The following is a 112,816-nucleotide window of genomic DNA, read 5'->3' on the forward strand; positions in this document are numbered from 1 at the left end:
CTGGCTCTGAACGCCCGCTCGAATTACCGGTCGACCTTGGACGACTCGACCTTCGACAACCGCTTCGATTCCAGGAACGACTTAATCCAGGGCATCGAAGGCTATTCGGGCCGACTGACGGGCGCGGCCGAATGGAAGCGCAACTTCATCACCGAGGGCGGCCTGGTCGTCACGCCGCTGCTAGCCCTCCAGGGGGACACCACCTACGTCAACCAGTCGCAGGCATCGATCGACGCAATCAATGCCTTCGCGAACACGCCGGTGACCGGTGTCGAGGCGGATATCCGCTCGGCCTATTACAGGTTGATGGCGACCGCAGGTATGGAATTGCGCTGGCCGGTGCTTTTTTCCCTGGCAAGCGCCTCCCACGTGCTCGAACCGATGGCGCAGGTGTTCGCGCGGCCTGACACGCCCTTCGAGAACTCCCTCGGCATTCCCAACGAGGACTCGCAGAGCTTCGTGTTCGACGCCTCCACGCTGTTCGACCGCGACAAGTTCTCCGGCTACGATCGCATCGAGGGTGGAACGCGCGCCAATATCGGGCTGCGCTACAGCGGAGTCTACGACAACGGCTGGACGACGAACGCGCTCTTCGGCCAGTCTTATCAATTGGCCGGCGAAAACCCATTCGACGCCCCGGATTTCGTCAACGTAGGAGCCAACTCGGGCCTGGAGACCGATACATCCGACTACGTCGGTCTGGTCGGCTTTGCCTCGCCTTATGGCCTCTCGGCCTCGTTGAGCGGCCGTTTCGACGAACAGAGCTTCGAACTCCGCCGGGCTGCGGCCAAGGCCGGCTACACTAATGGACCGGTGGCGGTGACCGCGAACTATGCCTACATCCAGGCGCAGCCGCTCTATGGCTTCAACGAGGACCGGCACGAGATCAGTGCCGGCGCCTCCATCCGTTTCCACGAGAATTGGCGCGCCTTCGGGTCCGGCAGCTACGACCTCCAGTCCGGCGTACTCGTCTCCGATTCGATCGGCCTTGCCTATGATGACGAATGCTTCGCCTATACCCTTTCGATGACGGAGACGCGCGACACGGACGGCGGGGATGACACCGAGCGGAGGTTCGGTATCAGCGTCTCGCTTCGCACGCTCGGCGATTTCGGCAAGGGCGCGGGAGCCTGGGGAAGCTAAACCGGTAGTCGGTCATCGTTTCGCCCTACAACTCATTCAACGAGCGCCATATCCGCGGGGCAGCTACGGGTTATTTTCATGATGGGATTGAGAAAGACACTCCTTTCACTGAGCGTTGCGGCAATGGCGGCCGTTTCCGCGCCCGGCTTCGGCGGGGTCACGACGGCTCACGCGAGCGAAATCAAATACGTCGTTAACGACATTGCCATCACCAGCTACGACATCCAGCGCAGGGCGGCTTTCCTCAAGCTGCAGCGCAAGCAGGGCAATCTGAATCAGCTTGCCGGCGATGAGATGGTGAACCAGACGCTCAAGCACGCGGAGATCCAGCGGCTGGGCATCAAGGTCAGCGACGAGAACGTGGCCGCGGCCTATGAACGCTTTGCGAAGTCGAACAAGATGACGACAAAGCAGCTCGACGGCATCATGAACCAGGCGGGCGTGACTCCCCAGCACTTCAAGGAGTACATCAGAACCCAACTCGGCTGGAACCAGGCTCTGACTCGCCGGTTCCGGGCGCAGGGCGGCGCCCTGAGCGAGCAGGAGGTCGTCCGCAAGATGCTGGAGAAGGGCGGCGCCAAACCGTCCGCGACCGAGTATATGCTGCAGCAGGTGATTTTTGTCGTCCCCGCTTCCGAGAAGGGTTCCATCGGCAAGCGCAAGCGCGAGGCAGACGCATTGCGCGCCCGCTTCTCCGGATGCGATCGGACGCGCGAATTCGCCAAGGGGCTGGTCGACGTGACCGTGCGCGACCTCGGTCGCGTGCTCGCACCGGAATTGCCCAAGGAATGGGCCGATCAGATCAAGGCTATCAACACCGGCGGAGCGACGCCGGTGCGCGAGACCGAACGCGGTGTCGAATTCATTGGTATCTGTAGCGCCAAGGAAGTATCCGACGACCGGGTTGCCAAGTCGGTGTTCAACGCCGAGGGAACGGACGACGAGAAGGCGGACGAACTCGACAAGAAGTACTCCGAGGAACTTCGGAAGCGGGCCCGCATCGTCCAGCGTTGATTGGCACCGCTCCCTCGAGGCTGCCAGCCCCTGTCGTCCGTGACCGGCAATCGGGAAAACCGAAATGGCCTCCCAATCACCCATCCTGCCGCTCGCGATGACGCTCGGAGAGCCGGCCGGGATCGGCCCGGACATCGCGCTCGCGGTCTGGATGGCGCGCACGAAGCTCCACATCCCGCCGTTCTACCTGATCGGGGACGCAGCGTTCCTGACGTCGCGGGCCCGCCGCCTGGGGTATACGGTACCCATAGTCGAGACCGCACCGGCCGAAGCCACCCGCCTGTTCCCCAACGCGCTGCCGGTGGTTCCGATCGGATTTCCTATCGACGATCGTCCCGGCGACCCTAGCCAGTCTACTGTTCAAGCCGTGGTCGGGTCCATTGACCGTGCCGTGGAGGATGTCTTCGAGGGCCGCGCGGCTGCCATCGTCACCTGCCCAATTTCGAAGAACGTCCTCTACGGAGGCGGGTTCGCCTTTCCCGGACATACGGAGTACCTTGCCGAACTGGCGCTCAGGCGCACCGGCGAGAAGCGGCATCCGGTCATGATGCTGGCCGGCCCGGATTTGCTCGTCGTGCCCGTCACGATCCACATCCCCTTGGCCGAAGTGGCGTCAGCGCTGACTCAGGACATGATCGTTGAGACGGGCAGGATCGTCGGAAACGCCCTCAAGGCACAGTTTGGGATTCCACGTCCCAGATTGGCCATAGCCGGCCTCAACCCTCATGCAGGGGAAGGCGGCACGATCGGCAGGGAGGACGAGGAGATCGTCCGGCCCGCGGTCGAGGCGCTACGGAGCGAGGGCTTCGAAGTGGCGGGTCCCCTGCCCGCCGACACGATGTTCCACAGCCGCGCGCGCAGCACCTACGATGCGGCGCTCTGCATGTATCACGACCAGGCGCTCATCCCGGCCAAGACGCTCGGCTTCGACGACGCGGTGAATGTGACCCTCGGCCTGCCTTTCATTCGCACCTCTCCCGATCACGGTACGGCGTTCGAGCTCGTCGGCAGCGGAAAGGCGTTGCCGGACAGCCTGATAGCGGCCCTCAAGCTTGCCGCGAAGATGGCTGCACGGTCGACGCAATGACGCTGTCGATGGACGGGCTCCCGCCGCTGCGGGAGGTGATCGAGGAACACGGGCTCCAGGCGCGGAAATCGCTTGGACAGAATTTTTTGCTCGATCTCAACCTGACGGGCAAGATAGCCCGCGCGGCCGGCCCGCTGGAGGACGTCACGGTGCTGGAGGTAGGCCCCGGTCCCGGTGGACTGACGCGGGCGCTGCTCATGCATGGCGCCAAGCGGGTTGTCGCTATCGAGCGCGACGAGCGGTGCCTGGCAGCCTTGGCGGAGATTTCGGCGCATTATCCGGGGCGGCTGGAGGTCGTCTCCGACGATGCGCTCAAGGTCGACATGGCAGCACTGACCGGCGGCGGCCCAGTCAAGATCGCCGCCAACCTGCCCTACAATATCGGTACCGAGTTGCTGGTCCGCTGGCTCACGATGCCGAACTGGCCGCCTTTCTACGAGTCGCTCACGCTGATGTTCCAGAAGGAAGTAGCCGAGCGGATCGTCGCCAAGCCTGGAAGCGCAGCCTATGGGCGGCTGGGAGTGCTCGCGGGCTGGCGGGCCGATGCCCGAATCCTGTTCGACATCCCTCCGCGCGCCTTCACACCGCCGCCGAAGATCACCTCGTCGGTGGTTCAGTTGATCCCGAAAGCCGATCCCCTCCCCGCCGACCTGCGCAAGCTGGAACGGGTAACGGAAGCGGCGTTCGGCCAGCGCCGCAAGATGCTGCGCCAGAGCCTGAAATCGCACGGCGGCGAGGCACTGCTCGCCACGGTCGGAATAGATGCAACCCGCCGGGCGGAGACGCTCAGCATCGAAGAATTCGTGTCGCTGGCGAACGCGCTCGGAGAATGAAAAACGGATCGTTCGCCTGGCGACACTCCTAGCAAGAGGCATGATGCTTGTGCATAGCTAGCATCGTCGCAATATGTGCTTGGAGAATGTCAGAGAACAGGCGCGATGTCACAGGCAGCGGACTACCCGGATCTTTATTTCACCCGAGAACAGCTCATGCTTTCTCCCGAGGAGACATTAGAGGTCGCCAAGGACCTGATGAATTGCTCCCCTCCGGCCTCGGCAATCACCGACACCGATCGAGCCTTTGTGCAGCGTGCCTTGCTCATTGTTGTCGACAAGAGCGAAAAGACCACGGCGATGTTCGACGTCTTTGCCTCTTTCATGACGAAGGCGCCATCCGGCTCCGTCCTGAAGATCGCAAAGAGCCTCGCCAAGCGTACGGCGAGGCGCTGGTTCAAGAAATACATCGATGATACGCCGAAATACAGCGCCGTCGGGAGAGCCGGCTTCCTGTACTACAGCGCGATGCCGATGGAATGGCGGGTGAGAGTGGCAACCGGTGATGTGGGGATGATCACCAACTATCTGCTGGCCAGATAGCGCCAAATACAATGCTTGCGCGCCCCGCACTCGAGGGCAGCAGCAAAGGCGACCAGAGCATCGTAGGAATCAGTCAGGTCGTCTTTTCGTCCAGAAGACCCGCCACGAAATCGAACAGGCCGGAGTTGCGGTCGCGGCGCAGTCGTTCGGCCGTGACGATCGCCTTCACCTCGGCGAATGCGGGCTGGAGGTCACGGTTGACGACGACATAGTCGTAGTCGCGCCAATGCTCGATCTCCAGCCGGGCGTTCTCCAGCCGGCGCTCGATCGTCTCGTCCGAATCCTCGGCGCGTCTCTTCAGGCGGTTCTTCAGTTCGCTCATCGACGGCGGCAGGATGAAGATCGAGACGATGTCGGCGCGCATCTTCTCCTTGAGCTGCAGCGCGCCCTGCCAGTCGATGTCGAACAGCATGTCGCGGCCCTCGGCCATGGCCGTCTCGACCGGCTCGCGCGGGGTCCCATAGCTGTTGCCGTGGACCTCCGCCCATTCCAGCAGGGCATCGGAATCGCGCAGGCGCTCAAACTCGCGCTGGGACACGAAGCGATAATGGACGCCGTCGATCTCGCTGCCGCGGCGCGCGCGCGTGGTCACGCTGACGGACAGGCTGAGCTCATGATCCTTCTCGAGCAGGTTGCGGGCGATCGTCGACTTGCCGGCGCCCGAAGGCGACGACAGCACCAACATCAATCCGCGCCGGCGAATCCCGGCAGGTACAGGCGCCGCTCCCATCGTCACTCCAAATTCTGGACCTGTTCGCGGAACTGATCGACGACGGCCTTCAATTCAAGCCCGATCGCCGTCACGCTCGCCGCATTCGATTTTGAGCAGAGCGTATTCGATTCCCGGTTAAATTCTTGTGCCAGGAAATCGAGCTTCCTGCCGATCGGCCCACCGGCCGCCAGCAAGGCACGACCCGAGGCCACATGGGTTTTCAGCCGGTCGATCTCTTCCCGTATGTCGGCCTTCGCCGCAAGGAAGGCCGCCTCCATGTGAAGGCGCGTCTCATCCAATCCGGCAGCGGCATCCATCAGCAAGGCGACCTGCTCCGCGATTCTGGCCCGGATGGTGGCCGGCTCGCGAGACGGATCGGCTTCGGCCCGCTCCACAAGCGCCTCGATCGCATCGAGATGGCCGAGAAGCAATACACGCAGCGCGTCTCCTTCCGACTGGCGAGCGATCTCCAATTCGGCGATCGCCGCGCCGAGCACGGTCAGGATCGCGCCGTCCACGGCGGCGCGGCTCTCCTCCGTCTCGAGCGCTTCCGGCGGCTCGAGCACGCCCCTCAGCGCCAGCAGGCCGTCGGCCCGGGCCGGCGCCAGCCCGTACTGCTCCTCAAGACGCTTCGCAAGGCCGGCGAGATCCTTGAGGAAGGTCTCGTTGATCACCGGCTGCGCAATGCTTCCAGCAGCCCGACCGAGGGTGAGGGTGGCCTGGAAGTTGCCGCGCGCAAAGCGCCGCTGAAGAGCCTGCCTCGCCGCCGCTTCGAGCCGCTCCCAGCCGGGCGGAAGACGCAGCCTGATCTCGACGGTCTTGCCGTTAACCGATTTCAATTCCCAGGCGATCGCCAGCCCGTCCCTTTCGCCGGTGGCCCGCGAAAAACCGGTCATGCTCTGGAGGTTCATTCCGCAGATTCCTTGGGATGGACGATTGATGCCCTTGCGTCAGGTCAGTGGCCTGGCTATTTCGGGGCAGCGATCGAGGCTCAGTTGCCTTCCTAACCCCCTTTTACTGGGCTTCGTTCGCGGCACCCTCGGCGGGCTGCTGACCGGATTTGACGGACTCGGCCTGCTGCTTCTGGACCTGGCGCCAGCGAGCCACGTTCTTATTGTGCTCCTCCAGCGTCTTGGCGAACACGTGCCCGCCGGTGCCATCCGCCACGAAATAGAGATCTTCCGTGTCCAGAGGATTGGCTACGGCCTGCAGTGCCGCGCGTCCGGGATTGGCGATCGGCGTCGGCGGCAAGCCGTTGATCACGTAGGTATTGTAGGGCGTCGGCTTCTCGATATCCGACTGATAGATCGCCCGGTCGGCCGGCTTGCCGGCGCCGCCGAACAATCCGTAGATGATGGTCGGATCGGACTGCAGGCGCATCTTCTTGCGCAGCCGGTTGATGAACACCGAAGCGACATGAGGCCGCTCTGAGTCGATCCCTGTCTCCTTCTCGACAATCGAGGCGAGCGTGACGAACTCATCCACGGTCTTGACCGGGAGGTCGGGAGAGCGCTTCGCCCAGATCTCTTCGATCAGCTTGGCTTGCTGCTCTCGCATCTTGGCGATGATCGCCTTGCGTTCCTCGCCCCGGGTGAAGCGTTGCGTATCGGCCGCAAGGCTTCCCTCTGGCAGCAGTTCCTTGGGCATCTCGCCGCTCAACGCCTCGTGCTCAGCGATCCTGCGGAACGCCTGCGCCACGGTCAGGCCTTCCGGAATGGTGAGCGAATGGAGGATCGACTTGCCGCTCTGCAGCAGTTCCATCACGTCGCGCATCGAGGCGCCGGCCTGCACTTCATACTCGCCGGCCTTGAACGTCTTCTCCCCGCCATAGGTACGCACGCCGATCCGGAAGATCGTCGCGTCCGTGATGAAGCCGTTCTGCTCCAACTGCGCCGCGATCTGGCCAACGCCGCTGTTCGGCTTGACCAGAAACGCCTTGGCCTGGGTAGTCGGCCCGGGCGCCTCGAACGCCTGCTTGCCGAAGTAGAGCGCGGCGCCGGCGGCTACGACTGCAAATACCACCAGTGACATCATGAAGTTCATGAAGACGATGATCTGGTTGCGCGATGCGCGCGACCGCCGGGGCGGAGGCGGCGTGCCAGGTTCCGGCCGCAACGCCTCCCTGGCCGTCTTGGGCGTGATCTGTCGTGGAGATTCAGGAGCAGTCGGAGGCTCGGAACGCCGGCCAAATTCCGTCGAACTGGTCTGGGTGTCGCTCATTGCCTCGAACTGTCCGTACAAGCCGCGCCGAGACTAAGCGCGAATATGGCAAAATTCCCGCAGCCCCGCAGGACTGCGGGGCGGCTCAGGCCTCGTAGCGGCGGAACACCAGCGAGGCGTTCGTTCCGCCGAACCCGAAGGAGTTGGACAGAACGACGTCCACCTGCCGCTTGCGGGCCGTGTTCGGCACCAGGTCGATCGCGGTCTCGCGCTCCGGATGCTCGAGGTTGATCGTCGGAGGCGCGACGTTGTCGCGGATCGCCAGAACGCTGAAGATGGCTTCGGCAGCACCCGCGGCCCCCAGAAGGTGACCGATCGCCGACTTCGTCGATGACATCGAGATCTTCGACGCCGCGTCCCCAACGAGCCGCTCGACTGCGCCGAGTTCGATCATGTCCGCCATGGTCGAAGTGCCGTGAGCGTTTATGTAGTCGACGTCGGCGGGTTTCAGGCCGGCACGCTTGAGCGCCGCCGTCATGCAGCGGAACGCACCATCGCCGTCCTCCGAAGGAGCGGTGATGTGATACGCATCCCCGCTCAGGCCGTAGCCGACGATCTCGCCGTAGATCTTGGCGCCGCGGGCTTTCGCGTGCTCCAGTTCCTCAAGAACCAGCACGCCGGCCCCCTCGCCCATCACGAAACCGTCGCGGTCACGATCCCACGGCCGAGAGGCCGTCTGAGGTGTCTCGTTGCGATCGGTCGAAAGCGCCCGACACGCCGCGAAGCCTGCAAGCGACAGGCGCGTGACCGGCGCCTCGGAGCCGCCCGCCAGCATCACGTCGGCATCGCCCAGCATGATCAGGCGGGCCGCGTCGCCAATGGCATGCGCGCCCGTCGAGCAGGCGGTGACCACCGCGTGATTCGGGCCCTTCAGCCCGTGCCTAATGGAAACCTGGCCGGAGACGAGATTGATGATGTTGCCCGGTATGAAGAACGGGCTGATCCTGCGTGGGCCGCGCTCCTTGAGCATGATCGCATTGTCGGCGATGCCGTCGATGCCACCTATGCCGGAGCCGATCATCACGCCCGTGGCGTTGCGGTCTTCCTCGCTCTTCGGCTCCCAGCCTGAATCCTTCAGCGCCTCGTCGGCGGCCGCGATCCCATACAGGATGAAATCGCCGACCTTGCGGAGTTCCTTAGGCTCAAGATAGGATTCGGGATCGAAGCTGTGCTCACCACCCTCGCCGCGCGGAATGACATGGGCGATCTTGCAGGGAAGATCCTCCACCTCGAAGCTGTCTACGCGACGGCAGGCGCTCTTGCCGGCGAGGACCTGGCTCCAGCCATGTTCCACGCCGACACCGAAGGGAGACAGCAGCCCCAATCCGGTGATGACGACACGCCTCATCGCAACATCCCGGTAGGGTACCAGCATGCCAGAAGGATCAGGCCGAAGCCTTGTCGATGTACTTCACCGCGTCGCCGACGGTGAGGATCGTCTCGGCAGCATCGTCAGGGATTTCGACGCCGAACTCTTCCTCAAAAGCCATGACGAGTTCGACCGTGTCCAGGCTGTCCGCGCCAAGGTCATCAATGAAGCTCGCGGCCTCAGTCACCTTGTCGGCGTCAACGCCCAGATGCTCGACTACGATCTTCTTGACGCGCTCTGCGGTGTCACTCATTTTAGCTTCCTCGTCTCGAGTTGTGTGCCTTCGTTAGCGGGCGACTTGCCGCTAATCAAGCCCGAAAGATTGCGTTTGCCCGATGCAACCCCTGACCCTGGGGATTGTTTCCACGAGGGCTGCTCTCCGGCTTTGGTCAGGCGGCGCCCGCCAAGCACTGAGAGCATTTAAGCGTCTTGTGCCGGATTTCCCTGCTCAGATCATCGCCATGCCGCCATTCACATGAATGGTTTGGCCGGTGATGTAGGCTGCTTCGTCCGAAGCCAGGAAGGCGACCGCAGCGGCAACCTCATCGCCCGTCCCCATGCGCTTGCTGGGGATCGCGGCCATGATCGCCTCCTTCTGCTTCTCGTTCAGCTTCTCGGTCATGGCCGATTCGATGAAGCCAGGCGCGACGCAGTTGACCGTGACGTTCCTCGTGGCGATCTCCTGGGCCAGCGACTTGGTGAAGCCGATCATGCCGGCCTTGGAGGCGCAGTAGTTGGCCTGGCCGGGGTTGCCCGTGACGCCGACGACGGAACTGATGTTGATGATGCGGCCCTTACGACGGCGCATCATCGGATGTGTCAGTTCGCGAGTCAGCCGGAACACAGCGGTGAGATTGATCTCCAGGACGCTGTCCCAATCCTCGTCCGACATGCGGACGAACAGGCCGTCCTTGGTGATTCCCGCGTTGTTGACCAGGATGTCTACGCCTTCCAACTCGGTCTCGGCCGCCTTGCCGAGCGCCTTGACCTCGTCCCGGTCCGACAAATTGGCCGGAAAGATCTTGGTGCGCTCGCCGAGATCGGAGGCCAGTGCCTCGAGCTTCTCCACGCGCGTGCCGTGCAGGCCGACGATGGCGCCCTGCGCATGCAGGACGCGCGCGATGGCTTCGCCGATGCCGCCCGTTGCGCCGGTGATCAGTGCCTTGCGTCCCGAAAGGTCGAACATGGCTCAATTCCTCTCATTCGAGCGGGTAAGTGATGGTGAAATGCTATCCGGCGCTCAGCGGAGCGCGGCGAGTGCCGCCTCGACCTCGGCCGGGCTGCCTACCGTCGAAGTGGCAAGGTCGCGGCTGATCCGCCGGGCCAGTCCCGAGAGCACCTTCCCGGCTCCGACCTCATAGAGAGTTGTGGCCCCCTTGATCGCAAGCCACTCGATGGTCTCCCGCCAGCGCACCCGCCCGGTAACCTGCTCCACCAGACGCCGGGAAATCTCTGCCGGATCGGTGGTCGGCTGAACGATGACGTTTGCAACCACAGGCACGGACGGAACGCGAAGCTCGACCTGTGACAGCGCCTCGCGCATCGCCTCGGCGGCCGGCGCCATCAGGGCGGAATGGAACGGCGCCGACACCGGCAGCATGATTGCACGCTTCGCGCCCATATCCGTGCAGATCCCGGCTGCCCGTTCGACTGCCGACTTGGAGCCAGAGATGACAAGCTGGCCGCCGCCATTGTCATTGGCGATCTGGCAGACCGAGCCCTGGGCAAACTCGGCACATGCCTTCTCGACAGAGGACTGCTCGAGGCCGAGGATGGCGGCCATCGCCCCCTCCCCGACCGGAACCGCCTTCTGCATGGCGTTGCCGCGGATGCGGAGCAGGCGTGCGGCATCCGCTATGGTGAGGGTGCCGGCCGCGGCGAGCGCCGAGTATTCCCCGAGCGAGTGGCCGGCGACATAGCTCACCGTGCCCTTCAACGAGAAGCCCTGCGCCTCCATCGCACGGATGACGGCGAGCGACACCGCCATCAGGGCGGGCTGCGCATTGGCCGTTAGCGTGAGTGCGTCTTCCGGCCCTTCCCAGATGAGGCTCGACAGTTTCTCGCCGAGCGCCTCGTCGACTTCCTCGAACACGGCACGCGCTGCCGGAAAAGCCTCCGCGAGGTCCCTGCCCATGCCCACGGCCTGACTGCCCTGGCCAGGGAAGGTGAATGCGATCGTCATGCTGGCCCCGCCTTCTCTGCGAAAGTTCAGCGCTGCGTCTGCCGTGGCGCGAGCGCGAAAGTCAAGTCCGACCGGGTGAGGCGGAGGAACCACAGGTGTAAAAATTCCAGCCACCCATAGACAAGGCATCCGCAATTTAGCCATACGCGATAGCAACTTGTGACAGTTGAATGACATTTATATGACTGCGCGCGGGACCCCGCGCGGTCCGGGATATTGGTTCTGATTTTTCGCAGGCCGCGGTTGGGAATGAGTGTAGTGAAGGCAGACCCGCACAAGGCGGGAAGAGGGGACGCGTGGCGCCACGGATTACGCCTCGCCGGGTCGGTGGTGTTCGTCCTTCTGGTTTCGGCGCTGCTCGTTTTCGCGGTCGAACTGATCGTGCGCGGCTCGATCAGCGAGACGCTGAGGTTCTTCCAGCAGCCGTTCCGCCCGGGCTGGACGACGGTCGTCCTGTTCGCGCTGCTCATCGTGTTTGTCGACGCCCTGCTCGGGCGCCCCTACCACGCGCTGCTGATCATAGCGCCGATTGCCCTCGGCCTCGCCTTCGTCGGAAAACAGAAAGCCTTCTATTTGGGCGACCCTCTCTATCCGACGGACTTCCTCTACGCCCGCCAGATTCTGGAACTGATGCCGATGCTGGTGCGGCAGCGTCCTGTGGAGGCCGTCATCTTCTCGGTGATCGGCATTGCCGCCATCGCCCTGCTGATCGCCGCCTGGCGATACTGGCGCCTTAAGGTGCCGCGCCTGACGCTCCGGGCCCGCGGCGCGCGCCTGGCGGTCGCCGTCCCGGCGCTGATCTTCTTCGCCTCGATCATGGACTACGCGACCTTCTCATGGGCGCGCGACCGGCTACAGATTTTCCCAATGATGTGGGACCAGAAGGAGAACTACAGCAGCAACGGTTTCGCCATCGCCTTCGCCCTCAACGTGCCGATGGCAAAGGTCTCAGCGCCGAAGGGATATTCCGAAGAGGCTATCAAAGCGCTCTCACAGCAGCCGCTACCGCCCGTGGCTGCCCCGGCCGACAAGCCGGACATTATCGTGGTGATGAGCGAATCCTTCTGGGATCCGGCTCGCCTTCCCGGGACGAAGATCACCCCCGACCCGATCCCGACGGTGCGCTCGCTGATGTCGGGCCACGTGCTCTCGCCGGAATTCGGCGGCATGACCGCTAATGTCGAATTCGAGGCTTTGACCGGCTTCTCAAACGCGTTCCTGCCCTATGGCAGCATCCCCTACCAGCAATATGTCCGCACGACGGTGCCGTCGCTGGCGACCTTTTTGAAGGGCGAGGGCTACGACACCCAGGCCTTCCACCCCTTCGCCGGATGGTTCTGGAACCGCGCCTCGGTCTACCAGGCTTTTGGATTCGAGCGATTCCTCTCTGAGGAATCCCTTCCCCCGCTGGAGAAGAGAGGCCCGCTCGCAGCCGACACGGCCTTCATCGACGAGATCATCCGCACAGCGGACTGGTCCAGCCACCCGATCTTCTACTTTGCCGTGACCTTGCAGGGGCACGGGCCTTATGAACCCAACCGCTATCCCGACTCGACACTTGCGGTGGACGGGAGAATATCGGCTAAATCCAAGGAGATGCTGAAGACCTACGCCACGGGCGCGAAGGACGCCGACGATAGCCTGGCCCGGCTGATCGAATGGGCGAGCAAACGCGAACGCCACACGATCATCGCCTTCTTCGGCGACCACCTGCCGCCGCTCGGGTCCGTCTATATCGAAACCGGCTATATGAAGCGGGTCGTCGCCGACCGGAACGCCCCGCTGCCGACGCTCGCAAAGGAACACGAGACCCCGCTGGTGCTCTGGTCGAATCGAACGGGACCGGCCAAGGATGTTGGGACCATCAGCCCTTCCTTCCTGCCGCTCCATCTGATGCGCGTGGCGGGCTTTAGCCACCCCTACTATACGGGCCTGCTCGGCGCGGTTCACGACCGCTATTCGGCCGTCGATCGCAACATGCTGGTCGCCAGGACTGGCGAGCCCACTCAGAACTGGGCGCGGGAGACCGAAATCGATCCGATGATCAGGGATTTCCGCTACCTTCAGTACGACCTGATGTTCGGGAAGCGGTTTGGGGAGAGGTCGTTCTTTCCTGAGCAAGGGCTTCGAGACGACTATTCCGGTTCCTGATTTCCCTATCACCGCATAATCCAAGCCTCATGGATTACACCATATCGGTGGTAATACTTCCGGGTTATTGCCGTCGCTTGCGGTTCCGCGCACCCTGGAGTGGCTTTGTACAGCCACTCAGATGGTTTGCTCCCACCCCATCATTGGACCGCCACTTGCGCTCTGTATGGTGTTCCTTCAGGAGGCTCCGGTCTCCGCGAACGGGCACCAAAAGATAGTGCCTTCGGACCAGAACTCGGAAGACTCACTGCAATTGACCTCTGAACAGATCACCTGTCTTCAGCAGTTCAAGGACTTTCCCAAGGAGTATAGCTCGGCATACCTGGACGGCACCTGTTTCGTGACCGGCCCCGCGAGGCAGCGCCTCCGGAGCCTGCGGGCGCCGCTTCTTGATTTCGCTCCTTTGGACTTTTCAGCCAGGATCCTTCGAGCAAATTGAAGTCACTGAAAAATTGCAGCGCCAGACTGAGTAAGAGGCAGGCGCGACTCATCTCCACCCGTGCTCAAGGTCGCCGACGGCGCTAGCCGATCTCTAGCGAACGGGATCGGCTAGGCTTCCATAGTCAGCCAGCAATTAGAATCCGTAATATGCATACGGGCCTGGATACCCGCAGTATCCCCAGCCGCATCCCAGCAGCGGAACCCCTACGAACACAGCCCAATTATTGCCATGGTGGTGATGCCAGCCGTGACCCCAGTTGCCACCCCATCCGGCATGCCTCCAACCCCAGCCGCCATGGCGCCAACCCCAACCGCCGTGACGCCAGCCAGCATGTCTCCAGCCCCAGCCGCCATGGCCCCAGCCAGCATGTCTCCAGCCCCAGCCGCCATGGCCCCAGCCGCCATGACCCCAGCCGCCGTGACCACCGTGCCATGCGACATCCTCGACGAGGGAAGTCTTGGTATGGACACCGGCCAGTAGATTGTCCGGCATGGTCGGCATGATCAATGGCCCGGTAATCGCTGGGACGGACATACCTGCCAGTAGCCCGAGAGTTACTGCGCCTCTTCGCGCGAATGATGCAAGATTCGGTACCATGGGTGCCTCCGCACTCCCTCCATGGTCCCCCGGACTTATCTCAATATATCACAGGACTAGATGGACCTCCTCATCCGGCGTGGTATGAACCTGCGTCAATCCGGATCACGATTGCGCGAGCGGATCACGATCACGCGACCGCTCAAGGCTCAACAACCGCCCCCTTTGCCTTGCGATCTCGCCAAAAACCTGTATAGAGCGCGCATCTGCCGGTCCCGGCTGGGGGCTGAACGGAGGGCCGGAGGTTTTCTGAAAATCTCCGCATGAAGGTGAACGGCCTTCTGCCTCCCGTGTCTCCGCTCTCGACCGTCCATGCTCCTTTCTTCCCCTCAAGAAGGTCATCTGGCCTCGAAGGGTAAAGACAGGTTGCAGAGGCTTAGCCGCCGGAACCGCGCAGGGAAACGAAGAAAGGCAAAGACCATGGCACTTTATGAACATGTGTTTCTTGCCCGCCAGGATCTGTCGCAGCAGCAGGTCGATGCGCTTGTGGACCACTACAAGACCGTCATCACCGAAAACGGCGGCAGCGTTGGCCGGGTCGAGAGCTGGGGGCTGAAGTCCCTCACCTACCGGATCAAGAAGAACCGGAAGGCCTATTTCACGCTGATGGACCTCACCTGCCCACCGGCAGCGCTCAACGAGCTTGAGCGGCAGCAGGGTCTGTCCGAAGACATACTGCGCTTCATGACCCTCAAGGTCGAGAAGCACGAGGAAGGCCCGTCCGCAATGCTGCAGAAGCGCGAAGAGCGCAGCGAGCGCGGTTTTGGCGATCGTGACCGCGGCCCACGCGGCGGCTTCGGCGATCGCGACCGCGGCCCGCGCAGCTTCGGCGACCGCGAGGATCGCGGCCCTCGCCGCCCGCGCGAGACGACGGAAGGAGCCGAGTAAATGGTAGACATCAATCAGATCCCGACCCGGCGCCCGTTCCATCGTCGCCGCAAGACCTGCCCGTTCTCCGGCGCCAATGCTCCGAAGATCGACTACAAGGACGTGCGTCTGCTGCAGCGCTATATCTCCGAGCGCGGCAAGATCGTGCCGTCGCGCATCACCGCCGTCAGCCAGAAGAAGCAGCGCGAGCTCGCCCAGGCGATCAAGCGCGCCCGTTTCCTCGGCCTGCTGCCCTACCTGGTGCGCTAATTTAGACATGGAGGCGGGCAGTCCTGGCCCGCCTCCCCTCCTCCGCGACGGGCGCGGCGGCGGTATCGAAAAATCCCGAGTTGGGGCGTTGCCCCTAACTGCCGCAGGGCAGGACAGCGACCCCGGCTATTGCCGCCCGACCCGTCCTGCTCCTTATTCCAAAGCCCGCTGCGCGAGCGCGGGGCATGAAAGGAACAGAGACATGGACGTCATCCTTCTCGAACGCATTTCCCGCCTTGGCCAGCTTGGCGAGACCGTCAAGGTCAAGGACGGCTACGCCCGCAATTACCTCCTGCCGCAGGGCAAGGCGCTGCGCGCCAACGAAGCCAACAAGAAGAAGTTCGAAGGCCAGCGCGCCGATCTCGAGGCTCGCAATGCCGAGCGCAAGTCGGAGGCGGAGAATATTGGTGGCGGCCTCGACGGCAAGAGCTTCGTGATCGTGCGTTCCGCCGGCGAAACCGGCCAACTCTACGGCTCGGTCTCGACCCGCGATATCGCCGACCTGCTGACGGCTGAAGGCTTCAACGTCAACCGCAACCAGGTCGAGCTCAATCATCCGATCAAGACCGTCGGCCTGATCAATGTCGCGATCGCGCTGCACCCCGAGGTCGAGGTGACCGTGACGCTGAATATCGCACGTTCGACGGAAGAGGCCGAGCGTCAGGAGCGCGGCGAGACCCTCACCACCGCCGAGGCGATCTACGGCGAGGACATCAACGAGAACGCCCGCCCCGACACCTTCTTCGATCCGAACGCGGAAGAATTCGAAGGCTGATCCTTCTCGGATTGATAGATCTCGAAACGGTCGCTCCCCTCCTTCGGGCGGGGAGCGATTTTTTTTTGAGGCCAGAATTGCCGCGGTCACGCCGACCGCATGAACCTCAGGACGCCAGCCACCGCCTGTCCATCCTGCCCAGGTCGATCCGAGGGATGGGACACGCCGTCCAGCACCGGTACCTCTTCGAAGTCGAAGGGGCTGACGCCCTCGAGGCAAGCGACGTTGATCCCGTATTGGTTGGGATTGGAGCGTCGCTGATGATGGGTATAGATCCCGCATCTCGCACAAAAGTAGTGTTTGGCCGTCATCGTGTTGAACTGATACAGGGTCAGCATTTCTGCGCCTTCTCTGATCACGAGGTCCCCGACTTCGGCAGAAACAGCTATTGCACCCCGCATTCGACAATAAGAACACGAACATCGGCGAGCCGTATGCAGGCCGTCGCTAAGTCGTACCCGAAAGTGCACGGCGCCGCAGTGGCATGATCCGCTGCATTCGGTAAGGTCCCTGAAGTCCTCCGGCTTGGTCTGTTGCGATGTCACGTTCGCCTCCTTTTGAGAAGTGCGGGACGACTTGAGCATACGGACCGATGCTCGCATACCGCAAAGCGGTCGGACTGGCGCCAACCCTTGCCAAGCACTGGCGAAAGCCGGATTATCTGGCCCATCGACCCACTTTCTGTTTGGGCCAAACGGTGGTTTTCAGCCGCGACTTTTTGCAGCAGAATTATAGCTTTGGGAGGCAGAGGCGCTGCCAAATCGGGACGGGCTATGAATATACTGCTTAGGCGTGTCGTCGATCGTGTCGTTAGGGTCGGCAATCTGAAGATCACCGGGCCTGACGGCTCGGTCCATAGTTTCGGCGACGGCAGCGGGCCGCTCGTCCATGTGCACATAAAGACCACTCACGCCGAGCGCGCCATCACACTGCATCCGTCGCTGGCAGTCGGCGAGGCCTTCATGGACCAGGAGTTGGATTTCCTGGAGGGCGACGTCCTCTCCTTCCTGCACCTGATTTATGAGAACACCGGGCCGATGGGCAGCGGCGACGCGCTGTCGCGCGCCATGGAGGGCGTGCGGGTGGCGATCCGCGGGCTGCACCAGATGAACACGCATCGGCGCTCGAAGCGCAACGTCGAGCGGCACTACGACCTCTCCGGCGAGATGTACAAGCTCTTCCTCGACGAGGACATGCAGTATTCCTGCGCCTATTTCGAGCGGCCGGACATGACGCTCGAGGAAGCGCAACTCGCCAAGAAGCGGCACATCGCCGCCAAGCTCCGGCTGAAGCAGGGACAGTCGGTGCTCGACATCGGCTGCGGCTGGGGCGGGCTCGGACTCTACATCGCCAGGAATTTTCAGGCCGACGTGCTGGGTGTCACCTTGTCGAAGGAACAGCACGCCATCGCGACCGAGCGGGCGCGGGCCGAGGGACTGGACAGTCACGCGCATTTCGAGATCCGTGACTACCGAGACCTCAACGAGCGCTTCGACAGGATCGTCTCGGTCGGCATGTTCGAGCATGTCGGCGTTAATCACTACCGCACCTTCTTCGAAAAGTGCGCGACGCTGTTGAAGCCGGACGGCGTGATGCTGCTGCATTCGATCGGCCGCTTCGGCCCGCCGACATCCACGAACGCCTTCATCCGCAAGCACATCTTCCCCGGCGGCTACATACCCGCGCTCTCGGAAGTGCTGCCGGCGATCGAAAAGGCCGGCTTGATGGTCGGCGACATCGAAATCCTGCGCATCCACTATGCAGAGACGCTGAAGGCCTGGCGCGAGCGCTTCATGGCCAACCGCGACAAGGCCAAGGCGATCTATGACGAGCGCTTCTGCCGCATGTGGGAATTCTATCTCTCCGGCTCCGAGGCGGCGTTCCGCTGGCAGGACATGATGGTGTTCCAGATCCAACTCACGCGGAAGAATGACGCGGTCCCGATCACCCGCGGCTACATGGAGAAGGCCGAGAAGGCGCTTGCCATGCATGAGATGGGGCACCAGCCTGGAGGGGCTGAGGCTAAGCCCAAACGGGGCCGCAAGAAGGTGTCGGAGGGGGAGTGATTGGAGCGGAACGTTCGGCTGGTAAGATAGACGCGGACCCTTTACGGGCGTCATCCCGGGCGAGCAGGAGCGCAGCGACCGCGAAGACCCGGGATCCATTCCGGAACTTGCCAGGACTGGGCTCGCCCGACCTAGACCGCCACCATCCACCACCATGGCGGGCTAGGTCTACATACTCGCTTCCAAGAAAGATGGGACACTCTATACAGGCGTCATTGGCGCAGGCGCCCACGCTAACTGATGAGGGTTTCGATCTGCAGCAGGGATCGATGCCATGTTAATACCCATGAGGCTGCAGTGAACTACGTACTCTTCGCAGCCGCGGCACTTGCCGAAATCGCAGGCTGCTTTGCCTTCTGGGCATGGTGGCGGCTGGACAAATCGCCGCTTTGGCTGGCGCCGGGCTTGGCGTCGCTTGTCGTCTTCGCATGGCTGCTGGCGCTGACCGATGCCGAGGCGGCAGGCCGCACCTACGCCGCATACGGCGGAATCTACATTGTCGCCTCGCTGGCGTGGCTCTGGGTTGCGGAAGGCATCCGGCCCGACCGGTGGGACGTTTCGGGCGCTGCCATCTGCCTTGCCGGAGCTTCCATCATCCTGTTTGCGCCACGCGCGGGGTGATCATCCGAGCCGCTCCAGCAACGCCGGCAGTTCGCCCAGATGCGGCAATTCCCTGAAGCGCGGCTCGTCGGCGGGTGCCTCCATGTGCTCCAGCACCCAGGTGAGGTCATGCGGGATGAAGACGCCCCATGACCCTGCCCTGACGGCTGGCACCACGTCGGACTTCAGCGAATTGCCGACCATCATCGAATGTTCGGCCCCGTCTCCGTGGCGCGAGAAGATGCGCCGGTAGGTGGCCTCGTTCTTGTCACTGACGATCTCCACCGCATCGAAGAAATCGCCCAGCCCCGACTGCGCCAGTTTGCGTTCCTGATCGAACAGATCGCCCTTGGTGATCAGAACGATACGATAGTCGTCGGCCAATCTCTCGAGCGTCTCGCGGGCGTGCGGAAGCGTCTCGACTGGATGCGAAAGCATCTCGCGGCCGGCGGAAAGAATCTCGCCGATGATCGAGGCGGGAACCCTACCCTGCGTGATCTCAACCGCGGTCTCGATCATCGACAGGGTAAAACCCTTGATGCCGAAGCCGTAGTGGGCGAGGTTGCGCTTTTCGGCCTCCAGAAGACGGGTCACTAGAGCCTCCGGCGCGGCATGATCGGCAAGCAACGCCTGGAAGCGCTGCTCGGTGAGCCGGAAGAACTGCTCGTTCTGCCAGAGCGTGTCGTCGGCGTCGAAGCCGATGGTGGTGAGTTTCGCCATTGAGTACTCCTTCAGGCGAATAGGCCTTGCATGCGCCCTGCCCGTCGTTCACGCTTCGTTCACAAATCCCAAGGACACGGATAATATAGTTCGATTCGGGTCAAGGCGGATTCGAAGCTTAGTCGACTGCGCTGTTAACGACTGTGAATCCAGTGCACCGAGAGTGCACCGAGGCCGCTTTGGACGGACTCCTTTGGAGCGTTTTGCTACGCCCAAAGGCTGAAGGATTTTGGGGTGACGGGGATGGCGGAAGCAGCACGGAAGCTCGCGGTGGCGGAGACGCCGATCTATCGCGAGGCGCCGAACAACATTGAGGCCGAGCAGGCCCTGCTCGGCGCGATTCTCGTGAACAACGACGCGTTCTACCGGGTCTCGGACTTCCTCAAGCCGGCCCATTTCTACGAGCCGCTGCACCGCAGGATCTACGAGATCGGCGGCGACATGATTCGCATGGGCAAGGTGGCGACGCCGATCACGCTGAAGACCTTCCTGCCCGCCGAGGAGAAGGTCGGCGACTTCACCGTGGCGCAGTATCTCGTGCGCCTCGCCGCCGAGGCTGTCACCGTCATCAACGCCGCCGACTACGGCCGGGCGATCTACGACCTCGCGACACGCCGCGCGCTGATCACGGTCGGCGAGGACATGGTCAACATCGCCTATGACGCGCCGGTCGACATGTCGCCGCAGGAGCAGATCGAGGACGCTGAGCGGCGTCTGTTCGAGCTTGCCGAGACCGGCCGCTATGACGGCGGTTTCGAGAGCTTCGGCGATGCGGTGAAGACCGCGATCGACATGGCGAGCGCCGCCTATATGCGCGACGGCCATCTCTCCGGCATCGCCTCCGGCCTGCGCGACCTCGACAACCGCATGGGCGGCCTGCAGCCTTCCGACCTGATCGTGCTCGCCGGCCGACCGGCCATGGGCAAGACCTCGCTTGCCACCAACATCGCCTTCAACGTCGCGCATGCTTACGAGCCCGCCCAACAGGCGGACGGCTCGTTCAAGGCGGCCAACGGCGGCGTGGTCGGCTTCTTCTCGCTGGAAATGTCGTCCGAACAACTCGCCACGCGTATCATCTCCGAGCAGGCGGAGGTGCCCTCGTCGAAGATCAGGCGCGGCGACCTGACCGAGCCGGATTTCGAAAAACTCGTCAGTTGCACGCAGACGCTTCAGAAGATCCCGCTGTTCATCGACCAGACGGGCGGCATCTCGATCGCGCAGCTTGCGGCGCGCGCCAGACGGCTGAAGCGCCAGCGAGGTCTGGACGTCATCGTGATCGACTATATCCAGCTCATGACCGGCTCTTCCAAGAAGGGAGACAACCGCGTTCAGGAAATTACCGAGATCACCACAGGCCTGAAGGCGCTCGCCAAGGAACTCAACACGCCGATCATCGCGCTGTCGCAGTTGTCGCGTCAGGTCGAAAACCGCGAGGACAAGCGGCCGCAACTCTCCGACCTGCGCGAATCGGGCTCGATCGAGCAGGACGCCGACGTGGTGCTCTTCGTCTACCGCGAGGAATACTACCTCAAGAACAAGGAACCGAAGCCGGGCACCGAAGAACATATCAAATGGGAAACTGAAATGAACGAGGTGCGCGGCAAGGCCGAGGTCATCGTCGCCAAGCAGCGCCACGGACCAACCGGCACGGTGAGCCTCGCCTTCCAGGGCGAATTCACGCGGTTCACAGACCTTGCCGAGGACCAGCATCTGCCGGAGCGGTTTGAGTAGGGTGGGGTCGACCGTGTCTGAAATGTCAGCTCTCTACGTTGCTCCCCTCTGTCCCGCCGTCATGTCCGCCTCGATGCGAGTGCTAAGCCGTGGCTAAATCCCGCATCCAGTTCATTTGCCAAAATTGCGGCTCCGTGCACACGCGCTGGGCCGGCAAGTGCGATGCCTGCGGCGAGTGGAACACGCTGGTCGAGGAAGGCACGTCCGGCGGGATCGGCAGCGGGCCGTCTTCGCTGCGCACCAGCCGCAAGGGGCGACCGGTTGCGCTGACCTCGCTCGCCGGCGAGATCGAGGACGCGCCGCGCATCGCCTCGGGGATAAGCGAGTTGGATCGCGCAACCGGCGGCGGTTTCGTACGCGGCTCCGCCCTCTTGGTGGGCGGAGATCCCGGGATCGGCAAGTCGACGCTCCTCACCCAGGCAGCGGCGGCGCTTGCGCGCAGAGGCAATCGGATCGTCTACGTTTCGGGCGAGGAAGCGGTGGCGCAGATCAGGCTTCGCGCCCAGCGTCTCGGCGCGGCCGATTCCACGGTGGAACTGGCAGCTGAAACCAATGTCGAGGACATCCTCGCCACGATCGCCGACGGTCGCCGGCCGGACCTCGTCATCATCGATTCGATCCAGACCCTGTGGACCGATGCGGCCGACTCCGCGCCCGGCACCGTCACCCAGGTCCGCGCGGCGGCGCAGGCGCTGATCCGCTACGCCAAGTCAACCGGAGCGGCGATCGTACTAGTCGGTCACGTTACGAAGGAAGGCCAGATCGCGGGTCCCCGGGTCGTGGAGCACATGGTCGACGCCGTGCTCTATTTCGAAGGCGAAGGCGGCCACCACCATCGCATCCTACGCACGGTGAAGAACCGATTCGGGCCGACCGACGAGATCGGCGTGTTCGAGATGTCGGACAAGGGACTCCGGGAGGTCTCGAACCCATCCGAGCTCTTCCTTGGGGAGCGACATGCCGCCGCGCCTGGAGCGGCCGTGTTCGCCGGGATGGAAGGCACGCGGCCTGTCCTGGTCGAGATCCAGTCCCTAGTGGCACCGACGTCGCTTGGCACGCCGCGGCGCGCGGTCGTCGGCTGGGATTCGCCACGATTGGCAATGGTGCTAGCAGTGCTCGAGGCGCATTGCGGCGTCCGCTTCGGCCAGCATGACGTCTACCTGAATGTCGCGGGCGGCTATCGTATCGCCGAGCCGGCGGCCGATCTTGCCGTGGCGGCTGCGCTGGTCTCCTCCCTAACCGGCCTTGCTCTGCCTGCAGATTGCGTCTATTTCGGCGAAATAAGCCTATCGGGTGCGATCAGACCGGTTGCCCATGCGCAGCAGCGTCTGAAGGAAGCGGAGAAGCTGGGCTTCGGGCAGGCGGTCTTGCCGCGCGGCAGCGAGGAACTCGGCAGCGGGAACGACTCCCGCGCCTTTCAGCCTGCCACGCTGGCGGATCTCGTGGTCCGCATTGCCGGCTCGCTCCGCCGCGATACCGATGACTGATAATATGGGGCCGGCGGGCTACCGGGGCCGTGAGGGACTTGAATGCCGATAACGCTGCTTGACGGAATCCTTGTCGGCTTCGCGCTCGTTTCCGCCATGCTGGCGATGGTTCGCGGATTCTCCCGCGAAATCCTGTCGATCGCCTCGTGGGTCGCAGCCGCGGCCGCCGCCTTCTTCTTCTACAAGCCGGTCCTGCCCTATGTGCAGCCGCACATCGACAACGAACAGTTGGCGATGGCGGTCGCCGCCGGCGCGGTATTCGTCGTGGCGCTCATCATCGTTTCTCTCATCACGATGAAGATCGCCGACCTGATCATCGATTCCCGTATCGGTGCGCTCGACCGCACGCTGGGCTTCGTCTACGGTGCGGCACGCGGCATCCTGGTGGTCGCGGTCGCGCTGCTGTTCTTCGAATGGCTGGTCGGCCAGAACCGGCCGGCATGGATCACCGAGGCGAAGTCGGGGCCGATGCTGGAGAGCATCGGTGACTACCTCGAAGGCATGCTGCCCGAGGATCCGGAAAAGTCGTTCCTGAAGAAGATCATCCCTGGCCAGGAAACCCCGGAGACCCAGTCGCAGGAGCCGGCCGCCACCGAGGCCCCGGCGGAAAATCCGCCGGCAGAAGCGCCCGCCGGGGAAAATCCTCCGGATGAAAATCCGCCGGCAAACGATTGACCATGGCGCGCTCGGCCTAAACTGCCTATATCCAGGCTTTCCCCGACGAGAGAACGCCTATGTCGAGCGCGGATCATAACCTCACTGCCGAGGCCGACGATCATTTCCATGACGAATGCGGCGTGTTCGGCATATTGGGCCGCCAGGACGCGGCGGCCATCGTCACGCTCGGCCTGCATGCGCTCCAGCATCGCGGCCAGGAGGCCGCGGGTATCGTCTCCTTCGACGGCACCCAGTTCCACGTCGAGCGCCATGTCGGCCTGATCGGCGACAATTTCACCAAGCAGACGGTCATAGACAGGCTCCCTGGCGCGCGCGCCATCGGCCACACGCGCTACGCCACCGCCGGAGGCTCCGGCCTCCGCAACGTGCAGCCCTTCTTCGCGGAACTCGCCGAAGGCGGACTGGCGATCGCACACAACGGCAACATTACGAATGCTTTGACCGTACAGCGCAACCTGCAGAAGCAGGGCGCCATCTTCTCGTCGACCTCCGACACCGAAACGATCCTCCACCTCGTGGCGACGAGCAAGGAGCGGGATCTGAACTCGCGCTTCATCGATGCGATCAGGCAGATTGAAGGCGCATTCTCGCTGGTCGCGCTGACCGCGAAGAAGATGATCGGCTGCCGCGATCCGCTCGGCATCCGGCCGCTCGTGCTCGGCGATCTCGATGGAGCCTGGATCCTGGCTTCGGAGACCTGCGCGCTCGACATCATCGGCGCGCGCTTCGTGCGCGACCTGAAGCCGGGCGAGATGGTGGTGATCACGCCGAAGGGAATCGAGAGCCTCTTCCCGTTCGAGCCGCAGAAGCCTCGCTTCTGCATTTTCGAGTACGTCTATTTCGCCCGGCCCGACTCCACGGTGGAGGGGCGCAACGTCTACGACGTGCGCAAGCGCATCGGGGCAGAGCTCGCGCGTGAAAATCCCGTCGAGGCAGACATCGTGGTGCCTGTGCCGGACTCTGGGACGCCCGCGGCGATCGGCTTCAGCCAAGCCGCGGACATCCCGTTCGAGCTCGGCATCATCCGCAACCACTATGTCGGGCGCACGTTCATCCAGCCCGGCGACTCGATCCGCCACATGGGCGTGAAGCTGAAGCACAACGCCAATCGCCGCATTATCGAGGGCAAGCGCGTGGTGCTGGTCGACGATTCCATCGTGCGCGGCACCACCAGCCAGAAGATCGTGCAGATGGTCCGTGACGCGGGCGCCAGGGAGGTGCACATGCGCATCGCCTCACCGCCGACGCGCGCCTCCTGCTTCTACGGGGTGGACACGCCCGAGAAGGCCAAGCTGCTCGCCTCGCGCATGACGGTCGAGGAGATGGCCGACTTTATTCGGGTGGATTCGCTCGGGTTCCTGTCGCTGGACGGGCTCTATCGCGCGGTGGGCGAGGACGGCCGCAATTCGGAGCAACCCCAGTTCTGCGACGCCTGCTTCTCGACCCAGTATCCCACCCGCCTCGCGGACGTCGAGGGCACGGAGGACAATGTCCGCACGCTCTCGCTGCTGGCCGCCGGCGGGCAATAGGGGAGCTTTCGCTGGCTGGCATGTCGGTGCGGAACAAGATCTATCTCGCCGTCGTCATTGCGACGGCCGCAGCGCTCTATCTTACTTCGCCAGAAGGGATGAACAGCGGCGACGGGTTCGCTGAATGGGCTTGCGGCATCGCGCGGGGCTTCGGTTACTGCTGAAGGCAGACCGATCGATCCTGCGCGACACCCTCGCGCACCAATGGTCCGCCCACTGATCGCCTCAGGCGCTGCTCGGCAGGGCTTCTGGCCGCCACAAAAATCCCTTGCGGACCGCGAGCCGCTCCCCCGGGCCGTGGACGGCGGCGTATAACAGTCCGGCCAGGAAGGTGAAGTGGTCGACGAAGAAGCCGAACTCCGCCTCGTTGCCGGCCCACCGGTCAGGTCCATGGAAGGCGAAGCCGAGGAAGATCACATAGACGCCGGCGAGAAGGGCAGCCTCAGAGAAGAAGACGCCGGTCAGGAAGGCCACCACCAGCGCGAGCTCGAAAAAGGCCGCCAGCCACGCAAGCAGCAGCGGAAACGGAAACCCGGCCGCAGCGATGTAGCTGGTCGTGTCGGACATGCCGGCGAACTTGAATGCGGCCGCCATCGCGAACAGTGCGGCGAAGATGAGCCTGGCGACGAGGATTGCTACGGTTCTGGCCACTTTTCCCTCTCCTGAAAATCAAGTCTCGGGCCGAGGACGTTCCGCCCCCGCTCCTCCCGACACTCGCGGCGACATATTCGCGCCGGCGCGATGATTCCGTAGGCGAAAGGGGTGTTCAAGGCTTTCGCCGGCGCCGAATTCGTCCTATCTGACGGCGCCTTCAAAAGCCGAACGACTGGATATCCGCATGACCGACACCCCCGATCTTTCCGGCCGCATCGCCCTCGTCACAGGAGCGTCGCGCGGCATCGGCTATTTCGTGGCCAAGAGCCTGGCTGCGGCGGGGGCACATGTGATCGCGGTGGCGCGTACGGTCGGCGGGCTCGAGGAACTCGACGACGAGATCAAGGCCGCGGGCGGCAGCGCAACACTGGTCCCCCTGGATCTCGCCGACATGCCGGGCATCGACCGGCTCGGCGGAGCCATCCATGAACGCTGGGGCAAGCTGGACATACTGGTCGCAAACGCCGCCATCCTCGGAACGATCTCGCCGATTGGTCATGTCGAGGCGAAGACCTTCGAGAAGGTCATGACCATCAACGTCAACGCGACGTGGCGGATGATCCGCTCGGTCGACCCGTTGCTCAGGCTTTCGGATGCCGGCCGGGCAGTGATCATGTCTTCCGGTGCCGCCCACAGCGCCCGCGCCTTCTGGGGCCCCTATGCGGCGTCGAAGGCAGCCGTCGAGGCGCTGGCCCGTTCGTGGGCGGACGAGACCCGGAACATGGCGCTGCGGGTGAACGTCTTCGATCCCGGTCGTACGCGGACCGCAATGCGGGCCCTGGCCGCACCCGGCGAGGATCCGATGACCCTGCCGCATCCCTCCGAAGTCGCGCCAAAGATGCTTCCGCTGCTCAGCCCCTCCTTCAACGAGACAGGGCTGATCTACAGCGTCCCGAACGGACGGCTCCTTCACTACCGCATGCCCGAATAGGCCGGCGCCTCCCCTTTCCGCCTGAGCCAATCGCTTGCCCGCGCTGGGCATAGCCGCCCTTCCTGACGCCGTGCCAAGAGGGCTCGCCCTTCCCGCGCCATCGGCGCAGATCGCCAGGAATTCTGATGGCTGCGGTCGTGTCCACCTCTACCCGCGACGGCGTCTTTGCCGGCATGGTGCTGGCGAGCGTCGCCTACATGCTCTTTTCCGGACAGGATGCGGCGATCAAGCTGCTCGTCGCCGGCATTTCGGTCTGGCAGATCCTCTTCTTCCGCAGCGTCGTCATTCTCGCCGGCTGCGGGGCCGTTGGCGGGGTCAAGCTTTTCCGTGAAACTGCGCGCTCACCCATCGTGAAGCCTATGTTCGTACGCAGCCTGCTGATGCTGGGCGCATGGCTCTGCTTCTACACCGCAGCGAAGACCCTGCAGTTGGCGGAGATGACCACGATCTATTTCGCCGCCCCGGTCATCGTCACGATAATGTCCGTGGTGATCCTCAAGGAGCGGGTGCCTCTCCTGCGCTGGGCCGCGGCCCTGGTTGGCTTCGTCGGCGTGTTCATCGCCTGCGATCCAAGCAATCTGGGCTTCACACTGCCTGTCGTGCTGGTTCTCACGGCGGCGCTGTTCTGGGCCCTGTCGATCGTGCTGATGCGAAAGATGGCGCTCCAGGAACGCACAATCATCCAGGTCGTGCTCAACAACTGCTTCTTCCTGGTGACCGCAGCCGTGCCGATGTTCCTCGTATGGGAAACGCCGAACCTTGGCCAGGCCGCTCTCATGGTGCTCGTCGGCGCCATCGGTGGAGCGGCGCAATTCGCGCTCTTCGAAGGAATGAAGCGCGCAGAGGCGTCCGTGATCGCGCCGTTCGAATACACCTCCCTCGTGTGGGCATTCGTGTTCGGCTATCTCATCTGGAGCGAGGTCCCGCGGATCGAGGTCTATGCCGGAGCCGGGCTGATCATGCTCGCAGGGCTTATCATCATAGTGGGTGAGCGACCTCGGTCGAGCCGCTGACAAGGGCGCTGGAAGGGACCGGCACTCCCTCTCTCGGGCCTTGCCGAACGATTGCAGAAAAAATTTCAAAAAAATCTTTGTCGGCGTGGAACCTTCTTTCGCGAGCGTAGTTCTTACCCACGACGGGCACCCCCCTATGCCCACCCCCCCTCGCCCGTCACACTTTAAAGCCAGCTTTCGAGCTGGCTTTTTTCTTTGCCGTGGACGCGCCGACATGCGCGTGGCGATTGACGCGGGAGGAAGATCAACTACCCTCTTCGGCAGCGATTGGGCATAGGCGCGCCGTCGCAGTCGACGGGATGGAGGCGCGGCATGGTCCTGACGTTGATTCTGATTGGCGCTGTCGCGGCGGTCTATGCGACAGCCTGCGCCGCCTTGATGATGCGCCTCGGAATAACGTTCCGGCAGGCGCTGTCCTATCTTCCGCTGAAGCTCCTCTATCGAATAGACGATCGTGCGGTCCGGATCGCGAGAAAGTCCGAAGCGCCGGTCGTCTATGTCATCAGCCATCAGTCGCGGCTCGATGCGGCGTTGATGCTGTCGCTGCTACCTGACGACACGCTGCACATACTGGACGAGGACTCGGCGAAGTCGGCGTGGCTGGAACCTTGGCGCGAGCTTGCGCGCACGATCGCGTTCAACACCGAGCATGTTTTCGTCAGCCGCCGACTGGTCCGCGTGCTCAAGCGCAAGGGGCGCATCGCGGTCTACATGCCGGAGGATGTGGAGCCGGATGTCCGCTCCTTTCGGCTCTACCGGGCCGTTTCACGGATTGCCCTGCAGGGCGAGGCCCGGGTGGTCCCGATCTTCATCGATGGCGCTCGGCACCTGCCCTTCTCCCGCATCGACGAGGCGACTGCTCCCCGACGTTGGTTTCCGAGGCTGAGAATCGGGATGCTCGAGCCGCTGACGATCCCGGAACTGGTTTCCCGTGCGGGCGCGGCGCAGCCCACCGCCTCCGGCGCGCTGTTCGACCGTCTGGCGGAGGCCAGGAGCACCACAAATCTCGCCGGCAGGACGCTTTTCCAGGCGATCGTCGAGGCGGCGGGACGCTTCGGAGCCGACCGGGAGATCGTCGAGGACGTCATCAGCGGATCGCTGAGCTATCGGCGCATGCTCATGGCCACGCGCGTACTTGCCAGCCGGCTTGCGAGAACCACGGCACCCGGCGAAGCGGTCGGACTGCTTCTGCCGAACTCCAACGGGATAGCGATCGCGCTGCTCGGAGTGCACTCGGCGGGACGTGTCGCCGCCATGATCAACTACACTTCCGGCCCGGCCAACGTGACCTCGGCCATCCGAACCGCGATGATACGGACGATCGTCTCCTCCCATGCGTTCGTCGAGAAAGCAGGACTGGCGGACATCATAGAGGCTGCGAAGGCCGGCGGGGCACGCATACTCTGGCTGGAGGAACTGCGCGAGGGCACGAGCCGCCTGGACAAGCTTGCCGCCTTCTTCCTCTGGCGGCGTCCCGTAGGGCCGCAGGCAGCCGATGCGCCAGCGCTGGTCATGTTCACTTCGGGATCGGAACATGCCCCCAAGGCGGTCGTGCTTTCACACCAGAACGTCTTGACCAATGCCATGCAGGTCGAGGCGCGCCTTGCAATCGGCCCGCGCGATTTTGTCATGAACGTGCTTCCGGTGTTCCACGCCTTCGGGCTCCTGGGCGGGCTGATCCTCCCCCTTCTCGCAGGAGTGAAGACGCTGCTCTATCCTTCGCCCCTGCACTTCAAGCTGATACCCCAGTTGGCCGGGAAGAAGCGGCCGACCGTTCTGTTCAGCACCGACACGTTCCTCTCCGCCTATGCCAAGGCGGCGGGAGACCAGGATTTCGCCTGCCTGCGGATGGCGGTTGCCGGCGCCGAGCCGCTGCTGGCCGAAACCCGGCGCATCTGGATGGGGCGCTTCGGAACGCGCCTGTTCGAAGGCTATGGCATGACCGAGGCCGCGCCGGTCCTCTCGCTCAATTCGGCGACCCATGAGCGCGAAGGCAGCGTCGGCCGCCTGCTCCCCGGCGTTCGCGCACGGCTCGAACCTATTGAAGGCATCGATGAAGGCGGGCGTCTCTGGGTGACCGGCCCCAACGTGATGATGGGCTACATGTCCGCCGACCGGCCCGGCGTCATCCAGCGCCTCGAGGAGGGCTGGCACGATACCGGCGATATCGTGTCCTTCGACCGGGAAGGTTTTGTGACGATCAAGGGGCGCGCAAAGCGCTTCGCCAAGATCGCCGGCGAGATGGTGTCGCTGGGCGCCATCGAGATGCTCGTCCACGCGCTCTGGCCCGAGGACAAACACGCCATCGTCGCGGTTCCGGACCGACGCCGCGGCGAGCGGATCGTGCTGGTCACGACTGCTGAACAGGCCGATGCAAACGAACTTCGCCGACGCGGCAAGGAGGCCGGGATGACCGAACTGGCCATTCCGCAGGACATCGTGAAGATCGAGGAAATCCCGATCCATGCGACCGGCAAGACGGACTATGCCGCCACCCGCCAGATCGCGATCGACCGCCTCGGCCACGCCACCGCGGCGTGAGGGCCACGCCTAAGCTTCTGAGCGACGCTTTGCTTCCGCTTCCTCCCGGTCCGCCCGTTGGGAATAGGCGCGCGCGCTGAGCGGCAGGAAGATCAGATAGGCGATCACGCCGGCCGACATCGTCACCCATGGATAGGTGAACAGCAGCGAGGCAAACAGCACTACGCCCAGGATCATCAGCGTCACGTGATCGCCAGGCACCTTCAGGCGCTTGCCCGACCACACCGGGAGGCGGCTGACCATCAAAAAGGCGACCAGGACCACGAAGCCCGCGCTGATCAACGCCGCGGTCCGGCTGGGCTCGAAGGCGCCGATGAAGATCAGATAGACAGGCAGCAGCACGACGACCGCGCCGGCCGGAGCCGGTACGCCGACGAAATACTCGCCTTGCCAGGCAGGCCGGGCCAGGTCCTCGTCGAGCACGTTGAAGCGGGCGAGCCTCAGGCCACAGGCGATCGCAAAGAGTAGCGCCGCGATCCAGCCGACCGAGCCGACATCGCTAAGTAGGTAGGCGTAAAGGACGAGGGCCGGCGCCACGCCGAAATTGACGATGTCGGCCAGCGAGTCCATCTGCGCCCCGAACCTGGACGTGGCCTTCAGCATCCTGGCGACACGTCCGTCGATGCCGTCGAGGAACGCGGCAACGAGAACCATCGCGACTGCCATCTCGAAGCGCTGCTCGAATGCCAGTCGGACGCCGGTGAGGCCGGCGCAGATCGCCAGAACCGTGATCAGGTTCGGCATGACCAGCCGCAGCGGTATCTCTCGAATGCGCGGCCCGCCTCGCCCGTGCGGTTCGAAGCGCTGGAACAGCCCCGCCACTAGGACACCCTCACCAAGGGGCTGGCAGGCGCGCCGCCGAACTCGGCGAGCACCGTTTCACCGGCGACCGCCGTCTGGCCGACAAAGACACGCGGCGCTGCCGTGACGGGGAGGAAGACGTCGAGGCGGGAGCCGAAGCGGATGAGGCCGAAGCGCTCGCCCGCGCCGATGTTGTCGCCCTCGCCCACCCAGCAGACGATGCGGCGTGCCACCAGTCCGGCCACCTGCACGGTGCCGACGCTGCCGTGCGGGCTCTCGATCACCACGCCGTTGCGCTCGTTCTCGGCACTCGCCTTGTCCAGTTCCGCATTGAGGAACTTGCCGGGACGATAGCTGATCCTGCTGATCCTGCCGCGCACGGGGGCGCGGTTAACGTGACAGGAGAAGACGTCCATGAAGACCGAGATGCGGGTCATCTCGGCATTTCCCAGCCCGAGTTCACGGGGAGGAACAGCCGGGCCAACAGCCGAAACGATCCCGTCTGCCGGACTGACCACGAGGCTGTCGTCGGTCGGCGTCACGCGCTGCGGATCGCGGAAGAAGAAGGCGCACCAGCCGGTCAGGATCACCCCGATCCAGAAGAGGTGAACCGAGACCAGGCCGAGCAACAACGCTAGGACGGCGAATCCCGCAACAAACGGCCACCCCTCCCGGTGCACCGGGACGAAAGCGTTCTGGATCGTTCTGACGAGAGACATTGGCTACCGATGGTTGGGGCTCGCGGCCTATGTAAGAGAAAGCGCCCTCGCCCGCAACGCAGCATAACGTCATAGCAGGGCAGCGAACTCAAGTTTGGGCAGGCATGCCGCCCCCTCTCCGTCGCACTGATGCGCGACACCTAGCATGGGCCGGGGCGAGCCCTCTGCACTCGCCCTGCTATAACCCCGAGCCGAGCCGGCGCACGAAATAGAGCGTCGTCGCCGCCACCAGAACCGACAGTAGCGTCACGGTCCAGAAGCCTGCATTGTCGCCCATGAAGGGTAGTCCGCCCACGTTCATTCCGAACAGGCCCGATATGATCGACATCGGCAGCAGCACCGCGGTGAGCACCGAAAGCAGGTAAAGCAGCCGGTTCGACTGCGCCGTCAGCCTCGCCATCACTTCCTCCTGGAGGAGCCGGGCACGCGCCTGCAACTGCTCGCTGTCATGGTTGAGCATCATCGTCTGGTGGGACAGCCGGTCGGTCATCTCCGCCAGTGCCGGCGAAAGGTCGTCCCGGTGCGCGAGGTCGAGATGGCGGAAGAGGTTGGTGAGGCCCGCGATGCGCCGGTGGATCATCACCAGCTTGCGGCGGATCCCGACCAGCGGCTGCCGCTCGCGCTGCCACTCGTCGCAGACGATCCTGTCCTCGACCCCGTCGAGTTGCTCGTTGATGCCCGTGAGGTCGGCGGCCAGTCCGTCGAGCGACTTCAGCAGGATTGCGGAGATCAGTTCGGCCGGCGCGCGGAACGGACGCGAGCGGCTTTCGACCATCGCGCGCACAAGCGAGACGGAGCGCAGTTGCTGCTTGCGCGCGCCGATCAGCATCCGCTCGTTGAACGCGAAGCGGAAGTGGGCAAGGCCGCGCGTCTCGACCGACTCGTCGTGACGCAGGTCGGGCAGATCGCCGTGCAGCCAGCCTTCGTCGAGATCGACGTGGCATGTCTCGGCCGAGGACAGGAATGCGGACTTGACCGGAGCCGGCATGGCGGGCTCGGCAGAGATCTCGTGGCGAGCACGCAGATCGCCGATGTCGTAGCTGCGCCATATCCAGCGCGCCGTATTCGCGTCGTCCGTCGCGAAGCCCGCCTCGTCGAAGTGGTAGGTGAAGAAAAGGCCGTGGGAATCCGGCAGCAGGCCGATCACTGCCGTGTTGTTGGATGCAGGAGAGTCCATCTGCCCACCCGGACGTTCTGTGCGGCGCCCTTATAGCACGAACTTACCGAACGTCAGGCGCGGCCCTCACATCTTGTCGATCACGGACCGAACGCCGCTGGCCGGCTCGGCGATGTTCGATTCCTCGATCAACAGGGCAGGAACGATCGCTTCCGGCTTGTCGATGACCAGCGGCTGCACGAGATGGCCGGTGTGGACGAAGCCCTCGGTGCGCATGTGGTCGAGGAGCGTCAGCATCGGGTCCCAGAACCCGTCCACGTTGCAGAAGGCGATCGGCTTGCGGTGATGGCCGAGTTGGCCCCAGGTCATGATCTCTATGATCTCTTCGACGGTGCCGATGCCGCCCGGAAGGGCGACGAAGGCATCCGACTCCTGGAACATGATGTGCTTTCGCTCATGCATGTTCTCGGTGACGACGAGTTCATCGAGCTTGCCCAGCCCGGCTTCTGTGGCTTCCTTGTTGAGCAGGAATCGCGGTATGATGCCCATCACCTTGCCGCCGGCGCGCAGCGCGCCCTCGGCGACTGCACCCATGATTCCCTTGGTGCCGCCCCCGTAGACAAGACGAATCCCGGACTCGGCAAGGCTGCGGCCAAGAGTATGACCTGCCTTGATGTAAGCCTCGTTCCGGCCAGGCGACGAGCCGCAATAGACGCAGACGGATCGAATCGTATTCATCCCGCTGATTGCTTAGTGCACAAGTGCCTTTGGTCAAGGGCGCAAAAGGGCATTTCCTTGTGGCGCAAGGGAAAACACGCTAGACCGCTGTTGGTGGACTAAGGGATACGTCGAGATGGCAATTACACCGGTCAAGATTATTCTGTTCCTCGCAGGGGGAACGGTCGCGGCCGGCGGCACAGCCTATTTGGCCGGCGTGTTGGACCCTTTGCTCAACTCGCCGCCGGGGGTGGAGGCGACGGCGCCGAACGCCCCGAAGGTAGCTGCATTGCCGCCGTCTGAGAACTCGGCTGCCTCGAGCGCAGCCGGGACGGAAGCGTCGACGACGTCCCCAGCCAAAACTCACGGTACGGAAGCCTCGGGCGAGCCGAAGGTGGAAGTTCCGTCCTTTGACGTCGTACGCGTCGAGCCTGGTGGCTCGATCGTAATCGCCGGTCATGCGGCTGCAAATGCCAAGGTGGAAGCGATCATCGGCTCCCGCGTCATCGGCAGCGCAACTGCCGGCCCCGAAGGCGATTTCGCGATCGTCCTCGAAAAGCCGCTCGAGCCTGGCGACTACTCGATCGTGCTACGCTCGACCACAGCGGACAATGTGGTTGCGATGTCGATCGAGACGGCGGTCGTCTCGATCCCCGACACTCCGGCCGGCCAGGTGCTGGCGCTCGTGGAGGAGCCCGGCAAGCCCGCCCAACTGATCACCGTGCCTGAACCCAAGGGCAAACCCGCAGCCGAGACTGCCCAACCGGCTGTCGGCTCAGCCAGCGCCAACAGCGACGGAGCCGCCGCCTCTGCTAAGGGAACTGGTGCCCAGCAGGCAGTCGGATCCGGCGAAGGGACGGCAAAGGGCGGTGCGCCCGCCCAGGCGGAAGGCCAGTCAGCACAGAAGGGCGATCGGGTTCCGCAGGAGGCCGCGAGCGCTCCGGAGAAGCCGTCCGTCGGCGAACAGAATTCAGGCGCGCAAGCACCTTCAGAAGCGGGCCAGACGGCCGGAAATGAATCCGGGACCGCGACGAAGCAACCCGCAAGCCAGGAGCTTGCATCGGCAGGCGAGGAGGCCAAGTCCAGTCCCGCGACCAAGCCCAAGGCAGGCGATGATCCGAAGGTGGCGGTCGAGGCCGTCGAGATCGAGGGCCGCAAGATCTTCGTTGCCGGTTCGGCGACGCCCGACCTGAACCTCCGTGCATATGCCAACGAGATTCTGCTCGGCGATGCGTCGGCCTCGAAGGCTGGCCGCTTCCTCATCGAGACGGAACGCGAGCTGCCGGTCGGCGACTATATAATCCGCGTCGATGCACTGGGTCCCGACGGGGTGAAGGTGCTGGCGCGTGCGGCCGTGCCGTTCGAGCGTGAGGCCGGTGAAAATATCTCGGCGGTTGCTCCGTCCGAGCCCGGCAACGATACAAAGCCGGTCTCGCCTGGGACAAGCGGGCCGAGTTCTCAGGAGTCTGGATCGTCGCAGACGGACACGCAGGCTGCGGCGGGAGGGTCGGCGACCTCCGCAGGCGGTAGCGAAGCTGGGCCCGACGCCTCCGCCGGTGTGGGGTCGCAGGCGTTGCCTAACAAGGGCAGCGGCGCCGGCGAGGCGCAGACACAATCCGACCCGCAGCCGCCGGCTCACTCACAAGAGACGGCATCCGAGCAGGGCGCCTCAGCTACCGCGCAACCGGCCGAGACTGCCGCAGCCGGGGAGAACATGCAGTCGGGAACACCCTCGGCGAATGCGCCGAAGCTGCAGAGCGTCGACGGATCGGTGATCATCCGACGTGGCGACACGCTCTGGCGCATCTCGAAGCGGGTGTATGGCCGCGGGGTCCGCTATTCAACGATCTACCTCGCGAACCAGGAGCAAATCCACGATCCGCACAAGATCTGGCCCGGGCAGGTCTTCAAGGTGCCCGAGAAAACCGGTCAGGGTGAGAAGGCGGACATGACGCGGCTTGGCGAACAGGCGCTGAAGCCTCCGGTCACTGCTCAGTAGACAGAGCGGCCGGCCCGCTTCGGTTTGGCGGATTGGGACGCCCGTTCGTTTCCTGGACGAGGCGAAGCTGGGCAGAGCTACTCCCTGGCCTGCCCGGGTGTGATCACATAATCCGATTGCCATATCGGCATTCATCGTATATCGCCGATACGCGATGAACCACGAGCGGAATTCGCCTGATCATGGAAGCGAGCAGTTGGCATCCCGACTGGGAGCCCTGTCGCATCCGGCGCGGCTGAAGATCCTGAGGCAACTCGCGGCAAACGAGTGCTGTTGCAAGGATGTCGTCGAAGGGCTTCATCTTGCCCAGTCGACGGTGTCGCAGCACCTGAAGGTTCTCGTCGAAGCCGGTCTGGTCACGATGAAGCAGGACCGCCAGCGATCGATCTATGAAATCGACCGCGCTGCGCTAGCTGAGGTCGCGAAAGGTTTTTCCACACTCGTGTCATCTTGCTGCGGGAATGGCGAAACCGTCGTCGGCTGCTCGCAGGGCGCAAAGGCGCAAAAGTAGGTAGAACACGTCCCGCGACGGTCCGCTGGGACCGAACGCGGCGGCCCATAGGATGAAGAAATTGGCAGCAAAAACCGTCTCGGCAGAGTCCGGCTCGACGCTCAAGACCCTTTTCAACCTCAAGCCCTACATGTGGCCCGCCGAGCGGCCGGACCTGCGCATGCGCGTGGTCTGGGCGAGCGTCTATCTCGTCGTTTCCAAGCTCGTGCTGATCGCGGTGCCCTATTTCTTCAAATGGGCCACCGATGCGCTGGTCGGCGACGCCGCCAAGACTCCACCGCTGCCGGACTGGCTGCTCGTTCCGGCGGCCTTGGTGATCGCCTACAATCTGGTGCGGATCATCCAACTCGCTCTGAACCAGTTGCGCGACGCACTGTTCGCCAGGGTGGGCCAGTATGCGGTGCGCAAGCTGGCTTATCGCACCTTCGTGCACATGCACGACCTGTCGCTGCGGTTCCACCTGGAGCGGCGGACCGGCGGCCTGTCCCGCATCATCGAGCGCGGCGTGAAGGGCATCGAGACGATCGTTCGCTTCACCGTCCTGAATACGCTGCCGACGATCCTCGAATTCGCCCTGACGGCGGTCATTTTCGCGGTCGCCTACGGCTGGATCTATGTGGTTGTGGTGGCGGTCACCGTCGCGCTCTACACCTGGTTCACCGTCTGGGCGAGCGATTGGCGCATCACCATCCGGCGCGAGATGAACGAGAGCGATACCGACGCCAACACGAAGGCGATCGACTCGCTCCTCAACTATGAGACGGTGAAATACTTCAACAACGAGGCCATGGAGGCCGAGCGGTTCGATCGCTCGATGGCGCGCTACGAGGTCGCTGCAACAAAGACCTGGACGTCGCTGGGGTGGCTGAACTTCGGCCAGGGCGTGATCTTCGGCGGCGGCATGCTGGCGGTCATGCTTCTGTCGGCGCGCGAGGTGCAGGCGGGGACGCAGACGATCGGCGACTTTGTCTTCCTGAATGCCATGCTGATGCAGTTGTCGGTGCCGTTGAACTTCATCGGCTTCATCTACCGCGAGATTCGCCAGGGCTTAACCGACATCGAGCAAATGTTCGACCTGCTCGACGTTCCTGCCGAGATTTCGGACCGACCTGGCGCGCGGCCACTCAAGGTTGCGGAGGGCAAGGTCGAGTTCCGGGACGTCCATTTCGCCTACGAATCGAACCGCGAAATCCTGAAGGGCATCAGCTTCGAAGTGCCGGCCGGCAAGACAGTCGCGATCGTTGGGCCGTCCGGCGCGGGCAAGTCGACGATCTCGCGGCTGCTCTTCCGCTTCTATGACATCAAATCGGGCCAGATCCTCGTCGATGGGCAGGACATCCGGGACGTGACGCAGGAGAGCCTGCGCTCCGCGATCGGCATGGTGCCGCAGGACACCGTGCTGTTCAACGACACGATCGCCTACAACATCCGCTACGGCCGGGTGGACGCCTCATTGGACGACATTCGCGAGGCGGCGGAACTGGCCCAGATCGGCGGCTTCATCCAGGGGCTGCCGGACGGGTACAAGACGATGGTCGGGGAGCGCGGGCTGAAGCTCTCGGGCGGCGAGAAACAGCGGGTGGCTATTGCCCGCACCATTCTCAAGGCACCGCCCATCCTCATGCTCGACGAGGCGACCTCGGCGCTCGACTCCCACACCGAGCGCGAGATCCAGGCGGCACTCGACACCGTTTCGCGCGGCCGTACCACCATCGTGATCGCCCACCGCCTGTCGACCGTGATCGGCGCGGACGAGATCATCGTGCTGAAGGACGGCCGCATCGCCGAGCGCGGCCGTCACGCCGATCTTCTGTCCAAGGGCGGCCTCTATGCTTCCATGTGGGCGCGCCAGCGCGAAGCCACCGAAGCGGAAGAGCGGCTGCGCCAGGCTCAGGAAGCCGACGACGAGGGCATCATCGTGCGCCGCCGCCCGGCGGAGGTGTGAATTCCGGCGAAGTCAGCTTTCGTGCCGGCCGCGCCCCAGCGGCCGCAACACGAACTTCAACGAAGAGGCGGAACTGTTTGTTCACCAAACCAAATTCTTGGTGGCGGGCCTCTCTGGGCAACTAACGAAGCAAGCGGTTTTTAAGGACTGAAATTACGCACGAGCCAGCACACAGGGGCTGGGTCGATGAGCATTATTGCGTCCATTCGCTCGCACACTCGCGGGCTCTATCATACCACGCAGGTGCTGCTTCTCATCAGCATGGCCGCCGTCGGCGTCGTCGTCCTCAAGGCTGCGGAAAGTGGTCTCAACAAGACGGTGCTGCTCGCCTCGATTTGTTCGATCGGACTGGCTCTGTGCACATTCGAATATATGCGAAGAGTGATGGTGCAACGGTTGGCATCAGCGGCAGCAGCGGAAACCGAGGAGCACCGGCGCCTCTCGATTGATGCCGTCAGCGGGGCAATGACGCGGCGATACTTCATGGAGATGCTGGAGCGCTCCATCGGCGACATGGGAGACCGGAAGGACGGTACTCTGATCCTGCTCGACCTCGATCACTTCAAGCAACTCAATGACACGTTCGGCCACAGCTTCGGTGACAGCGCTCTTCGCCATCTTGCGGCCGCGGCCGGCGGAGTATTCGACGACGGCTTTGTCGGTCGCCTGGGCGGCGACGAGTTCGGTGTGATCGTACCGCATGCCGACCTTGACCTGATCTGCAGCAAGGCCACCGAACTGCTCGCCGTCATGCAGTCTGGCACGGTTCATGAGGGCAGAAGAGTCCCGTTCGGAGTTTCGATGGGTATTGCTGCAGCGCCTACGCATGGCTCGAGCGCTTCGGACCTGATGTTCATGGCCGACGTCGCGCTGTACGAGAGCAAGGCGACCGGCCGCAATCGTCTGACGGTATTCGAGGCGGAGATGCTCGCCGGCAAGCGGCAACGTCGGCTGATCGAGCGCGAGCTACGCGCCGCAGTCTATCTCAATGAACTCGAGCTCTATTATCAGCCTGTGGCCAACGCCGACGGCTCGATCTTTGCGCTGGAGGCGCTGGTACGCTGGCGCCACCCGGTGCGCGGGATCATATCGCCCGCCGAATTCATCCCCGTGGCAGAGCATTCTACGCTCATCGACCTGGTGGGTGAGTGGGTGTTCAAGCGCGCATGCGCGGACATTACGCAATTTCCGGGGAAGCGGATCAGCATCAACGTCTCGGGCGAGCAGCTGAAGCGAGACGAGGTGGTCTTGATGGCTCAGCGCGTTCTTCTCGAGTCCGGCCGCATGGCCTCACAGTTTGTCCTGGAGATCACGGAAACAGTGGCCACGGCCGCGACGCCCGAAGTACTCGCCCGAATTCAGTGTCTGAAGGAGCTTGGGTTCCGGATCGCCCTCGACGATTTCGGAACGGGGCATTGCGGATTCAACTACCTGAAGACACTTCCAATAAACAGCATCAAGATCGATCGGAGCTACATCAACCGGCTCGCGAATGACGAGGTTGCTCAAGTGTTCGTTTCGGCCCTCGCCCAGATCGGACGCATACAGGATCTGACGATTGTGGCCGAAGGAATCGAAACCGCCGAAGAGTTCAAACTTGCAAGGGCGGCCGGCTGCACCCGCTTTCAAGGCTATTTTATCGGCAGGCCGATGCCGAGGAAGGAGCTATCCGGCGTGCTCGACCTTCAGAATGGGTCCACTAGGCTCACGGCATAGCTTCATCAGGGGGAGGCGCAGGAGCCCCCGACGCCGGCTCAGCCTTCACGTGGAGGCGCGAAGGTCGTCCAAAAACTCTCCCTCGGCGAGCATCTCGGCTTCGTGGGCCGGCTCGCGCCAGGTTTCTGCGAGGGCAGCCTCGTACCATTCGCGCATGGCAGGCAAAGCAAGCAGGCGTGTGGGATAAGCGGCTGCGGCTCCCGTGAACTCCAGCCCGTAGGTCTGCGCCCGGAACGCCACTGGCGCGAAGAAGGCGTCGACCGCCGTGAACCTGGCCCCGGCGAGGAACGGCCCGCCAAACCGGCTCAGGCCGTCGTTCCATAGGTCAGAGAGGCGGAAGAGATCGTGCTGCAGCGATTCGGACTGCGGCTTCAACCGGACACGCACGCCGCAGTTCATAGTGCAATCGTTGCGCAGCGCTACGAAGCTCGAATGCATCTCGGCGGCCGCGGAGCGCGCCCATGCGCGGGCCTTCGCGTCCTCGGGCCAGACGGCTGCATGGCGCTCGGCGAGGTACTCCACGATTGCCAGTGAATCCCAGACCGCCAAGCCGTTGTCGGTCAGACACGGAACCCGTCCGCTTGGCGAGAACGCGCGGTAAGTCTCGAAGCTTCCCTGGCTCGGGAATGGGACCTGATGTTCCTCGAAGGGAATGCCGAGTTCCCGCATGAGGATCCAGGGGCGCAACGACCAGGATGAATAGTTCTTGTTGGCAATGTGCAGCGTGTACATTCTTGTTCCACCCTCAGCCGGACCGGCGGCCGGCAAACATCGACCAGGTGTAGATGACGAGCGCCAGCCAGATCAGGCCGAAAGCCGTGACACGTACCCCATCAAAAGGCTCGCCGAAGGCGAAGACGGCCAGCAACAGCACGATCGACGGCGCGATGTACTGCATCAGACCAATGGTCGAGAGGCGGAGCAGCTTGGCGCCGAAGGCATAGAGCAACAGGGGGATCGCCGTGATCGGACCGCACATCATGAGCAGCGCGATGTCGCCGGGTTGAGAGGGGACAAAGTGCCCCTCGCCGCGAAGCTGCAGCCAGACGATGTAGCCCAGGAACGGCAGGCAAAGGATGAGGACCTCTAGGAAAAAGCCCTGGCTGGGGCCGATCGGCAGCGTCTTGCGCAAGTACCCATAGATCGCAAAGGTGACCGCCAGCACCAGCGACACCCAGGGGAGCCCGCCCGTATAGATGGTGAGGATCACCACCGCGAGCAGGGCGAGCCCCACTGCCGCCATCTGGGCGGTGCTCAGCCTCTCTCCGAGCATAAAGGCGCCGAGCGCCACGGTCACAAGGGGATTGATATAGTAGCCCAGCGCCGTCTCGACTGCGCGGTCGACGGCGATCGCCCAGATGTAGACGGCCCAGTTCAGCGTGATAATGCTTGCAGTCAGCGCCGCCATCAGCAGCGTACGCGGCGAGCTAAGCGCCGCCTTGAGGTCTGCGGTGCGGCCAAGCGCCCACAGAACGAAGCCGGCCACCGGGACAGCCCAGACGATGCGATGCGCCACCACTTCAGTGGCCGGTATGTGCGCAACCATCTTCATGAAGATCGGCTGCACACCCCAAAAGACGTAGGCGACAAGGGCGAAGAGGAACCCGCGGGTAGCGGCATCAGAATTCGGCAAGGAGACTTCGGCTGTCATGGGGCGTCCTATGCGACGCCCCGGCCCCTTTCACCACCGAATTTTTGTGATGGTTCATTGCAATTCCGGTGATGTCTGCTGCGAAGGCGACGGACTACTCTGCCGCCACCAGCCCGGCCATCTCGCGGTTCTTCATCAGCTTGAAGACGATCGAATCCATCAGCGCCTGGAACGAGGCGTCGATGATGTTGTCGGAGACCCCGACCGTCCACCAGCGGGCGCCGGTGGAATCGTGGGATTCGATCAGGACGCGGGTGACCGCCTCGGTGCCGCCGTTCAAGATGCGGACCTTGAAGTCGACCAGCGACATATCGGCGATCTCGGCTTGGTAGCGGCCAAGATCCTTGCGCAGCGCGATGTCCAGCGCGTTGACCGGGCCGTGACCTTCGGCGACCGACATGCGCTCCTCGCCGTCGATGTTCACCTTCACGATGGCCTCTGACACGGTCTTGAGATGGCCGTTGGCGTCGAAACGGCGCTCGACCATGCAGCGGAAGGACGTGACGTTGAAGAACTCCGGCACGGAGCCCAGCATGCGCCGCGCCAAGAGCTCGAAGCTCGCGTCAGCGCCTTCGTAGGCGTACCCCTCGGCCTCGCGCTCCTTCACCAGCGAGATCAGCGTGTCGAGGCGATTGTCGTCGCGCAGGACCTCGATGCCGCGCCGCTTCAGCTCGGCGATGAAATTGGCCTTGCCGCCCTGGTCCGAGACCATGACCCGGCGATGGTTGCCGACCGCCTCCGGCGGCACATGCTCGTAGGTCTTCGGGTCCTTCAACAAAGCGGAAGCATGGATGCCGGCCTTCGTCGCGAAAGCCGACGATCCGACAAAGGGCGCCTGGGCCTGGGGTGCTCGGTTGAGCATCTCGTCGAAGCCGCGCGACAGCCGCGAGATGCCGGCCAGTGCATCCGCTGAGATGCCGGTCTCGAAACGGTCGGCGAATGCAGGCTTCAGCATCAGCGTCGGGATGATGGTAACGAGATTGGCGTTGCCGCAGCGTTCACCGATGCCGTTCAGCGTGCCCTGGATCTGGCGCACGCCCGAGTCCACCGCTGCCAGGGAATTGGCCACCGCCTGGCCGGTGTCGTCATGGGCATGGATGCCGAGGTTTTCTCCAGGAACGCCGGCAGCGATCACCGCCTTGACGACCTCGCGCACTTCAGACGGCTGCGTGCCGCCATTGGTATCGCAGAGCACGACCCAGCGGGCCCCGGCTTCGTAAGCCGTCTTTGCGCAGGCGAGCGCAAAGTCCGGATTCGCCTTGTAGCCGTCGAAGAAGTGCTCGCAGTCGACCATCGCCTCCTTGCCGGCGGAGCGGGCCGTCTCCACAGAGGCGCGGATCGCCTCCAAGTTCTCCTCGTTCGTGCAGCCGAGTGCCAGGCGGACGTGATAATCCCAGCTCTTGGCGACGAAGCAGATCGCGTCCGACTTCGCCTGGACGAGCGCCGCCAGTCCCGGATCGTTCGAGGCCGAGACGCCGGCGCGCTTGGTCATACCGAAGGCGACGAATTTTGCCCGGCGCGTCCGTTTCTCGGCGAAGAACGCCGTGTCGGTCGGATTGGCACCGGGATAGCCGCCCTCGACGTAGTCGAGGCCGAACTCGTCGAGCATGGCCGAAATGGCGATCTTGTCCTCGACGGAGAAGTCGATGCCCGGCGTCTGCTGACCGTCACGGAGCGTGGTGTCGAAGAGATAGATGCGCTGTTTTTTCATGAATGGAGAACCTTCACACTCCCCTCTGACCGGCCGGCCAGAGGGGAGTAGATTGAGGAGAGATCATCTCGCGAACTTGTCGGTCGCGTAGATCAGCCGGTCGAGGATGCCGGGCTCGGAATAGGCGTGGCCCGCGCCCTCGACCAGGAAGAACTCCGCGTCCGGCCAGGCCTTGTGAAGCTGCCAGGCATAGCGGGCGGGACAAGGCATGTCGTAGCGCCCGTGCACGATGAGGCCGGGGATGCCCTTCAGCCTGTGCGCGTCGCGGATGAGTTGCCCCTCCTCCAGCCAGCCGGCGTGCACGAAGTAGTGGTTCTCGATGCGGGCGAAGGCGAGCGCGAACTCGTCCTGATGGAATTTTCCGCTCACCTCGGGCTGCGGCAGCAGGGTGATGGTCTCGCCTTCCCAAATGCTCCAGGCGCGCGCCGCCTCGATCTGCGCCTGCCGGTCGCTCCCGGTCAGGCGCCTGCGATAGGCCGCCATGAGGTCGCCGCGCTCCCCGACCGGGATTGGCGCAAGGAACCGCTCCCATTTGTCCGGGAACATCTCGGAGACGCCGAACTGATAATACCATTCGAGTTCGGCGCGGGTGAGCGTGTAGACGCCGCGGACGACGAGTTCGCTGACGCGCTCCGGATGCGTCTCGGAATAGGCGAGCGCCAGCGTCGATCCCCAGGAGCCGCCGAACACAAGCCACTTCTCGAAACCGCACATCTCGCGCAACCGCTCGATGTCGGCGACGAGATGCCAGGTCGTATTCGCCTCGATCGAGGCATAGGGCGTAGACTTTCCGCAGCCGCGCTGGTCGAACAGGATCACGTCATAGCGTGCCGGATCGAAGACGCGGCGATAGTCCGGCGCGGTCGCGCCGCCGGGGCCGCCATGCAGGAACACGGCGGGCTTAGCGCCCTTCGTGCCGACGCGCTCCCAGTAGATCCGGTGCCCGTCGCCGACATCCAGCATGCCGCTGTCGAACGGCTCGATACTGGGATAGAGGCCTCGCAATCCGCTCATTCTGCCTTGCTCCTTGGCGGCCATTCTTCTGTATCAAAATCTGGATGCTGATAGGAAACCAGTTCGGCTAGGAAGGCGGCAGCAGCCGAGTCCTCCATCGTCGCCTTGCCCGGCAGATTCGGAACATCGTCGACGTAAGGGAGCTTCGCCTCGATGCCCCACTGGATTTCCGGGGCGATCTCCTCCGGCTGGTCGAAGGCGCCGATGGCAAGGGCCATCCCGTCCGGCGCCTCATAGGTGAGCGGAGTGCCACAATCCCCGCAAAATCCCCGTTGGATCAGGTTGGACGAGCGAAATCGTTTTGGCTCGCCTCGCGTCCAGGAAAATCTGGCCTCTCGCACCGAGACCAGCGGCGCGTAGAAGGCGCCAAAGGCCTTCTGACACATGCGGCAGTGGCAGACGGAGGCATGGCCGAGCGCGCCCTCGACGCGGAAGCGCACGGCGCCGCATTGGCAGCCGCCGGTATAGTGCGGGACGTTGTCGAGGCTCATCGCTTCACCCTTTCGCCGGCACATGGCCGTGGAACACGGCCTCCACATTATGACCGTCCAGGTCCAGCACGAAGGCACCGTAGTAGTCGGGATGGTAATGTCTGCGCAGGCCTGGGCCGCCATTGTCCCTGCCGCCCGCAGCGAGCGCCGCCCTGTGGAAGGCATCCACCTCCTCGCGACTGCGCGCCGAGAAGGCAACGTGCTGACGGTCAGTCGGCCTGCCCTCGTGCAGCCAGAAAGTCGGGCGCTCCCGCCCGTAACCCGCGACTCCCAGGCCGCCGGTGCGCTCCAGCGGTACCTGCATCAGCATCCGGGCGCCGAGCGGCGCCAACGCCTTGTCGTAGAAAGCCTTGGACGCGTCGAAGTTTGAAACCGAAACACCCGTGTGGTCGATCATGGCCGTGGCTCCATTTGGGTTGTCGAGGACGACACGATAGCATCGAGGGAGACTTCCGCACCGCCGACGCCCGCGGCAATGACAATATGCTGACAGACACTGTTGATATCGGCGAGCACCTCCCTCACCGCTTCACCTCCCAGGTGGTGATGCGTTCGCCGGTGGCCGGGTCCTTGCCGTCCTTGAGCTGGATTCCCTGGGCGAGCAATTCGTTGCGGATGCGGTCGGCCTCCGCCCAGTTCTTCTCGCGGATGAAGGCGAGGCGTTCGGCAACCTTTTCCTTCGTGATCCGCTCCACCTCCTCGTCCATACCGGCGTCGACGGATATCCCGAGAAGATGCAGCGCGCCGGCAAGGCGCTGCGCGCCAAAGACCCGGCGCTCTTCGATCTCCTGCTCGGTCTCGTCGCCGCGCAGCCCGCCACGGAAGGCCAGCGAGCCGTATTCGTTGAGCAGAGCCATCGCCCGGGACGAGTTGAGATCGTCGGCGAGAGCTTCGAGAAGTTCGTCCGCTACGACGGGCTCGCCGAAGGGTTCGGAAAGCGCACGCGACCAGCGGGTCCAGAGCGAAAGCGCCTCCTCCAGCTTCCTCACCGAAAAGTCGATCGGCTCGCGGTAGTGGGTCATCAGCATGGCGAGCCGAAGCACCTCGCCCGGCCAGCGCCGGCCGCCGAACTTTTCCGTGTTCAAGAGTTCGTTGATGGTGACAAAGTTGCCCTCGCTCTTGGCCATCTTCTTGCCTTCGACCTGCAGGAAGCCGTTGTGCATCCAAACATTGGCCATCCTTTCGGTGCCGAGCGCGCAGCAAGTCTGGGCGATCTCGTTCTCGTGGTGCGGGAAGACAAGGTCGATGCCGCCGCCATGGATGTCGAAGACGTTCTTCGTAGGGTCGTCGCAGCGAAGTCCGCCGCCGAAGGGCTCGAGCAGCTTCGCCATCGACATGGCTGAGCACTCGATGTGCCAGCCCGGGCGGCCGGGGACGGCAATGCCCGCCGGAGAAGGCCACCCAGGCTCACCAAACTTGGACGGCTTCCACAGGACGAAATCCATCTCGTCGCGCTTGTAGGAGGCTACGTCCACCCGGGCGCCGGCGATCATCTCGTCGAGCGGCCGCTTCGACAGCAGGCCGTAGCGGGTGCCGCAGCGCCTGTTCATCTCCGACGGCGAGAACAGCACATGGTCTTCCGCGACATAGGCGACACCGCGTTCGACAAGGCGCTCGATCATCTCCTTCATTTCGTCAATGTACTCGGTGGCGCGCGGCTGACTGGAGGGCTCCAGGCAGCCCAGCGCCTTCACGTCAGCCTGGAACTGCGCGTTGGTCTCTTCGGTGACCTTGCGGATCGCCTCGTTCAGCGGCAGGCCGGGATAGTCGCGCGCTGCACGCGCATTGATCTTGTCGTCGACATCGGTGATGTTGCGGACATAAGTGACGTGGTCCGCCCCATAGACATGGCGCAGCAGCCTGTAGAGCACGTCGAAGACGATGACCGGCCGGGCATTGCCAATATGCGCATAGTCATAAACTGTCGGCCCGCAGACATACATGCGCACATTATTCGGATCGATCGAGGAAAACTCCTCCTTCGACCGCGTGAGCGTGTTGTAGAGCCGTAAGCCTCTGCCGTCCGTCATCGTTCGTCCCGGTTCCTCGGTCGAGTCCGCGCGGTATGCGGCGAACTCCAGCCTACTGGCCTGGACGTTTTTCGTGTCGGATGTGGATGAGCGAAAACGACCGGACCAGCGTGTGCGCTAGCCGATAATGCAAATGCCGCAAAGTGCGAAAGCCGTTTTCATTGCCAGCCTTATCGCGCGCTCTCCGCGGCTTCGTCAAGCGCAGCTTCACGAAACGACGTCAGGCTATGCGAAATGTTACGAGATTGTGTCAGACCCGGCACTTTTTTGTTGCATTTCCAGTGTAGATTTTAACCGAGGGCGTGGCTTAGCCTGAGAAAGGTTGCCGCGGCCGTGACAGGAAAGCAACACCAGCAGGCTTTTCTTAAGCATGGCTACACAATTATGGAATTTGCCGGGATGTGTATGAGCATCGGTCACGGATTCGTCAGAATCGGTTCCGATGAGCCGGCGCCCTGATATGCCTGAAGGACGTGAAAAGATGTCTATCCTCAAGAGCGAAGCGGAACGAGCGCGCGCTCAGTATGCCAATCTGGTGAAGCATTATCGCGCCATCGGCCCTGCGGCCGTCGCCGGAGCACTTGCAGCCGGCAAGAAGAAGAACAAGAAGCCGCAGCCGACCCAGGTCAAGGCTTGAGCAACCAAAAGCGCCGCCAGAGGCGCTTTGGCCTTGCGGGCACGGATACGCCCCGCACCGGCACTTTGGCTTTCCACTTTGGCTTTCGAAGTGAGCGTCGGCGACGCCAGGCGAGACGTGGCGGATCAAAGCAGACTTAGTTGCGCGCCTTCCGTAGGCTTGGTGTCGGGTTTTGTGGGCTTCGCGGGCGAGTCCTGGAGAGCGGCAGGTCGAAGAATCTCCGGCCCCGTATTGGCGACCTTGTTGACCAGATCAGAAATCGCAATTGCTTCGAACATTCCCTGCTCAGGCGGCTGAAGGATATCCGCGACATCCTTCGGCTCGTTGCTGCGGCAGTCGAGCCAGCGTGAAAAATCCTCCGGTTTGACGACGACCGGCATGCGGTCATGGATGTCGGCAATATCGGGGCTGGCGTTGGTCGTCAGGATCGCGCCGGTGTCGATCTCCGAGCCGTTGGGATCGAGATAGGTCTCCATCAGGCCGGCGAAGGCCACCAGTCCGCCGCCCTTGGGCCTCAGGAAGAATGGCTGCTTCCGGTTCCCGACCTTCTTCCATTCAAAGAAGCCGCTGGCCGGCACGAGAGCACGGCGGTGCCGCATCGCAGCCTTGAACGTGTTGCGCTCCGCGGCGGTCTCGCTGCGGGCATTGATGAGCAACGGAAGGCTTTTCGGATCTTTTGCCCAGGCCGGGATCAGCCCCCAGCGCACCAGCACGGCCTTGCGATCCGGCAGGTTCGAGCCGGGCTCCCTCGGCTCGTCGGCCATGACCAGCAGGATCGGCTGGGTGGGCGCGATGTTGTAGCGAGGCGGAAACGGCTCCACCTCGAGTAGCGACATGTAGGCCACCACCTCTTCCCAGGTCGCCATCAGCGTGAAACGACCACACATTCAGCCTTCTCCGGTTGATCTTCGTGCGCATCTAGTGTGGTGATCGAAGCCCGCCCGCGCAACCCATCGACTTGTCCAGAGCATGCAAGAAGTCCCAGCCGCAGAACCGATTGCCGCCGTTTCAGTCGCCCTCGTGCAGGATGATCGCATCCTCCTGGTCAAGCGCGGGCTGGCGCCGTCGCGTGGGCTCTATGCCTTCCCCGGCGGCCGCGTCGAGTCCGGCGAGACGCTCGAGCAGGCGGCGCGGCGCGAGCTCTTCGAGGAGACGGGGCTGCAGGCCGGCCCGCTTACGCCCGTGACCGAAATTCTCATCGGCCCTGGCGACGGCGATCCGCCCGTCCATTTCCTCCTGCAGGTATTCTCGGGCCCCCATGTCGGCGGCGAGCCGGTGAGTGCCAGCGACGCCGAAGAGGCAGCTTTCTTCACGCTGGACGAGATTCGATGCCTGCCACTTGTGGGGTCAGTGGGCGAAATTGCCGAGGAACTACTTACGTTTGGCCGGGGATAATCACCCGACGGCCTTGCCGCCGCCAAAATGAGCGCCGATAAGCCGCGTATGGGGCGGTCGACGGTGGTGGTGCCGATAATCTGCGCAATGCTTGCGATGGGCGGGCGCGATCTGGCGCGCGCGGCCGAGGGCCCGTACGAAAGCGGGCTACTGCGTCTCTCCGAAGTGCTTGGCTCGCTCCATTTCCTGCGCAATCTCTGCGGCGAAAAGGGCGACCAATGGCGCGGCAAGATGGAGGAACTGCTCGCCGTGGAGAATCCCGACGCGGCGCGTCGAGCCCGGCTGATCGCACGTTTCAATCACGGCTACCGCTCGTTCGAGGGCAGCTACAGCACCTGCACGCCTTCCGCGACCGAGGCGATCAGACGCTACATGAAAGAGGGCGAGCAGCTTTCGCGCGAAATCTCCAGCCGCTACGGAAATTAGGGGGCGGTTAACTTTTTCGCCAATGCGCGCGTGCAGTTGCGCCTAAGTGTGATAGAAGTCTTAACGGGGCATTAAAAACTTGAATAAAGTTGCCCTTTAGGGGCTTCGGATTCAAGGCTTTTAGAGAGGGTGCGGATGTGAGTGTAAATCATACTACCCGCGACATCGACGCACTGGTGCAAGAGGAGAAGCGCCTTACGGCGCTCGAATGCCACACCGAGGCCTGGGCCGAAGGCCTGTCCGCCGGCATCGAGGCTGACATCATCGCCGAGACCGCGCTTGCCACCGCTCTCTACGAGGTCTTCCGGTCGAGCGGTGAAGAGGTCGCCCTCTCGCTGATCGACCGGATGCGCGAAAGGGTTTTGGCGGGCGAGTTCGCTCCGTCCCAGTCGCGGCATTGAATCGTCCCTATCGACGGCGATTCATGCTAAGGCCTGCCGGACTCGCGGCCTAGCCGCGTCCGGCGGAGAAAACGGAATGATTTACAAAGCCCCCGCGACAACCCGGTTCGCGGTGCAAATGAACTTGCTCGCTGCGGTAGTCATCTTCGGGGCGATCGGCACATCGCAGGCTCTGGCCCTCAGCGAGATCAGGCGCGAAGAGCTCCCCGCCCCGACAACATCGCAGTCTCCCGGTGCGGACGGCAGCGAAAACGCCGTTCCCATGCCCGACGACTCGGAGCCGGACACGCCCGACGAGCCCGCGATTCAGCAGCCGGCTCAGCCGGACTCGGAAGCGCCCGCACAGCCGGGCCCAGCCAGAGGACAGATGGACCCGGCGGCACCGATCCCGGAAGTTCTCTACGACACCGCCAAGCTTCCAGTCCAAGTGCAGCAGACACGTGAAAAGCTGCTGGAGATTTGCCGGAGCGGAGATATCGAAGGGCTACGGCCGCTGCTCGGAACCGGGGAAGACATGACCCAACTGTCACTCGCCGGGCTGGAGACCGACCCGATCGAGCACCTGAAGAGCGTCGCCGGCGACGAGGACGGTCAGGAGATTCTCGCGATTCTCGAAGAGGTGCTTTCGGCCGGCTACGTCCACCTCGACCCGGGCACGCCCGAAGAGCTCTATGCCTGGCCCTATTTCTTCGCGGTGCCGATCGACCGGCTGACCGGCCCGCAGCGCGTCGAACTGTTCAAGATCGTTACGGCGGGCGATTACGAGGAAATGAAGGAATACGGCTCCTACATCTTCTACCGCGTTGGCATCACACCAGAGGGTCGCTGGGCGTTCTTCGTGGCTGGGGAGTAGGGGTTGGCGGTGTGTCCTTCGAGGCTCCCCTTCGACTGCTCGCCACACCGTGGCTCGCGCTCAGGGTGGCACCTCAGGATGAGGACCGGAGTGCCGAAGGCGCTAACCGGCACCGTCGACCATAGACTGGGTCGCTTTACCCGGATTGAACGTCCGATTTTGCTGGCGTACCAGGCCGGGTTAGGATGCCATCCCGGCCTTTGCGATTAGCGTTGCAAGCGCAACGGTCCTCATCCTGAGGTGCGACCCTGAGCGCAGTCGGAGGGGAACCTCGAAGGACGCACGGATTAGTTTGGCAGCGCCTCCGAAAACAGCACCGGCTGGCCGCTGCCCGGCGTGACGATCTCGCCCTCCCACATCACCCGCATTCCACGGACGAAGGTGCCGACCGGCCAGCCGGTCACGCGCTTGCCGTCATAGGGCGTCCATCCCGCCCTGGAGCCGGCCTGGGCGTTGGTGATCGTCTCGGAGCGCTTAAGGTCGACGATGGTGAAATCCGCGTCGTAGCCGGCCGCAATCCGACCCTTGCGTGCCATCCCGAACAGGCGGTTGGGTCCATGGCTGCTGAGGTCGACCAACCGCTCCAGCGAAAGGCGGCCGGCATTCACGTGGTCGAGCATGATCGGGACGAGCGTCTGCACTCCCGTCATGCCGGAGGGCGAAGCGGGATAGGACTTGGCCTTCTCCTCCAGGGTGTGCGGCGCGTGGTCCGAGCCCAAAATGTCAGCGACGCCGTCTCTCAGCGCCTGCCATAGCCTGTCGCGGTGCCGGCGTTCGCGCACGGGCGGGTTCATCTGGATGAGTGTGCCGAGTCGCGCATAATCATCCGCAGTTAGCGTCAGGTGATGCGGAGTGACTTCGCAGCTCGCCACGTCCTTGTGGTGGCGCAGGAAGTCCATCTCCTCCGCAGTCGAGATGTGCAGGACATGGATACGGGCGCGGGCCCGGCGCGCAACCTCAACCAGCCTTTCCGTACAGGACAGCGCTGCGACCTCGTCTCGCCAGACCGGATGGGATGAGGGATCGCCGGGCATGCGCTGGCCCGCTCGTTCGCGCAGGCGAAACTCGTCCTCCGAATGGAAGGCCGCACGGCGCCTTGTGTTCTTCAGGATCGAGAAGACGCCGTCGTCGTCTTCCACCAGCAGCGTGCCGGTCGAGGACCCCATGAACACTTTTATGCCGGCCGCGCCCGGCAGCCGCTCCAACTCACTGACCTGATCGGCATTGTCCCGGGTTCCGCCGACCCAGAAGGCGAAGTCGCAGTGCATGCGGTTCGTCGCACGCGCCACCTTATCGGCAAGAGCGGCCTCGCTTGTCGTCGTGGGATGGGTGTTCGGCATCTCGAACACCGCGGTCACCCCGCCCAGCACCGCGGCCCGCGAACCGGTCTCCAGGTCTTCCTTGTGCTCCAGCCCCGGCTCGCGGAAATGCACCTGCGTGTCGATGACGCCGGGCAATATGTGCAGGCCCGTACAGTCGACGGTCTCGCCTGCCGAGGCTTGCGACAGGTCGCCTACGGTGACGATGCGCCCGCCGGTGATGCCCACGTCGCGGCGTCCGATGCCGTCGTGGTTGACCAGGGTGCCGCCTGTCAGGATCAGATCGTAGGTCTTGGCCATGCTTCAATGCCGCCCTTGCCGGTCGCTTGAGGCGGGCTTACGTAATGGCCCTGCCGAATGCAACCCGACAGAAAGCGCCGATGCCAACCGCCCGCCTCCCCGACCGCGCCCTCATCTCCGTTGTCGGCCCGGACGCCGAACATCTCCTGCAGAATGTGATCACGGCGGACCTGGATACGCTCAAGCCGGGCGAGGCAATGCCAAGCGCGCTCCTGTTGCCTCAGGGCAAGATCCTGTTCGATTTTCTTGTTTCGCGCAGCGGCGAAAACGGCTTGCTTCTCGAGTGCCGCGCCGACGTGGCGGACGATCTCGTACGCCGGCTTATGCTTTATCGGCTGCGGGCCAAGGCGGAAATTTCCAAGCTGGACCAGGACTTTGTAACGGTTTCCTGGGAGACCGAGTCAGATTCCTCGCCAAGCGGGTCCGCGTCTTCACAGCCTGGTGCAGGCTCTTCAGAAAATGATTCAATGGAGAAGGGCCTGCGCGACCTGCGCTTCGCCGAGCCTGCCCGGGTCTGGCGCTGCTATGGCGACGCGGCGGTTGAGACGAGCGATTTGGCCAGGTGGCATCGATTCCGGGTCGCCCAAGGGATACCCGAGAGCGGTTCCGACTATGCGCTCGGCGATACCTTCCCGCATGACGTGCTGCTCGACCAGATGAGTGGCGTCGGATTCCGCAAGGGCTGCTATGTCGGACAAGAGGTCGTCTCACGCATGCAGCACCGCGGGACGGCGCGCCGCCGTGCTGTGATCGCGTCTGCTGAAGGTTCCCTTCCCTCGCCCGGCACCGAGATCGTCGCAGCCGGCCGTCCGATCGGAACGCTGGGCTCGGTGGCCGGAGATACAGCTATTGCGCTGGTGCGTCTCGACAAGGCCAAGGCGGCGATGGATGCCGGCCAGCCGATAACGGCCGGCGAGGCCACGCTCTCCCTGGCGATTCCGTCTTGGGCGCGCTTCACGTTCCCGCAGGACACGGCCGCTTCGGAGGAGGCCTGATGCCCGACCGTCCTGGCGCGCCAACCCGGGCCTGGCAGCGGATGCTGTCGGGACGCCGCCTGGACCTGCTTGACCCCTCCCCGCTCGACGTCGAAATCACTGACATCGCGCACGGGCTCGCGCGTGTCGCCCGCTGGAACGGGCAGACCTTGGGCGACCATGCTTTTTCGGTCGCCCAGCACTCGCTGCTGGTGGAGCAGATCTTCTGTCGTCGCCTGCCGCACGCCACGCCCGACGAGCGGCTAACGGCTCTTCTCCACGATGCCCCGGAATACGTGATCGGCGACATGATCTCGCCATTCAAGGCGGTGGTCGGCGGAGGCTACAAGCTGATCGAGGAACGGTTGCAGCGCGCGATTCATCTGCGCTTCTCGCTTGGCGCGAGTATGGACGAGAAGCTCAAGAAAGAGATCAAGAAGGCCGACCAGGTCGCTGCCTATTTCGAGGCGACACTGCTGGCCGGCTTCCAGATCGGAGAGGCGGCAAAGTTCTTCGGTCGACCGTCAGGCATCGTGCTCGGTCCGGAGGACTTGTCGCCGCAGCCGGTCAAATGCATCGAGGCTGCGTTCCTGAGCCGTTTCAATGAGATCGAGACGCTGCGCGCCGCCCAACCCGCCCGCCGGGAGCTTCGTGAGGACGCGAAAGCGGGCTAGCAGGCGAGCGGGCAAGACGATTACCGCCCCTGGCGCTCCAGCCTGTCCAGGAACCACTGCGTCAGACGCACCCAGACCTCGTCCTTCTCGCCGGTATCCTCACATCCATGATCGAGGTTGGGGTTGTCGTTGACCTCTATGACGACGACGCCGTCCTTGGTCTCCTTAAGGTCCACGCCGTAGAGCCCGTCGCCGATGCAGCGTGCGGCCTTGACCGCGGTGGCGATGACGTCTTCGGGAGCGTCCTTCAGCGTGAAGGTCTTGACTCCGCCCTGGTCGGGCTTGCCGTTCGTCTTGTGGTTGACGATCTGCCAGTGCTTCTTGGCCATCAGGTACTGCACGGCAAAGAGCGGCTGCCCGCCAAGCACGCCTACCCGCCAATCATAGTCGGTCGGCACGAATTTCTGGGCGATCAGCAGGTCGGACTCTTCCAGCCACTGCTCGGCGAGCGCCTTTAGTTCGGCGAAGTCGTTGGCCTTCTTCACGCCGCGGGAGAAGGAACTGTCTGGTATCTTCAGCACCAGTGGAAAACCGAGCGTGTCCGCCGCAAGCTGCAGGTCCGAGACCCCTGCGATCATCACGGTCGGCGGCACCGGTACCTTGTTGGCCGACATGAGTTCGTGAAGATAAACCTTGTTGGTGCAGCGGATCATCGAGAGCGGATCGTCGATCACCGGCATGCCTTCCTGCTGCGCTCGCCGGGCGAACCGGTAGGTGTGGTTCGAGATCGACGTCGTCTCGCGGATGAATAGGGCGTCGTAATTGGCGAGCTTGGCGAGGTCGCGCTTGGTTATGGGCTCTACCTCCACGCCCATCTTCTCAGCGATCCGAGCCCAGTACCGCAAAGAACCGATCTCCGAGGGCGGCAGTTGCTCTTGAGGGTTGACCAGCGTGGCGAAGGTGTAGCGGGCCGGCGTCCGCGTCTTCGAATCGCGCCACTCGCGGCTGGTGTAGGCCTCCAGGCTGGCGAGAAAGCGGGGCTTCTCATCCGCCGACAGCCGCGCCAAGGGATGGAAGCCGATCCTTTGGATCGACGCCCAGTTCTGGCCGTCGCGGATCACAACCTCGAGCGCCGGGGCCCGGAACCAGTCGAACAGCAGCTTGGCGAAGCGATCCCACACCTTCGACGGGCCGATTCCGAAGAAGATGCAGACTTTCGGGGGATAGGAGCCGCCGAGTTCCTTGCGGCACTTGTTGAGCGCCGTCTCAAGCTCGGGCAGCGCGTTCTCGTAGAGCTTGCGCTCGGACAGGTCAATCATCGTCTCGACCGTTGGGATCACCTTGTGGCCGCGCGACCCGGCGAGCAACGAAGCGTAGTAGCCGCGGCTCTGGTAGGCATAGTTGTTGGAAAGGTTGATCACCTTCGGCCGCTGTCCGCGGAAGAGGGCGGGGTGGGTGAGATATTCGCGATTGGTGATGATCTTGTGCGGAGTATCGACCTGACCGAGGTCGCTGTTCCGGCCAGTCAGGATGACCCAGGTCATCGAACTTTCCGCAGGGGATGGCGTTGCACGATTGCGGCCTCACTCGGCTCCTAAAGGGGTCAAAACTCTTGTCTCTCGTCAAGGCTGGACGCCTCGGAGACATTAACTTCGCCAGCACAGTAATGCAGGTGGTCTGCCAAAGGTTTCTCGAATCGCAGCGCTGTCATTCCATCGGAATAATAGTCCATTTTGAAACCTATCTGCTGGTAACCGGACTTTTCATAGAAGAAGATGGCGCGCGTATTGTCTTGGCGGACCTCCAGGCGCATGCATCGCGATCCGCGCATGGCCGCCGACCTCTCAGCCGCCGCGAGCAGCGCGCGACCGAGACCGGAACCATCCCTTGCCGCCGCGATCGAATAGAGCCGCGCCTGACGGCTGTTCTGGCGCAACAGCACCGTGAAACTCCCAGAGATCGCGCCCTCATCCTCCGCCACGAACACCAGCGCGGTCGGCCTCCCGATCAGCCGGCGGTACGATCGCCGGGAAATGCGGTCACCGGGAAAGGACGCCTCCTCCAGCGCCAGAAGCGCGTCGAGATCTGAAGGCCTGGCCGGACGGATTTCCACGGACATGCGGGTGGGGTCTTCCTCGCTCCAAGCCAGGACAACCAATATCCTGCCGTATGCGAGCAGTCGGCATCAATCGCGCTTTCGCGCTTCGATTCGGGCTGAATTGTGACGTATCGGCCGCAGCTTAGGCGGCGAGGCCCTGCTTGATCTGGCGCCATGCGTGGGCGGCTATCTCGTCGCGCCGCTCCTCGGGCAGATCGCTCACGATCGCACAGCCGAACCCCTTGTCTGACCAATAAACGGCGACGGGTCTGCCCTCTTCTGCCGTGTAGACCCCCTTCGTCTTCTTATCGCCTTCTGCCATCATGTAGATCGAGACGCGATTGCCGTCCTGGTCCTTGTAGATCAGCAGCGCCGCAGGCTTGTCGTCACTGGGTACGACACGGCCGCCCAGCAGCGAGAACCCTTGCGGCGTGAGATCAGGGGCGACCAGCTTCAGCCCGGTACGGGCCGAAAGCCATGCCTCGAGATAGGGCTTGTTGTCGCCGGCGACTTCTACGGGATGCGCCTGATCCGCGGTAAAGGTGTTGTGGGCATCGATCGCCTGATCGGCGAGGCGCTCTTCGATCTCGGTCTGCCCGCCCAGCATGCCGCTGCCGGCCACGAAATAGCCGGCGAGGCCGCCGACCGCGAAGATCAGCGCAGCGGCGGCCGCATTGCGCCACCATGCCGTCTTGGAGGGCGCCTTGGGCCACTCGCCCTTGACGATGTGGGCAAGCCGATCGGGGACAGGTTCTTGCGCGATCGGGCCCAGCGCCGCGCGAAGAAGCGTCATGTCGGCGGCAAACCTGTCCGCCCGGGCCTTCATCTCCGGATTGGAGTCGAGCCAATCCTGGTAGGCGGCGCGCTCGTCTTCCGGAAGCTCGCCATCCAGCGCGAGGTGGATATCCCGCTCGGAGAAGCTACGCGCAGTCATGGCTCGACCACCCTGATCGCGCGACGCCGCGAACCGCCGTCGAGGATGGCGCGCAGGTCCTCACGCCCCCGGGCGATCCGCGACATCAGAGTGCCGGCCGGAATGCCGAGAACGGCCGACGCCTCGGCATAGGAGAAACCTTCCACCGCAACCATCAGGATTGCAGAGCGCCGCTCGGGACTGATCGACTGCAGTGCCTGCAGGACCTCGCGGGAGGCGGCATCCTCGGCCTGTTCGGACGGTACCGACATGGCGTCATGTGACTCCAGCGGCAGCATGGCCCCTTCGCCTCTTCTCTTCTCCCTACGCATCTGATCGAGGAACAGGTGATGCATGATCGTGAACAGCCATCTGCGTGGGCTCTCGCCCGTGCGCCAGTTGTCGAGGCGGCTCAGGGCCCGCTCCAGGCAGTCCTGGACGAGATCGTCCGCTCGGTCGCGATCGCGCATCAGAGCTCGCGCATACCGTCTGAGGCGCGGAATTTCCTCGAGGATCGCTCTTCGTCTGTCGTCCATGGGCGACACGTGCACCGCTGGCGTTCCGCCGATTCGATCCGATTTCCCCTCCGGTTGCAAGGTCGAGGACGAAGGCGATCCCTTTCCGTGCCCATGTAAGAAGAACGCTCCCGAGGGTCGAAAAATTCCCGATCCATCAAGGAAACTGAACAGATCGTCTAATCAATTCATTCCGAAGAGCATGGCAGGTCGGATATTGTGCGGCCGATCCGGAGACCTGATTCATGACATCGACGATCAAGAGTGCGGCATCAGGACGTGTTCCGTGGCTGATCATCATCTGCGGCTGCCTGATTGCCGCGCTGACCTTCGGGCCGCGGTCGGCCATGGGCTTTTTCCAGCTGCCAATGCTGGCCGAAAAGGGCTGGGACCGCACCACCTTCGGGCTCGCCATGGCGATCCAGAACCTTTTTTGGGGTCTCGGCCTGCCGTTCTTCGGCGCGATCGCCGACCGCTACGGAACATGGCGGGTGCTGGCTCTTGGCGGCGCGATTTACGCCGCCGGCCTCGCGCTGATGGCATCCGCCACATCGCCTACGCTGCTGCATATCGGCGGGGGCGTGCTGGTCGGCCTCGGAGTCGCAGCCGGATCGTTCTCGATCGTGCTGGCGGCTTTTGCGCGGCACACCCCGCCCGAAAAGCGCTCAATTGTCTTTGGCATCGGTACGGCGGCAGGCTCAGCGGGCATGTTCGTGTTCGCGCCGATCAGCCAGGGCATGATCGACGCATTCGGCTGGTCGTCCACGCTGACCTACATGGCGATCGCCATGCTCGTCATCCCGGTGCTCGCAGCGCCGCTTGCCGGCAGTTCGCATGCGCACGACGGCAAGGCGAGCCTGCAGCAGAGCGTGGGCGAGGCGCTCAAGGAGGCGCTCGGCCATTCGAGCTACGTGCTGCTGGTCTCCGGCTTCTTCGTCTGCGGCTTCCAGGTCGCCTTCATCACCGCGCATTTCCCCGCCTATATCGGTGACTTGGGCATTCCCGCGAAATATGCGGTGATCGCGCTCGCGCTGATCGGTTTCTTCAACATCATCGGCGCGCTCGCCGCCGGCGCCATCGGCCAGCGCTATTCCAAGCCGATCTTCCTGGCACTGATCTATCTCGGGCGCTCAGTCGCCGTGACCGCCTTCCTGCTTCTGCCGCAGACGCCGACCAGCGTCGTGGTGTTCTCGATCGTCATGGGCCTGCTCTGGCTCTCGACCGTGCCGCCCACCAACGGACTTGTGGCGATCATGTTCGGCACCCGCCATCTCGGCATGCTCGGCGGGGTGGTCTTCCTGTCGCATCAAATCGGCTCGTTCCTGGGCGTGTGGCTCGGCGGCTATCTCTACGATCGTTTCGGCACCTACGACCCGGTCTGGTGGCTCGGGGTGGTGCTGGGCGTCTTCGCTGCCATCGTCCATTGGCCGATCCGCGAGAAGCCGGTTGAGCGGCTGGCGCTCGCGCCGGCAGAGTAGGACTCCGCTGGCTCCGTCCCCCGGCACGATCCTCACGCTGCATTCTCTCCGGGCACGGCGTTCGCCCTGCGCAGAGCCTCGAGAAAACCCGCCCGCGCCTCCGGCTCGGCTATGCCGCGCGGCTCGTAGACATGGCGAGTGAGAAAAAAGCCGGTCAGGCGGAAGGCTTCGCCCAGAGCGACGGGATCGGCGCGCGTGGCCGGGCCCTCGACCAAGAATCCCGGTAAAACCAGCATCTTGTCGCGCCAGGGCTCGCCCGCCTCGCGCGATACGGCGCGGCCGGATTTCGGCGAGACATAGACCAGTTCGGTGCGGACACCGGTCGCCGCGCATTCGGTGAGATCGAGCCCAAAACCCAATTCCTCGAGCACCATCAGTTCGAAGCGGGCGACCAACTCGCCGGCTAACAGCCGGTCGTCGAGGTGGCGGAGCAGGACGATCAGGGCTTCGTAGAGGTCCGGATGCACGTCCCGCTCCGGCAGGAGACGCAGATGGGACGCGAGCGTCTGGAGACCGAACACCGCCGCGGCACTGTCGAACAGCCGCGCAGCATTGAACTCAACGGCTTCCGCCTGGAACACGCCGAGATGCTCGTCGAGCCTCGCGTGCCACACCAACTCGACGCGGTTGCCGGGCTGCAGCACCGGCTGCTGTTTTCGCGAGCGCCCTCCCCGCACCATGCCGAGATGGCGGCCATGGCCGCGCGTCATCACTTCAAGGATGACACTGCTCTCACCGTGCTTGCGGGAACCCAGGATGATGCCTTCGTCACGCCATTCCATGAGGGCGAGCATTCCACCTGTAGAAGCGAGAGATCAAGGGAGGGGTTAGAAAGCCGATCTAAGCAAGCCTCCGTACCGCCCCACTCAGCGCGGAAAATCCAGCCCCATCTCCCGGTAGCGCTCGGGGTCGTCGCCCCAGTTCTCGCGCACCTTCACGAACAGGAACAAGTGCACCGGCTGTTCGAGGATCTCGGAGATGTCTTTTCGCGAGGCCTGTCCGATCGAGCGGATCGTCTCGCCCTTGGCGCCCAGCACGATCTTCTTCTGGCTGTCGCGCTCGACATAGATCGTCTGCTCGATGCGCACCGAGCCGTCCTTCTTCTCCTCCCATTTGTCGGTCTCGACGTGGGAAGAGTAGGGCAATTCCTGATGCAGGCGCAGGAACAGTTTTTCGCGCGTGATTTCCGCTGCCAACTGGCGCATCGGCAGGTCGGAGAGTTGGTCCTCCGGGTAGAACCATGGCCCCGCCGGCAGCGATTGCGCGAGATAGTCTAGGATGGCTTTGCAACCGGCGCCGGTCAGTGCCGAGACCATGAAGGTGCGCTCGAAGGCGATACGCTCGTTCGCTTCCTTCGCCAGTTCGAGCAGCCGTTCGGGCTTGGTCCGGTCGATCTTGTTCAGGATCAGGATTTTTGGCTGGCGGACGTCCTTGAGGTTCTCGAGGAGGACCTCGGCATCGCCGCGAAGCCCGCGCTCCGCGTCGATCAGAACCATCACCACGTCGGCGTCCTTGGCGCCGCCCCAGGCGGTCGTCACCATCGCCTGGTCCAGTCGCCGGCGCGGCTTGAAGATGCCGGGCGTGTCGACGAAGACGATCTGGGTGGTGTCGTGCGTGGCGATGCCGCGGACGATGGCTCGGGTCGTCTGCACCTTGTGAGTGACTATCGAAACCTTCGCGCCGACCAGTTGGTTCACCAGCGTCGACTTGCCGGCATTCGGCGCGCCGATCAGGGCGACGAAGCCGGAGCGTGTCTCGGCGGTTGCGGCCTCGCTCACGATGCTGCCCTTTCTGTGGTCCAGACCCCTTCGCGGATCAGGAACTCGGTCGCCGCCGCCTCCTCGGCTCCGCGCCTAGAGCGGCCGCTCGCCCGCGCCGGCTCAAAACCCTCGACGTTCACCACTACCGTGAAGATCGGTTCATGGTCAGGCCCTTCACGGGTCTCGATCATGTACTCGGGGCGGGCGCCGTTTGCCTGAGCGACCCATTCCTGCAGTTCGGACTTGGGGTTGCGCGGCTTTTCGACCACGCTGCTCGAACGCGGTTCCCAATACCGCAGGATGAAGGCGCGTGCAGGATCCATACCACCGTCCAGATAGATCGCAGCGATCAGCGCTTCCACCGCGTCCGCGAGGTAGTTGCCCGATTTCCCACCCTTCGAGACCTTCAGCGCGGCATCGGCACGGATGAGCTCGTCCAGGCCAAGTTCAATGCCGATCTCGGCGCAGGTGCGCGCATCTACGAGCGCGTTGAAGCGGGGTGCGAGTTCTCCCTCCCGCGCCTCCGGAAACCGGTGGAAGAGCATGTCGGCGACGACGAGCCCAAGAATCCGGTCGCCGAGGAACTCCAGGCGCTCGTTGTTCGTCTTCGCCTTGACCGCGCTCGAATGGGTGAGTGCAGTCTGGGCGAGCGCGACATCGGCGAAGTCATGGCCGGTACGCATGCGCAAGGCGGCCGCAAGAGCTTCGCCGGTCGGCCGTTTCAGTCCCATCGGGCTATCGGACGAAATTGAACAAACGCCAGGGGCGCAGTTCCGTCGGCCACTTCCAGATCTCGAGCGGGCTGGCGCCGCCGGCAATCGAGAAGAAGATGATGTTGGCCCTTCCGACGAGGTTCTCCTCCGGCACATAGCCGACGGTGAACCGGCTGTCGGTCGAGTTGTCGCGGTTGTCGCCCATCATGAAATAATGGCCGGGCGGCACGACATATTCTCGGGTGTCGTCGCCTATGCCGTTGGGGGTGAGATCAAGCGTCTCGTAGGAGACGCCATTGGGCAGTGTCTCGCGGAACACATCCACCGGCCGGTCGACCTCGGTCACGTCGGGATCATTGATCTCCCCGACTTTCTCACGCGAAACGGCTTCACCGTTGATGAAGAGCTGGCCACCGCGCATCTGGATGCGGTCGCCCGGGAGGCCGACCACCCGCTTGATGTAGTCGAGCGACGGATTGGGCGGAAACTTGAAAACGACCACGTCGCCGCGCTCGGGCGAACTGCCGAAGATGCGGCCGGAGAACAGGTTGGGCGAGAACGGCAGCGAGTAGCGCGAGTAGCCGTAGGACCACTTGGTGACAAACAGATAATCGCCCTCAAGCAAGGTCGGGCGCATCGAGCCCGACGGGATGGAGAAGGGCTGGAACAGTAGGGTGCGGATCACGAGCGCGAGGATCAGCGCCTGGAAGATGACATTGACGGTTTCGCCAAGCCCCCCTGATTTCTTTGCTGTCTTCTCGGCCACGCTCATTCAGTCCTCGGTCGGGTTGGGGTTCCGTATAAGGGTTAGGCTTGAGCGGGGCAACGCCGCGTGGCCGGCTTCGATGCCATAATCATGGCTCTTGTTCGACGGGCAAAGCCTCGATGATCACAAATGCCTGAGCGAGCGGGTGATCGTCGGTGATGGAAAGGTGAATCTCGGCGCGATGGCCTTTGGGGAGCATTTCCTTCAGGCGCTCCGCGGCCCCGCCGGTCAGGTGCATCGTCGGCTTGCCGCCGGGCAGGTTGACCACGCCCATGTCGCGCCAGAAGACGCCGCGCGACATGCCGGTGCCCAGCGCCTTCGACATCGCCTCCTTGGCGGCAAAGCGCTTCGCATAGGTCGCCACCCGCTCGCGTCGCCTCTCGGCCTTGACCTGCTCGATCTCGGTGTAGATCCGCTTGATGAAGCGCTCACCGTAGCGGTCGAGCGAACTCGCGATACGGCGGATGTCGACGAGATCGCTGCCGATGCCGATGATCATGGGCGTGGCCTCCTTAAGGTACCTGCAGCTTTCGTGAACTGTTCCTGACGAAGCTCGAATTGGACCTGATCAAATATTGCGGCTGCCGGGCTTGACCGGCGGGATCGCGGCGAGTTCCGGCGGCAATTGGTCAGCCGGATAGGCCGGCACCTCATATTCGGCGAGCGCGATCAGCGGCATGCCGACGTCTGTTTTTCCGGCGGAACGATCGATGATGCAGGCGGCAGCCGCGACCTCCGCGCCGAGTTCGCGCAGGCAGGCGATGGTCTCGCGGATCGACAGTCCAGTGGTGACGATGTCCTCCACGATCACCACGCGGGCGCCCTTCTCGATGTCGAAGCGACGAAGCCGGAACACCCCCTGCTCGCGCTCCACCCAGATCGCCGGCACCCCGAGATGGCGGGATGTCTCGTAGGCGGGGATGAGGCCGCCCACAGCGGGGCCGACGACATAGTCGATGCTGCCCGGCACTTCCCTGCGGATCTTCACGGCAAGCGCGCGGCAGAGCCGCTCCGTCTTTTCGGCGTGCATGAAGACGCGCGCCTTCTGCAGGAAGACTGGGCTGCGCAATCCGGAGGTCAGGATGAAGTGTCCCTCCAGGACCGCGCCCGCCTCACGGAAAATATCGAGAACTTCGCTGGTTTCCATGCCTTCGTATTCCTAGCCGTTCACCCGCTTGGCCTCGCTCACGGCCGGCGCGTTCTTGAGCTGCGTCAACAGCCGGTTGAGGTGTTTGACGTCCCAGACCTCGAGGTCGAGTTGCATCTCGGTGAAGTCGGGCGCCGTGCGGACCATGGACAGGCTATGGATGTTCGCGTCGTTCACCGCAACCACCTGGGCGATCTCGGCGAGTGAACCCGGCGCGTTGATCGCAGTGACCGAGATTCTTGCGGGGAAGCGTTCCCGGTTGCTCTCTTCGATATCCCAGCGCACGTCGATCCAGCGCTCCGGCTGATCGTCGAAGGCATTCAGCGCCGGCGACTGGATCGGATAGACGGTGATGCCCACGCCCGCCTGCATGATGCCGACGATACGGTCGCCAGGGACCGCGCCTTCGGGCGCGAAGCGCACCGGCAGGTCGCCGCCAACGCCGCGGATCGGCACCGCTCCGCCACTCTTTTCCGCCTTGCGGTCCTTCCTGGAGCCACGGCCGGGGAGCTGGAACAGCATTCCGGCAGCGTTGCGCAGCCTCGACCACCCCTCCTCGCGCTGCTGTGGAGGCGGCGTGGTTACGCGTTCCTCCTTGTAGTCGGGATAGACGGCGCGCAACACGTCGGAGGACGTCAGTTCGCCCCTGCCGACTGCCGTCAGCACGTCATCAACATCCTTGCGGGCGAGGCGCGCCAGTACCGGCTTGAGGCTGTCCCTGGTGAACTCCTTGTCGGCGCGCGCAAAGACCCGCTCGAGAATGCGCAGACCTAGTCCGGAATATTGCTTGCGGATCGCGTTCTTGGTGGCGCGCCGGATCGCCGCCCTCGCCTTTCCGGTGACCACGATCGATTCCCACGCGGCCGGCGGCACCTGCGCTTTCGAGCGGATGATCTCGACTTCGTCGCCGTTCTTCAGTTCGGTGATCAGCGGCATGATGCGCCCATTGATCTTGGCGCCGACGCAGGTGTCGCCCACCTCCGTATGCACGGCGTAGGCGAAGTCAATCGGCGTGGCGCCGCGCGGCAGCGCGATCAGCATGCCCTTCGGCGTGAAGCAGAAGACCTGATCCTGGAATAGCTCGAGCTTTGTGTTTTCCAGGAAGTCCTCTGGATTATCGCCTTCGGCCAACTGCTCGATCGTGCGCCTGAGCCAGGCATAGGCGTTCGTCTCCTTCGACATCGACGCGGCCGCGCCGTTGCCCTTTCTCACGCCGTCCTTGTAAAGCGCATGGGCCGCCACACCGTATTCGGCGATGGTGTTCATTTCATCGGTACGGATCTGCAACTCGATACGCTGGCGAGACGGTCCGACGATAGTGGTGTGGATCGACCGGTAGTCGTTCTGCTTGGGTGTCGAGATGTAGTCCTTGAAGCGGCCGGGAACCATCGACCATGTGCTGTGGATGGCGCCGAGCGCGCGGTAGCAGTCCTCCACGCTCTGCGTGATGACGCGAAAGCCAAAGAGGTCGGAAAGCTGCTCCAGCGAGAGCGCCTTGGACTCCATCTTGCGGAACACCGACCAGGGCTTCTTCTCGCGGCTCTTCACCTTCGCCTTGATCGCGTGCTTCTCGAACAGGGCCGAGAGCGCGGTTTCGATCTCGGCGACGACGCCGCGGTTCTTCTCGAAGATTTCCGCCAATCGCGCCGTCACCATGCGGTGCGCCTCGGGGTTGATGTGGCGGAACGCAAGTTCCTCCAGTTCCTCGCGCATGCCCTGCATGCCCATTCGGCCCGCAAGCGGCGCGTAGATGTCCATCGTCTCCTCGGCGATGCGCAGCCGCTTGCTCTCCGGCACGTGGTCGAGGGTGCGCATGTTGTGGAGGCGATCAGCGAGCTTTACGAGAAGGACGCGGACGTCCTCGGAGATGGCGAGAAGCAACTTGCGCAGGTTCTCCGCCTGCTCAGCCTTTCGGGAGACAAGGTCCAGCTTCTTCAGCTTGGTGAGGCCCTCGACGAGCTTGCCGATGTCGGGACCGAAAAGCTGATCGATCTCCTGCCGGGTGGCGGTCGTGTCCTCGATCGTATCGTGCAGCAGCGCGGCAGCCACGGTCGACTCGTCGAGGTGCATATCGGTCAGGATCGCCGCGACTTCGAGCGGATGCGAGAAGTAGGGATCGCCGGATGCGCGCCGTTGATGGCCATGCTTCTGCATGGCGTAGACATAGGCCTTGTTGAGCAGGGGCTCATTGACCTCGGGCTTGTAGCGCTGCACGCGCTCCACAAGCTCATATTGGCGCATCATGGGTGTGGGCTATCTCCAAAATTATGCGCCGTATCAGGCAATACGGCGCATAAGACAGATAGCCACGAAAGGCGAGCCACAAAAGGCCCGCCTAATAGTGCAAGGCTCAGTAATCTTCGCTTTTTTCCGGCGCGACCAGGCCTTCGATGCCGGCCAGCAGTTCCTCTTCCGACATGCGGTCGAAAGCAATGTTGCTCTCGTCCTCGCGATCGACCTCTTCGCCGGCAGCAACGGTCTGGTCGGCGATCTCGCCCCCTTCGCTCTCGGGCTCGTCCACCTCGACATGCTTCTGGAGGGAGTGAATGAGGTCCTCCTTGAGGTCGCCGGGCGACAGCGTCTCGTCGGCGATCTCGCGAAGCGCGACGACCGGATTCTTGTCGTTATCGCGCGGCACGGTGATCTGCGCGCCCTGCGATATCTGACGGGCACGATGACCGGCCAGGAGCACGAGCTCGAAGCGGTTCTCGACCTTGTCGATGCAGTCTTCAACGGTTACGCGGGCCATTGACTGCCCCTTTCATACCTGAATGTCACGGAAACTGGCGGGGTCCATAACCCGAACGCGGTTCGAAAACAAGCTTTTCGCTCTGCTTGTTCCGCAGCGGCAGAGTCAACGCGGACGGACGCTTCCTGTTCCAATTACATTTGCGTGACCGGACTTGGATTATTCTCAACTCGACTATATCTGTATCGATTAGCGAAACGGCCAGCATTTCAGTTGCCGTTTCGGGGACATGATTGCAGCACCACTGTCTATTTGAGCAAGGACATTCCGCATGTTCGATCCACGCGAGAAAGTTGCCCTCTTCATCGATGGCGCTAACCTGTATGCCACGTCTCGATCTCTTGGTTTCGATATAGACTACCGTAAACTCCTCGCAGCCTTCCAGAAACGCGGCTACCTTCTGCGCGCCTACTACTACACGGCTCTGGTAGAGGACCAGGAGTATTCATCGATCCGCCCATTGATCGATTGGCTGGATTATAACGGCTACAAGGTCGTGACCAAGCCCGCCAAGGAATTCACCGATGCGACCGGCCGGCGCAAGATCAAGGGCAACATGGACATCGAGCTGACGGTCGATGCCCTGCAGCTTGCCGATTGCGTGGACCACTATGTCATCTTCTCGGGCGATGGCGACTTCCGGACCCTCGTGGATGCGCTGCAGAGGCGCGGCCGTAAGGTGAGCGTGGTCTCCACCATGGCGTCGCAGCCGCCGATGATCTCTGACGAGTTGCGCCGGCAGGCCGACCATTTCATCGACCTGACGACGCTGAAAGCCGAGGTCGGCCGCGATCCCTCCGAGCGTCCAGTGAGGCGGCCGGAGCCGGCGGTAGTGGCCAGCGAAGAGGAATTCTGAGGCCCCGAAAGCCTGGGATCTTCACTCTCGTTGGGGATGGCGGGCTTTTACGCGCTGCGGTGCATTGCCCGCCGTGCGCATGCTGTGGCAAGGCTCCGGGCGTGACGCCTTGCGAACCTTCCAACGATTGTCCCCTCTGCCCTCGCCTTTCCGCATTCCGTCATGAATGGCGGGAGCGCGAGCCGGACTGGTTCAACGCACCCGTTCCCACGTTCCTGCCGCCGACTGGCGAAGAGTCCGTCCGCCTGCTGATCGTCGGCCTGGCCCCGGGACTTCGCGGGGCAAACCGCACCGGCCGGCCGTTCACGGGCGACTTTGCGGGGAACCTTCTCTATTCCACCCTGGTCCGATTCGGGTTCGCGCGCGGCCACTACGAGGCACGGCCGGACGATGGGCTTGAGCTGATCGACGCGGCGATCACCAACGCCGTGCGATGCGTGCCGCCGGAGAACAAGCCGACCACGCAGGAGATCGCCACCTGTCGGGCTTTCCTCGGCCCCACCCTGTCGCGCTTCCCCAATCTGAAAGTCATCGTCACGCTGGGCGCGATCGCGCATCAGTCGACCGTGCGGGCGCTGGGCGGCCGGGTCGCGGCCTATCCGTTCAGGCACGGCGCCTCCGCGCCGATCGCCGACCTTTCACTGCTGTCGAGCTATCACTGCTCGCGCTACAACACCAATACCGGCGTGCTGACCGAGGAGATGTTCCTCGCCGTGTTCAGGGAAGCATCTCGTATCCTGCAGCAGTGAAGGTGGCCGGGTAGGTCGTCTAGTGGCTTTGAGGTATGCCTCCTCGAGGCCGATGCCGATGCGCATCGTATGCAAATCTCCTCGCATGGCTTTAGCCTCGGACTCGAAACCGCAAATCCGAGGTAGAACGAAGCGTCAAGATGCGTATGCACCCCAGTGGCGGACGGGAGACGGGAGACGAGACCCTCGACAGCTAGCCTAACGCCCTTCCGTCTCCCTGGAGCAGTTGCCTAAGGCAGCGCGACCGCGCGGCCGCATCAGTCCGGCGCTCTCCATTGCATTACGAGCCATTGACTCATCCATAAACCTGTGTTTATCATAAACCATGGCTTATGATAAGGCATTTGCCGCGCTCTCGGACCCGACGCGGCGCAAGGTGTTCGAACTGGTGAGCGCGCGGCCGCGATCGGTTGCCCGTATCGCCGGTGAACTGCCGATATCGCAGCCGGCCGTTTCACATCATCTGAAGGTTCTGCGGGAGGCAGGCCTGGTGATCGCCGAGCCGAAGGGCGCCAGCAACATCTATCGCATCGACCCGCAGGGGCTCGCCGCCATCCGGACCTGGCTCGACCGGACGTGGGAGGCCGCGCTCGACGCATTCCAGGCAGAGTTCAGCATCGAGAAGGAGGAGAAATGACGATCTCAATCAGACCCGCACCTGTCCGAAGGTCGGTGACGGTGCCCGCCCCGCAGGAGCGAGCATTCGACGTGTTCACGGCCCAGATGGGCAAGTGGTGGCCCGCCTCGCATTCCATTGGCTCGACCTCGCAGAAAGCCGTCCGAATGGAACCGCGCTCCGGCGGACGCTGGTATGAGGTCGGCGAGGACGGAAAGGAATGCGACTGGGGCGAGGTGCTGGAATGGAACCGCCCGCGCCGTCTTGTGCTCGCGTGGCGGATCACTGCGGATTGGCGGTTCGATCCAGAGTTGCTGACCGAGGTCGAGGTGCTGTTCACGCCAATCGAGGAAAGCCGCACGCGCGTCGATCTCGAGCATCGGCTGCTCGAAAACTATGGCGACCGCGCCGAGGCCGCGCGAAACACCCTCGATTCCGAAGGCGGCTGGCCGCTTCTGGTCGACCTCTATGCCAAGACCGTCGCTGCGGGCTGAACGCTTCAATCAGGTCCAGGCTTCGGCGATCGGCTTCACCAATGCTCCCAGGCGTTCCGCGATCCAGCGATGGCGGGCAGGCGATTTCGGCAGGAGGAAAGCATCGGCCCATTCACCGGTCACCGGGTCCTCGCCGAGATAGGCGAGGACCGGCTGATCGGGGATGTAGCGGCTGAAGCGCTGGCTTATGTCGCGGCCATACACCCGCCAATGCCCGAATTTCTCAGGCTTGGCAAAACCCCAGTCGCGCGTCACCGGCTCGCGAATCGGATCGGGCACGGAGAGATAAACCAGCCCGTCTGGCGCCGCGATCCGCAGCAGTTCCAGGAGCGCCGCGCGGTCGTCGCCGACATGCTCCAGCACGTGCGAGCAGCCGACATAATCGTAACTCGCGTCGGGCCGATCTATCGCCTGGATGTCGATGCCGCCCGGCTCGCCATAGACCGAAAGTTCGAAGGAGCGGAACCAGGCCGCATCGACCGTCGGGTCCGGCGAGAACTGGATCGCCGATGCGGCGGCGAAGCTCTCCGATCCCAGCCGCTCGAACATGATGCGGGAGATGCGATGGCGTTCCAGCGACCGGCAGCCGGTGCAGCGGGGCATTGCACCGTTCGGAGCGGTGCGGCCTCGCGGGCCTGGTCCGAACTCAGTGCCCCCACAGATTGGGCAGCGCGCCGTTGCGCCGCTTGCGCCGGCTTTCGAAGTCATTGACCCCTCCGGAAACGGTGCACTCCCACATTTCCGCAGAAAACCAAGGCTTTCCTAGGGAGGACCTCGAGCCGAGGTGCATCTCCTTGTAAAGAACTAGCCCCGTTCCTTGAGCAGGCGCCCCTTCTCGCGCGCCCAGTCGCGCTGCTTCTCGGTCTCGCGCTTGTCGTGCAGCTTCTTGCCGCGGGCGACCCCGAGCAGCAGTTTCGCCCGGCCCCTATCGTTGAAGTAGATCTTCAGCGGCACCATGGTCATGCCTTCCCGCTCGACCGCCTGCGACAGCCGCGCCATCTCGCGCTTGTTGAGCAGCAGTTTCCTGCGGCGACGCGGTTCATGGTTGAAGCGGTTGGCCTGAAGATACTCCGGCAAATAGGAGTTGATGAGCCAGATCTCGCCGCCCTCGTTGGAGGCATATGCATCCTGGATGTTGGCCTGGCCCTGGCGCAGCGACTTCACCTCGGTGCCGGTCAGCACGAGGCCAGCCTCCACCGTGTCCAGGATCTCGTAGGAGAACCGGGCCTTGCGGTTTTCGGCGACGGTCTTGTTGTTGGGATCGGCTTTCTTGACCTGGTTCATGCTTCTCTATTTGGCGCCTAGCGTGGCTTCTCCGGTGCCTACAATATGGTGCGTCCTTCGAGGCTCGCCCGTCAAACTTCGCTCCACTCACATACGCGGTGCGGGCTCGCACCTCAGGATGAGGGAGGCCGCTTGCCCTGCTAGGACCTTCTCCCCGCAAAAGGCAAGAAACGAGGTCGGCCGCAACGCTGGCGAACTCCCCTCCCCGCCCTTTATCGGGAGAGTAAGAATGAGGGGCGACGCCAATGACTTTCCGAGCGGCGAGAGGCACCGACCTCCCTCATCCTGAGGTGCTCGCCCTCTTCGATACAGCAGAACTCGCTCCAGTCGAATGGGCGAGCCTCGAAGGACGCACCGGTCTCGCGCTCAGATCAATCCGGCATGCCTCATGGCCGCGTCAATCTTCTCGGCGGTGGATTCTTCGACCGCTGTCAGCGGCAAGCGGACGACGTTCTGAACCTTGTCGAGGCGCGACAGCGCATACTTCGCCCCGGCGACGCCCGGCTCGATGAAGATCGCCTTGTGCAGCGGCATGAGCCTGTCCTGCAGTTCCAGCGCCTCCTCCTTGTCGTTCGCCAGCGTCGCCTTCTGGAACTCGGCGCAGAGGCGCGGCGCCACATTGGACGTCACCGAGATGCAGCCGACGCCGCCATGCGCATTGAAGCCGAGCGCCGTAGCATCCTCGCCGGAGAGCTGGATGAACTCCTTGCCGCAGGTCATGCGCTGTTCGGAAACGCGCTCGATCTTGCCGGTCGCATCCTTCACGCCAACGATGTTGGAGAAGTCATGGGCAAGCCGGCCCATCGTCTCCGGGGTCATGTCGATCACCGAGCGCGGCGGTATGTTGTAGATGATGATCGGCAGCTTCGTGGCCTTGGCGACGGTGGCGAAGTGCAGATAGAGCCCGCGCTGCGTCGGCTTGTTGTAGTAGGGCGTGACGACAAGTACGGCGTCCGCGCCGACTTCCTCGGCGAAACGCACGAGGCCGACCGCCTCCTCGGTATTGTTCGAGCCGGCGCCGGCTACGACCGGCACGCGGCCGCGCGCTGCCTCCACGCAGGCCCGGACCACCTGCCGGTGCTCTTGATGCGAGAGCGTCGGCGACTCACCCGTCGTGCCGACCGGGACAAGGCCGCTGCTGCCTTCCGAAATCTGCCATTCGACCAGATCGCGGAAGGCTTTCTCGTCCAGCGCCCCGTTCCTGTCGAACGGCGTCACCAGCGCGGTCAACGAGCCTCTCAGCATGTAGTCGAACTCCTGCGCAGCGGTTCTGCTGCATCGATTTGAACTGCGGCGCCTTGTAGCGGAACGCCAAGCGACTCACCATAGTCTTGACATTCTTGGCGGGCAATGTGGCCCAAAAGCAGAAACCGAACGGATCGGTTTACGGGCTCTTCACCATGATCATCTAGCATACCCTCGCGCGCTCTTTTGAGCACTGCGCAAGGGACGGGGAAGCCGAATGAGCATTTCGCGTTATTCGCGCCGCTCAATGCTGCTCGCCGGGCTCATAGCGCTCGCTCCGGCTGCAGACGTTGCAAGAATAGAGGTCGACGGGGACGTTACGGCCAGCATCGACATGGACACACGCCGGGTGTCGCATGCGATGGTGAGCGGGATTCCGCACTCCGGCACAGCCACAGGCAAAAGCGACCGCCTGCCGCAGACAAGCATCGCCGAGCTCAAGGCAGGGCTGGCCCTTCTGGAGAAGGGCGATGTCGTCGAGGCGCGTGCCGTTCGGGACGCCATGCCCATGTCGCTGGACCGGCGCACCCTCACTTGGGCGATCGTGCTCAAGGGCGGCGGCGATCTCTCCAGCAAGGAGATCGCCGAAGCGGTGCAGACGCTGCAGCATTGGCCGGGCGCCGAGACGTTGAGGAAGAACAACGAGCGGGCGCTCTACCGCGAGCGCCCCGCCCCCGAGGTGGTGGTTCAGGCGTTCGCCGGCAATACCCCGCAGACGATGCAGGGCGTCATCCTGTTGACGCGCGCCCATCTTGCGCTCGGCGACCGAAAGGCGGCCCAAGACGTGCTGGTGCCGTTCTGGCGGACGGAGAAGCTCGAAGCGCGCGAAGAATCGCAGATCCTGCGCGAGTTCGGCGAAGTCTTGTCGAGCGCCGATCACCGCTTCCGCATGGAGCGGATGCTCTATGCCGAGCGTGTCAACTCGGCACAGCGGGTGGCCGGATCCGCCGGAGCCAAGGCGCTGGTCGATGCCTGGGCCGCAGTGATCAGGGGCGACAAGTCTGCGAGCAAGCTGCTCGACGCCGTCCCTGAGGCGCAGCGCTCGGCCGGATGGTTCTTCGCCAAGGCCAAGTACCTGCGCAAGAGAGAGAAATACGAGGACGCCGCGGCCGTCATGGCGAAGGCGCCGCAGGACCGTACGGCAGTAGTCGACCCCGATGCCTGGTGGATCGAGCGGCGCGTCCTGTCGCGCGAACTCCTCGATCTCCGCGACGTGAAGACCGCGTACAGAATCGCGGCGGGGCACGCGGCGGAGACCCCATCGAATGCGGCGGACGCCGAGTTCCATGCGGGCTGGTATGCCCTACGCGGATTGAGCGATCCGAAGAAGGGTGCCGAACACTTCGCCCGCATTGCAGAGGTCGCCGAGGGTCCGATCTCGATGTCGCGGGCCTATTACTGGCTCGGCCGCGCGGCCGAAGCCGGCGGACCCGGCAGCGCCAAGGAGTATTACGAGCGGGCGGCGACCTATGGAACCGCCTTCTACGGGCAGCTCGCCGCCGCAAAGATCGGCCGTTCGGCCATCGACGTCGCCCATCCGGAACCGTCGCAGGCCGACCGCCGGAACTTCGCCGCACGCGATCCCGTCATGGCGATCAGACGCCTCGAAGCGGCCGAACGCCAGGATCTTGCCGACATCCTCTACCGCGGGCTCGCGCGCGATCTCACCAGCCCCGGAGAGATTGCGCTGCTCGCCGCCATGGCGGAGGAACGCGGCGACCACAATCTTGCGCTGCGGATCGGCAAGATCGCCTTGAACAAAGGCATGGAGATCGGCGCGCTCTCTCACCCGGTTGGTGCAATCCCCACGGACGCGAACATCTCAGGATCGGGCAAGGCGCTGGCCTATGCCATCGCCAGGCAGGAGAGCGAATTCAAGACCGAGGCTGTTTCGAAAGCCGGAGCTCTCGGCTTGCTGCAGTTGATGCCGAACACGGCCAAGAGCGTGGCCGAGAAGGCTGGCCTCGCCTTCTCCGCGCTTAAGCTCACTACCGACCCCGGTTACAACGCCACGCTGGGGGCGACTTTCCTCGGCGAGCAACTCGGCAACTTCGACGGTTCCTACGTGCTCACCTTCGCCGGCTACAATGCCGGCCCGGGCCGGGCCCGCCAGTGGATGAAGCGATATGGCGATCCGCGCGGCAAGGATCTCGAGACGGTGGTCGACTGGATCGAGCGCATCCCCTTCACCGAAACACGCGGCTACGTGCAGCGGGTGATGGAGAATTACGAAGTCTACAAGATGCGCCTCACCGGCACCTTCGACATCGCCGATGATCTCGTCCAGGGACGCATAGAGCTGCAGTAGTGGCGAAGGACGCGGGAACGAGCTAACGTCCCGGGCCCGTGAACATAGTTGAACCGGGCACGTATATAATATCGCTCGTTCCTCCTGAGGCTCCCGCATGGACCTGTCCTCGCTTCTGATCTTCGCCGGCGCGCTGGTCGTGGCGGCCGGCTCGCCGGGGCCGAGCATCGCGGCGCTGGTAGCGCGCGTGATCGCCAAGGGCATGCGCGACGTGCTGCCGTTCCTGCTGGCGATGTGGATCGGCGAGGCGATCTGGCTGACGCTCGCCGTGTTCGGCCTGGCTTTCATCGCCCAGACCTTCCACGTTGCCTTCCTGATCGTGAAATGGCTCGGCGTCGCCTATCTGGTCTATCTCGCCTGGAAGATGTGGACCGCGCCGGTTCATACCGAGGGCGCATCGATCCCGAAGGCGGACGCGCCACTGAAGCTCTTCTTCGCCGGGCTTGCCGTCACCCTCGGCAATCCCAAGATCATGATGTTCTATCTGGCACTGCTGCCAACCATCATCGACCTCGCGAGCGTCAGCACGATCGGCTGGCTGGAACTGGTCGGCACGATGGCAGTGGTACTGATCCTGATCGATGTTTCCTGGGCGACTGCCGCGGCACAGGCAAGGCGGCTTCTGAAAAGCGCGAGGGCAATGCGATTCGCAAACCGTTTCAGCGCGACCACCATGGCGGGTGCGGCCGCGGCCATCGCGGCCCGCTGAACTGCCTGGCTCAGCGCCATCGCGTTGTAAGAACGGCGACCGCAGCGCTGGAGCCCGGCCGATGGCAGGCAATTCCGTTGAACCTGAACGTAACCAGCGGGCGTTATCACCATCGAATTCCGCCGGCCATCTGATACGGTCGCAGGATAAGTGCATCATTCGGAGAGGATGTTTACATGGCTTCAGCGAGATCCAGCGCAAAAGCTCGGACGAACGGCAAGACGGCCACTTCCGAGACGCGCAGAGCTCATTCGAAGCCAGTCAGCCTCGCCGACTTCCTTCTGGCGCGGGCGCCTGAGGAGGATCTCGCCTCCTATCAGCCGGAGGCCTTGTCGCGCGCCGCCGAACTCGCCGGCAACGCCGTGACGCGCCATCGCAAGGGACAGAGCATCGTCGCCGTTGACCGCGATCCGCAGGTTGTGCGGGATGGACGGCCGATGACGGTGATCACGGTCGTCAACGACAACATGCCCTTCCTCTTCGACTCAGTCCTCGGCGAGATCGGCGCCAGTGCGGACGAGCCAACACTGGTCACTCATCCTATTCTCGCTGTCCGGCATGGCCCGTCGGGGGTCGAGGAGATCATCGGCGACGGTGGCTCGGCGCGGGAGCAGGATGCCGCCCGGCTGAGCGTCATCCATGTGCACGTTCCGCAACTTTCGGCCGACGAGGCACAGAACCTGAAGGATCGGATCGAAAGCGTTCTCGCACAGGTACGGCGCGTCGTCTCCGACTGGAAACCGATGCTGGCGAGGCTCGATCGGGCGATTTCGGAATACCGCTACTCGCCCGTGCCGCTCGACAAGGTGGCAGTCACCGAGGCGGTCGCCTTCCTCGAATGGCTGCGCGACAACAACTTCACCTTCCTTGGGATGCGTGAATTCGTCTACTCGGGCAGCGAAAAGACAGGCAGCCTGGAGCGCTCGGACAAGACGGGGCTAGGCATCCTCGCAGATCCGAACGTCCGGGTGCTGCGAACGCCCGCCAATCAGGATGGTCAGACGACGCCGGAAATTCGCGCCTTCCTGCATGGGCCCGATCCGCTGATCGTCACCAAGGCGAACGCCAAGTCCGTCGTGCACCGCCGCGCCTATCTCGATTACATCGGCATCAAGACCTACACGGACGACGGAGAACTTTCGGGCGAGTTGAGGATCGTCGGGCTCTTCACCTCGACCGCCTATACGAAGTCGGTGCTGAACATCCCCTATCTGCGCTCGAAGGCTAAGATCGTCCTGCGGGAATCCGGGTTCGATCCGGCCGACCATTCCGGCAAGGCGCTCACCAACGTCCTCGAAGCCTACCCGCGCGACGAGCTCTTCCAGGTGCCCGTGTCCGTGCTGCGCAAGCATGCCAATGCGATATTGGGACTCGTGGAGCGGCCGCGGATCCGGGCGCTAGTGCGCGTAGACCAATTCGACCGCTTCGTCTCGGTGCTCGTATTCGTGCCCAAGGACCGTTACGACAGCGAGGTCCGCGAGCGCATCGGCAACTATCTCAAGTCCGCCTTCGAGGGGCGAGTCTCGGCATACTATCCCGCGTTCCCCGAGGGTGCGCTGACGCGCGTGCACTTCATCATCGGTCGTGACGGCGGCAAGACGCCGAAGGTCCAGCAGGAGACGATCGAAGCTGCGATCCGCGACATCGTACGGACCTGGGAAGACGGCTTGCGCGATGCCGCAAAGAACTCAGGCGCCGATCAGCGCGTCGTCGCATTCGCCTCGCGCTTTCCGCAAAGCTACCAGGGCTCCTTCACCGCGGCGGTGGCACTGGCGGATGCTGCCCGGATCGCCAGCCTGTCGGCCAAGGACCCATTCTCGATCGATTATTACAGGGACACCGGACAGCGGGCCGAGCAGGCCTCGTTGAAAATTTATCACTACGGCGAGCCGGTGGCCCTGTCCCGCCGCGTACCCATCCTGGAGAACATGGGGTTCCGCGTGATCAGCGAGCGGACCTTCGATATCCCGTCCAACGGCGCGCTCGTCTTCGTGCACGACATGGAACTGGAGAATGCCTTCGGCAAGGCGATCGACCTGGCCAAGGGCGCCGCGCGCCTGGAGGAGGTGTCGTACTCGATCTGGCGCGGTGAGAGCGACAATGACGGCTACAACGCGCTGGCGCAGACCGCGGGACTGTGGTCGCGCGATATCCTGGTGCTCAGAGCCTACGGCCGCTACCTTCAGCAGGCCGGGATTCCGCAAAGCCAGGACGTGATCGCCAATGTGCTGAACCGCTATCCCGAGATCGCGCATGGCCTCTACCAGCTTTTCGCCGCGATGTTCGACCCCAAGGCGGAGAATGGCGCGGTCAGCGCCAAGCATCTCGGCGCCAAGATCAGGGATGCGCTGCGCGAGGTGCCCAGCCTCGAGGACGACACCATCATCCGGCGCTTCCTGAACCTGATCGACGCAACCCTGCGCACCAATCACTTCGCCCCCGCCGACCCCGGTCGATCGTTTGCGCTCAAGCTGGATTCCAGGGTGGTCGACAACCTCCCGGAGCCGCGGCCGTGGCGTGAGATCTTCGTCTATGGCCCGGAGGTGGAAGGCGTGCATCTGCGCTTCGGGTCGGTGGCCCGCGGCGGCCTGCGCTGGTCCGACCGGGCGCAGGACTACCGCACCGAGGTGCTCGGCCTGGTCAAGGCGCAGCAGGTGAAGAACGCGGTCATCGTTCCGGTCGGAGCGAAGGGCGGCTTCTATCCGAAACGGCAGCCGGTGGGCGGCAGCCGGGAAGCCATCTTCGAGGCGGGGCGGCAGGCTTACATCAACTTCATCACCAGCCTGCTCTCGGTCACCGATAATATCGGCGATAAGGGCGTCGTGCCGCCGGAAGGGGTCGTTCGCCGTGACGGCGACGATCCCTATTTCGTGGTGGCCGCCGACAAAGGCACCGCCACTTTCTCGGACACGGCCAATGCGATCAGCCAGGAGCACGGTTTCTGGCTGGACGACGCTTTCGCCAGCGGCGGCTCGGCCGGCTACGACCACAAGAAGATGGGCATCACCGCCAGAGGTGCCTGGGAAGCAGTGAAACGGCATTTTCGCGAGCGCAACCGGGATATCCAGAACGAGCCGTTCACGGTCGTCGGCGTGGGCGACATGTCGGGCGACGTGTTCGGCAACGGCATGCTCCTGTCCAAGCAGACGCGACTCGTCGCTGCCTTCGACCATCGCGACATCGTCATCGACCCGGACCCCGACCCCGCCGCATCCTTCGCCGAGCGCCAACGGCTGTTCAACCTGCCCCGCTCGAGCTGGCAGGACTACGACAAGGCGAAGCTCTCGGCGGGCGGCGCGATCATCTCCCGCAGCCAGAAGTCCGTGACGCTGAGCAGTGCAGCGGCTGCGGCCATCGGCTTCGAGAAGACGGCCGCCACGCCGATCGAGATAATGCACGCTATCTTGAAGGCCCCAGTCGATCTGCTCTGGTTCGGCGGCATCGGCACCTATGTGAAAGGGAGCAGCGAGACTCACCAGGAGGTCAGCGACCGCGCCAACGATGCCATCCGTATCTCCGCCCCGGAGGTGCGCGCCAAGGTCATCGGCGAGGGCGCCAACCTGGGCGTCACCCAGCGCGGCCGCATCGAGTATGGACTGCTCGGCGGCGCCTGCAACTCCGACGCGATCGACAATTCCGGCGGCGTGAACTGTTCGGACGTCGAGGTGAACATCAAGATCGCGCTGTCCAGCGCGATGCGCAAAGGCGCGCTCACGCGCCCGGCCCGCGACAAGCTGCTCGCCGAGATGACGCCCGAGGTGACCAGGCTGGTGCTGGGCAACAACTATCAGCAGACGCTTGCCATATCGCTGCAGAGGAAGCGGGGACTGGCCGACCTGCCGCATCAGGCCCGCTTCATCGCCGGCCTGGAGGCGCGCGGTATCCTGAACCGCAAGGTGGAAATGCTGCCTTCCGAAAGCGCCCTCGCTGAGCGGCAGGTGCGCGGCGAGCCGCTGGCCCGGGCTGAGTTGGGCGTGCTGCTCGCCTACGCCAAGATCTCGCTGTTTTCCGACCTGCTGGCGAGCGAGGTTCCGGACGATCCCTATTTCGAACGCGACCTGCTGTCCTACTTCCCGGAAAAGATGGCGACGAAGTTCGGCCAGGACATAAAGAGCCATCGGCTTCGCCGTGAGATCATTTCACGGGTGCTGGTGAATGATCTCGTCAATCGTGGCGGCCCGTCCTTCGCGAGCCGGCTCCAGGATGCCACTGGGCGGACTGCCGCGGATATCGCAGCGGGATTCGCGGTTGCGCGCGACGGCTTCGAGCTGCCGGCGATCTACGCCGAGATCGACGCACTGGACAACAGAATAGACGGCCAGCTTCAGCTCGATCTCTACCAGGACGTGTCCCGGCTGCTGTATCTGAATTGCGGCTGGCTACTCAAGAACGACCACTCCGTCGAGCCGATCGGCAAGCGCATCGGCGACCTGCAGGCGGCGCGCAAGGCGCTGGAGCCGAAACTCGCAGAACTGCTGCCGGCCTATTCGCGGACGCGGCTAGACGAACGGCGGCAATTCCTGATGGCTGCCGGTACGCCCGAGGCGCTCGCCGAAAGTCTTGCCAATGCAGAGGCGGCGCAGGCCATACCCGACATCGCGCTGGTCGCGCGCACCGCGGATGCGGGAATGGGCGAAGCTGCGGAGGTCTACTTCGCAGTCAACGACACCTTCCGCGTGGCGCGCATCGAGGAGGCTGCACGCACCATTCCGGCCACGGACTACTACGACGGGCTTGCGCTCAGCCGCGCGATCGACACGATCAACGCCTCGGCGCGCGCCATCGCGGTCTCGGCACTCGCGACCCAGGGCAAAGCGGCCGATTCCGTCACCAAATGGCTGCAGAGCGGTGGCGATCGCGTGACCCTTATTCGGGAGCGGCTGCAGGCGCTCACGGAAGGTGGGGACATCAGCCTCTCCAGGCTTTCCGTGGCGGCAGGGTTGATGCACGATCTCACCATGGTGTGAGAACAGGCTCCGGGGGGCCTATGGCGGTGTTGACGGTCGAGGCGGCGCCCCGGCGCGGAATCTGGGGCTGGATGCTGTTCGACTGGGCGGCACAACCGTTCTTCACGGTCGTGACCACCTTCATCTTTGGGCCGTATTTCATCTCGCGCGTGGCAAGCGACCCTGCCGCGGGACAGGCCGCGTGGGGCTATGCGGTTGCGATCTCCGGTTTCTTCATCGCGATCCTGTCGCCGGTGCTCGGCTCGATCGCAGACCAGACAGGACGCAAAAAGCCGTGGATCATGGCCTTCGCCGTGGTCAAGATCGTATCGCTCTCGATGCTCTGGTTCGCAGCGCCGGGTTCGAATGTGGCCGGCATGCTGGTCTTTTTCTGCCTCGCCAGCGTCGCCGCCGAGTTCTCGATCGTCTTCAACGATTCGATGATGCCGCGCCTTGTTCCCCAAGACGAGATCGGCCGGGTCTCCAACGTCGCCTGGGGCCTCGGCTACCTGGGCGGCATGATCATGCTGATCTTCGTGGTCACGATGCTTGCCGCATCTCCCGAGACCGGCAGGACGATCACCGGCGCGCTTCCCCTCTTCGGGCTAGATCCCGCGCAGGGCGAGGACGCGCGCATCACAGGCCCGCTGTCTGCGATCTGGTACTTCGTCTTCATCCTGCCGATGCTGCTCTTCACGCCGGACGGTGCCAGGGGCATGGCACTGTCGCCGGCCATCCGCTCCGGGCTCGCCGAACTGAAGGAGACCTTGGTCGAGGCGCGGCAGCGCCTTGGCATCGTGCGTTTCCTGGTTGCGAGAATGATCTACCAGGATGGCGTCAATGCGCTGCTCGCGCTGGGCGGCGGGTTTGCCGCGGGGATGTTCGGATGGTCGATCACTGAACTCGGCATCTATGGCATTCTGCTCAACGTGATCGCTATCGGCGGCTGCCTGGTAGCAAGCAGGCTGGATACGGCATTCGGATCGAAATGGGTGGTGGCGGCTTCCCTCGTCACCCTCACCGTTGCAACTGCGGGGATCGTCTCCACCGGTCCCGGCTTCACGCTGCTCGGGCTCGTAGCGCTCTCGACCGCCGACTCGGGCGGCCTGTTCGGAACAGCTGCGGAGAAAGCCTACATCATCTACGGGCTTTTCGTCGGGCTTGCCTTCGGGCCGGTCCAGGCGTCGTCGCGCTCCTATCTCGCCCGCAGCGTAACCGCCGAAGAGGCCGGCCGTTATTTCGGGCTCTATGCGCTCGCCGGGCGCGCGACCAGCTTCCTGGCGCCCTTCCTCGTCGCCACAGTCACCGCGCTTGCCGGTTCGCCTCGCCTCGGCATGGCGGTGATCCTCATCTTCCTTGCCGGCGGCATGGCAATCCTGCTCGGAACCCCCTACCCCGCCGATCGCGAACGAAGATGAGGCGGCCGCGGGTCGCCGCCTGTTGGGCGGGACAGCGCAGCGCGATGGATCCAATGGCTGCCGGTTTGACGCGAGGAGTCCCTGCCCTATAGCTGTCGTACTGTCTCATTGGCAGGAGCGACCGCATGGCCGACGACAAAGGCTTCGATGACTTCTTCTACGAGTCGCGGGACGGTCTTAGGCTCCACGCCCGGATCTACGGGAGCCAAGACGACCGGCGTCTGCCGGTGGTCTGCCTTCCCGGCCTTACTCGCAATGCCCGGGATTTCCACGAGCTGGCGCTGTTCCTCTCCCGCCATCCGACTGTCCCCCGCAGCGTAATCGCGTTCGACTATAGAGGCCGCGGCGCCTCGGACTACGATCCAGACCCGAAGAACTACACGATCGCCATCGAGGCCGAGGATGTGCTAACCGGCCTCTCGGCTCTTGGTATCGCAAAGGCGGATTTCATCGGGACGTCGCGCGGCGGGCTGATCATCCACGTCCTGGCGACAGCTCAGCCGACACTCTTCAGCGCCATTGTGCTCAACGACATCGGCCCGGTGTTGGGAACGCAGGGGCTGGCACATATCCGGTCTTACCTCGAAAGCCCGCGCACCCCATCAGACTTCGCGGACGCCGTCGCGATCCATCAAGCAATCCACGCGGCTGCGTTTCCGGCGCTCTCCTCCGCCGACTGGGACCGCATGATCGCGGCGATGTACCGTGAAGAGAATGGCCGACTGCTTGCCGATTTCGATCCCGCACTGGTCGGAACCTTCGCGGCCTCTGAACCCGACCAGCCTGTGCCTGAATTGTGGGAGCAGTTCGAGCGGCTCTCGGCCGTGCCGCTCATGGTCATTCGGGGCCAGAACTCGCTGCTCCTTTTGGCGGAAACGGTCGAGGAAATGTCCCGACGGCATCCTCGCCTGGAAGTGATTGCCGTTCCCGGCCAGGGTCATCCGCCGATACTGGAGACTGGAGACCTGCCCGACCTCATCGCGCAGTTTCTTGCGCGCGCAGATGCCAACTCTGCATCTTCGTAAGCGGGCACCCCAGAAATCGCGACGAACAACAAAAAACCCGGCGATCGCTCGCCGGGTTCTCTGTCAATCGGTTGAGACCGATTAGAAGTTGCGCTGGAAGCGGACGTTCACGCCCCAGGCGTCGGAGTTGTCCTCGTCGAAGTTGTCGACGTAGGCGACTTCCGGGGTGACCACGAAGCCGGGGACCAGCTCGTAGGCAACGTTCGCGACAGCCGAGAAGTTCTCGAAGTCATCATAGCCGAGTTGGGCGTTGAAGGTCGCCTTCTCGTTCAGCTGGATCGCGGTACCGCCCCAGACAGCCCAGTCGCCGCCCCAAGGAGCGTAGAAGTTGGTGCCCTGGTCGTTGATGCCGTTGAACTCGTTGCCGCCGGAGTCCCAGGCAGCCATCACGAAGACCGAAGCGGTCTCGGTGATGTTCACGTCAACGCGGCCCTTGACCGCAACTTCTTCTTCCCAGGTGTCGTAACCGGCGACGACGCCGACCTTACCCCAGCCCTGGGTCAGCGACACGCCGCCCACGACATACGGTGCGTAGTCTTCGGTGATGCCGCTGGCGCCTTCACCCTCGTCCTCGTCGCCCTGCTCGAGAGCGATCGCCGCCGAGAAGCCATTCGGGCCGGTATAGGTGTAGGCCATCTGCAGAGTGGCGTACGGACCGAAGGCAACCAGATCGTCGTTCATCACGCCGCCGGCATAGTCGGTGAAGGTCGAGAACAGCGAGTCGGTCTTGCCGATGCGGAAGCCGCCGAGCTCGATGTAGGCGTGATCGATACCGAACCGGTCGTTGTTGTCGTAGAAGCCGTCGACCTCGGTGCCCTGGTAGTTGAAGTTCACGGCAGCATACGAGCGCAGGGTGCCGAGCTCGGTCTCCGAGCGGGCGTCGGCGCGCAGCTGGAAGCGGGCGCGGTTGTTGTAGGTCTCTTCACCGGCATTGCTGGTGAACGCGAAGAGGTCGCCGCCACGAATGTCGACACGGACGTAGCCGCCGATCTTCAGGCAGGTCTCGGTGCCCGGGATGTAGAAGAATCCGGCGCCGTACACGTCGCAAACGCGCACATATTCCATGGGCTCCGGCTCAGCGACGACGACCGCATCGGCCGCCTTCGCACCGGAGACTGCGACGAGGGCCGCAGCGGAGCCAAGAAGAAGGCTCTTGATGTTCATTTACTGACCTCCAGTCAATATTTCATAAACTCGGAGTTGGGTCTTCCCGCTTAGGGGAAGCGTTTAGGGTCCCATCCCCGCTCTGGTGAAAAGCCGCGATTCCTCGCCCCCTTTCGAGGAGGGACATGACGCATCGACCCTCGGCGTTCAACATGGATCATGACCGAAACCGGGCGAAAAGCGCGCGATCGGAGGGCACTGTGGCGCAAAAGCAACGAGTCTTCCTGCCTCCGAAAGCTTTTGTTAACCGTTAGGAGAAGGTGCCGCTGCGTCAGATTCATTGTCTCGCCGGGCATTCGAATCGTGTCGCAGGAATCAACGGGGGTGAGGAAGAGGTAGTTCGGACGCCAGGCACAGCCTACGGAAACCGTAGTGTGGGTGGCATCGCGCGTGTGCCAGGAGCGATATACGAAACCGCGTGAGGTGCCTTAGGCGAATACCGCTCTTCGTCTACGTCAGCCCGAATTTGGTGCCGCCCGATTCCCGCGCTTACATCGCGAGACTCGCGGTCAGCTTTCATACGCATTCTGGTGGCCGATCTCACGAAAGAGCGAAACACCCGGAACACCGGATGCTTCGCTCATATTCGTATCCTTAGCTCCCGCTGCGGTTTTGGTCGGTATTCCAGCTATCGGATTTTCTGGCGCCGGACCTGGTGCTGCCGGTCCTCGTGCTTCATCCCGACCAGCCGCCTTGGGCGGCTGAGATTCTAGTACTGGGGCCGGGTCTGGGTGTGGGTCTGGGTCCTGGTTTGGGATGGCGCCGCGTTGTGCTGACTCCGATGATGTTTGCTGCTTTTGCGGTGATGCTGGTTGCCTTGCATGCGGTACGTTCCCTTTTGTGCTTGTACATGGCTGGTACCAGCGTGACGCTTCTTCATCTGGTGGGATCCTCCTTGCTGTCCCTGGGCCCGGTAGTTGCCGCCTCGCTGTGCCGGCATCTGTCCTCCCTGCCCTGTCGCCTGCTGGTCGGCGCCGCTTGGCTGGCCGGGAAGGGCGTTGAGGTTCTGGTCGGTTTGGGCAAGCGCCGCCGTGGCGAGAATCACCGAGAACGCACCTGCAAAGAAGAGCTTATGCATTTGTCGTCTCCTGTTCTTGGAACTTATGCCGGGAGGCTGCTCAGCGAGATGGCTGAGACCGCGCGTCATACCCGTTGTCACGCAGCATGAGATCCTCTGCGCTCTCAGCGCCGAACAAGATTTTTGGTTGCCATGTTCCGCGCCGCGCCCTCTGACCGAGCCATGTGTGCGGGCCAGAACGCGACGGAAGAACAACTCTTCAGCTCTGACTGGCTTCATTTCAGAAGGTGCGGCGGGCTCAATGACAGCTCGGGCCCGCCACACTCGACTAAGGCGGTCTACAACCGACGGCACTTCGGCTAACCAACGAGACCTATAGTTCAATGCTCGTCAAATCGACGAAATCCGTCTGCTGCATTGCTTTCCCGTGATCCGCTCGCTTCGGCCGACTTCCTCGGTTTACGGTCCCGTAACTTCCGGAAGCAGGAGTTCTTCGGAATAGTCCACCAGCCCCGGGCGTACGGTTCCGTACAGACAATCTTTGTGCGGCGGGTCCAGGCAATCAGATTCCAGAGCTGGGAAGCGGGCGAACTTAGCCTTTAGCCGCGGCAGGCGTCGCTCTCGCGTCTCATGGAATCAACCGCTGATATTCGCTTCGAATCAGGCCGTAGCAACCGCAAGAGCAGGACTGGAGTTGGCGGGGATCTGCGATGTGGATCACCCCGCGCCCGGTGCGTATAGTCGCCTCGCTCTCCAGGAAGCGCAGGCACTCCGAGACGCTGGCACGCCTCACTCCCAGGAGACGAGCGAGCATCTGATGGGTCAGCGGGAGTTCGTCACGCCCGAGCCCATCGCGTGCGAGGAGCAGCCAGCGACCAAGCCGCTGCTTCAAAGGATGCTGCGCATCGCAGACATGTGCCTGACAGGCCTGAAGCAGGACGTATTCCGCATACCTGAGCAGGAGCCTGCGAAGCACGGCATGCCCGGTCATGACCTGTTGGAAGTCGGCGCGCATCATCCTGTAGGCATTGCCGCCCACCTGCACGATGCGGCGAAAGGGGGGCTTGTCCTTGTCGCCGAGGACAATCGGAACCCCCGTCATTCCCTCGGATCCAATGAGCCAGACTTCGATCCACTTGCCCGCTGAGGCCCTTGCGGACACCGATACCAGCCCGTCCTCGATGAAATGCACGTATTCGGCCTGTCCCCCCGAGTAGTGGAGGATCTGTTTCTTTCTCAGTTCCACAGGCTCCAGTCCCGGCCACAGATCGTTCATGACCTTCGCGGGAAGGGCACTGAGAAGCCGATTCTTCACGCGGGGATTCCACACCTCATCCCTCGCAAGCACCTCGTCCGATTCTCCGATCATTCGGATCAGATTGGTCATTGGACGACGATCCTTCCCTGCATGAACGGATGCAGGCCGCAGTGATAGGTGAACGTGCCCGGCTGCGAGAACGTGTGGGAGAACTCCCCGTCCGTATCCAACGCCGGCGAACGGAAGCTGCCGTCGTCGGCAACAATACTATGCACCGTGTCGTCGCCATTCTTGAAGGTCACGGCCGAACCGGCGGCGACCTTGAGTTCGTCAGGGACGAAGGCGAAGTTCGAGATCGTCACGGCCGGCTCGGCAGATGATGCGGGAATGAGGCTCGGCCATGACGCTAGGATCACGACGGTGCAGGACGCCAGCACCAGGCGTGGCAGGCATGATGGGAGAGACATCGTCCGCTCCTCCGATCAATGGAACCAAGAGCGAAGCCGCGCCTCAGGCGGACGCCAGCGTCGAGTCGGTAAGCGCCAGGTCGCTCTTGCCGACCACGTAGTCGACGCTGGTGAGGCCGAGCATGCCACGCAGTTTCTCCGCCGGCACGATGACCGGGCCAGGCGCCTTCGCGCTCCCCGGAGCCGGTTGCGGAAATGCCGTCGAGCGGGCCGTGTGGAAGGTCATGTTGCCCTCCACCTTCTGGATGATCTGGTGGATGTGGCCGTTGAGCACCGTGACCGAGCCGAACGGTTTTAGCATGGCCAGCGCCTGCGCGCTGTCGTCCGTTCCCCAGCCCCACTCGGGATAGATCGCCCAGAGCGGAATGTGGGCGAAGACGACGATGGGGGTCGAGGCGGATTGGCCGGAAAGGTTCTGCTTGAGCCAGGCCAACTGATCGGGGCCGAGAAAGCCGAGGCCGCCAGCCTTGAGGTTCACGACATTGACCAGGCCGATGAAGTGCACGCCCTCCTTGTCGAAGGAATACCAGCCTGCGCCCTTGGTGCTCTTCCCGTAGCGATCGAGATAGGCCTGCCCCTGGCCCTCGTCGACGACGTCATGCTCGCCGGGGACATAGTGCACGTCGAGTCCCGTGCTGCCGATGATCTTCTCGGCCGTATCGAACTGCGCCGCGGTGGAAAGGTGCGTGATGTCGCCGGTGTGGATCATGAAGGATGGCTTGCGCGCAAGCGCCTTCACATGGTCGATGGCTTCCTGCAGCGTATCGACGGCAGTGACGCTCTTTTCCTTGTCGAAGCCGACATGGCTGTCGGAAATCTGGAGGAAGCTGAAGCCCTGCGGCCCCGGCTCGGCGGCCTGCGCCTCTCCGAGGAGGTTCAGAGGCTTCGGAACGCCGCCGGCCATGGTCCACATGATGCCGGTTCCGGCCCAGATCATGCACTCGAGAGCGTGCCGGCGAGTTAGGCCGCTCGCCCTGTGGTCAGTACCGGATCGATTGCTCATGACCATTCTCCTTTGCGCGTTGGATGCGCACACAGAAAAGACGAGTTCCTGACCAAGTTTATTCCAGCCTTGCGGCGGCAGGCGGTCACGTGCCGGTGATGGGAGTGACTGGCCGACCGCCGTCGATTGTGAACATCGCCGACGACGGCGGCCGGCTAGCGCGATTAAGAAATATCCACGCGAGCAAGCTCGATCGCTTGGCCGTCTGCTTCTCGCAATGTAGTTGGCAGTCGTCTCCAAATCGCCCCGGCGCGCAAAGTCGATCTTAAGATTCCCTTGCGAAAATGGCGCGATGAAGAAGTTTGTCTTCTCGTTGCCAAACATCAATTCGTTCCCGAAGCCGTTCACAGCCGTTTCGAACGTTCATCGGCGCCTATCCGAATTGGTAAGGCCTTCGGGACAGTCTGGCGGAGAGAAGCACGACCTGAACGGGCGTTACGCCATCCTTCTAGGGCTCTCAGGTCTCTTCATACCTTTCTTCGTGATGCAGTTCACCTTCACCGGCTATCCGGAAGCCGCCGGCATGATGGCCTTCACAGGCCTTCTGATGCTGACATCATTCTGGGTCTACAAGACCACCGGCAGGCTTGCAGTCGCGCGGGACGTGTTCCTCGGCAGCCTCTATGGCTTCCTGATCTGGGAGGCCGCCTATTACGACACCGTCTACTCGCCCGGCTCGTTCTGGTTCGTGGTGATGCCGGTGGTCAGCGTGCTGCTCGGCAGTCCACGGGCCAGCGCCTGCTGGCTCCTCGCGGCACTGGCCGCTCTGGCGCTGATCTTCTTCATGTCAGGCGAAGGAGCGGGCCATCCAGCCTACATGACCGATCAGTTCCGCATTCTCTACTCGGTAAGCCTCGGCGGCATGATCGTGGCGGTCGTCTCATTCGTCCTAATCGTGGATGCCGCGCGCGCGCAGGCGCACAAGAGCCTTGAGTCCGCGAACGCCGCAAACCGGGATCTCGCAGAGCGCGACGAACTGACCGGGCTCTTCAACAGGCGGGCCCTGCTCGAACGCATCAACACCCGTATGTGGCAGCAGTCCCGGCCGGAGGAGATCGCGATCCTTGTCGCCGATCTCGACGGCTTCAAGGACATCAACGACACCCACGGACACCACGTCGGAGACCGGGTGATCCAGGACATTTCATCAAAGCTCTCGGCTCTGTGCGAAGACGGCAATACCATCCTGGCCCGACTCGGTGGCGACGAGTTCGCGATCTTCATGTCAGGCGAAGGCTGCGTGGAGAGGGCGCACGGCTTTGCGCAGGCCGCCCTGGAGATCACCCAGATTCCGATCGAGATAGACGGCCGTGCGACCATGCTCGGCATCAGCCTCGGTCTGGGCACTGCCGGAGCCAGCGTAGACGCGGCCGAACTCATGCGGCGGGCCGACGTTGCGATGTACGAAGCCAAGCATCAGGGCAAAAACAGACTTTGTCGGTACCGGGATGAGATCGACGGCACGCGCGCCAAGCGCCTGGACCTCGCAAAGGAACTCGATCAAGCGCTGTCCGATTGCCTGATCGAGGTTCACTATCAGCCGATCGTCGATTCGCGGACCCGCGGCATGACCGGCGTGGAAGCGCTGGCGCGATGGACAGCCTCGTCGGGCGAGGCTGTCAGGCCCGACGAATTCATTTCGATTGCCGAAGAATCCGGCATCATCAATAAGTTGGGGCTCTATGTCCTCGAGAAGGCCTGTCGTGATGCAGCCGCTTGGCCCGGCCTCACGCTTTCGGTCAATCTCTCCCCCGTTCAGTTCCGCAGCCCGACCCTGGTAGGGGATATCCTGCAGGTCCTGAACAGAACGGCCTTTCCCGCCGCCCGCCTAGAATTGGAGATGACGGAAGGCTATCTGATCGAGCATCGCGAGCGCGCGCTGCCCGTGATCGAAGCCTTGCGCGCCGAGGGGATCAGGATCGCCCTGGACGATTTCGGCAGCGGTTATTCCAGCATCGGGTATCTGCGCCAGTACAGGTTCGATCGGCTGAAGATCGACAGGTCCCTGGTGAATGGCATGCTCCGGGACGAAGCCTCCACGAACATCCTCCAGGCGATCGCCCTGCTTGCCCAGAGCCTGACGCTCGATCTGACAGCCGAGGGAGTCGAGACGGACGAGCAAGCCCAACTTCTTCAGTTGACTGGGTGTTCAAGCCTGCAAGGATATCTGTTCGGCAGGCCCGTTCCGGCTGAGGCGATCGATGCGATGCTGGCTGCAACACGCACCGGCGGAAGCGGAGTGGCCTTCCGGCCGGCAATCAGGGCCTGAACAACCCCGCTGAGGCCGGCGTCGGAGTTGGCTGCTCCATGCGCCTCGGCAAGCCGGATGGCGGCTAGGCCGCCGCCATTGCCGGTTGGGCCTTGGGAAACGGCCTGAAGGTAAGGGCGATCAGGAAAGCGCCTAGCCCGATGCCCCAGGCGCCAATGTACAGCCAACTATAGGTACCCATGCTGTCATAGATGAAGCCGCCGGCCAGCGGCCCGGTCGCCATGCCGAGGCTGCCGGCCATCGCGATGCCGCCGATCACGGTGCCCATCATGCGCAGCGGAAAGTTCTCGCGCGCGATCACCGCATAGAGCGGCATAACGCCGGCATAGATGAAGCCGACCAGCGCGGCGACAGCGTAGAAGCCGCTGAGTTGGCTCACGAAGACATAGCCTAACACCCCGAACGCCTGCAGCAGCAGCCCCATGACCAGAATGCGCTTCGCGCCGAAGCGGTCTCCGAGCAGGCCGAAGGCGATGCGGCCGCCCATACCCGCCAGCCCTTCGACGCTGTAGATCGAGACCGCCGCGATCATTGGGATCCCGCAGGTGAGGGCGTAGCTCACGGTGTGGAAGATCGGGCCCGAATGGGTGGCGCAGCAGAAGAAGTTCGTCAGCAGCAGGACGATGAACTGCGGCGACTTCATCGCCTCACCCAGGGTCATGTCGGGTTGCCCCTCCGCATCCGCCGGCGCGCCTGCAGCATTCGCCGCCTCGAGAACTGGGGGGCGACGCACCAGCAGCGAGGCGGGGATCATCAGGACCGCCGCGATCGCTGCGATGATCAGGAGAGACGTTCTCCAGTCGTAGACTGTGACGAGCCATGCCGCGAGCGGCGACATGGTCATCGGTGCCATTCCCATCCCGGCGGAGACCAGCGACACGGCAAGGCTGCGCTGCGTCTCGAACCAGCCGGTCACACACGCCATCATGGGCGCGAAAATGGCTGCAGTCGCGGCGCCGACCACCACGCCGAATACGAGTTGGAACTCGATGAGAGACGTTGCCCGGCTCGCGAGGGCGAGGCTGACGACAAGGAGCACCGATCCGGTCAGCACGACAAAACGTGGCCCCCAGCGATCCGAGAGGGTGCCCCAGACCATGCTCGCCAGGGCGAGGGCAAGGAAGCCGATCGTCATGGCCGTCGAGATGCCGGTGACCGACCAACCGGTATCGCGGGACATCGGCAGGAGGAAAACAGGCAGCGAGAACATCGCGCCTATCGCGACACAGCCGAGGAGGCCGCCTGCGGCTACGATCACCCAGCGATGGGGACTTTCCGTCACAGTTGGTGCATGCGGCATGACAGGGCTCCAGGCAGTGGCGATGCGCCGCTTCGAGCGGGGTGCTGCCGTAAAGACGGAGCGGCCCGGCGGAATGCGACAAGGCTCCCGAAAAATTCCGCGGGCCTACCCTCCCCGCGTTCCGCTGACTGCCGTCAGTTGCCGATTGCCACCCCTTCGCGCCGGCTGTCGGCGCCGCCGGTCAGCCCGTCGGCGCCGACCACGACCGCCTGGATGCCGGAATTCATATCGATGAGTTTCACCTCATGGCCCTTGGCCTCGATCTCCAACTTCCAGCCTTCCGCCTCGGTGCCGGCCTCCAGTTCGGTCGGTCCGTTGCGGCTGCCGAAATTGGGAAGGTCGACAGCGACCTGTGGGTCGAGCTTCCAGTCGAGGAGGGCGACGAGGGTCTTGGCGACATAGGGGATGATCTGGCTGCCGCCGGGCGAGCCGACCACGGCATAGAGCTTGCCCGCGGCATCGAAGACGATCGTCGGCGCCATCGACGAGCGCGGCCGCTTGCCGCCCTCGACGCGGTTGGCGACCGGCCGGCCCTCCTCGGTCGGCGCGAAGCTGAAATCGGTGAGTTCGTTGTTGAGCAGGAAGCCGCTGCGCGTCATCAACCGCGCCCCGAAACCGTCCTCGATGGTGGTGGTCATCGACACCGCATGGCCCTCGCGGTCGACAATGGAGATATGGCTTGTACCGAATTCGATGCCCTCGGAAGGCGCGAAGAAAAACTCCGTCTTCTGGAAAGGCGGCTCGCCGGCTTTAGCCTTGCCGATCGATCGGCCGGCCCCCAGAAGAGCGGCCCGGCTCTTCAGATAGCCGGGGTCCGTCAGCCCGCGCACGGGCACGTCGACGAAGGCCGGATCGCCCAGGAAGAGCGCGCGGTCGGCGAAGGCGAGCCGGCCTGCCTCGGCCAGCCAGTGCACTGCCTCCGGTCCCGGCTTCATTGCGCCGAGGTCCTGCCCTTCAACGATGCCGAGCATCTGCAGGATCGCGATGCCGCCCGAACTCGGCGGGGCCATGCCGCAGACCCGGTAGACCCGGTACATCCCGCAGACCGGCTCGCGCTCCTCGACCTTATAGCGTTTCAGGTCGTCCAGCGTCATGTCGCCGGGATTGGTGGGATGGCGTCCCACGGTCGCCACGATGTCGGCGGCGATGCTGCCGCTGTAGAAGGCATCGGCTCCCTTGTCCGCGATCTCGCGCAGTGTTTTTGCGAAGGCGGGATTCTTGAGGACCGTGCCGACCGGCTTCGGAGTGCCGTCCTCCTGGTAGAAATAGGCGCGCGCCAGCGCATCCGATTGCAGGAATTTTTCCTGGCCGAGCAGCCCGTTCAGCCGGGGCGAGATGGTGAAGCCGTCTTCCGCCAGCTTCAGTGCAGGCGCGATCACATCGGCCCAAGGCAGCTTGCCCCAGCGCTTGCGCGCCGTTTCCAGTAGGCGCGGCGTGCCCGGAACGCCGACGGAGCGACCGCCCACCACCGCATCGTAGAATGCCATGGGCTTGCCGTCGGGACCCATGAAGCGGTCCGGCGTTGCGGCCGCCGGCGCGGTCTCGCGGCCGTCGAGGCTGGTGAGTTTTGTGCCGTCCCAATAGAGCAGGAAAGCGCCGCCGCCGATGCCGGAGCTTTGCGGCTCCACCAGGTTCAGCACCAGTTGGACGGCCACCGCCGCGTCCACCGCACTGCCGCCGGCAGCCAAGATCTGTCGGCCCGCCTCCGCGGCCAACGGGTTGGCCGCCGCGACCATGTCCTGATTGGCCGTCGTGGAATGTTTCGCAATGCGCCCGGTCGGCGCCTCGGGCGCGGGCGCTGCGGTCTGGGCCTGAGCGAGACACGGCGCCACAAGAGCCAAGGCAAGAAGGCTCGAACGGAACCCGCGCTTCATGGCTGAGACATGGGTTGCGGTCATGCTTCCCTCCTCAACGATAGATTGCCTCGCAGAGTAGCAATGAATTGGAGACGAAGGGAAGGCCCCGAGCTTAGGCGCGGTGGACTGCAGAGAGAGCCGACAAATTCACCATCAGCGGCCCGGGGCGATCAAGGGCGCGCTACCGGTTCAAGCTCAGGATATAAGCCGAGACGTTCCGGACCTCATCGCGGGACAGCTTTATCATCGGCATGGTGGGATGCTCATGCACCGTAAGCCAGACGTTGAGCGCTGCCGCTGTCATACCGGGTGTCTCTGCTATCCTTTGAAAGCTGGGCGCGGTTGCGATCGGGGATCGCGACTGGCCCGGACGGATCTCGTGACAGGACGCGCAGACCTCGCGCGCAAGCTCGCGCCCTTGCCGAACGTCTTGCGCTTGTGCCGCCGACACAGGCGAGGTGCCGACAGCGACAATTGAGGCGATCAGAGTTCGCACTGTGCCTTGCATGGCCCGGCGCTCAGATGTTCCGGGCGCCCATTTCCTGCGCGATGTAGTCGGCCTGGCGGAGGGCGAGCGTCACGATGGTGAGGGTGGGATTCTCCGCTCCTCCGGTCGTGAACTGGCTGCCGTCCGACACGAACAGATTCTTGATGTCGTGCGTCTGGCCGTGCCTGTTGACGACGCCGTCCCTCGGATTCTCGCTCATGCGGTTGGTGCCGAGGTTGTGCGTGGACGGATAGGGCGGCGTCGGCATCGTGCGGGTGGCCCCGACCGCATGGTAGAGCGCGATCCCTTGCTGGTAGGCATGGTTGCGCATGGCGACGTCGTTCGGATGGTCGGTGAACCACACATCCGGGATCGGCATGCCGTGCTCGTCCTTGAGTTCGGCATGCAGCTTCACCGCATTCTGCTCCTGCGGCATGTCCTCGCCGACGATCCACATGCCGGCCATCGAGTCGTAATGGTCGAGCGCGGTGGTGAAAGACCGCCCCCAGTCGCCCGGATTGAGGAAGGCCGCCATAAAGGGCAGGCCGAGCGACAGCGTCTCAAGTTCGTAGCCTCCAACGAAGCCGCGCGACGGGTCGTTTCTCGCCTCGTCGCGGATGATCCCGGCCATCGTCGTGCCCCGGTACATATGCACCTTCTTGTCGAATACGGCGTAGACCGAGCCGGTCGTGTGGCGCATGTAGTTCTTGCCGACCTGGCCCGATGAATTAGCCAGCCCGTCCCGGAACGTGTTCGATGCCGAGTTCAAAAGCAGCCGCGGGCTCTCGATCGAATTGCAGGCGACGCAGACCACGCGCGCCTTCTGGCTCTGCAGCTTGCCGTCCTTGTCCGCGTAGACGACGTTGGTGACCTTGCCGCTGTCGTCATGCTCGATCTTGAGCACCATGGAATCCGGGCGAACTTCCAGCTTGCCGGTCGCCTCGCCTTTCGGGATTTCCGTGTAGAGGGTCGACCACTTGGCGCCCCATTTGCAGCCCTGGAAGCAGAAGCCGGTCTGCTGGCACGCCATGCGGCCGTCGCGCTCGGCCGAATTGATCGCCATGCGCCCGGTGTGGCACTCCTTGTAGCCGAGTTCGTCGGCGCCGGCCTTCATCACCTTGAAGTTGTTGTCGTCGGGCAGTCCCTCGATGCCGTGGGTGCGGGTGACCCCCAACTTGTCCTCGGCCCTGTCGTAATAGGGCTCGAGGTCTGCGAGCGTGATCGGCCAGTCGAGAAGGTTTGCGCCCTCGATCTTGCCGTAGTTGGTCAGGGTCTTGAATTCATGATCCTGGAAGCGCAGCGAGGCACCGGCCCAATGCGTCGTGGTGCCGCCGACCGCCTTGACGATCCAGGCCGGCAGGTTGGGGAAGTCCTTGGAAACACGCCAGCCGCCGCCCGTGGCGCGCTTGTCGCGCCAGGCGAGTTGAGCGAACGAGTCCCACTCGTCGTTGACGAAATCCGTGTAGTCGAGACGCGGGCCGGCCTCGAGGATGAGGACGTCGACGCCCTTCTGGGCGAGTTCGTTGCCTAGCGTGCCGCCTCCGGCGCCGGAGCCGATGATGACCACCACGTTCTCGTCATTGAGATCATAGGGTGCAGGCATGTCTTCCTCCCAGGGAATTCTTGGCTGCGATTGCGTGGATCGAAGGCCCGGTCAGAGCCATTCGATGTCGTCGAAGCCTCGCTTGATGTATCCCCCCTTGGAATAGGACTCGCCCTCGTAGCCGAAGATCGGCCAGACCTCCTTCTGATTGTAGAGGCTCACCACGAGCCCGCCCCGCACCGTCTGGAAGAAGGGCGTCGTCTCGATCTGCCTGAGGACGGCAACGCGATCTTCTTCCCAGCCGAGCCCGGTGTAGCCGCCGACGCCGGATCTGCGGTCCAGATCGGCGATTCCATTCTCGATGAGTTCCTTGTGGGCCGGGTCCTTGCCGGCCTGCTCGTCGTGCGACTTAACCGCGATGGCGTAGTATCTGTCCGGCACCTGATCGTGCGGGTAGATGTCGCGCGCCATCTGGATCAGCGTCGCCATAGTCTCGGGCTTCAGCGCGCTCGTTTCCAGGGCCCAGGATTCGGTGGCACTGAGCAGCACCGCCGAACCGCTGATGACGAATAGCGCGCCGGCCGCCGAGCCGCGTTTCAGGAGTTCGCGCCGGGAAAGGCCCGGCTTGCCTGTATAGATCGTGACCATCCGTACCTCCCTTGCGTGCCCTGTTCCCAGGACGAAGTGGACGGCCCCTCCCCTGCACTCGCGGCTTGCGCCGCTATTTGTAGCGCCCTCCCCGCTGCAAGACCTCGATCTTGTAGCCGTCCGGATCCTCGATGAAGAAGAAGCGGGCAATCGGCGTGCCGCCGGGGGCGAAGTCGACGATATTCTTCGGCGAAAGGCCGCGTTCGCTCATGCGGTTGTGCTCGGCCTCGAGATCGTCGACCGATACCGCCAGATGGCCATAGCCGTCGCCGAGCGAATAGGGCTCAGTACGCCCCTTGTTGACGGTCAGTTCGACCTCGAATTCGCTTTCCGGATTGCTGAGGTAGATCAATGTGAACGTGTCGAAATCCAGCCGCTCAGCAATCTCCAGTCCGAACGCGGCCCTGTAGAAATCGATCGAGCGCGCCTCATCGAGCACGCGCACCATGGAATGAATAGCCTTCGCCAATTGCTGCTCCGCTTCTCATCTTACGGCCAGGATTATGCCCGCTTGCCCGGGGGTTTGGTGGCAGCCGGTTACCACGCCGGCGGCAACAGGAGCTTTGGCGGAAAGTTCCGTTGCACAGCTTCGTCAACAGGCAGACACTAAGCCGATGCCTCACTCTTTGAGGCCAATAATCAGAAGAAAGAACAGGAGGAGATCCCGTGTGCAAGGTCTTCGCAGGCCACGACGCGGAAGGCTACCGCTCCATCAACCGGTCCATTTCGCATTGCCGGGCACTCGACCAGCATCCAACTCGAGGCTGCATTCTGGGAACTGCTGGACGAGATTGCCGGGAGCCAAGGAATGAGCACGCCCAAATTCATCTCCAAGCTGCATGACGAAGCTCTCGAGATGAACGGTGAGATCCACAATTTCGCGTCGATGCTACGCACGAGGTGCGTGCTTCACCTGCGCAACTCGCACCCTTCGCAAGCCCGGGCCGGGCTCGCCCGGCGCCAAGCCGCGTGAACTCGTACGGAACGACTTACTAGGATAGGGTCTTGCCCGAGTCGCATTGGCGGGAGTGATTACGCGGGTTGGGAGCAGCCCGGCAGAAAGGTGCCAGGCTGCCTCAGGTCTCGCAATGTCAGCGCTGCTGCTTGCCGCCGCCCTTGTCGCCACCACGGCTCTCCCCGCCGTGCACTTCCATATAGGTGCGGGTATGGTGGTGTATGTTGCCCTGGCTATCGCGATACTCGCGTTCCTTCAGGGACTGATCCTGCTCGCTTTGGCTCTGCTGGCCTTTGCCCTGCTGTCCTTTTTCATGCACGCCGCCCTGCTGACGGCTGCCCTGTCGGCCCTGGCCTTTGCGTTGCTCAGGCATTGGGTTTCTCCTTTGATATTGCTGCTCGGAGGATTCACGCCGCGTCGGTACTGGCGGGGACCGAGGCATCACTGCCTTGGCATGACCGCCGCCCTGCGCGCGCTGCTTTCACGCGCCCGGCAGCGGAGTTCCAACCCGAGCGGATGGAGGAGGTTCCAACGGATTCCGATATTCGCAATGGCTCGAGCCGCGGCGGCGAGGCTACGCCAGTGCACGCTTGATGAACCTACCATTCATCATCGGTTCACCGGGCCAGACCTATGCAAGGGGAGCATCAACTGAGGAATCGCGTCCATGGCATTGATCAAGGGTACCAACTCCAACAACACGCTCGGCGGCACCACTTCTGCCGACGAGATCTACGCCTATGGCGGCAATGACAAGGTCTACGGCTATGGCGGCAACGACTGGATCGACGGTGGGGCCGGCAATGACATCCTCTATGGCGGCGCCGGCAACGACGACCTGATCGGAGGGACCGGCATCAACACGCTCTACGGAGGAGCGGGCGCCGATTGGTTCCGCATGAGCGCCCGTTCGAGCGCTCTCAGCGACGACTACATCGCCGACTTTACGCTGGATTCCGACAAGATCGATCTGCGCGCGTGGGGCGTTTCCGACTTCAGCCAGGTCAAAGCGCTGCTCGGCAACACCGCTGACGGAGGCTCGCTGCTCAACGCGTACTACGGCGGGTACAACCACTATATCGAGATCGCCAACGTCACCAAGGGCAAGTTCATTTCCAGCGACTTCGTATTCGACACTTCCGCGAAAGCCCTTTCCATCAGCGGAACCGGCAGCGGCGATGTGCTGTTTGGTGGTCGAGGCGACGACCTGATTCACGGCAATGGCGGCAACGACAAGCTTCTCGGCGGTATCGGCGACGACGACATCTTCGGCGGTGCCGGCAACGACCAGATCTGGGGCGGCCAGGGAAGCGACTACATGTCAGGCGGGTCGGGGAACGACATCTTCCGTTTCGCCGCCATCTCGGAAATGACGAGTTCCACCGGTCGCGACATCATCAAGGACTTTCAGGTCAATGATAGCTATGGCTATGACGACCGCATCGATTTTTCGCAGATCGATGCGGATGCCACCCGCGCCGGCAATCAGGCTTTCGACTTCATCGGGGGGAAGAAATTCATATCCAACAGCCCTGGGGAGCTTCGCTACTACTACAACTCCGCAGGGAATACTGTCGTAGCGGGCAACGTCGACAACGACGCCACGCCCGAGTTCGAGATCGTGCTCATCGGAAAGCACAATCTCGATGTGAGCGACTTCATCGTCTGATGATCGCCTAGTCCAAGGCGGGCTCTCGCGACAGGATTCGGAGATGCCCGCCGGCCAACTTCGCTAACCTGCCTTCGGGTCGGGGTTCTCCGTATGACCGTCGACGGCGATGATCTGCCCGGACACGCGGGCCGCCGCGGGGGACGAAAGGAAGACCGCCATATTAGCGATGTCGCGCGCCGTGACGAAGGTCCTCATCGACGTGCCCCCTTCATAGGCGGAGCGCACCGCCTCCGGGCTCATGCCCTTCGCGGCCGCCTCGCGAGCAATCACGCCGTCGATGCGCGGGCCTTCCACGCAGCCAGGTGCAACCACGTTGGCGCGAACGCCGTAAGGCCCCGCCTCCATGGCGACGGTCTTCATCAGCCCGTTGATCGCCCATTTTGCGGCGGCATAAGGGGCGCGCAGCGGAAAGCCGTACAGGCCGGCGGTGGAACTGGTGAAGACGATGGAGCCCCGTCCGGCAGCCTTCATCATCGGCAGCGCGCCCTTTGAGGCCAGGAACGCGCCCTCGACATTCACCGCCAGACAGGCTCGGAAGCCGTCGACGGGCTGGTCTTCCAGAAGCGCCGTAGGCCCCGGCGTCCCGGCGTTGGCGCAGAGTGCATCGAGGCCCTGCCAGGCTTCGCCGATCCGGCGAAACAGGTCGGACATCCCGTCGGGGTCGCTGACATCCACGCGATCGCGCCGCCATTCGGAGGGGCAACCGTCCAGGCTGTCGCCATTGACATCCACCACCCAGACGCGCGCGCCACTCTCGGCGAACGCCTCGGCCATAGTCTTGCCGATACCGGAGCCGCCGGCCGTGATCAGCACGCGCTGCCCTTCAAGAATTCCAGTCATTTGCCCTCCTCCTCAGCCCTCATGCTCGCGAAGGCCGCAGCCGTCACGTCGATCAATTGCAGACGGTCGCCGATCAGTGGATGCGGACGCCCTGCCGGACCAGTTCCGCCTGTACGGCCGCCATGTCGACTTCGGCCACCTCCCGGCCGGTCTTCACGGCAAGGGCTGCGGCGACGCCCGCGCCCTGCCCGGCCACCGCGCAGCAGGCCATGTTGCGGGTCGCGGCATGGGCCACCCTGTCGCCGCCGATCGCGCGGCCGGTGACCAGAAGGCCTTTGACGCCCTTCGGCAGCATCGAGCGGTAGGGCACGTGCATGTAGCGCCCAGTCGTAGGGATGATGAGGATGCCGTAGCCGTCGATGAATTCGGGATAGATTCCGATCGTGTCCTCGAAGCGGCCTTGCTGGCGCACGTCCTGCTCGGTCATGTTGTAGACGGCGTCGATCTTGCGGGTGTCGCGGATGCCGATGGTCATGCCGAAGTTGCGCAGCCGCACGCCCTTGCAGCCCGGCATGAAACGCCTCAGCGCCTCGATGGCGAGCATCGCCTGCTTGCGCCCTTCGATCTCGCCCTTGGTCATGCTGTCCGGATCGGTCCCGTCGATGCCGGCGAGATGCACGAGATTCATGTAGGTCAACTCGCCGGTGTCGTGGACCGCGCCCCAGGTCCCGGCGATGGTGTTGAGGTTCTTCGGGATGATCCCCTCCTCGATCGCCTTGGCGAACGGCTTCTTGAGGAAGGGCGAGAACATGTCGTCCTCCTTCCCGTCCGTTTCCACCGTCCACTCGCCCGTAGACCAGTCCTTGTAGGTCTGCGGGTCGGCCTTTACCTCGGCCATGAATTCGGACTTGTTCACCCCGGCGAGGTTGAACATCACGCTTGCCGCCTGGATATGTTCGATCGGCGTCTTGTGGACAGGCGCCCCGGCGCGGGTTGCGACGTCGGCATCGCCGGTGGCGTCGATCACGACCTTGGCGAGGATCGCCTCCCGCCCGGCCTTCGATTCCACGACGATGCCGGCGCAGCGATCGCCCTCCATGACCGGTGAGACGAAGGTCCGGTGCAGCATCGGATGGATGCCTGCCTCCTCGACCAGCGCATCCGCAACCAGCTTGAAGCCTTCGCTGTCAAGCTCGTAGCTCAGCGACTGGCTTTCCGGCACGGCCGCGCCCATGGCCTTGGCGCGCTCCTCGAACTCGCGGCCGATGCCGTTCGCCTCGACCGTCTGCTCATGCCGGTACCAGGCAAGCCCCTCGACACCGACGACGGTGATGTTCCCTCCGAAGCAGCCGAAGCGCTCCACCAACGTGACCTCGACCCCGGCCCGTGCGGCGGCAAGGGCAGCGGCAAGGCCTCCCGGGCCGGAACCCACCACAAGAACGTCCGTGCGCCCGATGACCTCGATGCGACGCGCAGGCTCGGTGATGAAATCAGTGCTCATTCAGGAACTCACAATGAAGGAAGCCGGCCGTCGCGAGGCCGGCGTGATGGTATGCCAAACGGCGCCCTGACCCTGAAAGGTCAGGCCTGGCCAGATCGTGAGGCCAGGAGGCGGGTCAGCCAGTCGGGATCCATCTCGGGCACCGACGACAGAAGCAGGTCGGTGTAGGGCTCGTTGGGCGGCCGGAACATCTCGGACTTGGGCCCCTTCTCGACGACCAGGCCCGACTGCATCACCACCACTTCGTCGGCGATCGCTTTCACGGTGGCGAGGTCGTGGGTGATGAACATGTAGGCGAGGTCGAGTTCCGACTGCAGCCGGTCAAGAAGCTTCAGGATGCCTTCCTGAACGATCTGGTCGAGGGCGCTGGTGACCTCGTCGCAGATGATCAGCTTCGGCTCTGCCGCAAGCGCGCGGGCAATGCCTATCCGCTGCTTCTGTCCGCCGGAGAGTTCCCCAGGCAGACGATCGATGAAGCGGTCCGGCTCCAGCTCGATCATCGCGAGCAGTTCGCGCACGCGCTCTTCCAGCGCGCGGCCTTTCAGCCCCAGATACATCTGGGCGGGCCGGCCGATCAATTCACGCAGGCGCAGTTTTGGGTTCAGCGCCGTATCCGCCATCTGGTAGATCATCTGGCACTGGCGAAGCTGCTCGCGCGAGCGGGCCTTGAAGGAGGGCGGCAGGGGCTTGTTCTCAAAGAGCACCTCTCCCTCGCGGGGCGGCAGCAGCCCGGTGATCACCCGCGCGGTCGTCGACTTGCCCGAGCCACTTTCGCCGACCACGGCCACCGTGCGGCGCGCGTGGATGTCGAAGCTGACGTTCTTCAGCACGTCGACCGTCCCGTATCCGGCGGTGATGTTGCGGACCGAAACGACCGGCGTCCCGGTCGCCTGAGACTGCTCCGGGCGCGCGAAGCTGCGCACGGCCCAGAGGCTTCTCGTATAGTCTTCGCGCGGGGCAGCAAGCATCGACCTGGTGTCGGCTTCCTCGACTTCCACACCGCGCAGCAGCACCTTGATGCGATCGGCCATCTGGGCGACCACCGCGAGATCGTGGGTGATGTAGATCGCCGCCGTGCCGAACTGGCGGACGATGTCGCGGATGGCGGCCAGCACCTCGATCTGGGTGGTGACGTCGAGCGCGGTGGTCGGCTCGTCGAAGATGATGAGATCGGGGCGGCACGCCATCGCCATCGCCGTCATGGCCCGCTGCAGTTGCCCGCCGGAGACCTGATGAGGATAGCGGAAGCCGATCTCGTCGGGATTTGGCAGCCGCATGCGCCGGTAAAGCTCCACCGCATCCGCCGCGGCCTTGTCTCGCGCCATCACGCCGTGGACGACCGGCCCCTCACAGTACTGGTCGATCAGTTTGTGGGCCGGATTGAAACTGGCGGCCGCAGACTGCGCCACATAGGCGATGCGCTTGCCGCGAAGCGCGCGCCGTTCGCCTTCGGATGCCTTGCGCAGGTCGATCCCGTCGAAATCGATCGTGCCGCCGGAGATCCGGCAGCCATCGCGTGCAAACCCCATGGCGGCGAGGCCGAGCGTCGATTTGCCGGCGCCGGATTCGCCGATCAGACCGAGGACTTCGCCCTTGTGCAGGGTCAGGTCCACGCCCTTGACGATCTCGGACCAGGTGTCGCCCGAGCGCCCTTCGATGCGCAGGTCGCGGATGGTGAGAAGGACCTCTCCCCTCATCGCACTACTCCTTGAGCCCCGAGGCGCGGTGCAGTTGCCAATCCACCACGAAGTTGACCGCCACGGTGAGTAGCGCGATGGCGCCCGCCGGCAAGAGCGGCGTGACGTCGCCGAAGGTGATCAGCGTCGCATTCTCGCGCACCATGCTGCCCCAGTCGGCGGTCGGCGGCTTGATGCCGAGGCCGAGGAACGAGAGTGCCGAGATGGCAAGAAACACGAAGCAGAAGCGCAGGCCGAACTCCGCCACCAGCGGCGCCATCGCGTTGGGCAGGATCTCGCGGCGGATCAGCCGCCACATCCCCTCCCCGCGCAAGCGCGCGGCCTCGATATAGTCCATCACCACGATGCCCTGGGCCACCGACCGCGCGAGCCGATAGACGCGCGTCGCATCCACCGCAGCTATCACCAGGATCAGGGTTGTGATCGAAGTGCCGAAGATCGTCAGCAGAAGCAGCGAGAAGATCAGCGCCGGAATGGCCATCAGCGCGTCGACGAAACGCGACAGCGCCTGGTCGGCCCAGCCGCCCAACACCGCGGCCCAGATACCAAGGATCGAGCCGACGACGAAGGCGAGCGCCGTGGTGGCGAAGGCGATGCCGACGGTATTGCGCGCCCCATAGATCAGGCGGGTCAGCATGTCGCGGCCGAGATTGTCGGTGCCGAGCAGGTAGGGCGCCGCCCAGGGCAGATATTGCCCACCGACCACCTCGCGTTCGGCGAACGGCGCAAGAACCGGCGCGAACAGGGCCACCACGACATAGATGAGAATGACCGCCATGCCGAAGGCGGCGGTCAACGGCATGTCCCGGAACACCAGGGTGTGCCGCTTGGGTGCAAGGCGCCATGCAGCGGCGCGGAACACCCAGCCAAGAGCCAAGGCGAAGGCGACAGCGGCGATGACGACGAGAAGGACCTTCATCGTCTCACCTCTGGTGCATCAGTCGGGGGTTGGTCACGGTCGAAAGCACGTCCGCGATCAGGTTCAAAAGGACGTAGGCGGAAGCGAAGATCAGAGCGACCGCCTGCACCACCGCTATGTCGCGGTTGGTGACGGCATCGACCATGAGTTGGCCGAGGCCCGGATAGACGAACACCACCTCGACCACGACCACGCCGGTGATGAGATAGGCGAGGTTCAGCGCGACCACGTTGATGATGGGCGCGAGGGCGTTCGGCACGGCATGGCGCAGGATCACCCGCAGGGGCGACATCCCCTTGAGGCGCGCCATCTCGATATAGGGTGAGGCGAGGAGATTGATGATTGCGGCCCGCGTCATGCGCATCATGTGTGCGGTGACCACGAGCGTCAGCGTCAAGGCCGGCAGGAACGACATATAGAGTCGAGCGCCAAAGGTCGTGCCCGGCGTGATCCGCACCATCGAGGGAAACAGCCCCGACTGCGCCAGCCAGAGGACAAGGATGTAGGCGACGAAGAATTCGGGAAACGAGATCGAGGTCAGAGCGAGCGAGTTGGCGGCGCGATCGAACCAGGAATTGCGCCAGAGCGCAGCGAGAACGCCGAGGATGAGAGCAAGCGGCACGGCCAGAGCGGCGGCATAGAGCGCAAGGAAAAGCGTGTTGCCCAGACGGGCCGAGACGAGATCGGCGATCGGCCGCTTGTTGGCCATGGAGACGCCGAAGTCGCCATGCAGCGCGGCCGTCAGCCAGTTCCAGTAGCGCAGAGGGGCGGGAGCGTTGAGCCCCAATTGTTCGCGCAGCGCCGCCAAGGTCTCGGGCGTCGCCGATTGCCCCAGGAGTTGGCGCGCCAGATCGCCCGGCAGGAGCTCGGTCGCTCCAAATATGACGACCGAAATCACGAATAGCGTCAGGCAGCCAAACAGCAGCCTGCGCCCGATCATGCGCCAGACATCACTCATCTGTCCCCCGTTGCCGACGGTCTTAAGGCCGCCGTTCAAAGTGCAGAAGAGCTCCGGCGCCGTGGCGCCGGAGCCGAACCGAGTCAGCAGGTCTTAGGTAAACCACCAGCGCTCGACGCAGCGGAAGCCGTCGAGATTCCAGTCGCTGGCGACCTTCTCCGGCGTTGCGAGCTTCTTCGACAGGCCCATGACGTAGTTGTTGTACATCGGGATGATGGTCGAGCCCTCGAAGGACACGATCTTCTGCATCTCGTAATACATCTCCCGGCGCTTGGCTTCGTCGAGCTCGGAGCGGGCAGCCACGAGCAGTTCCTCGAAGCGCGCATTGTCCCAGTAGCTCTCGTTCCAAGCCGCGCCCTTGGTATAGGCCACCGAGAACATCTGGTCCTCGACCGCACGGCCGCCCCAGTAGCTGGCGCAGAAGGGCTTCTTCAGCCAGACATTGTCCCAATAGGCGTCGTTCGGGGCACGGTCCACGGTGATCGTAATGCCCGCGGCCGCGGCCTTCTCGCTGATCAGGACCGCCGCATCGACCGCGCCGGCGAAAGCTGCGTCGGCCGCGACGAGGGTCACCTCGAGATTGTCCATTCCCGCCTTCTTCAGGAAGGATTTTGCCTTGTCCGGGTCGTAGCCCTTCGGTTCCATGTCCTTGAAGAAGTAGCGGCTGGCCGGGCCGATCGGATTGTCGTTCGACACCGAACCGTGGCCGTTCAGGATCTTGTCCACCAGTTCCTGCCGGTCGAAAGCGTACTTCAGGGCCAGACGCACGTTGTTGTCGGAGAACGGCGCAGCGCGGGCATCCATCGGGAAGCAGTAGTGCGCGTTGCCCGAAACCGACACGATGTTGGCGACGCCACGGCTTTCCAGCATGGGGATGGTCGAAGGCTCGACCTGATCGATCGCGTCCACTTCGCCCGTCATAAGCGCATTGAGGCGTGCGGCCGAGTCGAGGATCACAAGGACGACGACCTGATCGAAATGGGCGCGGTCGGTCTTCCAGTAGTTCGCGTTGCGGTTGAGCGTCGCCTGTACGCCGGGCTCGTAGCTTTCGACGATATAGGGGCCGCAGCCGTCCGAGGAGGTCGGGTCGATCTTGCCGTCGGTGGCCGGCATGATCGGCAGGTGGTAGTCCGACATGATGTAGGGGAAGTCGGCGTTCGGCGCCTTCAGCGTAACCACGAGGTTCTGGCCGTCGGCCTTCATATCGGCGATCGGCTCGAGGTAGGGCTTGGCCGCCGAAGTGGACTTCTCGCCGAGGTGATGGTTGATCGAGGCGATCACGTCATCGATGGTCACCGTCTTGCCGGAATGGAACGAGACGCCCTGGCGGATCTTGAACACCCAGGTCTTCGCATCCGACGATTCCCAGCTCTCCGCGATCTCGGGCACAAGATTTCCGTCCGCGCCGACTTCGATCAGTTGGTTGTGGCGCGCGGCCGCGAAGGTCTGTGCGTAGAGATTGTCCCAGACCGCCGGATCGTAGCCGTCGGTGGTGGAGCCGTGTCCGATGCCGACGCGGAACACGCCACCCTTCTTCGGCTCGGCCCTTGCGGAGCCCATCGAGCCCGGCAGCAGCAGGCCCGCAGCGCCGACCGCAGCGGCGCCCTTGAGCAGGCCGCGCCGCGTAACCGCGTGCGGCAAAATGAGTTTGGTCATGCTGTCCCCTCCTTGTGATACAGTGCAGCGTAGGCACTTTGCCTGAAGCTTTCCAGTGCACTGTCCTGATAAATCGGTCGCTCGAACCAGGTTGGATTGATTGCGACACCACGTCACGGTGTATCCGCCACGGCAGCGCAGCCGCCCGCGATCATCAAAGGATTGCCGAGAAAACAGACCACCCAGTCATGGATCTTAGTCGTCTCCCCGGCGCCAATTTGTCCACAACTTTGGGCCGGGCAGCGCGGAATCCGCATCAATTGGCGCTGCGGATGCTACGCCAGTCTTGCAGGCATCGCTGGCGCATGCTGGGCGCTCGGACTTGGCAAGCCGACCGGCGGGGACTCCGTTCGAGCCGGCACGGAGGGCTCACGCGAAAACTAGGACGGACAATCTGCTGTGAGCCGGAGAAACCGCTTGAATGTGCCGGCCCATCGGGTTAGCAGGTCGCCTTGGAGAGGTGGCCGAGTGGTCGAAGGCGCGCCCCTGCTAAGGGCGTAGAGGTCAAAAGCTTCTCGAGGGTTCGAATCCCTTCCTCTCCGCCAGAGCCCGGCTAACCTCTTGACGGGTTATAATCCTCAGCAAAGTCATTGTGTGCCGGCGAGCACCGCTTGGCGTCAGATTGCGCTCTCCGGGCCGATTTTCTCCAAACCTTGTGACTACGCAAATTCGACACAAGTTTTCTGCCATTGACTTTGTTGATCTTTTTTGGCGGGCCCTCGTGTCAGTTGGAGAGAACCTCCGCCGAGCGTCGGCACCCGATATCGAATGAAGTTCGAATTTCGATGTAGCGCCAACCGCCGCTTCGTCCTTCGATTGCGGACATCGGGCCAGTGAGAGCACCGTTGCGAACGACCTTCCAAGCGGGTCCGGTAGCAGAGCTGGACTGCTCTAAGCCACTCATCCTGCCCAGCCGAGAAAAACTTAGCAGACTGACGAAGTTTCCCCTTGCGTCGCGCGGCAGGGCAGGCAATAGTTAGCGTCATGGCTAAGCATGATCCTGACCTCTCGCTGCTCTTCCATGCTCTAGCCGACCCGACCCGTCGGTCGATCCTGACTCGACTGGCCGAAGGGCCCGCGCGGGTGACGGACCTCGCTGGTCCCACGGGACTGCGTCTGCCCACGGTGATGCGGCACCTTTCCGTGCTGGAGGAGGCAGGGTTGATAGCCACGTCCAAGGACGGGCGGATACGCACCTGCGCCGTCGTACCTGAGGCTCTGGACCCAGTGCGAACATGGCTCGATGAGCAACGGGCCATTTGGGAAGCTCGGCTCGACCGGTTGGATGCATTTGTGATGAATGTAATGAAGGAACGCGCAGAATGACACCGAACCTGAATGCAAGCAGCACCACCCGTGCGGCGCCTGATGATAGAAGGGATCGTTTTGCCACGCTGTCTTTCAAGCGGGACGTAGCCGCGCCGTCGTCGGTGCTGTGGCAGGCTTGGACGGCCCCGGCCGCGCGGGCGGTATGGGCCTCGCCCACGCCCTCGGTCACTATGGAGTTTCTAGAGGCCGACACCAGGGTGGGTGGACGCGAGGTCTCGCTCTGCAAGGTGGAGGGCCAGCCGGACATCCGCTGCGAGAATGGCTGGCTGGAGTTGCAGCCGGCGGTGTGCAGCGTGAACTACGAGGTGGTTTCGTCCGAAGGCGTGACGCAATCGGTAGCGCTGGTGACGGCGGATATCTCAGATACGGGCGAGCGTAGCCAACTGGTCGTGACGGTGCAGCTTTCCTCACTGGCCGAGGACATGGAGGCGGGCTATCGACAGGGCTTTGGCGCGGGACTGGACAATCTCGCGGGCGCGGCTGAGCGGACCATGGTGCTACAACGGGTGATAAAGGCGCCGCGAACCGTGGTCTGGGGCGCGTGGATGAACCCTGAGACGCTGCCGCAATGGTGGGGGCCGGACGGGTTCTCCTGTCGCACGAAGAGGATCGATCTGCGGGCAGGCGGCGAATGGGTCTTCGACATGATTGGTCCGGATGGCACGGTCTTCCCGAACCACCATCGATATGGTGAGGTCCGGGCCGAGGAGAGGCTCGGCTACACCCTTCTTTGGGGGGAGAACGGGCCGAAACATGCTGATGCCTGGGCCTCGTTCGAGGATCACGACGGGGCGACGAAGGTGACGCTGGGCATGATCTTCAGCACGGCGGCCGAGTTCCAAGAGGCGAAAGGCTTCGGGGCGGTGGAACTGGGGCTGGAAACGCTGGGTAAGCTGGAGCGCTTCGTCGCGGCGCAATAGAGCTACCGGGTTGGTCTCTGCCTGAGCGGAGCCGGCAAATCGAAAGAGTTGCATAATTGCTCGCGGGGCCGCGAATTCCGCGAAGCGACTCGCTCCGCCGAACCTCCCGCGAGCGGCGCGCTGCCGTCGGGCAGCGTTGGGGCCGAGAGCGGTCTGGCGGCTTCCGGGGACCGAGTTGGTAAGAGCAGCCATTTGGCTCACCACTCATCTCCGCCGTAACCGCCTATACTGGCGATCGTCCTACTCCCTGATCTCAGGTTCGACGAGTTTCGCGAGTTTGCGCAGCGATTCCTGCCAACCCAGATAGCAGGCTTCCGGCGGAATGATGTCCGGAATGCCCTGCTGCTCGATGCTCACTTCAGTACCCACCGATACTGCCTTTAGGGTCACGGTTACGGTCATCTCGCCCGGCAGGTTGGGGTCGTCGAACCTGTCGGTGTAGACGAGCCGCTCGTCGGGGACGATCTCGATATACGTGCCACCGAATGAATGGCTGCCGTCGGTTGTGAAGTTGCGGAATGACATCCTGTGTTTGCCGCCGACTTTGGCATCCAACTCGTGAACCGTGCAGAGGAAGCCGTTGGGAGGGAGCCAGCTTGCAATTGCGTCGGGTTCGACGAAGGCCCTGAACACCTTCTCGGGCCGGGTGGCCAGAACCCGGTGCAGCTTAACGGTACTGGGCATTGTCATATCCTTTCTTGATGGATGGTGGATACCGCGCTTTCTATGCCGAGGACGAACCACCGGCGGGTCTCCCGACAACGGATAGCACTTTTCAACTACGGCACTTCGTGGCCCGAATCGGTCTGCGAACTTCGCTGCCACCCTCTCAGGCGATCGAGGGCGAGGCCGTTGCGAAGCAGGACGGACAGAAGCAGGAGCCCGGCAGTGCCGAACTGCAGCATGGCAACGTCGTAGGTGTCAGCGAGGTAGTCACGCTCAGGCGTGTGATCCCCCAGATGCTCACGGCAGCAAGGCCGAACAGCGCCCCGACTGAATAGCGCGGGCGTTCCGCTTCCTGATTAGTGGCCTTTCATGTCAATGCCGCCTCCAGCATGAACGTGGCGGCTGTCGGCCGGGGCTTGGTCTCGGTCGTGAAGGCCGTAGTCGCGGATGACGTTGGCAACACGCAGGCGATAATCGGCGAATACGCCGGTGCGTCCCTTCGCTTGGGTCGCGCGGTGCCCGGGACGGTTGCGCCACTGCCGCACCGCCTCCTCATCGCGCCAGAACGAAAGCGAGAGGATCTTGCCGGGCTCGCTCAGGCTCTGGAAGCGCTCGATGGAGATGAAGCCGTCGATCGAGGCAAGATCTTCCCGCAGGGCAGCCGCAAGGTCGAGGTAGTGCTGCGTCTCGCCGTCAGCCGGGCGCACTTCAAAGATCACGGCAATCATGGCCGGATGAGCTCCTCATGTGGCGCTGAGGCCAGGCGCAGAAAGATCCGGTCCTCGCGGCGAATGAACTGTTCCCGTTTGGCGAACTCGTAATTGGACCGCCCCAGCGGATCTTTCCTGAGGCGCTCGCGATAGGCCTCGTAGTCGGCAAGGCACTTGATGTTGTAAACGCCGTACGCGACCGTGCTCGAGCCTTCGTGGGGAGAATAGTAACCGATCAGGTCGGCCCCGCAACGGGGAATGGCCTGGCCCCAGTTGCGGGCGTACTCGTCGAAGGAGTCAACCTTGAACGGGTCAATCTCGTAGCGGATGAAGCAGGTGATCATGCTCGGGTGTCCTCCTGAAGCGTGTGAGAATTCCTTTCTATCCGGTTGAGGGTCGGCGTTGCTTCGGTTACGACCGAAGTATGAAAGAAGGCCCCGTCATCGCCTCCGTGGGCGCCCTCCTGGGAGATCCGGCCCGGGCCAACATCCTCTCTGCCCTGATGGACGGGCGGGCCCTGACGGTCAGCGAGTTGGCCGAGGCCGCGGGTGTGACGATCCAGACCGCCAGTGGGCATCTGTCGAAGCTCGGCGCCGCCAATCTGCTCACGGCGGAGAAGCAAGGGCGGCATCGGTATTTCCGGCTCTCGGGCCCGGACGTGGCACAGGTCCTGGAGGCGCTGATGGGGTTGGCTCAGCGCACGGGAGCAACCAGGGTGCGGACGGGCCCAAGGAATGCCGCCCTGCGGGCTGCGCGGGTCTGCTACGACCACCTTGCGGGCGAACGAGGGGTCGAACTGCTGAACGGAGCTAGGCAGCGAGATTACATAGCGGGTGACGAGCAGTTGGTCCTGACGGATAGGGGAAGAGCTTTCTTCGGTGAGTTCGGGATTGATCTGGCCCGGTTAGAGAAAGGCCGCCGTCCCGTGTGCCGGGCCTGTCTCGACTGGAGCGAGCGGCGCAGTCATCTCGGTGGCGCCTTAGGGGCCGCGATCCTGTCACGGCTGCTCGATAAGGGATGGGCCCGGCGCGATTCCGGACGTGTGGTGACCTTCACCGGCCAGGGTTTAGGGGAGTTCAGGTCAATCTTCGTCCCCTCTGCATAGTCATATCAGCAGGGCTTTCCATCTGATGTGGACAGGCCCGGCGCCGAACGAGCGATCCTACTGGGGAACGCAGAGTCCTCGACTGTTCCACCTGGCCTCCCGAGCCAGGCAAGCAAGCTCGACCTGGCGTCAGCCATGAGCTCGAACTAAACCGGCCGCCCCGTCTTCTGCTGAAGGACGATCGCGCGCGTCCGAATCTCCGGACCAACCACCAGGCTGCCGATCTTGATCTTCACGACGTCGCATCCGCAGCTTGCATCGATCCCGAGATCGAACAACGCTCGGTCTCGCAGGCGGCCCTCCCGATCCAGGAAGAAGCGGTGTCAATCGGCGCGCAAAGCTGACCACTGATTGGAGTGCGATTTTGCCCCTTTTGTAGTGCGCGACGGTGAGTGCCTGACCGGACCGGATGGCGCTCCAGCCGGATTCGGCCGGCGATCTGCTGCAGCGACCAGCCCTGCATGATCCGCTCTCATTTCGATCCTGCCCGATCAGGAATTATATGCTCTTGATCGTGAGATATGACTGACATATCATCTGTCGAATAGGCTTAGAGGAGGCTACGATGGAACCCCAAGACACTCGAATGACCGAACGCCAGCGGCTCTACAGGGCCAATTACCGGCAGCGTGTTGCCGGCTGGTACAATGGTTTTCTGCATATCATGATCATCTACGTGATCGGACTGACGGCGCTTTACGTGTACGTCTCCAACATCCATGAAGTGCGACCCTTGGAATGGCTGACGATTCCAGTCGTGTTTTTGTTCTGCAACTTCTTCGAGTGGTGGCTACATAAATACGTGATGCACCGTCCTTCGAATAATCCGATCGCGCGTGCTGTCTATAACCGCCATACCTTGCAACACCACCAGTTCTTCACGGAAGTCGAGATGCGTTTCGCAGACCATCGCGATTACCGCGTGACGTTTTTCCCGCCCTATGCTCTGGCGGCATTTACGTTGATGTCGATCCCGGGCGCGATCGTCCTTGGGAACTTGTTCACGGCCAATGTGGGTTGGCTTTTCATCTCGACGACAACCAGCATCTACATGATTTACGAGTTCATGCATTTTTGCTGTCACGTTGAAGAGAACTGGTTCGTTCGCAACATGCCGTTCGTGAACACTAACCGTCGGCACCATACGGCGCACCACGATCAGTCGCTGATGATGGAGCGCAATATGAACCTGACATTTCCAATCATGGACTGGCTCTTCGGCACATCAGATCTAAAGCGTGGTTTGCTCGGCCATCTATTTAACGGATACGACACGCGACACATCCGCACCGACATGCGCAAGACTTCGCGAAAGCCCGTGCGTGCATCGTCGTCCGACCAGGTCCTACACCCAGGCGAATAACACATTCAAAAACCTGTCGCCGCCAGTGCCATCGCGATGGTGGCGGCGCCAGGTCCGATTTTGAAGAGGAGAAGCCTGATGCACCTGATCGAGCCGAACGTCGTTGGTCTACTGATCTTCGCATTACTAGCAAGTGTAGGTAGCCTGTCTGTGATCGTCATGAGTGGGGTTTTCCCGCTCGCAACCCGCCCTGATCTGGCGCGTCCCGTTGGTCTGGGGTTGATCGTGATCAATCTCATCCTGCTCGCCCTCGTCCTTTATGGAACGATAGCGTTCGGAGTTGACCATCTCCGTTGGACGAGCATGGTCATCGTTGGCGGACTGGCATTTCTTTTCACGCCGGGACTTTTCAATGTCTGGCCGGGCAAATGGCGGGACGGCGTGCTGGGTCTTGGCACCATCACGCTTGGGCTTGCTGCTTCGGCCTACTTCCTCGGGACGATGTCCTGACTGCCGGCAGCTCAAAACAACTTCAGGTTAATAAGGAGAAGAACTTATGCCCTTTACGATCAAGCTGGGCTTATCCGTGATGGTCGCTTTGGCCGCCATCGGTGGGTGGATATACATGGGCTATCTCAATCAAACCGGACCGCAGTGGGCATTGACGTTTCTCGGCCCGTTTGCCGTCGGTTCGCTCTGGATCTTCCCAGAGGTAATGCGCAACAAGGCCGACGGAAGGGCGAAATGAAAACCTATCGAGGTGATAGAACGATTGATGGCGTGGTCGTGGAGGTCGACGGCCAGGACTTGCAGTATTTCAGGGACGTGAAGCAGTTCAGCAATGCCGCCTTTGAATGGGGATTTGAGGGCCAAGCGGCCACGCAGCTAGCATTTGCACTGCTCTATGATCACACCCGTGACAAGGACCACTCTATCCGACTTGCAAAGCCGTTTATGCAGCAAGTCACCGCCAACTTCGGCAACGAGTGGGAAATGACTTCGGCAGATATCGATGCCGCTATCAGTCAGGTCACCGCCCTCGCGGAGAGGTGAACGACAATAATCCCGAAACACAACCCGAAATAGTTAACGCCGTTACATCCTCATGGGTCATAGAAGGGTGGGCCTCCATGCCGACAAAATTCAAAGCCGCGGTCCTTCATGCGGCAAATACTCCGCTAAAAACGGAGACGGTCGAGCTCAACGAGATGGGTGCGCGGGATGTCCTTGTCAGGGTACGTGCGGCCGGTTTGTGTCACACTGATCTCGAGGTCATCGAAGGCTCGCTGCGCTTACCCTTCCCCATCGTACTTGGGCATGAGGCATCCGGTGTCGTGGAGGCCATTGGGCCAGAAGCGAAGGGGGTGGCAGTCGGGGATCATGTGATCCTCTCCTGGAACCCCCATTGTGGTGGTTGCTTTTACTGCGACCAGAGCTTGCCGATCCTATGTGAGGGCTACCTCGGAAACACGCCGAAGGCCTATGGTTTCGATGGCCGACCCAAGCTCCGGTTGGCAGGAGGACAGGATCTCCATCAACTCATGTATCTTGGCGCGTTCGCGGAATATTGCGTTGTCCAGGATCAGCAGGCGATCCCCGTTCCCAAGGAAATGCCGTTCGCCCAGGCAGCGTTGATCGGTTGCGGCGTCATGACGGGGGTTGGCGCGGCATTGAACGTCGCAAAAGTCCGACCCGGCAGCGCTGTGATGGTGATCGGCTGCGGCGCTGTCGGCCTAGCGTCAATCCAAGGCGCGGTTCTCGGCGGAGCCGAAACGATCATTGCCGTCGACCTGCAGGACAGCCGCCTGGATGTCGCTGCCCAGATGGGCGCGACAGTGCTGGTCAATCCCTCTCGCGAGGAAGCGATCGATGTCGCGCGTGCCCACACCGCCGGGCGCGGTGTCGACATCGTTCTAGAGTCCGCTGGCAACGAACGCGCATTTCGCCTGACGCTCGAGGCAGTGCGCCCGGGCGGTGAGGTCATTTGGCTCGGCAAAACGGATGTCGACAATGATGTGTCCTTCCGTTGGGGATCTCTCATGCAGGAAAAGCGGATCCGAAGATCGAGCTACGGGGGTGCGCGGCCGAGGCAGGACTTTCCGTTTCTATGCCGTACCTACCTGGACGGGCGCCTGCGCCTCGATCCACTGATCTCGCAACGAATCGGGCTCGACGACATCAATCAAGGCTTCGCGGCCTTGAAGGCCGGCGAAACGATCCGAAGCGTCATTTCTTTCTAACAGTAACGCAAGACCGTCCCTGAACAAGGGAGGGCATCAGTGCATAAGGTAAGAGTTAATGCTTGTAGAGACTTCTGACGGGATGTTGGAATGTCTGACCGCCGGCC

General features: G+C 63.3%; 110 protein-coding genes, 1 tRNA gene and 1 pseudogene (2 of these 112 only partly in view). 53 read left to right on the forward strand and 59 right to left on the reverse strand.

Translation table 11 applies throughout. The features are described 5' to 3' along the window. The 5 genes from HUI96_RS18540 to HUI96_RS18560 all read left to right on the forward strand — a co-directional run. On the forward strand, positions 1–1,143 hold the 3' portion of the coding sequence (locus HUI96_RS18540) for an LPS-assembly protein LptD (protein ID WP_237684217.1). The gene continues 1,110 nt to the left of window position 1, outside the view; the window shows 1,143 of its 2,253 coding nt (coding positions 1,111–2,253); the start codon falls outside the window, past its left edge; its stop codon occupies positions 1,141–1,143. Between the two features lie 78 nt (positions 1,144–1,221). Next, positions 1,222–2,157: a SurA N-terminal domain-containing protein gene (locus HUI96_RS18545; RefSeq protein ID WP_188256172.1), complete on the forward strand. Its 936-nt coding sequence runs from the start codon at positions 1,222–1,224 to the stop codon at positions 2,155–2,157. A 64-nt stretch (positions 2,158–2,221) separates the two neighbouring features. Beyond that, positions 2,222–3,244, forward strand: a complete 1,023-nt coding sequence (pdxA, locus tag HUI96_RS18550; protein WP_188256173.1) for a 4-hydroxythreonine-4-phosphate dehydrogenase PdxA — start codon at positions 2,222–2,224, stop codon at positions 3,242–3,244. A gap of 2 nt (positions 3,245–3,246) precedes the next feature. After that, positions 3,247–4,077 carry a 16S rRNA (adenine(1518)-N(6)/adenine(1519)-N(6))-dimethyltransferase RsmA gene (gene rsmA / locus HUI96_RS18555; protein ID WP_188256356.1) on the forward strand — a complete coding sequence of 277 codons (831 nt, stop codon included), beginning with the start codon at positions 3,247–3,249 and terminating at the stop codon, positions 4,075–4,077. A 105-nt stretch (positions 4,078–4,182) separates the two neighbouring features. Beyond that, positions 4,183–4,620 (forward strand): hypothetical protein, encoded by a 438-nt coding sequence (locus HUI96_RS18560; RefSeq protein WP_188256174.1) that lies wholly within the window; start codon positions 4,183–4,185, stop codon positions 4,618–4,620. Between the two features lie 73 nt (positions 4,621–4,693). Here the strand turns inward: HUI96_RS18560 and gmk are convergent, their stop codons facing one another. The 7 genes from gmk to fabD all read right to left on the reverse strand — a co-directional run bounded on the left by gmk (position 4,694) and on the right by fabD (position 11,103). After that, entirely contained in the window at positions 4,694–5,350 is a 657-nt protein-coding gene (gene gmk / locus HUI96_RS18565; RefSeq protein ID WP_237684219.1) for a guanylate kinase, read from the reverse strand. Between the two features lie 2 nt (positions 5,351–5,352). Further along, positions 5,353–6,243 (reverse strand): YicC/YloC family endoribonuclease, encoded by an 891-nt coding sequence (locus HUI96_RS18570; protein WP_188256175.1) that lies wholly within the window; start codon positions 6,241–6,243, stop codon positions 5,353–5,355. Positions 6,244–6,346: 103 nt separating this feature from the next. Beyond that, the gene (gene mltG, locus HUI96_RS18575; protein WP_188256176.1) at positions 6,347–7,552 is read right to left on the reverse strand and encodes an endolytic transglycosylase MltG; all 1,206 of its coding nucleotides are present in this window, start codon (positions 7,550–7,552) and stop codon (positions 6,347–6,349) included. A gap of 85 nt (positions 7,553–7,637) precedes the next feature. Continuing rightward, the gene (gene fabF / locus HUI96_RS18580; RefSeq protein WP_188256177.1) at positions 7,638–8,900 is read right to left on the reverse strand and encodes a beta-ketoacyl-ACP synthase II; all 1,263 of its coding nucleotides are present in this window, start codon (positions 8,898–8,900) and stop codon (positions 7,638–7,640) included. A gap of 37 nt (positions 8,901–8,937) precedes the next feature. Continuing rightward, positions 8,938–9,174 (reverse strand): acyl carrier protein, encoded by a 237-nt coding sequence (locus tag HUI96_RS18585; protein ID WP_018427111.1) that lies wholly within the window; start codon positions 9,172–9,174, stop codon positions 8,938–8,940. A gap of 195 nt (positions 9,175–9,369) precedes the next feature. Continuing rightward, positions 9,370–10,107, reverse strand: coding sequence for a 3-oxoacyl-[acyl-carrier-protein] reductase (gene fabG / locus HUI96_RS18590; RefSeq protein WP_188256178.1), 738 nt, complete (start codon positions 10,105–10,107; stop codon positions 9,370–9,372). 54 nt (positions 10,108–10,161) lie between these two features. Next, positions 10,162–11,103: an ACP S-malonyltransferase gene (gene fabD / locus HUI96_RS18595; protein ID WP_188256179.1), complete on the reverse strand. Its 942-nt coding sequence runs from the start codon at positions 11,101–11,103 to the stop codon at positions 10,162–10,164. Positions 11,104–11,352: 249 nt separating this feature from the next. Between fabD and HUI96_RS18600 the strand changes: the two genes are divergently transcribed. From HUI96_RS18600 to rplI, 4 genes are all read left to right on the forward strand, one after another. Next, a complete protein-coding gene (locus HUI96_RS18600) occupies positions 11,353–13,254 on the forward strand; it encodes an LTA synthase family protein (RefSeq protein ID WP_188256180.1) in 1,902 nt (633 codons plus the stop codon). A 1,459-nt stretch (positions 13,255–14,713) separates the two neighbouring features. Then, positions 14,714–15,181 (forward strand): 30S ribosomal protein S6, encoded by a 468-nt coding sequence (gene rpsF / locus HUI96_RS18605; RefSeq protein ID WP_188256181.1) that lies wholly within the window; start codon positions 14,714–14,716, stop codon positions 15,179–15,181. After that, positions 15,182–15,430: a 30S ribosomal protein S18 gene (gene rpsR / locus HUI96_RS18610; protein WP_188256182.1), complete on the forward strand. Its 249-nt coding sequence runs from the start codon at positions 15,182–15,184 to the stop codon at positions 15,428–15,430. Positions 15,431–15,632: 202 nt separating this feature from the next. Then, complete coding sequence (gene rplI, locus HUI96_RS18615) at positions 15,633–16,205, forward strand: 50S ribosomal protein L9 (protein WP_188256183.1); 573 nt, start codon at positions 15,633–15,635, stop codon at positions 16,203–16,205. A gap of 86 nt (positions 16,206–16,291) precedes the next feature. On the opposite strand, the gene HUI96_RS18620 is transcribed toward rplI, so the two are convergent. Further along, positions 16,292–16,750, reverse strand: coding sequence for a GFA family protein (locus HUI96_RS18620; RefSeq protein WP_337918460.1), 459 nt, complete (start codon positions 16,748–16,750; stop codon positions 16,292–16,294). Between the two features lie 228 nt (positions 16,751–16,978). Here HUI96_RS18620 and HUI96_RS18625 point away from each other — a divergent pair, with 228 nt between their 5' ends. Beyond that, positions 16,979–18,271, forward strand: a complete 1,293-nt coding sequence (locus HUI96_RS18625) for an SAM-dependent methyltransferase (RefSeq protein WP_188256185.1) — start codon at positions 16,979–16,981, stop codon at positions 18,269–18,271. A 297-nt stretch (positions 18,272–18,568) separates the two neighbouring features. Continuing rightward, positions 18,569–18,892, forward strand: coding sequence for a YnfA family protein (locus HUI96_RS18630; protein ID WP_188256186.1), 324 nt, complete (start codon positions 18,569–18,571; stop codon positions 18,890–18,892). Here HUI96_RS18630 and HUI96_RS18635 read toward each other — a convergent pair whose 3' ends face one another. Continuing rightward, on the reverse strand, positions 18,893–19,591 hold the full coding sequence (locus HUI96_RS18635; RefSeq protein WP_188256187.1) for an HAD family hydrolase: 699 nt from the start codon (positions 19,589–19,591) through the stop codon (positions 18,893–18,895). Between the two features lie 243 nt (positions 19,592–19,834). Between HUI96_RS18635 and HUI96_RS18640 the strand changes: the two genes are divergently transcribed. From HUI96_RS18640 to HUI96_RS29110, 5 genes are all read left to right on the forward strand, one after another. After that, the gene (locus HUI96_RS18640) at positions 19,835–21,322 is read left to right on the forward strand and encodes a replicative DNA helicase (RefSeq protein ID WP_188256188.1); all 1,488 of its coding nucleotides are present in this window, start codon (positions 19,835–19,837) and stop codon (positions 21,320–21,322) included. Between the two features lie 89 nt (positions 21,323–21,411). Then, on the forward strand, positions 21,412–22,809 hold the full coding sequence (gene radA, locus HUI96_RS18645; RefSeq protein ID WP_188256189.1) for a DNA repair protein RadA: 1,398 nt from the start codon (positions 21,412–21,414) through the stop codon (positions 22,807–22,809). A 42-nt stretch (positions 22,810–22,851) separates the two neighbouring features. Next, the gene (locus HUI96_RS18650) at positions 22,852–23,484 is read left to right on the forward strand and encodes a CvpA family protein (protein ID WP_188256190.1); all 633 of its coding nucleotides are present in this window, start codon (positions 22,852–22,854) and stop codon (positions 23,482–23,484) included. A 59-nt stretch (positions 23,485–23,543) separates the two neighbouring features. Next, a complete protein-coding gene (purF, locus tag HUI96_RS18655; protein WP_188256191.1) occupies positions 23,544–25,016 on the forward strand; it encodes an amidophosphoribosyltransferase in 1,473 nt (490 codons plus the stop codon). Between the two features lie 20 nt (positions 25,017–25,036). Then, positions 25,037–25,180, forward strand: a complete 144-nt coding sequence (locus HUI96_RS29110) for a hypothetical protein (protein WP_210320235.1) — start codon at positions 25,037–25,039, stop codon at positions 25,178–25,180. A 61-nt stretch (positions 25,181–25,241) separates the two neighbouring features. On the opposite strand, the gene HUI96_RS18660 is transcribed toward HUI96_RS29110, so the two are convergent. Continuing rightward, the gene (locus tag HUI96_RS18660) at positions 25,242–25,667 is read right to left on the reverse strand and encodes a DoxX family membrane protein (RefSeq protein ID WP_188256192.1); all 426 of its coding nucleotides are present in this window, start codon (positions 25,665–25,667) and stop codon (positions 25,242–25,244) included. A 187-nt stretch (positions 25,668–25,854) separates the two neighbouring features. On the opposite strand from HUI96_RS18660, the gene HUI96_RS18665 reads away from it, so the two are divergent. The 3 genes from HUI96_RS18665 (at position 25,855) to HUI96_RS18675 (ending at position 30,155) form a co-directional block, all read left to right on the forward strand. Further along, positions 25,855–26,601, forward strand: a complete 747-nt coding sequence (locus tag HUI96_RS18665) for an SDR family NAD(P)-dependent oxidoreductase (RefSeq protein ID WP_188256193.1) — start codon at positions 25,855–25,857, stop codon at positions 26,599–26,601. Between the two features lie 125 nt (positions 26,602–26,726). Beyond that, positions 26,727–27,614, forward strand: coding sequence for a DMT family transporter (locus HUI96_RS18670; protein WP_188256194.1), 888 nt, complete (start codon positions 26,727–26,729; stop codon positions 27,612–27,614). A gap of 312 nt (positions 27,615–27,926) precedes the next feature. Next, complete coding sequence (locus tag HUI96_RS18675) at positions 27,927–30,155, forward strand: AMP-binding protein (RefSeq protein WP_188256195.1); 2,229 nt, start codon at positions 27,927–27,929, stop codon at positions 30,153–30,155. A 9-nt stretch (positions 30,156–30,164) separates the two neighbouring features. Here HUI96_RS18675 and pssA read toward each other — a convergent pair whose 3' ends face one another. From pssA to HUI96_RS18695, 4 genes are all read right to left on the reverse strand, one after another. Beyond that, positions 30,165–30,977, reverse strand: a complete 813-nt coding sequence (gene pssA, locus HUI96_RS18680) for a CDP-diacylglycerol--serine O-phosphatidyltransferase (RefSeq protein WP_188256196.1) — start codon at positions 30,975–30,977, stop codon at positions 30,165–30,167. Continuing rightward, positions 30,977–31,675 carry a phosphatidylserine decarboxylase gene (locus HUI96_RS18685; protein WP_188256197.1) on the reverse strand — a complete coding sequence of 233 codons (699 nt, stop codon included), beginning with the start codon at positions 31,673–31,675 and terminating at the stop codon, positions 30,977–30,979. Before HUI96_RS18685 ends, pssA begins: the two co-directional genes overlap by 1 nt. 178 nt (positions 31,676–31,853) lie before the next feature. After that, the gene (locus HUI96_RS18690; protein ID WP_188256198.1) at positions 31,854–32,852 is read right to left on the reverse strand and encodes a CorA family divalent cation transporter; all 999 of its coding nucleotides are present in this window, start codon (positions 32,850–32,852) and stop codon (positions 31,854–31,856) included. Positions 32,853–32,918: 66 nt separating this feature from the next. Then, positions 32,919–33,530 carry a TIGR00730 family Rossman fold protein gene (locus tag HUI96_RS18695; RefSeq protein WP_188256199.1) on the reverse strand — a complete coding sequence of 204 codons (612 nt, stop codon included), beginning with the start codon at positions 33,528–33,530 and terminating at the stop codon, positions 32,919–32,921. 115 nt (positions 33,531–33,645) lie between these two features. On the opposite strand from HUI96_RS18695, the gene HUI96_RS29475 reads away from it, so the two are divergent. The 4 genes from HUI96_RS29475 to HUI96_RS18715 all read left to right on the forward strand — a co-directional run bounded on the left by HUI96_RS29475 (position 33,646) and on the right by HUI96_RS18715 (position 39,680). Then, entirely contained in the window at positions 33,646–35,508 is a 1,863-nt protein-coding gene (locus HUI96_RS29475; RefSeq protein ID WP_237684220.1) for a LysM peptidoglycan-binding domain-containing protein, read from the forward strand. 154 nt (positions 35,509–35,662) lie between these two features. Beyond that, positions 35,663–36,019: an ArsR/SmtB family transcription factor gene (locus HUI96_RS18705; RefSeq protein ID WP_188256200.1), complete on the forward strand. Its 357-nt coding sequence runs from the start codon at positions 35,663–35,665 to the stop codon at positions 36,017–36,019. A gap of 61 nt (positions 36,020–36,080) precedes the next feature. Then, positions 36,081–37,964 carry an ABCB family ABC transporter ATP-binding protein/permease gene (locus tag HUI96_RS18710; protein ID WP_188256201.1) on the forward strand — a complete coding sequence of 628 codons (1,884 nt, stop codon included), beginning with the start codon at positions 36,081–36,083 and terminating at the stop codon, positions 37,962–37,964. Positions 37,965–38,150: 186 nt separating this feature from the next. Then, positions 38,151–39,680 (forward strand): putative bifunctional diguanylate cyclase/phosphodiesterase, encoded by a 1,530-nt coding sequence (locus tag HUI96_RS18715; protein ID WP_188256202.1) that lies wholly within the window; start codon positions 38,151–38,153, stop codon positions 39,678–39,680. 45 nt (positions 39,681–39,725) lie between these two features. Here HUI96_RS18715 and HUI96_RS18720 read toward each other — a convergent pair whose 3' ends face one another. The 7 genes from HUI96_RS18720 to cysS all read right to left on the reverse strand — a co-directional run bounded on the left by HUI96_RS18720 (position 39,726) and on the right by cysS (position 46,577). After that, positions 39,726–40,412 carry a glutathione S-transferase family protein gene (locus HUI96_RS18720; protein ID WP_188256203.1) on the reverse strand — a complete coding sequence of 229 codons (687 nt, stop codon included), beginning with the start codon at positions 40,410–40,412 and terminating at the stop codon, positions 39,726–39,728. Between the two features lie 13 nt (positions 40,413–40,425). After that, a complete protein-coding gene (gene rarD / locus HUI96_RS18725; protein ID WP_188256204.1) occupies positions 40,426–41,331 on the reverse strand; it encodes an EamA family transporter RarD in 906 nt (301 codons plus the stop codon). A 94-nt stretch (positions 41,332–41,425) separates the two neighbouring features. Next, complete coding sequence (cimA, locus tag HUI96_RS18730) at positions 41,426–43,042, reverse strand: citramalate synthase (protein ID WP_188256205.1); 1,617 nt, start codon at positions 43,040–43,042, stop codon at positions 41,426–41,428. A gap of 63 nt (positions 43,043–43,105) precedes the next feature. After that, positions 43,106–44,056 carry a prolyl aminopeptidase gene (pip, locus tag HUI96_RS18735; protein ID WP_188256206.1) on the reverse strand — a complete coding sequence of 317 codons (951 nt, stop codon included), beginning with the start codon at positions 44,054–44,056 and terminating at the stop codon, positions 43,106–43,108. After that, positions 44,053–44,547, reverse strand: coding sequence for a GFA family protein (locus HUI96_RS18740; RefSeq protein ID WP_188256207.1), 495 nt, complete (start codon positions 44,545–44,547; stop codon positions 44,053–44,055). The genes pip and HUI96_RS18740 overlap by 4 nt, the downstream gene beginning before the upstream one ends. Before the next feature lie 4 nt (positions 44,548–44,551). Then, positions 44,552–44,944, reverse strand: coding sequence for a VOC family protein (locus HUI96_RS18745; RefSeq protein WP_188256208.1), 393 nt, complete (start codon positions 44,942–44,944; stop codon positions 44,552–44,554). A 124-nt stretch (positions 44,945–45,068) separates the two neighbouring features. After that, positions 45,069–46,577 carry a cysteine--tRNA ligase gene (gene cysS, locus HUI96_RS18750; protein WP_188256209.1) on the reverse strand — a complete coding sequence of 503 codons (1,509 nt, stop codon included), beginning with the start codon at positions 46,575–46,577 and terminating at the stop codon, positions 45,069–45,071. A gap of 481 nt (positions 46,578–47,058) precedes the next feature. Here cysS and HUI96_RS18755 point away from each other — a divergent pair, with 481 nt between their 5' ends. Then, entirely contained in the window at positions 47,059–47,214 is a 156-nt protein-coding gene (locus HUI96_RS18755; protein ID WP_188256210.1) for a transcriptional regulator, read from the forward strand. Positions 47,215–47,339: 125 nt separating this feature from the next. Here the strand turns inward: HUI96_RS18755 and HUI96_RS18760 are convergent, their stop codons facing one another. After that, on the reverse strand, positions 47,340–48,101 hold the full coding sequence (locus HUI96_RS18760; protein ID WP_188256211.1) for an SOS response-associated peptidase: 762 nt from the start codon (positions 48,099–48,101) through the stop codon (positions 47,340–47,342). Between the two features lie 82 nt (positions 48,102–48,183). On the opposite strand from HUI96_RS18760, the gene HUI96_RS18765 reads away from it, so the two are divergent. The 4 genes from HUI96_RS18765 (at position 48,184) to HUI96_RS18780 (ending at position 50,289) form a co-directional block, all read left to right on the forward strand. After that, positions 48,184–48,609 (forward strand): NUDIX hydrolase, encoded by a 426-nt coding sequence (locus HUI96_RS18765; protein WP_188256212.1) that lies wholly within the window; start codon positions 48,184–48,186, stop codon positions 48,607–48,609. An 87-nt stretch (positions 48,610–48,696) separates the two neighbouring features. Next, entirely contained in the window at positions 48,697–49,035 is a 339-nt protein-coding gene (locus HUI96_RS18770; RefSeq protein ID WP_237684237.1) for a TIGR02301 family protein, read from the forward strand. 137 nt (positions 49,036–49,172) lie between these two features. Beyond that, positions 49,173–49,436 (forward strand): hypothetical protein, encoded by a 264-nt coding sequence (locus HUI96_RS18775; RefSeq protein ID WP_188256213.1) that lies wholly within the window; start codon positions 49,173–49,175, stop codon positions 49,434–49,436. Positions 49,437–49,512: 76 nt separating this feature from the next. Then, positions 49,513–50,289: a hypothetical protein gene (locus HUI96_RS18780; protein WP_188256214.1), complete on the forward strand. Its 777-nt coding sequence runs from the start codon at positions 49,513–49,515 to the stop codon at positions 50,287–50,289. Between the two features lie 287 nt (positions 50,290–50,576). Here the strand turns inward: HUI96_RS18780 and HUI96_RS18785 are convergent, their stop codons facing one another. Then, positions 50,577–51,908, reverse strand: coding sequence for a dihydroorotase (locus tag HUI96_RS18785; RefSeq protein ID WP_188256215.1), 1,332 nt, complete (start codon positions 51,906–51,908; stop codon positions 50,577–50,579). Between the two features lie 80 nt (positions 51,909–51,988). On the opposite strand from HUI96_RS18785, the gene HUI96_RS18790 reads away from it, so the two are divergent. Further along, positions 51,989–52,903 (forward strand): YgfZ/GcvT domain-containing protein, encoded by a 915-nt coding sequence (locus HUI96_RS18790; RefSeq protein ID WP_188256216.1) that lies wholly within the window; start codon positions 51,989–51,991, stop codon positions 52,901–52,903. Then, entirely contained in the window at positions 52,903–53,556 is a 654-nt protein-coding gene (locus HUI96_RS18795) for an HD family hydrolase (RefSeq protein WP_188256217.1), read from the forward strand. Before HUI96_RS18790 ends, HUI96_RS18795 begins: the two co-directional genes overlap by 1 nt. 20 nt (positions 53,557–53,576) lie before the next feature. Here the strand turns inward: HUI96_RS18795 and HUI96_RS18800 are convergent, their stop codons facing one another. The 4 genes from HUI96_RS18800 to HUI96_RS18815 form a co-directional block, all read right to left on the reverse strand. Next, positions 53,577–55,040, reverse strand: coding sequence for a RimK family protein (locus tag HUI96_RS18800; RefSeq protein WP_188256218.1), 1,464 nt, complete (start codon positions 55,038–55,040; stop codon positions 53,577–53,579). A 59-nt stretch (positions 55,041–55,099) separates the two neighbouring features. Beyond that, positions 55,100–55,615, reverse strand: a complete 516-nt coding sequence (locus HUI96_RS18805) for a GNAT family N-acetyltransferase (RefSeq protein WP_188256219.1) — start codon at positions 55,613–55,615, stop codon at positions 55,100–55,102. Between the two features lie 121 nt (positions 55,616–55,736). Beyond that, entirely contained in the window at positions 55,737–56,528 is a 792-nt protein-coding gene (locus tag HUI96_RS18810; protein WP_188256220.1) for an anti-sigma factor family protein, read from the reverse strand. After that, positions 56,525–57,043 carry an RNA polymerase sigma factor gene (locus HUI96_RS18815; protein ID WP_188256221.1) on the reverse strand — a complete coding sequence of 173 codons (519 nt, stop codon included), beginning with the start codon at positions 57,041–57,043 and terminating at the stop codon, positions 56,525–56,527. Before HUI96_RS18815 ends, HUI96_RS18810 begins: the two co-directional genes overlap by 4 nt. Positions 57,044–57,267: 224 nt before the next feature. Between HUI96_RS18815 and HUI96_RS18820 the strand changes: the two genes are divergently transcribed. After that, positions 57,268–58,500 (forward strand): MFS transporter, encoded by a 1,233-nt coding sequence (locus tag HUI96_RS18820; RefSeq protein WP_188256222.1) that lies wholly within the window; start codon positions 57,268–57,270, stop codon positions 58,498–58,500. Between the two features lie 32 nt (positions 58,501–58,532). Here the strand turns inward: HUI96_RS18820 and recO are convergent, their stop codons facing one another. The 8 genes from recO to rpoZ form a co-directional block, all read right to left on the reverse strand. Next, positions 58,533–59,282, reverse strand: a complete 750-nt coding sequence (recO, locus tag HUI96_RS18825) for a DNA repair protein RecO (RefSeq protein ID WP_188256223.1) — start codon at positions 59,280–59,282, stop codon at positions 58,533–58,535. A gap of 84 nt (positions 59,283–59,366) precedes the next feature. Next, the gene (era, locus tag HUI96_RS18830; RefSeq protein WP_425299245.1) at positions 59,367–60,281 is read right to left on the reverse strand and encodes a GTPase Era; all 915 of its coding nucleotides are present in this window, start codon (positions 60,279–60,281) and stop codon (positions 59,367–59,369) included. After that, positions 60,275–60,991 (reverse strand): ribonuclease III, encoded by a 717-nt coding sequence (rnc, locus tag HUI96_RS18835; RefSeq protein ID WP_188256225.1) that lies wholly within the window; start codon positions 60,989–60,991, stop codon positions 60,275–60,277. The genes era and rnc overlap by 7 nt, the downstream gene beginning before the upstream one ends. A gap of 4 nt (positions 60,992–60,995) precedes the next feature. Beyond that, the gene (gene lepB, locus HUI96_RS18840) at positions 60,996–61,745 is read right to left on the reverse strand and encodes a signal peptidase I (protein ID WP_188256226.1); all 750 of its coding nucleotides are present in this window, start codon (positions 61,743–61,745) and stop codon (positions 60,996–60,998) included. Between the two features lie 82 nt (positions 61,746–61,827). Continuing rightward, positions 61,828–62,238 (reverse strand): holo-ACP synthase, encoded by a 411-nt coding sequence (gene acpS / locus HUI96_RS18845; protein ID WP_188256227.1) that lies wholly within the window; start codon positions 62,236–62,238, stop codon positions 61,828–61,830. 69 nt (positions 62,239–62,307) lie between these two features. Beyond that, on the reverse strand, positions 62,308–62,886 hold the full coding sequence (gene pyrE / locus HUI96_RS18850; protein WP_188256228.1) for an orotate phosphoribosyltransferase: 579 nt from the start codon (positions 62,884–62,886) through the stop codon (positions 62,308–62,310). A 12-nt stretch (positions 62,887–62,898) separates the two neighbouring features. Then, positions 62,899–65,130, reverse strand: coding sequence for a RelA/SpoT family protein (locus tag HUI96_RS18855; RefSeq protein ID WP_188256229.1), 2,232 nt, complete (start codon positions 65,128–65,130; stop codon positions 62,899–62,901). Positions 65,131–65,236: 106 nt separating this feature from the next. Next, on the reverse strand, positions 65,237–65,635 hold the full coding sequence (rpoZ, locus tag HUI96_RS18860) for a DNA-directed RNA polymerase subunit omega (protein ID WP_188256230.1): 399 nt from the start codon (positions 65,633–65,635) through the stop codon (positions 65,237–65,239). A 271-nt stretch (positions 65,636–65,906) separates the two neighbouring features. Here rpoZ and HUI96_RS18865 point away from each other — a divergent pair, with 271 nt between their 5' ends. The 4 genes from HUI96_RS18865 (at position 65,907) to HUI96_RS18880 (ending at position 68,350) form a co-directional block, all read left to right on the forward strand. Beyond that, on the forward strand, positions 65,907–66,491 hold the full coding sequence (locus HUI96_RS18865; RefSeq protein ID WP_188256231.1) for an NYN domain-containing protein: 585 nt from the start codon (positions 65,907–65,909) through the stop codon (positions 66,489–66,491). 101 nt (positions 66,492–66,592) lie between these two features. Beyond that, a complete protein-coding gene (locus HUI96_RS18870) occupies positions 66,593–67,240 on the forward strand; it encodes a uracil-DNA glycosylase family protein (protein ID WP_188256232.1) in 648 nt (215 codons plus the stop codon). Positions 67,241–67,565: 325 nt separating this feature from the next. Next, positions 67,566–67,877, forward strand: a complete 312-nt coding sequence (locus HUI96_RS18875) for an ArsR/SmtB family transcription factor (protein WP_188256233.1) — start codon at positions 67,566–67,568, stop codon at positions 67,875–67,877. Beyond that, the gene (locus tag HUI96_RS18880) at positions 67,874–68,350 is read left to right on the forward strand and encodes an SRPBCC family protein (protein ID WP_188256234.1); all 477 of its coding nucleotides are present in this window, start codon (positions 67,874–67,876) and stop codon (positions 68,348–68,350) included. Before HUI96_RS18875 ends, HUI96_RS18880 begins: the two co-directional genes overlap by 4 nt. Before the next feature lie 9 nt (positions 68,351–68,359). Here HUI96_RS18880 and HUI96_RS18885 read toward each other — a convergent pair whose 3' ends face one another. The 3 genes from HUI96_RS18885 to dapA form a co-directional block, all read right to left on the reverse strand. Beyond that, a complete protein-coding gene (locus tag HUI96_RS18885) occupies positions 68,360–68,953 on the reverse strand; it encodes a class I SAM-dependent methyltransferase (protein WP_210320236.1) in 594 nt (197 codons plus the stop codon). Between the two features lie 201 nt (positions 68,954–69,154). After that, on the reverse strand, positions 69,155–69,634 hold the full coding sequence (gene smpB, locus HUI96_RS18890; RefSeq protein ID WP_188256236.1) for an SsrA-binding protein SmpB: 480 nt from the start codon (positions 69,632–69,634) through the stop codon (positions 69,155–69,157). 366 nt (positions 69,635–70,000) lie between these two features. After that, complete coding sequence (gene dapA, locus HUI96_RS18895; protein WP_188256237.1) at positions 70,001–70,879, reverse strand: 4-hydroxy-tetrahydrodipicolinate synthase; 879 nt, start codon at positions 70,877–70,879, stop codon at positions 70,001–70,003. Between the two features lie 217 nt (positions 70,880–71,096). On the opposite strand from dapA, the gene HUI96_RS18900 reads away from it, so the two are divergent. The 5 genes from HUI96_RS18900 to HUI96_RS18920 all read left to right on the forward strand — a co-directional run bounded on the left by HUI96_RS18900 (position 71,097) and on the right by HUI96_RS18920 (position 81,285). Beyond that, entirely contained in the window at positions 71,097–73,187 is a 2,091-nt protein-coding gene (locus HUI96_RS18900) for a lytic transglycosylase domain-containing protein (RefSeq protein WP_237684221.1), read from the forward strand. A 97-nt stretch (positions 73,188–73,284) separates the two neighbouring features. Beyond that, positions 73,285–73,896: a LysE family translocator gene (locus HUI96_RS18905; RefSeq protein WP_188256238.1), complete on the forward strand. Its 612-nt coding sequence runs from the start codon at positions 73,285–73,287 to the stop codon at positions 73,894–73,896. Between the two features lie 176 nt (positions 73,897–74,072). Continuing rightward, the gene (locus tag HUI96_RS18910) at positions 74,073–78,863 is read left to right on the forward strand and encodes an NAD-glutamate dehydrogenase (protein WP_188256239.1); all 4,791 of its coding nucleotides are present in this window, start codon (positions 74,073–74,075) and stop codon (positions 78,861–78,863) included. A gap of 20 nt (positions 78,864–78,883) precedes the next feature. Next, positions 78,884–80,260, forward strand: coding sequence for an MFS transporter (locus HUI96_RS18915; protein WP_188256240.1), 1,377 nt, complete (start codon positions 78,884–78,886; stop codon positions 80,258–80,260). Between the two features lie 125 nt (positions 80,261–80,385). After that, positions 80,386–81,285: an alpha/beta fold hydrolase gene (locus HUI96_RS18920; RefSeq protein ID WP_188256241.1), complete on the forward strand. Its 900-nt coding sequence runs from the start codon at positions 80,386–80,388 to the stop codon at positions 81,283–81,285. 81 nt (positions 81,286–81,366) lie between these two features. Here the strand turns inward: HUI96_RS18920 and HUI96_RS18925 are convergent, their stop codons facing one another. From HUI96_RS18925 to HUI96_RS18945, 5 genes are all read right to left on the reverse strand, one after another. Then, positions 81,367–82,449: a porin gene (locus HUI96_RS18925; protein WP_188256242.1), complete on the reverse strand. Its 1,083-nt coding sequence runs from the start codon at positions 82,447–82,449 to the stop codon at positions 81,367–81,369. A 709-nt stretch (positions 82,450–83,158) separates the two neighbouring features. After that, positions 83,159–83,527, reverse strand: coding sequence for a hypothetical protein (locus HUI96_RS18930; RefSeq protein WP_188256243.1), 369 nt, complete (start codon positions 83,525–83,527; stop codon positions 83,159–83,161). A 568-nt stretch (positions 83,528–84,095) separates the two neighbouring features. Beyond that, a complete protein-coding gene (locus HUI96_RS18935; RefSeq protein ID WP_188256244.1) occupies positions 84,096–84,854 on the reverse strand; it encodes a Crp/Fnr family transcriptional regulator in 759 nt (252 codons plus the stop codon). Then, positions 84,851–85,192: a cupredoxin domain-containing protein gene (locus HUI96_RS18940; protein ID WP_188256245.1), complete on the reverse strand. Its 342-nt coding sequence runs from the start codon at positions 85,190–85,192 to the stop codon at positions 84,851–84,853. Before HUI96_RS18940 ends, HUI96_RS18935 begins: the two co-directional genes overlap by 4 nt. A gap of 43 nt (positions 85,193–85,235) precedes the next feature. Next, positions 85,236–86,195 (reverse strand): metallophosphoesterase family protein, encoded by a 960-nt coding sequence (locus tag HUI96_RS18945; RefSeq protein ID WP_188256246.1) that lies wholly within the window; start codon positions 86,193–86,195, stop codon positions 85,236–85,238. 292 nt (positions 86,196–86,487) lie between these two features. On the opposite strand from HUI96_RS18945, the gene HUI96_RS18950 reads away from it, so the two are divergent. Further along, positions 86,488–88,464 carry a putative bifunctional diguanylate cyclase/phosphodiesterase gene (locus tag HUI96_RS18950; protein ID WP_188256247.1) on the forward strand — a complete coding sequence of 659 codons (1,977 nt, stop codon included), beginning with the start codon at positions 86,488–86,490 and terminating at the stop codon, positions 88,462–88,464. A 64-nt stretch (positions 88,465–88,528) separates the two neighbouring features. Here the strand turns inward: HUI96_RS18950 and HUI96_RS18955 are convergent, their stop codons facing one another. The 6 genes from HUI96_RS18955 to HUI96_RS18980 all read right to left on the reverse strand — a co-directional run bounded on the left by HUI96_RS18955 (position 88,529) and on the right by HUI96_RS18980 (position 94,767). After that, the gene (locus tag HUI96_RS18955; RefSeq protein ID WP_188256360.1) at positions 88,529–89,746 is read right to left on the reverse strand and encodes an MFS transporter; all 1,218 of its coding nucleotides are present in this window, start codon (positions 89,744–89,746) and stop codon (positions 88,529–88,531) included. Between the two features lie 152 nt (positions 89,747–89,898). After that, entirely contained in the window at positions 89,899–91,662 is a 1,764-nt protein-coding gene (gene ggt / locus HUI96_RS18960; RefSeq protein WP_237684222.1) for a gamma-glutamyltransferase, read from the reverse strand. Between the two features lie 139 nt (positions 91,663–91,801). Then, entirely contained in the window at positions 91,802–92,128 is a 327-nt protein-coding gene (locus HUI96_RS18965; RefSeq protein ID WP_188256248.1) for a c-type cytochrome, read from the reverse strand. A gap of 10 nt (positions 92,129–92,138) precedes the next feature. Beyond that, entirely contained in the window at positions 92,139–93,710 is a 1,572-nt protein-coding gene (locus HUI96_RS18970; RefSeq protein ID WP_188256249.1) for a GMC family oxidoreductase, read from the reverse strand. Between the two features lie 51 nt (positions 93,711–93,761). Beyond that, complete coding sequence (locus HUI96_RS18975) at positions 93,762–94,298, reverse strand: gluconate 2-dehydrogenase subunit 3 family protein (protein WP_188256250.1); 537 nt, start codon at positions 94,296–94,298, stop codon at positions 93,762–93,764. 73 nt (positions 94,299–94,371) lie between these two features. After that, the gene (locus HUI96_RS18980; protein ID WP_188256251.1) at positions 94,372–94,767 is read right to left on the reverse strand and encodes a VOC family protein; all 396 of its coding nucleotides are present in this window, start codon (positions 94,765–94,767) and stop codon (positions 94,372–94,374) included. A gap of 197 nt (positions 94,768–94,964) precedes the next feature. On the opposite strand from HUI96_RS18980, the pseudogene HUI96_RS18985 reads away from it, so the two are divergent. Then, positions 94,965–95,271, forward strand: a pseudogene (locus tag HUI96_RS18985) (ribbon-helix-helix domain-containing protein). A gap of 118 nt (positions 95,272–95,389) precedes the next feature. On the opposite strand, the gene HUI96_RS18990 reads toward HUI96_RS18985, so the two are convergent. Next, positions 95,390–95,626, reverse strand: a complete 237-nt coding sequence (locus tag HUI96_RS18990) for a hypothetical protein (protein ID WP_188256252.1) — start codon at positions 95,624–95,626, stop codon at positions 95,390–95,392. A gap of 294 nt (positions 95,627–95,920) precedes the next feature. Here HUI96_RS18990 and HUI96_RS18995 point away from each other — a divergent pair, with 294 nt between their 5' ends. Continuing rightward, positions 95,921–96,922: a calcium-binding protein gene (locus HUI96_RS18995; protein WP_188256253.1), complete on the forward strand. Its 1,002-nt coding sequence runs from the start codon at positions 95,921–95,923 to the stop codon at positions 96,920–96,922. A 63-nt stretch (positions 96,923–96,985) separates the two neighbouring features. On the opposite strand, the gene HUI96_RS19000 is transcribed toward HUI96_RS18995, so the two are convergent. The 6 genes from HUI96_RS19000 to HUI96_RS19025 all read right to left on the reverse strand — a co-directional run bounded on the left by HUI96_RS19000 (position 96,986) and on the right by HUI96_RS19025 (position 104,436). After that, positions 96,986–97,765 (reverse strand): SDR family oxidoreductase, encoded by a 780-nt coding sequence (locus HUI96_RS19000; protein WP_188256254.1) that lies wholly within the window; start codon positions 97,763–97,765, stop codon positions 96,986–96,988. Between the two features lie 73 nt (positions 97,766–97,838). Continuing rightward, positions 97,839–99,206 carry an FAD-dependent oxidoreductase gene (locus tag HUI96_RS19005; protein ID WP_188256255.1) on the reverse strand — a complete coding sequence of 456 codons (1,368 nt, stop codon included), beginning with the start codon at positions 99,204–99,206 and terminating at the stop codon, positions 97,839–97,841. A gap of 80 nt (positions 99,207–99,286) precedes the next feature. Next, a complete protein-coding gene (locus tag HUI96_RS19010; RefSeq protein ID WP_188256256.1) occupies positions 99,287–100,903 on the reverse strand; it encodes an ABC transporter ATP-binding protein in 1,617 nt (538 codons plus the stop codon). Positions 100,904–100,907: 4 nt separating this feature from the next. Further along, complete coding sequence (locus tag HUI96_RS19015) at positions 100,908–101,822, reverse strand: ABC transporter permease subunit (protein WP_188256257.1); 915 nt, start codon at positions 101,820–101,822, stop codon at positions 100,908–100,910. A 4-nt stretch (positions 101,823–101,826) separates the two neighbouring features. Next, on the reverse strand, positions 101,827–102,780 hold the full coding sequence (locus HUI96_RS19020; RefSeq protein WP_188256258.1) for an ABC transporter permease: 954 nt from the start codon (positions 102,778–102,780) through the stop codon (positions 101,827–101,829). Positions 102,781–102,873: 93 nt separating this feature from the next. Then, the gene (locus tag HUI96_RS19025; protein WP_188256259.1) at positions 102,874–104,436 is read right to left on the reverse strand and encodes an ABC transporter substrate-binding protein; all 1,563 of its coding nucleotides are present in this window, start codon (positions 104,434–104,436) and stop codon (positions 102,874–102,876) included. Between the two features lie 454 nt (positions 104,437–104,890). Between HUI96_RS19025 and HUI96_RS19030 the strand changes: the two genes are divergently transcribed. The 3 genes from HUI96_RS19030 to HUI96_RS19040 all read left to right on the forward strand — a co-directional run bounded on the left by HUI96_RS19030 (position 104,891) and on the right by HUI96_RS19040 (position 106,685). After that, positions 104,891–104,981: transfer RNA gene (locus HUI96_RS19030), tRNA-Ser, on the forward strand. A gap of 439 nt (positions 104,982–105,420) precedes the next feature. Next, a complete protein-coding gene (locus tag HUI96_RS19035; RefSeq protein WP_188256260.1) occupies positions 105,421–105,762 on the forward strand; it encodes an ArsR/SmtB family transcription factor in 342 nt (113 codons plus the stop codon). Further along, entirely contained in the window at positions 105,759–106,685 is a 927-nt protein-coding gene (locus HUI96_RS19040) for an SRPBCC family protein (RefSeq protein WP_188256261.1), read from the forward strand. The genes HUI96_RS19035 and HUI96_RS19040 overlap by 4 nt, the downstream gene beginning before the upstream one ends. Positions 106,686–106,925: 240 nt before the next feature. Here HUI96_RS19040 and HUI96_RS19045 read toward each other — a convergent pair whose 3' ends face one another. The 3 genes from HUI96_RS19045 to HUI96_RS19055 form a co-directional block, all read right to left on the reverse strand. Further along, a complete protein-coding gene (locus HUI96_RS19045) occupies positions 106,926–107,369 on the reverse strand; it encodes an SRPBCC family protein (RefSeq protein WP_188256262.1) in 444 nt (147 codons plus the stop codon). Between the two features lie 338 nt (positions 107,370–107,707). Further along, positions 107,708–108,079, reverse strand: coding sequence for an antibiotic biosynthesis monooxygenase family protein (locus HUI96_RS19050; protein ID WP_188256263.1), 372 nt, complete (start codon positions 108,077–108,079; stop codon positions 107,708–107,710). Continuing rightward, the gene (locus HUI96_RS19055) at positions 108,076–108,405 is read right to left on the reverse strand and encodes an NIPSNAP family protein (RefSeq protein WP_188256264.1); all 330 of its coding nucleotides are present in this window, start codon (positions 108,403–108,405) and stop codon (positions 108,076–108,078) included. Before HUI96_RS19055 ends, HUI96_RS19050 begins: the two co-directional genes overlap by 4 nt. An 80-nt stretch (positions 108,406–108,485) precedes the next feature. On the opposite strand from HUI96_RS19055, the gene HUI96_RS19060 reads away from it, so the two are divergent. From HUI96_RS19060 to HUI96_RS19095, 7 genes are all read left to right on the forward strand, one after another. Beyond that, on the forward strand, positions 108,486–109,166 hold the full coding sequence (locus HUI96_RS19060; protein ID WP_188256265.1) for an ArsR/SmtB family transcription factor: 681 nt from the start codon (positions 108,486–108,488) through the stop codon (positions 109,164–109,166). Positions 109,167–109,731: 565 nt separating this feature from the next. After that, positions 109,732–110,529 carry a sterol desaturase family protein gene (locus HUI96_RS19070; protein ID WP_188256266.1) on the forward strand — a complete coding sequence of 266 codons (798 nt, stop codon included), beginning with the start codon at positions 109,732–109,734 and terminating at the stop codon, positions 110,527–110,529. Between the two features lie 78 nt (positions 110,530–110,607). Further along, a complete protein-coding gene (locus tag HUI96_RS19075) occupies positions 110,608–110,979 on the forward strand; it encodes a hypothetical protein (RefSeq protein ID WP_188256267.1) in 372 nt (123 codons plus the stop codon). 46 nt (positions 110,980–111,025) lie between these two features. After that, positions 111,026–111,217, forward strand: a complete 192-nt coding sequence (locus HUI96_RS19080; RefSeq protein ID WP_188256268.1) for a hypothetical protein — start codon at positions 111,026–111,028, stop codon at positions 111,215–111,217. Continuing rightward, a complete protein-coding gene (locus HUI96_RS19085; RefSeq protein ID WP_188256269.1) occupies positions 111,214–111,522 on the forward strand; it encodes a DUF6166 domain-containing protein in 309 nt (102 codons plus the stop codon). Before HUI96_RS19080 ends, HUI96_RS19085 begins: the two co-directional genes overlap by 4 nt. 77 nt (positions 111,523–111,599) lie before the next feature. Beyond that, positions 111,600–112,709 (forward strand): Zn-dependent alcohol dehydrogenase, encoded by a 1,110-nt coding sequence (locus HUI96_RS19090; protein ID WP_188256270.1) that lies wholly within the window; start codon positions 111,600–111,602, stop codon positions 112,707–112,709. A gap of 58 nt (positions 112,710–112,767) precedes the next feature. Then, a protein-coding gene (locus tag HUI96_RS19095) for an alpha/beta fold hydrolase (protein WP_188256271.1) crosses the window boundary here: on the forward strand, positions 112,768–112,816 show its 5' portion. The gene runs 749 nt beyond the window's last position; the window shows 49 of its 798 coding nt (coding positions 1–49); the start codon lies at positions 112,768–112,770; its stop codon lies off the right edge, out of view.

Origin of the sequence: Pseudaminobacter soli (ex Zhang et al. 2022), from assembly GCF_014595955.1 — a bacterium.
In the GTDB taxonomy this organism is placed as follows: domain Bacteria; phylum Pseudomonadota; class Alphaproteobacteria; order Rhizobiales; family Rhizobiaceae; genus Kumtagia; species Kumtagia pseudosoli.

Coding starts and splice junctions, on each gene's coding strand:
- HUI96_RS18995 (WP_188256253.1), top strand. CDS start 95,921: ATGGCATTGATCAAGGGTACCAACTCCAACAACACGCTCGGCGGCACC.
- purF (WP_188256191.1), top strand. CDS start 23,544: ATGTCGAGCGCGGATCATAACCTCACTGCCGAGGCCGACGATCATTTC.
- HUI96_RS18900 (WP_237684221.1), top strand. CDS start 71,097: ATGAGCATTTCGCGTTATTCGCGCCGCTCAATGCTGCTCGCCGGGCTC.
- HUI96_RS18705 (WP_188256200.1), top strand. CDS start 35,663: ATGAACCACGAGCGGAATTCGCCTGATCATGGAAGCGAGCAGTTGGCA.
- HUI96_RS18715 (WP_188256202.1), top strand. CDS start 38,151: ATGAGCATTATTGCGTCCATTCGCTCGCACACTCGCGGGCTCTATCAT.
- fabF (WP_188256177.1), bottom strand. CDS start 8,900: ATGAGGCGTGTCGTCATCACCGGATTGGGGCTGCTGTCTCCCTTCGGT.
- rarD (WP_188256204.1), bottom strand. CDS start 41,331: ATGACAGCCGAAGTCTCCTTGCCGAATTCTGATGCCGCTACCCGCGGG.
- HUI96_RS18880 (WP_188256234.1), top strand. CDS start 67,874: ATGACGATCTCAATCAGACCCGCACCTGTCCGAAGGTCGGTGACGGTG.
- HUI96_RS19050 (WP_188256263.1), bottom strand. CDS start 108,079: ATGATTGCCGTGATCTTTGAAGTGCGCCCGGCTGACGGCGAGACGCAG.
- HUI96_RS29110 (WP_210320235.1), top strand. CDS start 25,037: ATGTCGGTGCGGAACAAGATCTATCTCGCCGTCGTCATTGCGACGGCC.
- HUI96_RS18925 (WP_188256242.1), bottom strand. CDS start 82,449: ATGAACATCAAGAGCCTTCTTCTTGGCTCCGCTGCGGCCCTCGTCGCA.
- HUI96_RS18945 (WP_188256246.1), bottom strand. CDS start 86,195: ATGAGCAATCGATCCGGTACTGACCACAGGGCGAGCGGCCTAACTCGC.
- HUI96_RS18685 (WP_188256197.1), bottom strand. CDS start 31,675: ATGTCTCTCGTCAGAACGATCCAGAACGCTTTCGTCCCGGTGCACCGG.
- rnc (WP_188256225.1), bottom strand. CDS start 60,991: ATGGGACTGAAACGGCCGACCGGCGAAGCTCTTGCGGCCGCCTTGCGC.
- rplI (WP_188256183.1), top strand. CDS start 15,633: ATGGACGTCATCCTTCTCGAACGCATTTCCCGCCTTGGCCAGCTTGGC.
- HUI96_RS18875 (WP_188256233.1), top strand. CDS start 67,566: ATGGCTTATGATAAGGCATTTGCCGCGCTCTCGGACCCGACGCGGCGC.
- dapA (WP_188256237.1), bottom strand. CDS start 70,879: ATGCTGAGAGGCTCGTTGACCGCGCTGGTGACGCCGTTCGACAGGAAC.
- HUI96_RS19070 (WP_188256266.1), top strand. CDS start 109,732: ATGGAACCCCAAGACACTCGAATGACCGAACGCCAGCGGCTCTACAGG.
- HUI96_RS18905 (WP_188256238.1), top strand. CDS start 73,285: ATGGACCTGTCCTCGCTTCTGATCTTCGCCGGCGCGCTGGTCGTGGCG.
- cysS (WP_188256209.1), bottom strand. CDS start 46,577: ATGACGGACGGCAGAGGCTTACGGCTCTACAACACGCTCACGCGGTCG.
- HUI96_RS18675 (WP_188256195.1), top strand. CDS start 27,927: ATGGTCCTGACGTTGATTCTGATTGGCGCTGTCGCGGCGGTCTATGCG.
- HUI96_RS18920 (WP_188256241.1), top strand. CDS start 80,386: ATGGCCGACGACAAAGGCTTCGATGACTTCTTCTACGAGTCGCGGGAC.
- HUI96_RS18990 (WP_188256252.1), bottom strand. CDS start 95,626: ATGCCTGAGCAACGCAAAGGCCAGGGCCGACAGGGCAGCCGTCAGCAG.
- HUI96_RS18690 (WP_188256198.1), bottom strand. CDS start 32,852: ATGGACTCTCCTGCATCCAACAACACGGCAGTGATCGGCCTGCTGCCG.
- HUI96_RS19020 (WP_188256258.1), bottom strand. CDS start 102,780: ATGAGTGATGTCTGGCGCATGATCGGGCGCAGGCTGCTGTTTGGCTGC.
- rpsR (WP_188256182.1), top strand. CDS start 15,182: ATGGTAGACATCAATCAGATCCCGACCCGGCGCCCGTTCCATCGTCGC.
- HUI96_RS18780 (WP_188256214.1), top strand. CDS start 49,513: ATGATTTACAAAGCCCCCGCGACAACCCGGTTCGCGGTGCAAATGAAC.
- HUI96_RS18665 (WP_188256193.1), top strand. CDS start 25,855: ATGACCGACACCCCCGATCTTTCCGGCCGCATCGCCCTCGTCACAGGA.
- HUI96_RS18815 (WP_188256221.1), bottom strand. CDS start 57,043: ATGGACGACAGACGAAGAGCGATCCTCGAGGAAATTCCGCGCCTCAGA.
- HUI96_RS18745 (WP_188256208.1), bottom strand. CDS start 44,944: ATGATCGACCACACGGGTGTTTCGGTTTCAAACTTCGACGCGTCCAAG.
- HUI96_RS18865 (WP_188256231.1), top strand. CDS start 65,907: ATGTTCGATCCACGCGAGAAAGTTGCCCTCTTCATCGATGGCGCTAAC.
- HUI96_RS18740 (WP_188256207.1), bottom strand. CDS start 44,547: ATGAGCCTCGACAACGTCCCGCACTATACCGGCGGCTGCCAATGCGGC.
- HUI96_RS18965 (WP_188256248.1), bottom strand. CDS start 92,128: ATGCAAGGCACAGTGCGAACTCTGATCGCCTCAATTGTCGCTGTCGGC.
- HUI96_RS29475 (WP_237684220.1), top strand. CDS start 33,646: ATGGCAATTACACCGGTCAAGATTATTCTGTTCCTCGCAGGGGGAACG.
- recO (WP_188256223.1), bottom strand. CDS start 59,282: ATGGAATGGCGTGACGAAGGCATCATCCTGGGTTCCCGCAAGCACGGT.
- HUI96_RS18585 (WP_018427111.1), bottom strand. CDS start 9,174: ATGAGTGACACCGCAGAGCGCGTCAAGAAGATCGTAGTCGAGCATCTG.
- HUI96_RS18635 (WP_188256187.1), bottom strand. CDS start 19,591: ATGGCGAAACTCACCACCATCGGCTTCGACGCCGACGACACGCTCTGG.
- HUI96_RS18885 (WP_210320236.1), bottom strand. CDS start 68,953: ATGCCCCGCTGCACCGGCTGCCGGTCGCTGGAACGCCATCGCATCTCC.
- rpsF (WP_188256181.1), top strand. CDS start 14,714: ATGGCACTTTATGAACATGTGTTTCTTGCCCGCCAGGATCTGTCGCAG.
- HUI96_RS18770 (WP_237684237.1), top strand. CDS start 48,697: ATGCTTGCGATGGGCGGGCGCGATCTGGCGCGCGCGGCCGAGGGCCCG.
- rpoZ (WP_188256230.1), bottom strand. CDS start 65,635: ATGGCCCGCGTAACCGTTGAAGACTGCATCGACAAGGTCGAGAACCGC.
- HUI96_RS18765 (WP_188256212.1), top strand. CDS start 48,184: ATGCAAGAAGTCCCAGCCGCAGAACCGATTGCCGCCGTTTCAGTCGCC.
- HUI96_RS18760 (WP_188256211.1), bottom strand. CDS start 48,101: ATGTGTGGTCGTTTCACGCTGATGGCGACCTGGGAAGAGGTGGTGGCC.
- ggt (WP_237684222.1), bottom strand. CDS start 91,662: ATGACCGCAACCCATGTCTCAGCCATGAAGCGCGGGTTCCGTTCGAGC.
- HUI96_RS18670 (WP_188256194.1), top strand. CDS start 26,727: ATGGCTGCGGTCGTGTCCACCTCTACCCGCGACGGCGTCTTTGCCGGC.
- pdxA (WP_188256173.1), top strand. CDS start 2,222: ATGGCCTCCCAATCACCCATCCTGCCGCTCGCGATGACGCTCGGAGAG.
- HUI96_RS19080 (WP_188256268.1), top strand. CDS start 111,026: ATGCCCTTTACGATCAAGCTGGGCTTATCCGTGATGGTCGCTTTGGCC.
- HUI96_RS18915 (WP_188256240.1), top strand. CDS start 78,884: ATGGCGGTGTTGACGGTCGAGGCGGCGCCCCGGCGCGGAATCTGGGGC.
- HUI96_RS19015 (WP_188256257.1), bottom strand. CDS start 101,822: ATGAAGGTCCTTCTCGTCGTCATCGCCGCTGTCGCCTTCGCCTTGGCT.
- fabG (WP_188256178.1), bottom strand. CDS start 10,107: ATGTTCGACCTTTCGGGACGCAAGGCACTGATCACCGGCGCAACGGGC.
- HUI96_RS18950 (WP_188256247.1), top strand. CDS start 86,488: ATGAAGAAGTTTGTCTTCTCGTTGCCAAACATCAATTCGTTCCCGAAG.
- HUI96_RS18600 (WP_188256180.1), top strand. CDS start 11,353: ATGAGTGTAGTGAAGGCAGACCCGCACAAGGCGGGAAGAGGGGACGCG.
- HUI96_RS19045 (WP_188256262.1), bottom strand. CDS start 107,369: ATGCCCAGTACCGTTAAGCTGCACCGGGTTCTGGCCACCCGGCCCGAG.
- cimA (WP_188256205.1), bottom strand. CDS start 43,042: ATGAAAAAACAGCGCATCTATCTCTTCGACACCACGCTCCGTGACGGT.
- HUI96_RS18570 (WP_188256175.1), bottom strand. CDS start 6,243: ATGAACCTCCAGAGCATGACCGGTTTTTCGCGGGCCACCGGCGAAAGG.
- HUI96_RS18970 (WP_188256249.1), bottom strand. CDS start 93,710: ATGCCTGCACCCTATGATCTCAATGACGAGAACGTGGTGGTCATCATC.
- HUI96_RS19060 (WP_188256265.1), top strand. CDS start 108,486: ATGAAAGAAGGCCCCGTCATCGCCTCCGTGGGCGCCCTCCTGGGAGAT.
- HUI96_RS18805 (WP_188256219.1), bottom strand. CDS start 55,615: ATGTCCGTGGAAATCCGTCCGGCCAGGCCTTCAGATCTCGACGCGCTT.
- HUI96_RS18910 (WP_188256239.1), top strand. CDS start 74,073: ATGGCTTCAGCGAGATCCAGCGCAAAAGCTCGGACGAACGGCAAGACG.
- HUI96_RS19010 (WP_188256256.1), bottom strand. CDS start 100,903: ATGAGGGGAGAGGTCCTTCTCACCATCCGCGACCTGCGCATCGAAGGG.
- mltG (WP_188256176.1), bottom strand. CDS start 7,552: ATGAGCGACACCCAGACCAGTTCGACGGAATTTGGCCGGCGTTCCGAG.
- acpS (WP_188256227.1), bottom strand. CDS start 62,238: ATGATCATCGGCATCGGCAGCGATCTCGTCGACATCCGCCGTATCGCG.
- HUI96_RS18695 (WP_188256199.1), bottom strand. CDS start 33,530: ATGAATACGATTCGATCCGTCTGCGTCTATTGCGGCTCGTCGCCTGGC.
- HUI96_RS18820 (WP_188256222.1), top strand. CDS start 57,268: ATGACATCGACGATCAAGAGTGCGGCATCAGGACGTGTTCCGTGGCTG.
- HUI96_RS18790 (WP_188256216.1), top strand. CDS start 51,989: ATGCCAACCGCCCGCCTCCCCGACCGCGCCCTCATCTCCGTTGTCGGC.
- HUI96_RS18795 (WP_188256217.1), top strand. CDS start 52,903: ATGCCCGACCGTCCTGGCGCGCCAACCCGGGCCTGGCAGCGGATGCTG.
- HUI96_RS18625 (WP_188256185.1), top strand. CDS start 16,979: ATGAATATACTGCTTAGGCGTGTCGTCGATCGTGTCGTTAGGGTCGGC.
- HUI96_RS19085 (WP_188256269.1), top strand. CDS start 111,214: ATGAAAACCTATCGAGGTGATAGAACGATTGATGGCGTGGTCGTGGAG.
- HUI96_RS18755 (WP_188256210.1), top strand. CDS start 47,059: ATGTCTATCCTCAAGAGCGAAGCGGAACGAGCGCGCGCTCAGTATGCC.
- HUI96_RS18935 (WP_188256244.1), bottom strand. CDS start 84,854: ATGACCAATCTGATCCGAATGATCGGAGAATCGGACGAGGTGCTTGCG.
- pyrE (WP_188256228.1), bottom strand. CDS start 62,886: ATGGAAACCAGCGAAGTTCTCGATATTTTCCGTGAGGCGGGCGCGGTC.
- HUI96_RS18930 (WP_188256243.1), bottom strand. CDS start 83,527: ATGCATAAGCTCTTCTTTGCAGGTGCGTTCTCGGTGATTCTCGCCACG.
- HUI96_RS19035 (WP_188256260.1), top strand. CDS start 105,421: ATGGCTAAGCATGATCCTGACCTCTCGCTGCTCTTCCATGCTCTAGCC.
- HUI96_RS18560 (WP_188256174.1), top strand. CDS start 4,183: ATGTCACAGGCAGCGGACTACCCGGATCTTTATTTCACCCGAGAACAG.
- HUI96_RS18940 (WP_188256245.1), bottom strand. CDS start 85,192: ATGTCTCTCCCATCATGCCTGCCACGCCTGGTGCTGGCGTCCTGCACC.
- HUI96_RS18545 (WP_188256172.1), top strand. CDS start 1,222: ATGATGGGATTGAGAAAGACACTCCTTTCACTGAGCGTTGCGGCAATG.
- HUI96_RS18975 (WP_188256250.1), bottom strand. CDS start 94,298: ATGGTCACGATCTATACAGGCAAGCCGGGCCTTTCCCGGCGCGAACTC.
- HUI96_RS19055 (WP_188256264.1), bottom strand. CDS start 108,405: ATGATCACCTGCTTCATCCGCTACGAGATTGACCCGTTCAAGGTTGAC.
- fabD (WP_188256179.1), bottom strand. CDS start 11,103: ATGACGATCGCATTCACCTTCCCTGGCCAGGGCAGTCAGGCCGTGGGC.
- HUI96_RS18810 (WP_188256220.1), bottom strand. CDS start 56,528: ATGACTGCGCGTAGCTTCTCCGAGCGGGATATCCACCTCGCGCTGGAT.
- HUI96_RS18650 (WP_188256190.1), top strand. CDS start 22,852: ATGCCGATAACGCTGCTTGACGGAATCCTTGTCGGCTTCGCGCTCGTT.
- HUI96_RS19025 (WP_188256259.1), bottom strand. CDS start 104,436: ATGACCAAACTCATTTTGCCGCACGCGGTTACGCGGCGCGGCCTGCTC.
- HUI96_RS18855 (WP_188256229.1), bottom strand. CDS start 65,130: ATGATGCGCCAATATGAGCTTGTGGAGCGCGTGCAGCGCTACAAGCCC.
- HUI96_RS18785 (WP_188256215.1), bottom strand. CDS start 51,908: ATGGCCAAGACCTACGATCTGATCCTGACAGGCGGCACCCTGGTCAAC.
- HUI96_RS18640 (WP_188256188.1), top strand. CDS start 19,835: ATGGCGGAAGCAGCACGGAAGCTCGCGGTGGCGGAGACGCCGATCTAT.
- HUI96_RS18720 (WP_188256203.1), bottom strand. CDS start 40,412: ATGTACACGCTGCACATTGCCAACAAGAACTATTCATCCTGGTCGTTG.
- pip (WP_188256206.1), bottom strand. CDS start 44,056: ATGAGCGGATTGCGAGGCCTCTATCCCAGTATCGAGCCGTTCGACAGC.
- HUI96_RS19000 (WP_188256254.1), bottom strand. CDS start 97,765: ATGACTGGAATTCTTGAAGGGCAGCGCGTGCTGATCACGGCCGGCGGC.
- HUI96_RS19090 (WP_188256270.1), top strand. CDS start 111,600: ATGCCGACAAAATTCAAAGCCGCGGTCCTTCATGCGGCAAATACTCCG.
- HUI96_RS19075 (WP_188256267.1), top strand. CDS start 110,608: ATGCACCTGATCGAGCCGAACGTCGTTGGTCTACTGATCTTCGCATTA.
- HUI96_RS18800 (WP_188256218.1), bottom strand. CDS start 55,040: ATGACCTGGGTCATCCTGACTGGCCGGAACAGCGACCTCGGTCAGGTC.
- lepB (WP_188256226.1), bottom strand. CDS start 61,745: ATGAGCGTGGCCGAGAAGACAGCAAAGAAATCAGGGGGGCTTGGCGAA.
- gmk (WP_237684219.1), bottom strand. CDS start 5,350: ATGGGAGCGGCGCCTGTACCTGCCGGGATTCGCCGGCGCGGATTGATG.
- smpB (WP_188256236.1), bottom strand. CDS start 69,634: ATGAACCAGGTCAAGAAAGCCGATCCCAACAACAAGACCGTCGCCGAA.
- HUI96_RS19040 (WP_188256261.1), top strand. CDS start 105,759: ATGACACCGAACCTGAATGCAAGCAGCACCACCCGTGCGGCGCCTGAT.
- HUI96_RS19005 (WP_188256255.1), bottom strand. CDS start 99,206: ATGAGCACTGATTTCATCACCGAGCCTGCGCGTCGCATCGAGGTCATC.